Annotated in this window: 90 protein-coding genes, 1 tRNA gene and 3 pseudogenes (2 of these 94 cut by a window edge); 51 read left to right on the plus strand and 43 right to left on the minus strand. The window is 73.3% G+C overall.

Translation table 11 applies throughout. The features are described from left to right. Positions 1 to 124, plus strand: the 3' end of a protein-coding gene (locus ACZ7D7_RS13730; RefSeq protein WP_470824325.1) for a DUF3099 domain-containing protein. 134 nt of this gene lie to the left of the window's left edge; the window shows 124 of its 258 coding nt (coding positions 135–258); the start codon falls outside the window, past its left edge; the stop codon is at positions 122 to 124. A gap of 28 nt (positions 125 to 152) precedes the next feature. On the opposite strand, the gene ACZ7D7_RS13735 is transcribed toward ACZ7D7_RS13730, so the two are convergent. Beyond that, complete coding sequence (locus ACZ7D7_RS13735; protein WP_279550712.1) at positions 153 to 515, minus strand: DsrE family protein; 363 nt, start codon at positions 513 to 515, stop codon at positions 153 to 155. Positions 516 to 613: 98 nt separating this feature from the next. On the opposite strand from ACZ7D7_RS13735, the gene ACZ7D7_RS13740 reads away from it, so the two are divergent. From ACZ7D7_RS13740 to ygfZ, 6 genes are all read left to right on the plus strand, one after another. Next, complete coding sequence (locus ACZ7D7_RS13740) at positions 614 to 1,450, plus strand: hypothetical protein (RefSeq protein WP_470824327.1); 837 nt, start codon at positions 614 to 616, stop codon at positions 1,448 to 1,450. Further along, positions 1,447 to 2,241, plus strand: coding sequence for a hypothetical protein (locus ACZ7D7_RS13745; RefSeq protein ID WP_470824328.1), 795 nt, complete (start codon positions 1,447 to 1,449; stop codon positions 2,239 to 2,241). The genes ACZ7D7_RS13740 and ACZ7D7_RS13745 overlap by 4 nt, the downstream gene beginning before the upstream one ends. After that, the gene (locus ACZ7D7_RS13750) at positions 2,238 to 3,143 is read left to right on the plus strand and encodes a hypothetical protein (protein WP_470824329.1); all 906 of its coding nucleotides are present in this window, start codon (positions 2,238 to 2,240) and stop codon (positions 3,141 to 3,143) included. The genes ACZ7D7_RS13745 and ACZ7D7_RS13750 overlap by 4 nt, the downstream gene beginning before the upstream one ends. A 236-nt stretch (positions 3,144 to 3,379) precedes the next feature. Continuing rightward, positions 3,380 to 3,955 carry a heme-binding beta-barrel domain-containing protein gene (locus ACZ7D7_RS13755; protein ID WP_470824330.1) on the plus strand — a complete coding sequence of 192 codons (576 nt, stop codon included), beginning with the start codon at positions 3,380 to 3,382 and terminating at the stop codon, positions 3,953 to 3,955. Positions 3,956 to 4,001: 46 nt separating this feature from the next. Then, the gene (locus ACZ7D7_RS13760) at positions 4,002 to 4,439 is read left to right on the plus strand and encodes a Fur family transcriptional regulator (RefSeq protein ID WP_470824331.1); all 438 of its coding nucleotides are present in this window, start codon (positions 4,002 to 4,004) and stop codon (positions 4,437 to 4,439) included. A gap of 9 nt (positions 4,440 to 4,448) precedes the next feature. Next, positions 4,449 to 5,414, plus strand: coding sequence for a CAF17-like 4Fe-4S cluster assembly/insertion protein YgfZ (gene ygfZ, locus ACZ7D7_RS13765; RefSeq protein ID WP_470824333.1), 966 nt, complete (start codon positions 4,449 to 4,451; stop codon positions 5,412 to 5,414). Positions 5,415 to 5,425: 11 nt separating this feature from the next. Here the strand turns inward: ygfZ and dtd are convergent, their stop codons facing one another. Next, a complete protein-coding gene (dtd, locus tag ACZ7D7_RS13770) occupies positions 5,426 to 5,851 on the minus strand; it encodes a D-aminoacyl-tRNA deacylase (RefSeq protein ID WP_470824334.1) in 426 nt (141 codons plus the stop codon). Positions 5,852 to 6,008: 157 nt separating this feature from the next. On the opposite strand from dtd, the gene ACZ7D7_RS13775 reads away from it, so the two are divergent. The 3 genes from ACZ7D7_RS13775 to ACZ7D7_RS13785 all read left to right on the plus strand — a co-directional run bounded on the left by ACZ7D7_RS13775 (position 6,009) and on the right by ACZ7D7_RS13785 (position 9,222). Next, complete coding sequence (locus tag ACZ7D7_RS13775) at positions 6,009 to 6,677, plus strand: RsiG family protein (RefSeq protein ID WP_470824336.1); 669 nt, start codon at positions 6,009 to 6,011, stop codon at positions 6,675 to 6,677. Between the two features lie 157 nt (positions 6,678 to 6,834). Continuing rightward, positions 6,835 to 8,094 carry a GNAT family N-acetyltransferase gene (locus tag ACZ7D7_RS13780; RefSeq protein ID WP_470824337.1) on the plus strand — a complete coding sequence of 420 codons (1,260 nt, stop codon included), beginning with the start codon at positions 6,835 to 6,837 and terminating at the stop codon, positions 8,092 to 8,094. A 222-nt stretch (positions 8,095 to 8,316) separates the two neighbouring features. Continuing rightward, on the plus strand, positions 8,317 to 9,222 hold the full coding sequence (locus ACZ7D7_RS13785; protein ID WP_470824338.1) for a winged helix-turn-helix domain-containing protein: 906 nt from the start codon (positions 8,317 to 8,319) through the stop codon (positions 9,220 to 9,222). A 3-nt stretch (positions 9,223 to 9,225) separates the two neighbouring features. On the opposite strand, the gene ACZ7D7_RS13790 is transcribed toward ACZ7D7_RS13785, so the two are convergent. Then, positions 9,226 to 9,414: a hypothetical protein gene (locus ACZ7D7_RS13790; RefSeq protein WP_470824339.1), complete on the minus strand. Its 189-nt coding sequence runs from the start codon at positions 9,412 to 9,414 to the stop codon at positions 9,226 to 9,228. A 166-nt stretch (positions 9,415 to 9,580) separates the two neighbouring features. Here ACZ7D7_RS13790 and ACZ7D7_RS13795 point away from each other — a divergent pair, with 166 nt between their 5' ends. The 5 genes from ACZ7D7_RS13795 to ACZ7D7_RS13815 all read left to right on the plus strand — a co-directional run bounded on the left by ACZ7D7_RS13795 (position 9,581) and on the right by ACZ7D7_RS13815 (position 14,922). Then, the gene (locus tag ACZ7D7_RS13795) at positions 9,581 to 10,459 is read left to right on the plus strand and encodes a GntR family transcriptional regulator (RefSeq protein ID WP_470824340.1); all 879 of its coding nucleotides are present in this window, start codon (positions 9,581 to 9,583) and stop codon (positions 10,457 to 10,459) included. A 29-nt stretch (positions 10,460 to 10,488) separates the two neighbouring features. After that, positions 10,489 to 11,211, plus strand: coding sequence for an HAD family hydrolase (locus ACZ7D7_RS13800; protein WP_470824341.1), 723 nt, complete (start codon positions 10,489 to 10,491; stop codon positions 11,209 to 11,211). A gap of 237 nt (positions 11,212 to 11,448) precedes the next feature. Beyond that, positions 11,449 to 13,629 carry a phosphotransferase family protein gene (locus ACZ7D7_RS13805; protein WP_470824342.1) on the plus strand — a complete coding sequence of 727 codons (2,181 nt, stop codon included), beginning with the start codon at positions 11,449 to 11,451 and terminating at the stop codon, positions 13,627 to 13,629. 60 nt (positions 13,630 to 13,689) lie between these two features. After that, positions 13,690 to 14,298: a TetR/AcrR family transcriptional regulator gene (locus ACZ7D7_RS13810; protein WP_470824344.1), complete on the plus strand. Its 609-nt coding sequence runs from the start codon at positions 13,690 to 13,692 to the stop codon at positions 14,296 to 14,298. Between the two features lie 105 nt (positions 14,299 to 14,403). Next, entirely contained in the window at positions 14,404 to 14,922 is a 519-nt protein-coding gene (locus ACZ7D7_RS13815; protein ID WP_470824821.1) for an HAD domain-containing protein, read from the plus strand. Positions 14,923 to 14,947: 25 nt separating this feature from the next. Here ACZ7D7_RS13815 and ACZ7D7_RS13820 read toward each other — a convergent pair whose 3' ends face one another. Together ACZ7D7_RS13820 and ACZ7D7_RS13825 are read right to left on the minus strand one after the other, a co-directional pair. Then, a complete protein-coding gene (locus ACZ7D7_RS13820; protein WP_470824345.1) occupies positions 14,948 to 15,766 on the minus strand; it encodes a MerR family transcriptional regulator in 819 nt (272 codons plus the stop codon). 123 nt (positions 15,767 to 15,889) lie between these two features. Beyond that, complete coding sequence (locus ACZ7D7_RS13825; RefSeq protein WP_470824346.1) at positions 15,890 to 16,798, minus strand: aminoglycoside phosphotransferase family protein; 909 nt, start codon at positions 16,796 to 16,798, stop codon at positions 15,890 to 15,892. Between the two features lie 108 nt (positions 16,799 to 16,906). On the opposite strand from ACZ7D7_RS13825, the gene ACZ7D7_RS13830 reads away from it, so the two are divergent. From ACZ7D7_RS13830 to ACZ7D7_RS13840, 3 genes are all read left to right on the plus strand, one after another. Beyond that, positions 16,907 to 17,428 carry a helix-turn-helix domain-containing protein gene (locus tag ACZ7D7_RS13830; protein ID WP_470824348.1) on the plus strand — a complete coding sequence of 174 codons (522 nt, stop codon included), beginning with the start codon at positions 16,907 to 16,909 and terminating at the stop codon, positions 17,426 to 17,428. 23 nt (positions 17,429 to 17,451) lie between these two features. Further along, on the plus strand, positions 17,452 to 18,039 hold the full coding sequence (locus ACZ7D7_RS13835; RefSeq protein ID WP_470824349.1) for a hypothetical protein: 588 nt from the start codon (positions 17,452 to 17,454) through the stop codon (positions 18,037 to 18,039). A 169-nt stretch (positions 18,040 to 18,208) separates the two neighbouring features. Beyond that, positions 18,209 to 18,541 carry a DUF2516 family protein gene (locus ACZ7D7_RS13840; RefSeq protein ID WP_470824351.1) on the plus strand — a complete coding sequence of 111 codons (333 nt, stop codon included), beginning with the start codon at positions 18,209 to 18,211 and terminating at the stop codon, positions 18,539 to 18,541. A 194-nt stretch (positions 18,542 to 18,735) separates the two neighbouring features. Here the strand turns inward: ACZ7D7_RS13840 and ACZ7D7_RS13845 are convergent, their stop codons facing one another. From ACZ7D7_RS13845 to ACZ7D7_RS13855, 3 genes are all read right to left on the minus strand, one after another. Continuing rightward, a complete protein-coding gene (locus ACZ7D7_RS13845; protein WP_470824352.1) occupies positions 18,736 to 20,052 on the minus strand; it encodes a PP2C family protein-serine/threonine phosphatase in 1,317 nt (438 codons plus the stop codon). A 400-nt stretch (positions 20,053 to 20,452) separates the two neighbouring features. After that, complete coding sequence (locus ACZ7D7_RS13850; protein WP_470824353.1) at positions 20,453 to 21,598, minus strand: C40 family peptidase; 1,146 nt, start codon at positions 21,596 to 21,598, stop codon at positions 20,453 to 20,455. Between the two features lie 200 nt (positions 21,599 to 21,798). Further along, on the minus strand, positions 21,799 to 22,617 hold the full coding sequence (locus ACZ7D7_RS13855; protein WP_470824354.1) for a class I SAM-dependent methyltransferase: 819 nt from the start codon (positions 22,615 to 22,617) through the stop codon (positions 21,799 to 21,801). 222 nt (positions 22,618 to 22,839) lie between these two features. On the opposite strand from ACZ7D7_RS13855, the gene mshA reads away from it, so the two are divergent. Together mshA and ACZ7D7_RS13865 are read left to right on the plus strand one after the other, a co-directional pair. Then, positions 22,840 to 24,177 (plus strand): D-inositol-3-phosphate glycosyltransferase, encoded by a 1,338-nt coding sequence (mshA, locus tag ACZ7D7_RS13860; RefSeq protein WP_470824356.1) that lies wholly within the window; start codon positions 22,840 to 22,842, stop codon positions 24,175 to 24,177. Continuing rightward, entirely contained in the window at positions 24,170 to 24,715 is a 546-nt protein-coding gene (locus ACZ7D7_RS13865; protein ID WP_470824357.1) for a type III secretion system chaperone family protein, read from the plus strand. The genes mshA and ACZ7D7_RS13865 overlap by 8 nt, the downstream gene beginning before the upstream one ends. Here ACZ7D7_RS13865 and ACZ7D7_RS13870 read toward each other — a convergent pair. Continuing rightward, entirely contained in the window at positions 24,705 to 25,580 is an 876-nt protein-coding gene (locus tag ACZ7D7_RS13870; protein ID WP_470824359.1) for an AraC family transcriptional regulator, read from the minus strand. The genes ACZ7D7_RS13865 and ACZ7D7_RS13870 overlap by 11 nt on opposite strands. 49 nt (positions 25,581 to 25,629) lie before the next feature. On the opposite strand from ACZ7D7_RS13870, the gene ACZ7D7_RS13875 reads away from it, so the two are divergent. Then, positions 25,630 to 26,085, plus strand: coding sequence for a DUF2000 family protein (locus ACZ7D7_RS13875; RefSeq protein ID WP_470824361.1), 456 nt, complete (start codon positions 25,630 to 25,632; stop codon positions 26,083 to 26,085). 86 nt (positions 26,086 to 26,171) lie between these two features. On the opposite strand, the gene ACZ7D7_RS13880 is transcribed toward ACZ7D7_RS13875, so the two are convergent. Beyond that, a complete protein-coding gene (locus ACZ7D7_RS13880; protein WP_470824362.1) occupies positions 26,172 to 27,458 on the minus strand; it encodes an MDR family MFS transporter in 1,287 nt (428 codons plus the stop codon). Between the two features lie 163 nt (positions 27,459 to 27,621). Between ACZ7D7_RS13880 and ACZ7D7_RS13885 the strand changes: the two genes are divergently transcribed. Next, positions 27,622 to 28,383: a phosphoglyceromutase gene (locus tag ACZ7D7_RS13885; protein WP_470824363.1), complete on the plus strand. Its 762-nt coding sequence runs from the start codon at positions 27,622 to 27,624 to the stop codon at positions 28,381 to 28,383. 83 nt (positions 28,384 to 28,466) lie between these two features. Here ACZ7D7_RS13885 and ACZ7D7_RS13890 read toward each other — a convergent pair whose 3' ends face one another. Beyond that, entirely contained in the window at positions 28,467 to 28,904 is a 438-nt protein-coding gene (locus tag ACZ7D7_RS13890; protein WP_470824365.1) for an ATP-binding protein, read from the minus strand. A gap of 315 nt (positions 28,905 to 29,219) precedes the next feature. On the opposite strand from ACZ7D7_RS13890, the gene ACZ7D7_RS13895 reads away from it, so the two are divergent. Further along, positions 29,220 to 29,978 carry a GntR family transcriptional regulator gene (locus ACZ7D7_RS13895; protein WP_470824366.1) on the plus strand — a complete coding sequence of 253 codons (759 nt, stop codon included), beginning with the start codon at positions 29,220 to 29,222 and terminating at the stop codon, positions 29,976 to 29,978. A gap of 125 nt (positions 29,979 to 30,103) precedes the next feature. Here the strand turns inward: ACZ7D7_RS13895 and ACZ7D7_RS13900 are convergent, their stop codons facing one another. Together ACZ7D7_RS13900 and ACZ7D7_RS13905 are read right to left on the minus strand one after the other, a co-directional pair. Next, positions 30,104 to 31,060: a CU044_5270 family protein gene (locus ACZ7D7_RS13900; protein ID WP_470824368.1), complete on the minus strand. Its 957-nt coding sequence runs from the start codon at positions 31,058 to 31,060 to the stop codon at positions 30,104 to 30,106. Further along, the gene (locus ACZ7D7_RS13905; protein ID WP_470824369.1) at positions 31,053 to 31,649 is read right to left on the minus strand and encodes an RNA polymerase sigma factor; all 597 of its coding nucleotides are present in this window, start codon (positions 31,647 to 31,649) and stop codon (positions 31,053 to 31,055) included. The genes ACZ7D7_RS13900 and ACZ7D7_RS13905 overlap by 8 nt, the downstream gene beginning before the upstream one ends. A gap of 366 nt (positions 31,650 to 32,015) precedes the next feature. Between ACZ7D7_RS13905 and ACZ7D7_RS13910 the strand changes: the two genes are divergently transcribed. Next, positions 32,016 to 33,350, plus strand: a complete 1,335-nt coding sequence (locus ACZ7D7_RS13910) for a pyridoxal phosphate-dependent aminotransferase (RefSeq protein WP_470824371.1) — start codon at positions 32,016 to 32,018, stop codon at positions 33,348 to 33,350. An 87-nt stretch (positions 33,351 to 33,437) separates the two neighbouring features. On the opposite strand, the gene ACZ7D7_RS13915 is transcribed toward ACZ7D7_RS13910, so the two are convergent. The 3 genes from ACZ7D7_RS13915 to phoU all read right to left on the minus strand — a co-directional run bounded on the left by ACZ7D7_RS13915 (position 33,438) and on the right by phoU (position 34,877). After that, entirely contained in the window at positions 33,438 to 33,686 is a 249-nt protein-coding gene (locus ACZ7D7_RS13915; RefSeq protein ID WP_470824822.1) for an SCO4226 family nickel-binding protein, read from the minus strand. A gap of 182 nt (positions 33,687 to 33,868) precedes the next feature. Continuing rightward, a complete protein-coding gene (locus ACZ7D7_RS13920; protein WP_470824372.1) occupies positions 33,869 to 34,024 on the minus strand; it encodes a hypothetical protein in 156 nt (51 codons plus the stop codon). Between the two features lie 154 nt (positions 34,025 to 34,178). After that, positions 34,179 to 34,877, minus strand: a complete 699-nt coding sequence (gene phoU / locus ACZ7D7_RS13925; protein ID WP_470824374.1) for a phosphate signaling complex protein PhoU — start codon at positions 34,875 to 34,877, stop codon at positions 34,179 to 34,181. 255 nt (positions 34,878 to 35,132) lie between these two features. Between phoU and phoR the strand changes: the two genes are divergently transcribed. Together phoR and phoP are read left to right on the plus strand one after the other, a co-directional pair. Next, a complete protein-coding gene (gene phoR / locus ACZ7D7_RS13930; protein ID WP_470824376.1) occupies positions 35,133 to 36,413 on the plus strand; it encodes a two-component system sensor histidine kinase PhoR in 1,281 nt (426 codons plus the stop codon). Between the two features lie 5 nt (positions 36,414 to 36,418). Beyond that, entirely contained in the window at positions 36,419 to 37,090 is a 672-nt protein-coding gene (gene phoP / locus ACZ7D7_RS13935; protein WP_466113876.1) for a two-component system response regulator PhoP, read from the plus strand. Positions 37,091 to 37,177: 87 nt separating this feature from the next. On the opposite strand, the gene ACZ7D7_RS13940 is transcribed toward phoP, so the two are convergent. Next, positions 37,178 to 37,870 carry a copper chaperone PCu(A)C domain-containing protein gene (locus ACZ7D7_RS13940; RefSeq protein ID WP_470824377.1) on the minus strand — a complete coding sequence of 231 codons (693 nt, stop codon included), beginning with the start codon at positions 37,868 to 37,870 and terminating at the stop codon, positions 37,178 to 37,180. A gap of 629 nt (positions 37,871 to 38,499) precedes the next feature. Here ACZ7D7_RS13940 and ACZ7D7_RS13945 point away from each other — a divergent pair. From ACZ7D7_RS13945 to ACZ7D7_RS13970, 6 genes are all read left to right on the plus strand, one after another. Continuing rightward, entirely contained in the window at positions 38,500 to 38,982 is a 483-nt protein-coding gene (locus ACZ7D7_RS13945) for a CarD family transcriptional regulator (RefSeq protein WP_003953493.1), read from the plus strand. A 315-nt stretch (positions 38,983 to 39,297) separates the two neighbouring features. Continuing rightward, positions 39,298 to 40,050: a 2-C-methyl-D-erythritol 4-phosphate cytidylyltransferase gene (ispD, locus tag ACZ7D7_RS13950; RefSeq protein WP_470824379.1), complete on the plus strand. Its 753-nt coding sequence runs from the start codon at positions 39,298 to 39,300 to the stop codon at positions 40,048 to 40,050. Further along, complete coding sequence (ispF, locus tag ACZ7D7_RS13955; protein ID WP_470824380.1) at positions 40,040 to 40,552, plus strand: 2-C-methyl-D-erythritol 2,4-cyclodiphosphate synthase; 513 nt, start codon at positions 40,040 to 40,042, stop codon at positions 40,550 to 40,552. The genes ispD and ispF overlap by 11 nt, the downstream gene beginning before the upstream one ends. 55 nt (positions 40,553 to 40,607) lie before the next feature. Further along, on the plus strand, positions 40,608 to 42,008 hold the full coding sequence (cysS, locus tag ACZ7D7_RS13960; protein WP_470824382.1) for a cysteine--tRNA ligase: 1,401 nt from the start codon (positions 40,608 to 40,610) through the stop codon (positions 42,006 to 42,008). A gap of 99 nt (positions 42,009 to 42,107) precedes the next feature. Next, positions 42,108 to 43,049: a 23S rRNA (guanosine(2251)-2'-O)-methyltransferase RlmB gene (rlmB, locus tag ACZ7D7_RS13965; protein ID WP_470824383.1), complete on the plus strand. Its 942-nt coding sequence runs from the start codon at positions 42,108 to 42,110 to the stop codon at positions 43,047 to 43,049. A 138-nt stretch (positions 43,050 to 43,187) separates the two neighbouring features. Continuing rightward, on the plus strand, positions 43,188 to 44,933 hold the full coding sequence (locus tag ACZ7D7_RS13970) for a DoxX family protein (RefSeq protein WP_470824385.1): 1,746 nt from the start codon (positions 43,188 to 43,190) through the stop codon (positions 44,931 to 44,933). Positions 44,934 to 45,035: 102 nt separating this feature from the next. Here ACZ7D7_RS13970 and ACZ7D7_RS13975 read toward each other — a convergent pair whose 3' ends face one another. The 3 genes from ACZ7D7_RS13975 to ACZ7D7_RS13985 form a co-directional block, all read right to left on the minus strand. Beyond that, positions 45,036 to 45,767 (minus strand): nucleotidyltransferase family protein, encoded by a 732-nt coding sequence (locus ACZ7D7_RS13975; RefSeq protein ID WP_470824386.1) that lies wholly within the window; start codon positions 45,765 to 45,767, stop codon positions 45,036 to 45,038. A 73-nt stretch (positions 45,768 to 45,840) separates the two neighbouring features. Further along, positions 45,841 to 46,293, minus strand: a complete 453-nt coding sequence (locus ACZ7D7_RS13980; RefSeq protein WP_470824387.1) for a hypothetical protein — start codon at positions 46,291 to 46,293, stop codon at positions 45,841 to 45,843. A gap of 211 nt (positions 46,294 to 46,504) precedes the next feature. After that, the gene (locus ACZ7D7_RS13985; protein WP_470824388.1) at positions 46,505 to 47,593 is read right to left on the minus strand and encodes an ABC transporter ATP-binding protein; all 1,089 of its coding nucleotides are present in this window, start codon (positions 47,591 to 47,593) and stop codon (positions 46,505 to 46,507) included. A 342-nt stretch (positions 47,594 to 47,935) separates the two neighbouring features. Between ACZ7D7_RS13985 and ACZ7D7_RS13990 the strand changes: the two genes are divergently transcribed. The 4 genes and pseudogenes from ACZ7D7_RS13990 (at position 47,936) to ACZ7D7_RS14005 (ending at position 51,985) form a co-directional block, all read left to right on the plus strand. Beyond that, positions 47,936 to 48,008, plus strand: a tRNA-Thr gene (locus ACZ7D7_RS13990). Between the two features lie 385 nt (positions 48,009 to 48,393). Next, on the plus strand, positions 48,394 to 49,005 hold the full coding sequence (locus ACZ7D7_RS13995) for an NADPH-dependent FMN reductase (protein ID WP_470824390.1): 612 nt from the start codon (positions 48,394 to 48,396) through the stop codon (positions 49,003 to 49,005). Positions 49,006 to 49,113: 108 nt separating this feature from the next. Next, positions 49,114 to 49,559 (plus strand): annotated as a pseudogene (locus ACZ7D7_RS14000) (thioesterase II family protein); the annotation flags it as partial. A gap of 191 nt (positions 49,560 to 49,750) precedes the next feature. Continuing rightward, positions 49,751 to 51,985 (plus strand): BTAD domain-containing putative transcriptional regulator, encoded by a 2,235-nt coding sequence (locus tag ACZ7D7_RS14005; RefSeq protein WP_470824391.1) that lies wholly within the window; start codon positions 49,751 to 49,753, stop codon positions 51,983 to 51,985. A gap of 194 nt (positions 51,986 to 52,179) precedes the next feature. On the opposite strand, the pseudogene ACZ7D7_RS14010 reads toward ACZ7D7_RS14005, so the two are convergent. The 3 genes and pseudogenes from ACZ7D7_RS14010 to ACZ7D7_RS14020 all read right to left on the minus strand — a co-directional run. After that, positions 52,180 to 53,502 (minus strand): annotated as a pseudogene (locus ACZ7D7_RS14010) (BTAD domain-containing putative transcriptional regulator); the annotation flags it as partial. A gap of 12 nt (positions 53,503 to 53,514) precedes the next feature. Continuing rightward, on the minus strand, positions 53,515 to 53,925 hold the full coding sequence (locus ACZ7D7_RS14015) for an AfsR/SARP family transcriptional regulator (RefSeq protein ID WP_470824392.1): 411 nt from the start codon (positions 53,923 to 53,925) through the stop codon (positions 53,515 to 53,517). 110 nt (positions 53,926 to 54,035) lie between these two features. After that, positions 54,036 to 55,637: an aspartate aminotransferase family protein gene (locus tag ACZ7D7_RS14020; protein ID WP_470824393.1), complete on the minus strand. Its 1,602-nt coding sequence runs from the start codon at positions 55,635 to 55,637 to the stop codon at positions 54,036 to 54,038. Between the two features lie 287 nt (positions 55,638 to 55,924). Between ACZ7D7_RS14020 and ACZ7D7_RS14025 the strand changes: the two genes are divergently transcribed. After that, a complete protein-coding gene (locus ACZ7D7_RS14025) occupies positions 55,925 to 56,389 on the plus strand; it encodes a flavin reductase family protein (RefSeq protein WP_470824394.1) in 465 nt (154 codons plus the stop codon). A gap of 164 nt (positions 56,390 to 56,553) precedes the next feature. Next, positions 56,554 to 57,444, plus strand: a complete 891-nt coding sequence (locus tag ACZ7D7_RS14030) for an NAD(P)-dependent oxidoreductase (protein WP_470824396.1) — start codon at positions 56,554 to 56,556, stop codon at positions 57,442 to 57,444. Positions 57,445 to 57,673: 229 nt separating this feature from the next. Here ACZ7D7_RS14030 and ACZ7D7_RS14035 read toward each other — a convergent pair whose 3' ends face one another. After that, on the minus strand, positions 57,674 to 58,849 hold the full coding sequence (locus ACZ7D7_RS14035; RefSeq protein ID WP_470824398.1) for an acyl-CoA dehydrogenase family protein: 1,176 nt from the start codon (positions 58,847 to 58,849) through the stop codon (positions 57,674 to 57,676). Between the two features lie 249 nt (positions 58,850 to 59,098). Here ACZ7D7_RS14035 and ACZ7D7_RS14040 point away from each other — a divergent pair, with 249 nt between their 5' ends. Beyond that, complete coding sequence (locus ACZ7D7_RS14040) at positions 59,099 to 59,680, plus strand: maleylpyruvate isomerase N-terminal domain-containing protein (RefSeq protein WP_470824400.1); 582 nt, start codon at positions 59,099 to 59,101, stop codon at positions 59,678 to 59,680. Positions 59,681 to 59,747: 67 nt separating this feature from the next. On the opposite strand, the gene ACZ7D7_RS14045 is transcribed toward ACZ7D7_RS14040, so the two are convergent. The 3 genes from ACZ7D7_RS14045 to ACZ7D7_RS14055 all read right to left on the minus strand — a co-directional run bounded on the left by ACZ7D7_RS14045 (position 59,748) and on the right by ACZ7D7_RS14055 (position 62,092). Then, positions 59,748 to 60,176, minus strand: a complete 429-nt coding sequence (locus ACZ7D7_RS14045) for a YybH family protein (protein WP_470824402.1) — start codon at positions 60,174 to 60,176, stop codon at positions 59,748 to 59,750. A gap of 69 nt (positions 60,177 to 60,245) precedes the next feature. After that, positions 60,246 to 61,676: a flavin monoamine oxidase family protein gene (locus tag ACZ7D7_RS14050; RefSeq protein WP_470824403.1), complete on the minus strand. Its 1,431-nt coding sequence runs from the start codon at positions 61,674 to 61,676 to the stop codon at positions 60,246 to 60,248. Then, entirely contained in the window at positions 61,673 to 62,092 is a 420-nt protein-coding gene (locus tag ACZ7D7_RS14055; RefSeq protein WP_470824404.1) for a YybH family protein, read from the minus strand. Before ACZ7D7_RS14055 ends, ACZ7D7_RS14050 begins: the two co-directional genes overlap by 4 nt. Before the next feature lie 316 nt (positions 62,093 to 62,408). Here ACZ7D7_RS14055 and ACZ7D7_RS14060 point away from each other — a divergent pair, with 316 nt between their 5' ends. From ACZ7D7_RS14060 to ACZ7D7_RS14070, 3 genes and pseudogenes are all read left to right on the plus strand, one after another. Continuing rightward, entirely contained in the window at positions 62,409 to 76,121 is a 13,713-nt protein-coding gene (locus ACZ7D7_RS14060; protein WP_470824405.1) for a type I polyketide synthase, read from the plus strand. A 137-nt stretch (positions 76,122 to 76,258) separates the two neighbouring features. Then, a pseudogene (locus ACZ7D7_RS14065) lies at positions 76,259 to 79,573 on the plus strand (type I polyketide synthase); the annotation flags it as partial. 87 nt (positions 79,574 to 79,660) lie between these two features. Beyond that, positions 79,661 to 86,164: a thioester reductase domain-containing protein gene (locus tag ACZ7D7_RS14070; RefSeq protein ID WP_470824406.1), complete on the plus strand. Its 6,504-nt coding sequence runs from the start codon at positions 79,661 to 79,663 to the stop codon at positions 86,162 to 86,164. 84 nt (positions 86,165 to 86,248) lie between these two features. Here ACZ7D7_RS14070 and ACZ7D7_RS14075 read toward each other — a convergent pair whose 3' ends face one another. Next, a complete protein-coding gene (locus tag ACZ7D7_RS14075) occupies positions 86,249 to 87,397 on the minus strand; it encodes an acyl-CoA dehydrogenase family protein (RefSeq protein ID WP_470824408.1) in 1,149 nt (382 codons plus the stop codon). A 576-nt stretch (positions 87,398 to 87,973) separates the two neighbouring features. Then, positions 87,974 to 91,510: an AfsR/SARP family transcriptional regulator gene (locus ACZ7D7_RS14080; RefSeq protein WP_470824409.1), complete on the minus strand. Its 3,537-nt coding sequence runs from the start codon at positions 91,508 to 91,510 to the stop codon at positions 87,974 to 87,976. 311 nt (positions 91,511 to 91,821) lie between these two features. Between ACZ7D7_RS14080 and ACZ7D7_RS14085 the strand changes: the two genes are divergently transcribed. Further along, the gene (locus ACZ7D7_RS14085) at positions 91,822 to 92,370 is read left to right on the plus strand and encodes a hypothetical protein (RefSeq protein WP_470824410.1); all 549 of its coding nucleotides are present in this window, start codon (positions 91,822 to 91,824) and stop codon (positions 92,368 to 92,370) included. A 78-nt stretch (positions 92,371 to 92,448) separates the two neighbouring features. Here ACZ7D7_RS14085 and ACZ7D7_RS14090 read toward each other — a convergent pair whose 3' ends face one another. The 4 genes from ACZ7D7_RS14090 to ACZ7D7_RS14105 all read right to left on the minus strand — a co-directional run bounded on the left by ACZ7D7_RS14090 (position 92,449) and on the right by ACZ7D7_RS14105 (position 97,312). Continuing rightward, complete coding sequence (locus ACZ7D7_RS14090) at positions 92,449 to 93,342, minus strand: aminoglycoside phosphotransferase family protein (protein WP_470824411.1); 894 nt, start codon at positions 93,340 to 93,342, stop codon at positions 92,449 to 92,451. A gap of 109 nt (positions 93,343 to 93,451) precedes the next feature. Next, on the minus strand, positions 93,452 to 94,954 hold the full coding sequence (locus ACZ7D7_RS14095; RefSeq protein WP_470824412.1) for an MFS transporter: 1,503 nt from the start codon (positions 94,952 to 94,954) through the stop codon (positions 93,452 to 93,454). A gap of 56 nt (positions 94,955 to 95,010) precedes the next feature. Beyond that, positions 95,011 to 95,991: a zinc-binding dehydrogenase gene (locus tag ACZ7D7_RS14100; protein ID WP_470824823.1), complete on the minus strand. Its 981-nt coding sequence runs from the start codon at positions 95,989 to 95,991 to the stop codon at positions 95,011 to 95,013. 151 nt (positions 95,992 to 96,142) lie between these two features. Next, positions 96,143 to 97,312 (minus strand): FAD-dependent oxidoreductase, encoded by a 1,170-nt coding sequence (locus ACZ7D7_RS14105; protein ID WP_470824825.1) that lies wholly within the window; start codon positions 97,310 to 97,312, stop codon positions 96,143 to 96,145. 140 nt (positions 97,313 to 97,452) lie between these two features. On the opposite strand from ACZ7D7_RS14105, the gene ACZ7D7_RS14110 reads away from it, so the two are divergent. Next, on the plus strand, positions 97,453 to 98,142 hold the full coding sequence (locus ACZ7D7_RS14110; protein WP_470824414.1) for a pentapeptide repeat-containing protein: 690 nt from the start codon (positions 97,453 to 97,455) through the stop codon (positions 98,140 to 98,142). A gap of 125 nt (positions 98,143 to 98,267) precedes the next feature. Here ACZ7D7_RS14110 and ACZ7D7_RS14115 read toward each other — a convergent pair whose 3' ends face one another. The 3 genes from ACZ7D7_RS14115 to ACZ7D7_RS14125 form a co-directional block, all read right to left on the minus strand. Then, positions 98,268 to 98,768 (minus strand): hypothetical protein, encoded by a 501-nt coding sequence (locus tag ACZ7D7_RS14115; RefSeq protein WP_470824415.1) that lies wholly within the window; start codon positions 98,766 to 98,768, stop codon positions 98,268 to 98,270. Between the two features lie 88 nt (positions 98,769 to 98,856). Further along, on the minus strand, positions 98,857 to 99,498 hold the full coding sequence (locus tag ACZ7D7_RS14120) for a response regulator (RefSeq protein WP_470824416.1): 642 nt from the start codon (positions 99,496 to 99,498) through the stop codon (positions 98,857 to 98,859). Then, on the minus strand, positions 99,495 to 100,772 hold the full coding sequence (locus ACZ7D7_RS14125) for a sensor histidine kinase (RefSeq protein ID WP_470824418.1): 1,278 nt from the start codon (positions 100,770 to 100,772) through the stop codon (positions 99,495 to 99,497). Before ACZ7D7_RS14125 ends, ACZ7D7_RS14120 begins: the two co-directional genes overlap by 4 nt. Positions 100,773 to 101,035: 263 nt before the next feature. On the opposite strand from ACZ7D7_RS14125, the gene ACZ7D7_RS14130 reads away from it, so the two are divergent. Next, positions 101,036 to 101,647, plus strand: coding sequence for a GlcG/HbpS family heme-binding protein (locus tag ACZ7D7_RS14130; protein WP_470824419.1), 612 nt, complete (start codon positions 101,036 to 101,038; stop codon positions 101,645 to 101,647). A gap of 19 nt (positions 101,648 to 101,666) precedes the next feature. On the opposite strand, the gene ACZ7D7_RS14135 is transcribed toward ACZ7D7_RS14130, so the two are convergent. Together ACZ7D7_RS14135 and ACZ7D7_RS14140 are read right to left on the minus strand one after the other, a co-directional pair. Next, a complete protein-coding gene (locus ACZ7D7_RS14135) occupies positions 101,667 to 103,061 on the minus strand; it encodes a M1 family metallopeptidase (RefSeq protein WP_470824420.1) in 1,395 nt (464 codons plus the stop codon). A 77-nt stretch (positions 103,062 to 103,138) separates the two neighbouring features. Beyond that, positions 103,139 to 103,714 carry a TerD family protein gene (locus ACZ7D7_RS14140; RefSeq protein ID WP_037857035.1) on the minus strand — a complete coding sequence of 192 codons (576 nt, stop codon included), beginning with the start codon at positions 103,712 to 103,714 and terminating at the stop codon, positions 103,139 to 103,141. A 166-nt stretch (positions 103,715 to 103,880) separates the two neighbouring features. On the opposite strand from ACZ7D7_RS14140, the gene arfB reads away from it, so the two are divergent. Next, positions 103,881 to 104,318: an alternative ribosome rescue aminoacyl-tRNA hydrolase ArfB gene (gene arfB, locus ACZ7D7_RS14145; RefSeq protein ID WP_470824421.1), complete on the plus strand. Its 438-nt coding sequence runs from the start codon at positions 103,881 to 103,883 to the stop codon at positions 104,316 to 104,318. 37 nt (positions 104,319 to 104,355) lie between these two features. Here the strand turns inward: arfB and ACZ7D7_RS14150 are convergent, their stop codons facing one another. Next, positions 104,356 to 104,940 (minus strand): flavin reductase family protein, encoded by a 585-nt coding sequence (locus ACZ7D7_RS14150; protein WP_470824422.1) that lies wholly within the window; start codon positions 104,938 to 104,940, stop codon positions 104,356 to 104,358. Positions 104,941 to 105,291: 351 nt separating this feature from the next. On the opposite strand from ACZ7D7_RS14150, the gene cdgB reads away from it, so the two are divergent. Both cdgB and ACZ7D7_RS14160 read left to right on the plus strand, forming a co-directional pair. Beyond that, positions 105,292 to 106,956 carry a diguanylate cyclase CdgB gene (gene cdgB, locus ACZ7D7_RS14155; RefSeq protein ID WP_470824423.1) on the plus strand — a complete coding sequence of 555 codons (1,665 nt, stop codon included), beginning with the start codon at positions 105,292 to 105,294 and terminating at the stop codon, positions 106,954 to 106,956. A gap of 119 nt (positions 106,957 to 107,075) precedes the next feature. Then, a complete protein-coding gene (locus tag ACZ7D7_RS14160) occupies positions 107,076 to 108,044 on the plus strand; it encodes a carbohydrate-binding protein (protein WP_470824424.1) in 969 nt (322 codons plus the stop codon). A gap of 2 nt (positions 108,045 to 108,046) precedes the next feature. On the opposite strand, the gene ACZ7D7_RS14165 is transcribed toward ACZ7D7_RS14160, so the two are convergent. From ACZ7D7_RS14165 to ACZ7D7_RS14175, 3 genes are all read right to left on the minus strand, one after another. Then, positions 108,047 to 108,976: a 1-phosphofructokinase family hexose kinase gene (locus ACZ7D7_RS14165; protein WP_470824425.1), complete on the minus strand. Its 930-nt coding sequence runs from the start codon at positions 108,974 to 108,976 to the stop codon at positions 108,047 to 108,049. Between the two features lie 127 nt (positions 108,977 to 109,103). Beyond that, a complete protein-coding gene (gene nagA / locus ACZ7D7_RS14170; RefSeq protein ID WP_470824426.1) occupies positions 109,104 to 110,249 on the minus strand; it encodes an N-acetylglucosamine-6-phosphate deacetylase in 1,146 nt (381 codons plus the stop codon). Continuing rightward, positions 110,249 to 111,193 carry an ROK family protein gene (locus ACZ7D7_RS14175; RefSeq protein ID WP_470824427.1) on the minus strand — a complete coding sequence of 315 codons (945 nt, stop codon included), beginning with the start codon at positions 111,191 to 111,193 and terminating at the stop codon, positions 110,249 to 110,251. Before ACZ7D7_RS14175 ends, nagA begins: the two co-directional genes overlap by 1 nt. A gap of 107 nt (positions 111,194 to 111,300) precedes the next feature. Here ACZ7D7_RS14175 and ACZ7D7_RS14180 point away from each other — a divergent pair, with 107 nt between their 5' ends. The 3 genes from ACZ7D7_RS14180 to otsB are packed head-to-tail and all read left to right on the plus strand — an operon-like array spanning position 111,301 to position 113,766. Then, positions 111,301 to 112,563, plus strand: a complete 1,263-nt coding sequence (locus tag ACZ7D7_RS14180) for an extracellular solute-binding protein (protein ID WP_470824428.1) — start codon at positions 111,301 to 111,303, stop codon at positions 112,561 to 112,563. Positions 112,564 to 112,621: 58 nt separating this feature from the next. After that, entirely contained in the window at positions 112,622 to 112,861 is a 240-nt protein-coding gene (locus tag ACZ7D7_RS14185; protein WP_470824429.1) for a DUF3263 domain-containing protein, read from the plus strand. A gap of 26 nt (positions 112,862 to 112,887) precedes the next feature. Next, a complete protein-coding gene (gene otsB / locus ACZ7D7_RS14190) occupies positions 112,888 to 113,766 on the plus strand; it encodes a trehalose-phosphatase (protein WP_470824430.1) in 879 nt (292 codons plus the stop codon). A 276-nt stretch (positions 113,767 to 114,042) separates the two neighbouring features. Here the strand turns inward: otsB and ACZ7D7_RS14195 are convergent, their stop codons facing one another. Then, positions 114,043 to 114,906: the 3' portion of an alpha,alpha-trehalose-phosphate synthase (UDP-forming) gene (locus ACZ7D7_RS14195; protein ID WP_470824432.1), read on the minus strand. Its footprint extends 537 nt past the window's final position; only the last 864 of its 1,401 coding nucleotides appear in the window; its start codon lies off the right edge, out of view — the gene reads right to left on this strand; the stop codon is at positions 114,043 to 114,045.

Genomic DNA, 114,906 nt, shown 5'->3' on the forward strand with positions numbered 1-114,906 from the left:
CCCGCCGCTCGCCGCGATCGTCGCCAACCGGCGCGGGCCGGAGGACCGCTGGTGGGACGACCCCTCCGGCGACCCGAAGTCCGACGAGTGGTGGGACGAGCTGGACGGCAAGCGCCGTCGCTAGGGGGTCCGCACGGGAGGTCCGTGGCGTCTCAGTACACGAGCGCCTGCGTCTCGTCGGCGAGCGCCTCCTGCACGAAGACCTGCGCGCCCGCGATCCGCACGCCCTCGATCACGTCCTTCTCCGTGATGTCCCGGCGGGCCGCGCACTGCGTGCACAGCGTCACGCGGCCCCCGGCGAGGAGCGAGTCCAGCAGGTCGGGCAGCGGCGCCGCGTGCGGCAGCTCGAACTCCGCGGCCCGCCCCGGCAGCGCGAACCAGGCGGACTCGCCCGTCAGCCAGAGGGAGACGTCCACACCGCTGGCCACGGCCACGGCCGCGACGGTGAACGCCTGGGAGCAGCGCTCGGGGGCGTCGGCCCCGGCGGTCACCTTGATCACGAGCTTCTTCGCCATGGCTGAATCGTAATCAACTTCCCCACAACCCAAGGCTTTGGCCACGGGTCTCCTGTGCGCGCATACGGAATGCGCACTTCACCGTCTGTGAACCGTCTGTGGGGGACGTTTTGGAAGCAACGGAAAAATCGGCCGACGCCCCGGACGGAGCGAGACCGTCCGAGCCCGGACCACCGGAGCCGGCGCCGTCCGAGCCCGGACCACCGCAGCCGGCCCCGCCCCGACGCCCGCGTGGCCGCACCGCCGCACTGATCGGTGCCGCCGCCGCGCTCGGCCTCGTCGCCGGAACCTGCGCGGGCTACCTGATCCAGGCCGACCGGAAGCCCACGGCGCTGCCGCCGCTGTCGCAGCCGGTGATCGAACAGTCCACGGGCAAGGCGCCCGAGCCGCTGTCGGCCGCGCAGGACCGCCGGGTCGCCACCGACGGCGATCTGCGCAAGCTGCTGCTGAAGAAGCCGCGCGGGGCCGGGCGGTCCGGCACGGCGCCGACGAGCGGCTGGATGGACATGGCGGACTACGCCGCCGTCTACACCAAGCCGGGCCTGATGTTCGACCGGCTCTCCAAGATGGAGTTCCGGCGCGCCGCCGTCACCGGCTGGCGCGAGGGCAGGACGTTCGTGCAGATCCGCCTCGTCCAGTTCCGGCAGGAGGAGGAGCGGCAGGCGGTGAACCTCGCCGACGACAACCAGTACTGGGCGACGAACGGCGACGACAACACCCTCAGCACCGACAGCTGGGCCGTGCCCGGCACACAGAACGGCTGGGCCTACGTCCACCGGCGCCCACGTTCCGAGCCCGGCTTCGTGCCGCTGTACACGGCGGAGGCGCACGCCTGGCGCGGCGACATCGCCATGGAGATCTGGGTGACGAGCACCGGGCCGGTCTCCAAGGCGAAGATCATGGACCTCGCCGAGCGGCAGATGGAGCGACTGTGAGCGACCAGCACCCCGCCCAGCCCGACCCGACGCCCGAGCCGACCCCGGGCAAGCGCCCCCGGCGCCGTGTCCGCACCGTCGCCACCTGCGCGCTCCTCGCGCTCGCCGTGCTCGGCGGCGTCGGGTACACCGCCGTGACCGTGCGGGACGCCGACCGCGACGCGGGAGCGCCCGTGTGGAAGTTCCCGAAGTCCGGGCCGGGGAAGGCCGACAAGGCGGACGACGGCGAGGGCTCCGGGCTCGCGGCCATGCTCGTGCCGTACGGCACCGACGAGTTCGTCCGCGGCCCCGACCTCGCCGAGCACGGCTCGGACGCCCATCTGGAGGGCCGGAGGGCGACCGCGATGCGCAAGGAGGCGCTGAGCGGCCTGCCCCGCACGCAGCGCCGGCAGATGGAGAAGGAGATCGACCGCCAGCGCGTCAGCGGCATCGCGATGCGCAGCTACCTCCTGCCCCGTGGCTACGGCGGCCCCGTCACCGTGGGCATGCAGCTCGCCCGAATGGAGAACAGGTCGGCCGCGCGCAACATCGCGCAGGCGCAGGGCGAGTTCCTCGACGCCCTGGACGTCCTCCGCGACGGCCCGGCGATCAAGGGCCACAAGAACGCCCACTGCTTCCTGCCGCCGAAGGGCACCGACGAGGGCCTGGAGACGATGTTCTGCACGGCGTACGTCGGAGACATCCTGGTCACGGCCATGATCGACGGCCCGGAGCCACTCGACACCGACAACGTCGCGATGCTGCTGCGCAAGCAGCTCGACCGCATCGCCGAGCCGGGGGAGGCCGTATGACCACCGAGCAGCAGCACCTGCCGGAGACGCCCGACGCCCAGGCGGCCCGACCGGCCCCGGCGGCCCCGTCCGTGCCCCCGCCCGCGTCCCCCTCCGCATCCCCGACGCCCGTCGAGCCCTCGCCCCCGGTGGCGGCCGCCGCGCCCAAGGACCGAGGTGTCCTGCGCGCCGTCCTGCGCTGGACAGCCGCCGTCGTCGTGTTCGCCGCCGTCGGCGCGTCCACGGCGTACGGCATCACGCGGATGGAGCGCACCGACGTGCCCGGGCTCGCCACCGCGTCCGACGGGCGCTGGGACTACCCCGTGCTCACCAGCCCGCCGAGGCCGGCGGGCAGCCCCGGGCCGCGGGACCCGGCGAACCCGGCCGGCACCCACCACGCCGACCTGCGCGCGCTGGTCCTGCCCGCCCCGGGGGGCGCCGAGGAGGACCGGGCGCTGCGCGGCACCGACGGCTGGCTGCCCACGAAGGAGTTCCTGAAGGAGTGGCCGGCCAAGGAGGACCGCGAGGAGTTCGCCGACGACCTCACCGAGGGCGGTCTGCGGCACGTCGCGGCGCGCGGCTGGCGTACGCCGGACGGCGTGCACACCCGCGTCTACCTGCTGCGTTTCGACACGGAGACGGCGGCCGACGACGTGTTCGGCTGGCCGGGGGACAGCCCGCGGTACGCGGTGCGCGGCACGGAGGACAGCGAACTCGACCAGGACTTCCCGCTGGAGGCCGACCTGGTGTGGGCCGAGCGCACGGTGTACGTCGAGACGAAGCCGTACGGCGCCGAACAGGTCCGGCACGCCTCCGTCCGCGTCGGCGACACGATCGCCGTGATCGTCCAGTCCCGTAAGGGCACGACCCCGGCCGTGCCGTTCCAGCAGACGGTGACGCTGCAGAGCCAGCTGCTCGGCTGATCCGCACGACCCACCTCGCACGACAGGGCCCGGCCCCGGCCGCGTAAGCTGGGGCCCGGCCCTGTGTACCGCACCCTCCGCTCATCCGAGGAGCACCCCGTGGAACTCTTCTTCGAAATCCTGCTGGTCCTGGTCGCCGTCGGCGTCCTCGCCTTCGCCGGTCTGGCCGTGAAGAAGCTGTACCAGGGCCAGCGCTGACCGAAGCCCGTACCGACGTACCCGACGAAAAGCAGCTCATGATCGAGATCCCGTCCGACCTTCACAAGGACCTCGTCCCGCTCGCCTTCCTGCTCGGCAGCTGGGCCGGCGCGGGTGTCCACGACTTCCCCGGCGCCGAGAAGTGCAACTTCGGGCAGGAGGTCACCTTCTCCCACGACGGCCGGGACTTCCTGGAGTACTCCTCGCACACCTGGGTGCTGGACAACGACGGCAACAAGGTGCGGCCGCTGGAGTCCGAGCACGGCTACTGGCGGATCGACGCCGAGCGCAAGGTCGAGGTCACCATGGTCCGCGACGACGGCGTCGTCGAGGTCTGGTACGGCGAGCTGGCCGACAAGAAGCCGCAGATCGACCTGGTCACCGACGCCGTGGCCCGCACGGCCGCGTCCCGCCCGTACACCGGGGGCAAGCGGCTCTACGGCTACGTCAAGAGCGACCTGATGTGGGTCGGCGAGAAGCAGACCCCCGAGGTCGAGCTGCGCCCCTACATGTCGGCGCACCTGAAGAAGGTCGTCACCCCGGAGGACGTCGAACGCTGGGCCAAGGCCCTCCCGGACGACATGCCCGACGACGGCATCGCCTTCTTCAAGTAGACAAGTGGACGGCGTCCCTTCTCCGAGTGGCCCTAGACTCGACGGTGTGGTGAGCACCGACTGGAAGAGTGACCTCAGGCAGCGTGGCTACCGGCTGACGCCGCAGCGCCAACTCGTGCTCGAAGCCGTGGACACCCTTGAGCACGCGACCCCCGACGACATCCTCGTGGAAGTGAGGAAGACGGCGTCGGGGGTCAACATTTCGACGGTGTACCGGACCCTGGAGCTCCTGGAGGAGCTGGGTCTCGTGTCGCACGCCCACCTCGGGCACGGCGCCCCCACGTACCACCTGGCCGACCGGCACCACCACATCCACCTCGTCTGCCGCGACTGCACGAACGTGATCGAGGCCGACCTGGACGTGGCCGCCGACTTCACCGCCAAGCTGCGCGACACGTTCGGTTTCGACACCGACATGAAGCACTTCGCGATCTTCGGCCGCTGCCGGGACTGTTCCCTGAAGGGTTCAACTACCGAGTCGTAGGCTAGGCATATGAAGAGCCCCCTGCTGACCTTGCCCGGCGCCGTCCCCGCCGAAGGCGTGGACGAAGGCGTCGCCGCCCACTACGGTGACCTGTTCCGCGAGCAGCGCGCCCTCGCCGACGGCACCGGCTTCGTGGACCTCTCGCACCGCGGCGTCGTCGCCGTCTCCGGCGAGGACCGGCTCGGCTGGCTGCACCTGCTGCTCACCCAGCACGTCAGCGAACTCCCGGCGGGGCGGGCCACCGAGGCGCTGATCCTGTCCGCGAACGGCCACATCGAGCACGCCCTGTACCTGGTCGACGACGGCACCACGACGTGGGCGCACGTCGAGCCCGGCACCCAGGAGGCGCTGATCGCGTACCTGGAGTCGATGAAGTTCTTCTACAAGGTCGAGGTCGCCGACCGCACGGCCGACTTCGCGGTCGTGCACCTCCCGGCCGGCTCCATCGCCGAGGTGCCCGAGGGCGCCGTCGTCCGCGAGACGCCGCACGGCCGTGACGTCCTGCTGCCGCGCGCCGGCCTGGAGGCCTTCGCCGAGTCGGCCGGACCGCCCGCCGGGATCCTGGCGTACGAGGCGCTGCGCGTCGAGCAGCACCGGCCGCGCCTCGGCTTCGAGACCGACCACCGCACCATCCCGCACGAGCTGGGCTGGATCGGCTCGGCGGTGCACCTGCAGAAGGGCTGCTACCGGGGCCAGGAGACCGTCGCCCGCGTCCACAACCTGGGCAAGCCGCCGCGCCGGCTGGTCTTCCTGCACCTGGACGGCAGCGAGGTCCACCTGCCGACGCCCGGCACCGAGCTGCGGCTGGCCGACGACGGCCCCGACGGCCGCAAGGTCGGCTTCGTCACCACGTCCGTGCGCCACCACGAGCTGGGCCCGGTCGCCCTCGCCCTGGTGAAGCGGAACGTGCCGGTGGACGCCCACCTCGTCGCCGGGGACACGGCGGCGGCCCAGGAGACCGTGGTCGAGCCCTGACCGGCGGGCCGCTACATCTCCAGCAGGACGGTGAACGGGCCGTCGTTCGTCAGCGACACCCGCATTTGCGCGCCGAACCGGCCCGTCGCCACCGTCGCGCCCAGCGCCCGCAGCTGCGCCACCACCTCGTCCACCAGCGGCTCGGCGACGTCGCCGGGGGCCGCCGCGTTCCAGGTGGGGCGGCGGCCCTTGCGGGCGTCGCCGTACAGCGTGAACTGGCTGATCACCAGCAGCGGGGCGTCGATGTCGCCGCACGACTTCTCGTCCGTGAGCATGCGGATCGACCACAGCTTGCGGGCGAGCTGCGCCGCCTTCTCCTTGGTGTCGTCGTGGGTGACCCCGACCAGGACGCACAGTCCCTCCCCGGTGATCTCCCCGACCGTCTCGCCGTCCACGACGACGCTCGCGCCGTCCACCCTCTGCACCACTGCACGCATACGACCATCATGCCGGGCGGCGCAGTGTGCTCTTCGGTCGGTGGATTTTTCTACTTACCCCCCCATCTGGGGCCGATCGGGGGCACTCATTCACATTGCGGCCACTTGGGATGGCACGATGCTGCACACACGCCGGTCGAGGGGACGGTAGAGGCACATGAGCACACCGAGTACGGGGCAGCCGCTGGGCATCGTCCCGTTGAACCGTGGGGGAGACGGAGCCCTGGAAGGCCTGCGGGCGCCCGCACAGCGCACCGACAGCCCGCGGCTGCCCGACGGCGGCGGTCCGGCGGCCGGCCCGCCGAGCCCGGGACGCGCCCCGGAGCACGACCTGACGCGGCTGAGCCTGCCCGAGCTGCGCACCCTGCGCCGGGACGCCCAGCGCGACGAGGCCGACCTCAGCTATGTGCGGCGGCTGCTCCAGGGGCGGATCGACATCCTGCGGGCCGAGCTGGCGCGCCGCACCCCGGTGGGCGCGGCCTCCGTCGCGGCCCCGCCGGAGGCGTCCGTCGTCGAGCGGCTCCCGGAGATCCTGACCGACGCGCCCGCCCGGCACCGCTCGTCGGCGCGGCACGTCACGCTGGGCACTCCGCAGAGCGAGGAGTACCGGCTGCTGGCCGCCGAGATGCTCGCCGAGGTCGAACTGTCGGACCTCGGCGCCCGCACCGACCCGGAACTGCGCACCGCGATGGGCCGCCTGGTGCGCTACGAACAGCAGGTGTCCCGCCGCCGCCACCTGCTCCAGCGCACGACCGACGAATGCAGCGCGGAAATCGCCCGCCGCTACCGGGAGGGCGAAGCACAGGTGGACGACCTGCTGGTGTGATCCGGCGCCCGGCACCGGGCGGGCGGGCACGGCTGGGCGCGGAAGTGTCCGGCGGGCCGGGCGCCTCCGCGTGTGGTGCGGAGGCGGCCGGTGGCCAGGGCTCGGCCAGGTGGAAAACCCCGCGACACCCCCGCCCGGGCCGACCTACCGTGGCCGCATGAGCCGCAGTGACGACATCGACGTACGACCGATCGGTGAGGCCGAGTTCGCGGACTGGCATCGCGCGCTGAACACCGGGTTCCTGCGTGAGCCGACTTCGTCGGAGGAGTTCCTGCCGGCCCGGCGGGAGCAGTTCGTGCCGGGGCGGTTGCTCGGCGCCTTCGACCGGGGGCGCTGTGTCGCGACGTTCCGGTCCTTCGCGCAGGAGCTCACCGCGGTCGGCGGCGCGCCCGTGCCGGCCGACGCCGTCTCGAACGTCACCGTCAGCCCCACCCACCGCCGCCGGGGCCTGCTCGGCCGCATGATGGCGGCCGACCTCGCGGCCGCGAGGGACCGCGGCGACGTCGTCGCGACGCTGATCGCCGCCGAGTACCCGATCTACGGGCGGTACGGCTTCGGCCCCGCGACCTGGGCGGCCGAGTGGACCGTCGACGTGCCGCGGGCGGGCCTCGACCCGCGCTGGGCGGGGCCGGGGGACGGCGGCCGTGTCGACCTGGTGGACGGCGAGGACGTCCGCAAGCTGGGGCCCGAGCTGCACGAGCGGCTGCGCCGCGGGCGGCCGGGTGTCGTGAGCCGGGACGACCTGTGGTGGCGCGTCACCACAGGAGCCGTCCGCTTCGGCTCGTCGTGGACCGACCCCTTCTACGCCGTGTACCGCGCGCCGGACGGCACGGTCGAGGGCATGGTGTCGTACGAGGCGGACGGCAAGTGGGGCGACGCCAAGCAGCCGCTGAACACGGTGTCGGTGAACTGGCTGATCGGCGTGAGCACGGACGCGGAGCGCGCGCTGTGGCACTTCCTGTGCTCGATCGACTGGGTCACGAGCGTGAAGAGCGGCTGGCGCGCCCCCGACGACCTGCTGCCCCTCTTCCTGCCGGACCCGCGTGCGGCCAGGATCACCACGCAGGCCGACTGGCTGTGGGTGCGCATCCTGGACGTCGTACGGGCGCTGGAGGCGCGGACGTACGACAGCGAGGGCTCACTCGTGCTGGAGGTCGTGGACGACCGGGACGGCGGCGTGGCCGGCGGGCGTTGGCGGCTGGACGCGGCGCCGGACGGGGCGTCCTGCACGCCGACCGGCGAGAGCGCGGAACTCACCCTGGACGTCGCCGACTTGGCGTCGCTCTGGCTCGGTGACGAGTCGGCGGTGCGGCTCGCGGCGCTGGGCAGGGTGCGGGAAGAACGAGCGGGCGCCGCCCGTACGGCCGACGCCCTGCTGCGTACGTCCAGGCGTCCGTGGTGCCCGGACATCTTCTGAGTCTCCTTCCTGCCATGGGCCGACCGGGCTCCCGGCTCCCCTCCGGAAGGGAGCCCGACATCGTCCCCCTGGCCGCCCCGCGCACCGGCCAACACCCGTGAGCTGTGACCATGTCGCGCGAGTTGGCAGCCAACTTCTCTGTACTTATCTCCGTTGGGATCCGCCCCATAACCACCTTCGTCCGAACTGCCCAAAGATGGCGGGAAGTTGTACCGTGGAAAGGTGGACCCGGAACACGCCTCCGTCACTGGACGGAAGAGGTCACAGCGGTCACAGCACACCTCGCTCGAAGTGGCCGAGGAGCTGCGCGCCCGGATCAGGTCCGGGGTGTTGCGCGCGGGGCAGCGCATGCCCACTCAGGCGCAACTGGCCGATGAGTTCGGTGTGGAGCGCGGCGCCGTGCGCCAGGCGCTGCGCCGGCTCCAGGAGGAGCGGTTGCTCACCGACGCCTCCAGGGGCCGCCCCGCGCGGGTCGCGCACCACCCCGTACCCGCTCCGACCGGCCCGGAAGCGCCGCCGCTGCCGACGATGGTCGCCCTCGGCCCGCGTATCGCCGAGGCCTTCGCCGCCCCGCACGTCGAGATCGACGCCCTCTGCCTGACCTCCGCCTCCCTCAATCTCGCCCTCGGCGAGCCGCTGCGCCGCATTCGCGCCGGACAGCTGAATCCGGCCAAGATCGACGTACGGGTGCTGCTGCCGAGCCGGAACATCGACCTGGCCTTCCCGGTCCCGGTGGAGCGGCAGGGCGACGACGACGTGGTCCACGACCGCTGGGTGACGCACCGCAACGCGCAGGTCAGGGTCCTGCGGCACAATCTGCTGGCGCTGCGCGCCCTGCACGGCATCGACGCACGCGTCTCCTTGCGCGCCCTGCCGTTCACGCCGCCGGTGAAGCTCTACCTGCTCAACGGCACGGAGGCGCTGTTCGCGTACTACACGCTGCGGCGCCGCGAGGAGGAGATCGACCACGAGCCCCTGGAGATGTACGACGCCGAGGGCACCCGGTCGACGCTGTTCGCCTTCGAGCAGGGCGCCGGCCGGCGGGACACGACGTTCGTGGAGCAGTCCCACCTGTGGTTCAACGCGCTGTGGGAGACGATCAGTTCGGAGCTGGTGCCCACGGCCTGACGTTCACAGGGCGGGCCCCGACAGCAGCAGGGCGAGCAGGACGGCCCCGATGGAGCTCATGGTCGGGCTGTTGGCCTTGAGGCCCACGGTGAGCAGGAGAAGGCCGACGACGCCGGTGGCGCCGAACTTCCACTGGACGAGCTGCTCGAAGCCGATGACGAACACGGCGGAGAGGAGGGCGAGGGCAGGCATGTGGTTCCCCCTTCTGGCGTCGGCCGGACTCCGGAAGCAAAACTTCCGCCAACTTTGGGCAAGTGAGCCAAGTTGGTAACCAACTCTTATTAAGTTGTCCCCACTTGGTGGTAAGTCATAAACAACTTCCAAGCAACTCCCCTGAGATGGGTTGGAGTTGTAGCGTTTGGTCGTGACCCAGGAGAACGTGGCAGTGAACGGCAGCGACAAGCTCACGCCCCAGGAGATCGCCGGCGTCCTGCGCGAGCGCATCCGCGTCGGTGAGCTCAGGGCGGGCGACCGCCTGCCCACCCAGGCGGAACTCGCCGAGGAGTTCGGCGTGGAGCGCGGTGCCGTCCGCCAGGCGCTGCGGGCCCTCCACGAGGACGGCCTGCTCAGCAACGTCAGCAAGGGCAGCCCGCCGCGCGTCGCCACACCCGGCCCGGCCCGCCACGACCCGCAGCCGACCATGGTGGCCATAGCGCCCCGCCTCGCCGAGGCGTTCCGGGTGCCGCGCGTCCGCATCGACGCGGCCTGCCTCACGGCCGAGACGCTGATGCTGGGGCTCGGCGAGCCGCTGCGCCTCATACACGAGGGCCGGATCCGCCCCGAGTCGATCGACGTCCGCATCCTGCTGCCGTCCCGCGACATCAACCTGGCCTTCCCCATCTCGGTGGGGCCGCACGGCGCCGACGACCCGGTCCACCAGCGCTGGCTCCAGCAGCGCAACGCCCAGGGCCACGTCCTGCGCCACAACCTGCGCTCGCTGCGCCACTCGCACGGCATCGACGTGCGGGTCACCTTCCGCGCCCTGCCGTTCACGCCGCCGGTGAAGCTCTACCTGCTCAACGGCACGGAGGCGCTGATGGCGTACTACATGGTCGCCCGCCGCGAGGAGGCCTCCGAGACCGGGACGCTGGACATGTACGACGTCCTGGGCACCGAGTCGCTGCTGTTCTCCTTCGAGGCGGCGGCCGGGGCGCGGGACGCGTCGTTCGTGGCGGAATCCCAGAAGTGGTTCGACGCCCTCTGGGAAACCATCACCACTGACCTGACACTCTCCTAGTGACTTCTGATACGACGCAGACTGATCCGGTGGCAGCGCGGGCGGCCCGGGCCGAACCCGCTCCCGACGGGCTCCGGGACCTCGCCCTGCGGGCCCGCGTCGTGCTCTGGGACTTCGACGGGCCGATCTGCCGGCTGTTCGCCGGGCACTCGGCGGAGCGCGTGGCGTGCGACCTGGTGGAGTGGCTGGAGGGGCGGGGCCTGCACGGCCTGCTGACCGACACCGAACGCGAATCCCTCGACCCGCACGTCGTGCTGCGCGCCGTGGACCGCCGGCACCCGGGCAGCGACCTCGTGGCCGAGCTGGAGGAGCGCCTCACCCAGGAGGAACTGCGGGCGGCGGTCTCGGCGATGCCCACCGCCTACGCCGACCCGCTGATCCGCACCTGGACGGCGGTCGGCTCCCGCATGGCCGTCACCACGAACAACTCGCCGCGCGTGGTGCGCACCTACCTCGACGGCCGGGGCCTGGCCGACTGCTTCCGCCCCCACGTCTACGGCCGCACCGAGGAACTCCACCACCTCAAGCCCGACCCGTACTGCCTCAGCCGCGCCCTGAACGCGATGGGCGCAGCCCCCGCCGCCGCGCTGATGATCGGCGACACCCCCTCGGACCACGAGGCCGCACGGCGCGCGGGGGTGCCGTTCCTGGGCTACGCGCGTAACGAACGCAAGGCCGCACTGCTGAGACAGGCCGGGGCCGAGTGGGTGGTGCGCTCACTGGAGCCGCTGCTGCGGGCGGTGCGCGGCTGACGACGGCTCAACAGCCCCGTGCCCACCGTGCTGTAGCATGCCCGCACCACCTGGGCGATCGCCCGGTTTGCGCCATGTCAAGGGGCCCGAGAGCCACACTCGAACGGGCTCACGTACATCTCACGCGCGAGGGTGCACCCACCCGCCGCGGCCGTCACGGCGTGTCCGCCGCCATGCGCGACGCCGCCCGCGCGCCTACCGTTCTGCCATACGTCCCAACTCACCCCGGAGCGGCCCGTGGGCGCACCTCCTCTTCCCCGGTCCTTTCGCGGGAAGCGCGCCACGCACGACGCCCTCCGGGAGTTCGTGGACACCGTCCTGCCGCGCGGCGCGAGCGGCGGCCACGACGGCCGGCTGCACGTCGTCGGGCTCACCGGACCCGTGGCCCGGCTGCTCGGCCGGGAGCCCGGGACGGCCGTGACCGTACGGCTCCGGCGCACCGGGGTGCTGCCTGCCGGCGTCAGGACCTGGCACGACGAGCCGGCGGTCCTGCGCGCGGTCCGGGAGGTCCTGCCGCACGTGCCGGAATGCCTCGCCGACCGGGAGGACTTCGCCGTCCACGGCTGCGTGGACGGCGTCCCGCTCTCCGGCGTCCGCGGCGACGGCAGGCCCCTGGACGCCCTGCTCGTCGGCGCGCTGGCCGACCTGTTCGCGCGGCTGGCCCGGGTGCGGCGGGCGGCGCTGCCCCCGCTGCCCGCCGGCCGCACGCGCAACGACACCGACAGCCGGGAGTTCCTGCGGACCGTGGCGGGCCTCGCCGCCCGGCAGGTCGGCGCGCCGGAATGGGCGGCCTTCGGTGGGCTGTTCGCCGCCCTCGGCATCCCGGACGACGCACTGCCGGGCCTGGCCGAACGCGTCCCCGCGATGACCCGCAGACCGTACGGCCTGCTCCACACCGACCTGCGCCGGGACAACGTGTTCGTGTCCTACGACGGTGTCCCGCCGCTCGTCTGCGTCGGCTGGGAGTTCGCCGGCTACGGCGACCCCCTGCACGACCTGGCCACACACCTGGTCCGCATGAAGTACCCGCCGGGCCAGTGGACCCAGGTCGTCGAGGCGTGGGAGAGGGCCGTACGGGCGGTCCGCCCGGCCGCGGTCGCGGGGCTCGGCAGGGACCTGGACCACTACGTCGCCCTCGAACGGGCGCGGTCCGTGTACCCGGCGGTCATGCGGGCGGCGCGGTCGCTGGAGGAGTCGTTCACCCAGCAGCGGCTCGACGACGCCACCGCCGAGGTGCGCCGCTGCCTGGAGGAGGCCGCCGAACCGCTGCGGCTCAGGAACGTGCCGGGCGACGGCGAGATCGAGCGGACCCTGTTCCGGTGGCTGGCCTCCCGCCCCCCGGCGGAGCGCGGCGGCCGCCGCCCGGTGACGCGGACCCTGGTGTGGGAGCCGGACCGGCGCGTGCCGGAGCACCCCGAGTTCCCCGCCCGTCTCGTGCGGGAGGCGTTGGTCGCGGAGGGCGCCGCGCCCGCGTCCCGGGTGTTCAAGGGGGCGGCGCACCTCAACACCGTCGTCCGCGTGCCCGGCTTCGCGACCCCCGTGGTCGTACGCCGGGAACTCCCGGACGTGTGCCGCCGCGAGCGCAGCTTCCTCAGTGAGCACGCCGTGCTGCGCGCCATCGAGCAGGCCGGCGTCGAGGTCGCTGCGCCGCGGGTGCTCGCGCTGGGCGAGAGCCGCCCGAGCGACCGTTTCGCCGTCCACACGTACGTCGGCCCGGACGCCGACCGCCCGCCCCACCACCCCGTGCACGGCCTGCTGCCGCACGAGGCGGACCGGCTCGTCGACCAGCTGTGCGCCCTGCGGCACGTCGACTACAAGCAGGTCGACCCGACGGCCGGCGAGGGCGGCTTCCACCGCTGGCTGTGCGACCAACTCGTGTCGCTGGTGCGGGAACTGCCGAAGGAGTCCCAGCAGGTGGCCCGGCTGCTGGGCCTGCCGGACGCCGACCGCCTCGGCCAGATCCTGGCCCGCCGGCGGGTGACCCACCGGGAACCCTCGCTGCTGCACGGCGACCTGAACCCCTGGAACCTGGTGCGCCGGGACGACGACCTGGCGCTCACCGTCATCGACTGGGAGATGGCGCTGGTCGGCGACCCCCTCTACGACCTCGTCCGCCACATGCACCTCACGCCGACCCGGCCGGAGATCCGCGACCGCATGTTCCGCCGCTGGGAACGCCTGCTGCCGGCGGCGTACACGCGCGGCTGGCGCGAGGACTGGCGGGTCTACGGCCGGCTGGAGATCGTCAGGTCCGCGTATGTCGACCTCGACCGCATCGTCACCGGCACCGGCCTGGACGCCCCCAACGTCCGCCGGGCCGTCGACTCCTACCCGGTCACCCTGGCCGTCGCCACGGGCTCGCTGGGCCTGCCGGTCCGCACCACGGCGAACCCGTACCTGGCCCGCGCCCTGGCGTAGCCGCCTCGCGCCGTCGCCGCGCGGGCCGGGCGGCCGTCGCGCGGTGCGTAGGCTCGCCGTATGGCTGAGATCGGGCTGCGTGAGCGCAAGAAGCGTCGGATGTACCAGGTCGTGTCGGACGTCGCCGTGCGGCTGTTCCTGGAGAAGGGGTTCGACGCGGTGTCGGTCGCCGAGATCGCCGCCGCGGCCGAGATCTCGAAGCCGACGCTGTTCCGGTACTTCCCGGCCAAGGAGGACCTCGTCCTGTACCGGATCGCCGATCACGAGCGGGAGGCGGCGCGGGTGGCGGCCGAGGGGCCGACGCCGCTCGGCGCGCTGCGGGCGCACTTCCTCGCCGGCCTGGAGCGCCACGACCCGGTGACCGGGCTGAACGACGACCCGGAGGTGCTCGCCTTCCACTCCCTGCTGTACGGCACCCCGGCGCTGGTGGCCCGGCTCCACGGCCACCAGGAGCGCGCGGAGGCCGCGCTCGCCGACGTCCTCGGCGGCGACCTGGACGCCCGGCTGGCCGCCGGGCAGATCGTCGCCGTGCAGCGGGTCCTCGCCATGGAGAACTGGCGGCGGATCGCCACGGGGGAGCGCGCGGCCGACGTACACGGGGACGCCGTGGCGGCGGCGGAGCGGGCGTTCGACGTGCTGGCGCGGGGGCTGCCGCGGCTGGCTGCGTGATCCGTCGGCGAGATTCCGAGGAGCGGTACAGGAAATCGCTCGGTCACGCCTTTTCGGGTGCGCCGAGCCTTCCGCCCGACGCGCACCGGACAGATCCTGTACCTGATGCTCCTCTTCCTCGACGTCGACGGAACGCTCATCCCGTTCGGTTCGCCCCACCCGTACCCCCGGTACGACGCCCGCGCCCCCGGCGCCGTACCGGATGACGACGGCCACCCGCTGCTGGCCCGGATCGACCCCGCCCTCGGCCCCCGCCTCGCCGCGCTGGGTTGCGCCCTCGTGTGGGCCACGACCTGGGGCGACGACGCGAACGCCCTCGTCGCGCCCAGGCTCGGCCTGCCGCCGCTGCCGGTCATGGAGTGGGCCGAGGCCGCCCACGACGTGGCGGACGGGGTGGCCGACCCGGGCGGCCCGCACTGGAAGACCCACCCCCTCGTCGACTGGGCCGCAGGCCGCCCCTTCGTCTGGCTGGACGACGAGATCACCGACGCCGACCGCGCCTGGGTCGCCGCCCACCACCCGGCCCCGGCGCTCCTGCACCGCGTGGACGCCCGCACCGGCATCACCGACACGGACCTCACGGCGCTGTCGGACTGGATCGAGGGACTCGTCACAGAGGACTGATCGACCCGAACCCGTCGGCGCGGACTCACACGACGGCGAAAGGCACGGCGACATCCATGACGTGCTCGTCCGGCCCGGCGTGGGACCAGTTCGGGTAGTAGATCTCGCGGGCGGAGGCGCTCGGCCGCAGCCCCCGCCCGTGCAGCCACGTGGCGAGCGCGTCGAAGGCGCCCGCCACCGTCGCGTACGCCCCCTGCGCCTTGCGGAGTTCGGTGTACGCCTGCCGGTGCGCCGGCTCCACCCGCAGCCCGACGCGGCCGGCGGGCTCGACGGGGCGGTCCGTCGGCACGCACACCTGGACCGGCCCGTCGCCGTCCTCGTCGACCAGCCCGTGGTACACGGCGAACACCGGCCCGGCGGGCGAACCGCCGCCCGCGCGCAGATGCCCGAACAACTCCTCGGTGGCCGCCCGGAGGAACTCCGGCAGGCCGCCTGCCGTCACATGCCCTTCCACGAAGACGACCCGCTGCTCACCGGTCTCCCGCTCCTCGATCAGGTACGTGTCCGTCGTCCGCCCCCGCAGCGCGTCCTGGACCTGCGTCACCAGCGGCCGGCGCGCCCGGTGCTCGCGGTCGTGGGTGCGCCAGTAGTCGCCGACCAGCTCCGCGGCGCGCTCGCCGTCGGCCGACAGGACGGTCCCGATGAGCCCCAGCGGCATGCCGACGGCCCGCAGCAGGGTGATCAGCCGGGCCTGCCGGAGCTGGGCCGGGCGGTAGTGGCGTACTCGGGTGTGCGGATCGACGTGGGCGGGCTCCAGCAGCCCCTTGTCCGCGTAGAGGCGAAGCGCCTTGTGGCTGAGCCGGCTGAGGGCGGCGAACTCCCCGATGACCATCAGTTCTGGCATAGGCCCATCGTGAGCCCTGTCCTCGGGGAAGCGACCACCACGCCCGCGGCGGACGACGCAGGTTCGGCCGCATGGCCGACGCGTGCTGCGACGCTCCCCGGCTCGCGGCGCCCGAGGAGTCACTCAGCGCGCCGCCGCGTCGGCGAGGATCGAGCGCAGACGTGCGCGGCACTCGGTGACGAAGGCGGGGAAGGTGCGCCAGTAGTACGAGATTCCGCTGACGCCCACCGCGACGGCCCAGGCACGGGCACGGGTCCAGGTCGCGTCGTCCAGGTCCAGGGCGTCCCAGTAGGCCTGCCGGGCCTGCGGCGGAAAGTCCCAGAGCGTGGCGTGCTCGGCGTCGGGAAGGCCGACCGAGAGCCCGCCGAAGTCGATCACCGCGTGCAGCCTGCCTTCGCGGACCAGGAGGTTGGTCGGCTTCAGGTCGCCGTGGAGCCATACGTGAGGCCCGGAGGGCTCGGGCAGTTCGAGCGCGGCTCGCCACAACTCTTCCAGGGCGTCGACGTCGACCTCGGAACCCACGGTGGTGCGGCAGTCGTCGAGGCACCCGCTGATCCACTCGTCGCACGGCGCCAGGCTTCCGCCGCGGTACCAGGCGAGGCCGTCGGTGCGCGTCGCGCCCATGAGGTCGACGCGGTGGAGCTCCCGCACCAGCGCCGCCAGGTCGGCTCCGAAGGCGGCCCAGTCCCGGACGGTGTCAGGGCCGGCCTCGTCGCCGTCGATCCAGCGGTGGACCGACCAGGCCAGCGGGAAGACGCCGGTGGGCGTCCCGGCGTGGACGGGCTCGGGAATCGGACGGGACAGGTGCGGAGCCAGGCGAGGCAGCCACTGCTGTTCCTTCCGCACGGACCGCTCGTTGTCGGCGGTTCGCGGAAGTCGCACGAGCAGGTCGTCGCCCAGCCGGTACATGGTGTTGTCCGTACCCGCGCCCGCTGGCGCCAGCGGCAAGGCGGCCCACTCCGGGCACTGCGCCTCCAGCAGCGACCGGACCAGCGCCTCGTCGACCGGGATCTCATTCTCGTGAAGCGTCACGCCGGAAGTCTCATCGCCGGGTCGCACGTGAGGCCAGTGACTTTCCGTGTGGCGCACTATTGCAAGCGGCTGCTTGCAATAGTTAGCGCGGTGGGGCATGGTGGAGGCATGGCATCGCTCAACGTCGGCAATCTCGGTGAGTACCTGCGCGAGCAGCGGCGCAACGCGCAGCTGTCGCTGCGGCAGCTCGCCGACGCCGCCGGGGTGTCCAACCCCTACCTGAGCCAGATCGAGCGCGGGCTGCGCAAGCCCAGCGCGGAGGTGCTCCAGCAGGTCGCCAAGGCCCTGCGCATCTCCGCCGAGACGCTGTACGTGCGCGCCGGCATCCTCGACGCCGAGCGCGACCGGGACGAGGTGGAGACGCGCGCCGCCCTCCTGGCCGACCCGACGCTCACCGAGCGGCAGAAGCAGGTGCTGCTCCAGATCTACGAGTCCTTCCGCAAGGAGAACGGCTTCGGGGCCGACGACACCGCCGACCCCGCCGAGCCTGCTCAGGACCAGGACACCGCGGCCGACGACAGCGCCGTACGCGGCCCCCGCACGGCCGGCGGCAGCGACGCCGCCCCGCGGCAGCAGGCCGGGAACACCCGCCCGGCCGACGGATCGCGGGACCCGAAAACCCTCAGCTGAAAGCGACCCGGGAGGAACTTCCCATGGCCATCACCGACGACCTGCGCAAGACCCTCAGCGACCCCACCCCCCTCTACTTCGCGGCCGGCACCGCCGACCTCGCCCTGCAGCAGGCCAAGAAGGTGCCGGCCCTGGTCGAGCAGCTGCGCGCCGAGGCGCCGGCCCGCATCGACGCCGTCCGCGGCACCGACCCGAAGGTCGTCCAGGAGAAGGCCACCGCCCGCGTCAAGGAGACGCAGGAGACCCTCCAGGCCAAGGTCAACGAGCTCATCGGCTCCTTCGACACCGACCTGAAGAAGCTCGGCGAGACCGCCCAGGACTTCGCGCTGCGCGGCGTGGGCGTGGCCGCCGAGTACGCCGTCAAGGCCCGGGAGACCTACGAGAAGGTCGCCGAGCACGGCGAGCAGGCCGTGAAGACCTGGCGCGGCGAGGCCGCCGAGGAGATCGAGGAGCTCGCCGTGGCCGTCGAGCCGGACCCCGAGCCGGTCACGGTCACCGAGGACACGTCCGGCGCCAAGCCCGCCCCGGCCGCGGCGAAGAGGACGAGCACCGCCAAGAAGCCCGCGCCCCGCAAGACGACGGCGAAGAAGACCACGCCGCCCGCCAAGTAGAGCGCGGCCCTGAGCAGCAACCCCGGCGCCCACGGGTGCCAGGGCGCACGTATCGGACATGGCCGGGCACTCTCGTGGTGCCCGGCCCGTTCCTTGGGTAGCGGGGCTGCGGTTGCGGGTACGGTGACCGCGTAATGACGAGCCGAATCGGGTGGTGGACGTTGTGCTGATGCAGGGGTTCGCGGGGTTCTTGTGGCTGCTGAGCGTCGCCCTGATCCTTTTCAGCGGCTTCGCGCTGATCGACGCCGCGACGCGCCGTGAGGACGCCTACCGCGCGGCGGACAAGAAGACCAAGCCGTTCTGGCTGATCATCCTCGGGCTCGCCTTCGTGGTGAACCTCATCTTCAACATCCTGTCGTTCCTGCCGATCATCGGCCTCATCGCGACGATCGTGTACATGGTCGACGTACGGCCCGCCCTGCGCGGCCTGCCCGGCGGTGGCCGCAGCAATCGCGGCTCCAGCAGCGACGGCCCGTACGGCCCGTGGAACGGCAACCGCTGAGTCACGTCTCCCGCCCGCTCCGGCGGACCCTGCTGCCCCGCGCGCGCCCGCTTCGGGTCCACCCCCGGGGGATCGTGCCGCCCCGCCCCAGGCCGACTTCGGGCACGCCCCGGAGGGACCGTGTCGCCCCGCCCCGCCGAGCCCCGCGCCCGCTTCGGGCACGTCCTCGGAGGGCCGGCTCACCGCCGGCCTTCCTACGGCACCCGGTCCAGCAGCAGTACCGCCACGTCGTCCGTCAGCTCGCCCCCGTTGAGGTCGCGCACCTCCGTGACCGCGGCCTGCAGCAGCTGTTCCCCGCGCAGGCCCTCGGCCAGCTGGCGGCGGACCATCTCCACCATGCCGTCCTGCCCGAGCCGCTCCCGGCCCGCGCCGACGCGGCCCTCGATCAGGCCGTCGGTGTAGAGCATCAGGCTCCACTCGGGGCCCAGCTCCACCTGCATGCGCGGCCAGCGCGCCCCCGGCAGCAGACCGAGCGCCGGGCCGTTGAAGTCGTACGGCAGCAGCCGCGCGGGCCGGCCCGGTGAGGTGACCAGGGGCGAGGGGTGGCCCGCCAGGCACAGGCCGGCGCGGCGGCCGTCCGGCGCGATGTCCACCGTGCACAGCGTCGCGAAGATCTCGTCGTCGGCGCGCTCGTGCTCCAGCACCTGCTGCAACGTGTTGAGCAGCTCGTCCCCGCACAGTCCCGCCAGCGTCAGCGCCCGCCACGCGATGCGCAGCTCCACACCGAGCGCCGCCTCGTCCGGGCCGTGCCCGCAGACGTCACCGATCATGGCGTGCACCGTGCCGTCGGGGGTGCGGACGACGTCGTAGAAGTCGCCGCCGAGCAGCGCGCGCGAGCGGCCGGGGCGGTAGCGGGCGGCGAACCGCAGCGAGGAGCCCTCCAGCAGCGGCGTCGGCAGCAGGCCGCGTTCGAGGCGGGCGTTCTCCTGGGCGCGCAGCTTGCCCTCGGCGAGGCGCCGCTCGGCCGAGTCGGAACGTTTCCTCTCGACGGCGTACCGGATGGCACGGCTCAGCAGCCGGCTGTCCAGCTCGTCGCGGAAGAGATAGTCCTGGGCGCCCACCCGGACCGCCTCGGCGCCGCGCTCGGCGTCGCCCGACGCGGTCAGTGCCAGCACGGCGTGCCGGGGCGCGATCTCCAGCACGTGCTTGAGCACCGCCAGCTCGTCCTCCGCGTCCGAGACCCGGCCGGGCCCGGGCAGCGCCAGGTCCAGCAGGATGCAGTGGACGTCGTCGGTCAGCAGCCGCTCGGCCTCGGTGAGGTTGCGGGCGGTGCGGATCCGGATCGGCTTGCCGGCCTGGTCGAGCAGGTCGGGCACGATCGGTGAGCCCGCCGGATCGTCCTCGATCAGCAGCAGGGTCAGATTCGTGTGGGCGGCGTTCTCGACGGCTTCGTCCTTGCGCGGGGCCTCTGGGGTGTTGCTCGTGGAGGGGCCGCCGCCTGAGGACGCGGCCGGCGCCTGACCACTCTCCACGGCCGGGATCGCTCTCTGCCGCGGTACGGGTACGGGCATTGTCCTGGGTTCCTTCCCTCCCCCCGAGGGCACGGCGGGGACGAGGGACCTCGACCCACCGACGGGGACCATAGCGGTTGTCGGCGCCGCAACGGAATGGTGCACGGCACCCCGCTGGGCCGTTCGCCGCTGTCATATGCCGCGTTACGTACCGCAGTTGGACAGGCCGACAGTGCGCCGCCAATGACGAACGTCACGTCCTCGCCCCGATTGCGGGCGACTCGGCGTGGGATGGGTCACGTGGCCCAGATCACGCCGGATCACGCCAGATCACGCCGGATCAGGACGGATCAGCAGGATCGGCCGGGATCGCACCGGATGGTGTCGTTCGAACCGGTGTGCACCGCAAGGGAAGTGGCCCGCGACACACCGGCGGGTGAGCCCGGTTCGCCTGCCGCCCTCAGTCCGCGTCCGGCCGGACCACACCGAGGATCGGCATCGAGCCGGCCCCCGCGATCGTCACCGTCCGCCCCGGGCGCGGGGCGTGCACGATCGAGCCGTCGCCGACGTACATCCCCACGTGGCTCGCGTCGGCGTTGTAGATGATGAGGTCGCCGGGGCGCATGTCCTCGATGGCGACGCGCCTGAGCTGCCGCCACTGCTCCTGCGACGTCCGCGGGATGGTCACCCCGGCCTTCTGCCACGCCCGGGACGTCAGCCCGGAGCAGTCGTAGCTGCCCGGACCCTCGGCGCCCCACTCGTACGGCAGGCCGATCTGCTCGGTGGCGAACTCGACGGCCTTCCGGCCCCGCTCGGACGCCTCGCCGCGGATCTCGTCGAGGATGCCCGAGTCCAGCCAGGCGTTCTGCGCCTTGCGGGCCGCCGCGCGCTCCAGCTCCGCGAGGCGCTCGATCTCCTCCTTCTCCAGCTCGGACTCGAGCTTCTCGGCCGCCGCGATCTGCTTCTCGATGCGCTTCTGGGCCGAGGCCTTGGCCTTGCGGTTCGCCTCCAGCTTCTTCCACTGGGCGGTGGCGTCCCGCTCGTACTGCTCCAAGTCCTCCTTGGCGCGGGCGGTTTCGCGGATCAGGCCCTTGGTCGCGCGCTGGCCCTGCATCAGGCGGCCGGTGCCGTCGAGGAACTGGGACGGGTTCTCGCTCAGCATGAGGTGCGCCTCGGGCGGCAGTCCGCCACCGCGGTACTGGGCGGCGGCCGCGGCGCCGGCGCGCTTCTTCAGATCGTCCAGCTCGGCCCGCACCTTCGCGATTCTCCGGGCCAGCTCGACGAGTTCGTCGTTCTGCCTGCGGGCCTTCTCCTCTGCGGCGTTGTACACGTCGGTGGCGACGGCCGCGTCGTGGTACAGCGTCGCCAGCCGCTTGCGTACGGCCTCCAGGTCCTTGCCCGCGCTGCCGGGGTCGCCTGGGTTGCCGGTGCTTCCGGAGCCGCCCGGGGCGGTACTCGGCGCCGCGGTCGGCGTGGGTGACGGTTCGGGGGCGGTCGCGCTCGCGAACGCCGTGCCGGGGGCCGCCAGTACGGTGACCGCGCACACGACGGCCACAGCCGCCGTGATCAGGCCGCGCTTGCCCGCGCCGCGCTTGCCCGCTCCCATACCTCTGCCCCCTGCCCCGAACTGATTAACCGTCAGTAACTTGTGGTCGCCGGGGGGATCGTGCCATGTCGGCGCGCAAAGCGACAGAGGTCGTGCCTCCGCGGCCCTTCCGTACCGTTTCCCTCTATCCCCGCCCCGGCATGACGATCTCCCCGCCTTTGTGACGAACGACTCACACGGATCGTTCCCGGCGGGGCGTCTCAGGGGCGCGGCGCCAACGCCGCCCAGCGCACGGTGACTTCACCCTGCCGCCATCGCACCGGACCGTCCGTCACCGGCCAGTCCGCCGTCAGGTCCCGCACCGCGCGGATCCAGCGCTGCCGGGCGCCGTACGAGGCGTAGGGCGCGGCGGCGGCCCAGGCGCGGTCGAAGTCGCGCAGGAAGGCGTGCACGGGCTCGCCGGGGACGTTGCGGTGGATGAGGGCCTTCGGGAGCCGTTCGGCGAGGTCGGAGGGGTGGTCGAGGGAGCCGAGCCGGGTCGCGAAGGTGACCGTGCGCGGCCCTTCGGGCCCGAGCGCGACCCACACGTGCCGGCGTCCGATCTCGTCGCAGGTGCCCTCCACGAGCAGCCCGCCCGTCGTGCCCGCCGCCGGATCGGCCGGCGCGAGCCGCGCGCAGAGCCGCTCCCACACGCCGGCGACCTCGGCCTCGTCGTACTGGCGCAGCACGTTCGCGGCGCGGATCAGCTCGGGGCGGCGGGGGAGGGGGATCTCGAAGCCGCCGTGCCGGAAGGACAGGCCCTCGCGCTCGTACGGCAGGGCCGCCGCGACCCGCGCCGGGTCGATCTCGACGCCGACCACGCGCGCGCGTGGCGCCGCCGTGCGCAGCCGGGCGAGCAGTTCGACGGCGGTCCAGGGAGCGGCGCCGTAGCCGAGGTCGACGGCGACCGGATCGGCGGCGCGGCGCAGTTCGGCGCCGTGCGCGGCGGCGATCCAGCGGTCCATGCGGCGCAGCCGGTTGGGGTTGGTCGTCCCGCGTGTCACCGTTCCCACGGGGCGGGCGGCGGCGCGGGATGTCATGCGTACGAGGGTATGCGGCGGTGTGTGCGGCGGCCGACCGGGCACCGCGACGGGGGTACGCACACCTGCCTCGCACGGTTGACCGGCAGACGGTAATGATTCCGCAAAGATCCCTCGATCGGGACCCGACCGGAAATGGAGCGGCCCCCTTCCGGTGTTGGACGTCCTGGAGGGTGACGTGCGTCCTCCGCCCGGCCTGCCCGCAGCAAGGAGGAACGCCAGGTGAGCCAGTACGTCAGCAGGCTCGGGCGTCGTTCCGCGGCGACACCGTCGCGGCTGCGACTGCACCGCCGCGCCCGCCGCGTCGCGATGCTCTCCGTGCACACCTCCCCGCTGCACCAGCCGGGCACCGGCGACGCGGGCGGCATGAACGTCTACATCGTGGAGCTCGCGCAGCGCCTCGCCGCGATCAACATCGAGGTGGAGATCTTCACGCGCTCCACCTCCGCGGCCCTTCCGCCCACGGTCGAGCTGACCCCCGGCGTCCTGGTCCGGCACGTCGACGCCGGCCCCTACGAAGGGCTCGCCAAGGAGGACCTGCCGGCGCAGCTGTGCGCCTTCACGCACGGCGTCATGCAGGCCTGGGCCGAGCAGCGCCCCGGCCACTACGACCTCGTCCACTCGCACTACTGGCTCTCCGGCCACGTCGGCTGGCTCGCCGCCCAGCGCTGGGGCGTCCCGCTGGTGCACGCCATGCACACCATGGCCAAGGTCAAGAACGCCAACCTGGCCGACGGCGACACCCCCGAGCCCGCCGCCCGCGTCATCGGCGAGACGCAGATCGTGGGCGCCGCCGACCGGCTCATCGCCAACACCGCCGAGGAGGCCGACGAACTCGTACGGCACTACGCCGCCGACCCCGCCAAGGTCGCCGTCGTCCACCCCGGCGTGAACCTCGACCGCTTCCGCCCCGCCGACGGCCGGGCCGCCGCCCGCGCCCGGCTCGGCCTGCCGCAGGACGCGCTGGTGCCGCTGTTCGCGGGCCGCATCCAGCCGCTGAAGGCCCCCGACGTGCTGCTGCGCGCGGTCGCCGTGCTGCTCGACGAGCGGCCCGACCTGCGCTCGAAGATCGTCGTCCCGGTCGTCGGCGGGCCCAGCGGCAGCGGCCTCGCCAAGCCGGAGGGCCTGCAGAAGCTCGCCGCGCGGCTCGGCATCGCGGACGTCGTCCGGTTCCGGCCGCCCGTCGGCCAGGACCAGCTCGCCGACTGGTTCCGCGCCGCGTCCGTGCTCGTCATGCCGTCGTACAGCGAGTCCTTCGGGCTGGTCGCCATAGAGGCGCAGGCCACCGGCACCCCGGTGCTCGCCGCGGCGGTCGGCGGGCTGCCGGTCGCCGTGCGCGACGGGCACACCGGCGTCCTCGTCCAGGGCCACGACCCCGCCGCGTACGCGCGGGTGCTGCGCGCCTTCGCCGACTCGCCCGACCTCGCGCCCCGCATGGGCGCGGCGGCGGCCCGGCACGCCCAGTCGTTCGGCTGGGACACGGCGGCAGCCGCCACGGCCGACGTGTACACGGCCGCGATGCACGCGCACCGCCGTCGCGTACGCTCCCACCATGGCTGATGGAGACAAGGCAGCACAGGCGGCGGGCGTCGTCGAGGACGCCCTGAACAGCGCCGAGGTCGAGTGGGAGAGCCCCACGCCCGGCACCTACGTCGTCAAGCTCCCCGGCACGCGCAAGCTGTCGACGACGGTCTCCCTCATCGTCGGCCGGCACTCGCTGTCGCTCAACGCCTTCGTGATCCGCCACCCCGACGAGAACGAGGCCGCCGTCCACCGCTGGCTCCTGGAGCGCAACCTCAAGCTGTACGGCGTGAGTTACGCGGTCGACCGGCTCGGCGACGTCTACGTCACCGGACGCCTGCCGCTGGCCGCCGTCACCGCCGACGAGGTCGACCGGCTGCTCGGGCAGGTGCTGGAGGCGGCGGACGGCAGCTTCAACTCCCTTCTGGAGCTGGGCTTCGCGTCGGCGATCCGCAAGGAGTACGAGTGGCGCGTGTCGCGCGGTGAGTCGACGCGGAACCTCGACGCGTTCACGCACCTCATCGAGCGGCCCACGGACCGTCCCGCTGAGCGCCCCGCCTCCGGCCCTACCGAGTGACGGGGCGTGCGACCGGGCGGGCCGCGGCGGGGCGGGCTGCGGCGCGGCGTGCGGCCGGGGGTGCCGCGGCGGCCCGGTAGCGTCCCGGTGGCACGCCGACCAACCGCCGGAAGTGCCGGGTGAGATGGGACTGGTCGTAGAACCCCGCCTCCGGTGCCACCTCGCCCGGTGACCGCCCGTCGAGCAGGAGCCGGCGGGCGCGCTCGACCCGGCGGGACATCAGGTACTGGTGCGGTGCGATGCCGTACGCGGCGCTGAACGCCCGTACCAGATGCGCCGGATGGGCGGACAGCAGCGCGGCGGCCTCCTCCAGCAGCAGGCCCTCCACCACCCGCGCGTCGAGGAGTTCCCGCATGCGGCGCGCGAGGGCGGGATCCTCGCGCCGGGGCGCGTGCGCGGTGGCCCTCGGCGCCAGATGGGCCCGCAGCCGCTCGCCGACCAGCGCCAGCCGGCTCGCCGCCTCCAGCTCGTCGCCCGGCCGGGCGAGGGAGGTGTGCAGCTGGTGGACGCGCCGCCGCAGCAGCGGATCCCGCAGATCGGGGGAGTCGACGGCGGACCCGATGAGCTCCTGGCCCAGATGCGTGGCGTCGAGGTAGAGGACCCGCTTGCGGAAGCCGTCGGAGGTGACCGGGGAGCCGTTGTGCGGCACGTGCGGCGGCAGCAGCGACACCGTGTCGTGCGGGGTGCCGTGCTCGTGCCGGTCGAGGTCGTACCGGACGGCGCCGGCGTCCACGATCAGCAGCGTCCACGCCTCGTGGACGTGCATCGGATAGGCGTACTCCGTGAAGTGGGCGTGGAAGACCTCCACGACGCCCGGGACGCGGGGGCGCCAGGCGGAGACGTCGGCCCTGGGCTGCGCGGCCATGCAAAGAACGTACAAGACGGTGCCGTACGGCGGTCGGCAGTCTCGTCGTATGAACGCTGAACCCGTCCACGCCGACGCCGTCCACGCCGACCCCGTCCGTTTCGACACCAAGATCACTGTGCTGCTGCGCGAGGACCTGGAGCCCTGGCAGCGCCTCAACGTCACCGCCTTCCTGGTCAGCGGCCTCGGCACCGAGGTCCCCGAGGTGATCGGCGAACCGTACGAGGACGCCGACGGCGTCGCCTACCTGCCGATGTTCCGCCAGCCGGTGCTGGTCCTGGAGGGCACGAAGGAGACGCTGACCGCGGCACACGCGCGTGCGCTGTCCCGCGCCCTGCCACGGGCCGTGTTCACGTCGGACCTGTTCACGACGGGCAACGACCGCGACAACCGCGCGGCCGTACGGGCGGTCCCGACGGGGGAGCTGGACCTGGTGGGACTGGCGGTGTACGGCCCGCGGAACGGGGTGGACAAGGTGATGAAGGGGGCGCGGATGCATCCGTAGCAGGGATGGCGTCCGAAGCAGGGAGGGTGGGGGCGTGGAAGCATCCGCGGCGCCCCCGAGGCGGAGTCACCCGGTGGGCGGGAGAGTCAGCCGGTGACGACCTCGGGCCTGGGGCCGCCGTCGGCGGCGGGATCGACGCCGGAGCCGACGGCGGGCGTTCCCTTCCCCTCCTCCTCGTCCGCGAGGCGCCGCATGAGGAGGCTGTAGCCGACGGCGGCCACGGTGCCGACGACGGCGCACAGCCCCCACAGCCACTCGGCGCCGTACCGGTCGATGACGAAGCCGGACAGCAGCGGCGCGACGAGCGCGGCCACGGACCAGGACATCGTGTACATCCCCTGGTAGCGGCCGCGCCCCTGTGCCGGCGAGAGCCGCACGACGAGCGCCGTCTGCATGGGGGCGTTGACGATCTCCGCCAGCGTCCACACGCACACGGTCAGCGCGAACACGGCGACGGACCCGGCGAAGGCGGTGAGCCCGAACCCGTACCCGGCGAGCAGGGACGAGACGACGAGGAGCTGCCGCGGGTCCCGGTGCTCGATGAACCGGGTGACGGGGATCTGGAGCGCGACGATCAGCACGCCGTTGACGGCGATGGCGAAGCCGTAGTCGGCGGGCGTGAACCCGGCCGCGCCCATGGCGACCGGCAGGCCGAGGAAGCCCTGCTGGAAGATCAGCGCGATGAGGAAGGACAGCCCGACGACGCTCATGAACCGCCGGTCGCGCAGGACGGTCCCGAGTCCGACGGCGTCCACGACCTCGGCCTTGTCCTCCTGGACGGGCCGGGACTCGGGCAGCTTGAGGAAGATCAGGACGGCGCAGACGAGGGTCATGCCGCCCTCGATGAGGAAGCCGGCGAGGTAGCTGAACTCGGCGATGAACCCGGCGGCCATGGACGACACGGCGAAGCCGAGGTTGATGGCCCAGTAGTTGAGCGAGAAGGCGCGGATGCGGTCCTCGGGCCGGACGATGTCGGCCATCATCGCCTGCACGGCGGGCCGGGAGGCGTTGGACGCCATGCCGACGAGGAAGGCGACGGCGGCGATCGCGACCGGATGGTGCATGAACCCGAGGAGCGCGACCGACAGGGCGGTGGAGACCTGCGCGACGAGCAGGGTGGGCCGCCGCCCGAGCCGGTCGGTCATGACGCCGGCGCCGAGGGAGGAGATGACGCCGCCGAGCCCGTGCAGGGCGGCGACGAGACCGGCGTAGGTGGCGGAGTAGCCGCGGTCGAGGGTGAGGTACAGCGCCATGAACGTGGCGACGAACGCGCCGAGCCGGTTCACGAGGGTGCTGGTCCACAGCCACCAGAACTCGCGGGGCAGCCCGGAAACGGTCTCCCGGACGGCGCGTCCGGCACGGGCGTACGGCATGAGGGTCCCCCACGGACATCAGGCTGCTGTAAGCGGCTCAAGCGGTGATCACAACTTACGAGGGCGCGGCTGTCGGTGACCACTCAATTAACAGATCCCGTCAAACGTCCGCCCTGCGGGCGGGGCGCGCGAGGGATCGGGGGGTTCGATTACGCTCGGGCCCATGGCCGACGCACCGTACAAGCTGATCCTCCTCCGCCACGGCGAGAGCGAATGGAACGCGAAGAACCTGTTCACCGGCTGGGTGGACGTCAACCTGAACGAGAAGGGCGAGAAGGAGGCAGTCCGCGGCGGTGAGCTGCTCAAGGACGCCGGCCTGCTCCCCGACGTGGTCCACACGTCCCTCCAGAAGCGCGCCATCCGCACGGCGCAGCTCGCGCTGGAGGCCGCGGACCGCCTCTGGATCCCCGTCCACCGCTCGTGGCGCCTGAACGAGCGTCACTACGGCGCCCTCCAGGGCAAGGACAAGGCGCAGACCCTCGCGGAGTTCGGCGAGGAGCAGTTCATGCTGTGGCGCCGCTCCTACGACACCCCGCCGCCGCCGCTGGACCGCGACGCCGAGTACTCCCAGTTCGACGACCCGCGCTACGCGACCCTCCCGCCGGAGCTGCGCCCGCAGACGGAGTGCCTGAAGGACGTCGTCGTCCGCATGCTCCCCTACTGGTTCGACGGCATCGTCCCCGACCTCCTGACCGGCCGCACGGTCCTGGTCGCCGCCCACGGCAACAGCCTGCGCGCCCTGGTCAAGCACCTGGACGGCATCTCGGACGCGGACATCGCGGGCCTGAACATCCCGACGGGCATCCCCCTGTCCTACGAACTGGACGCCGACTTCAAGCCGGTCGTCCCGGGCGGCAAGTACCTCGACCCGGAGGCGGCGGCGGCAGCGATCGAGGCGGTCAAGAACCAGGGCAAGAAGAAGTAACGCCCACCTCTTCGACCGACTGAGCCCTCGCTCTGCTGCTTGCCGGCAGGGCGAGGGCTTCTTGGCGTGCTGGGCCGGGCCCTTCACTCGCGCCAGGCGTCGGCGACGACGAAGGACACGACGGTTCCGCCGAAGCGGCTGGGGCCGGAGTGCCAGGAGTCGGCAATGGAGTCGACCAGGAGCAGACCGCGGCCGTGGGCTTCGTCGGCTTCCGGGTGCCGGAGTCGTACGTCTGTCGGGAAGCCCGGGTTGTGCACGTCGACGCGCAGCGAAGTGTCCTCGCGGTACCACTCCACCCGCACCAGCCAGGGATTCGCCGACCTCCCGTAGCGGACGGCGTTGGTGACGAGTTCGGAAAGCATGAGGACGCAGTCGTCGACCGAACAGGCCGGGTCGTAAGGGGCGATGAACTTCCGGAACCAGCGCCGGGCGCGGGGCACCGACTCGGGTTCCGGGTGCAGGGTCATCGCTCCGAGGCGCGGTGACTCCTCGCAGGGGTGGCGGTCGATCGTGTAGGCCATCCCGGCTCACTCCCCACGGCTGCCGGGGGATGTGCGGCCGTGCCGCTTCCGGCCCGAGAGCCCAGTTCTTTCGAAGCCGGGGACCTCCGCGGCGTCCGGAGGATCGATGGTGAACGAGGGCATGTGGCACACCTCTTACCCGTGGAGGCCGCTGGTCGACCTCTCTAGACATCTCCACTTTGGGGCACCTCTCTAGAGACATCAAGGGAAGTCACTCGTTAGTGGATGAACGGAGATGTGGCAGGGGGCGGCGGCAGCACGGCGAGCGCCAGACCTATGACCTAAGGTGTCTAGAGAAGCGAGGAGGACGGTGCAATGGCCAACACCGACGACGACCGTCGGCCCAAGTACCAGCGGATCGCGGACTCCCTGCGCGAGGCGATCCAGTCGGGTCGGTACGGTCCCGGTGATCGCCTTCCGGGCGAGAACGACCTCATGGCCACGTACGGCGTGGCCCGCATGACGGCCCGTCAAGCTCTGGGCGTCCTGCGGGACGAGGGCATCGCCGAGGCCCGCAAGGGCGCCGGGGTGTTCGTCCGGGCGTTCCGCCCGCTCCGGCGCCGGGGCATCCAGCGGCTGTCCGAGGAGCAGTGGGGCAACGGCCGTTCCATCTGGTCGGCGGACATCGAGAACCGGGCCCTCGATGTGGACCGGGTCACCGTCTTCGAAGAGGCGGCCCCCGACCGCGTCGGCGCGGTGCTGGGCCTGGCCGACGAGGAGACGGTGTGGGTGAGGCGCCGGCGCTTCGTCCTGGACGGCAAGTCCGTCCTGCTCTCCACGAGTTATCTGCCCGCCTCGCTGGTTGCCGGATCGCCGATCACCCAGGAGGACACGGGACCGGGTGGGACTTACGCCCGGCTCGCCGAACTCGGGCACAAGCCCGCTCACTTCCGCGAGGAGATCCGCTCACGCATGCCGTCGCAGGACGAAGCGGCCCAGCTGAGTATGTCCGCGGGCACCCCGGTCATCCTGATCTGCCGCACCGCGTTCACCACCGACGGCCGTGCCGTCGAGGTCAACGAGATGACACTCGACGCGGCTTCGTACGTCCTGGAGTACGACTTCGACGCGTGAGGGCGCGAGCGTCGTGGCCGGCCTGCCCGGCAAGAAGAAGTAGCCTTCGTGATCACGCCCCTGAGCTGCGCATACGGCGCGACTCAGGGGCATTTTCACGGCCTGGGCCCTGTCAGGGCGGGCCCTCAGGGCTTCTCGCCGTCCCGGTCGACGAGGGACTGGGTCAGCTTAATCTCGCAGAAGGTGACCTCGCCCTTCTCGAGCGAGAGCCCGGCCGACGGGCCGTCCTCAGGCTTCTCCTCGTAGTCGCGCACCGCGACCGACTGGTTCCCCCGGTACTGGAAGGTGTCGGGGTCGAGGAGGTACTCCCGGCGCTGAACGGCCTTGCTGCCCAGGTCCGGGTATATGGCGATGGCATCGTGCCCCATGGGGTCCTTCACGAGGTGCGGGACCACCTCGATGCCGGGGTCCGCGGCCAGCGCCCGGTACAGCTTGGCCATCCCCTGCGGGTGCACGGGGTAGGCCTCGTCGAGCGTCGCCAGGAGCGCGAAGGTCTCCAGTTGCTCGTCCGTCAGGCCGGTGTCCTCGCCCATGGGGAACATGTCCGCCGCCCGCTTCCGGATCTCGGCCGGGTCGTCCGGCAGCGAGGCGAGGAGGCGGTACAGCCGCCGCTGCGAGGGCTCGGTGTCGCCGTCCTCGTCGTTCTCCCTCGCGGGGCTGTCGTACTGGACCCACTCCTCGCGCACCTCGGGCTCGGCACCGGGTGCCGCGTCCGACGCTCCGTTTCGGCACTGCGCGGTCTTCAGGTAGACCCACTGGCCGTCGCGTGGACGCGGATCCGGCTGCTGCGACACCACTTCCGCCGCCTGCTCCAGGAGTGCCGTGGGGGATGTCAGGTCGGGGCCGGCGGGCTGCACGCCGCGCTCGGGTCCATCGCCACCGAAGAGCATGGTCGCCATCACCGCGATGGCGATGACCGTCGCGGTGACCCCCGCGGCCGTCAGGCGCCAGTCCAGCCGCATCCTGCGGGCGGAGCCCTGCTGCGCTGCTGCCAGCAGCTTCTCGCGGCCCGCAAGCAGCCGGACCCGGTCGGGCGTCGGCACGTCGGCGCGCAGCTCGTGCACCTTGGTGAGGTCATCCATGGGTTACCGCCCCGTTGTGGTCGCTTACGAGGGTGGGGTCGGCGCCGAGCGCCGCACGCATCTTGCGCCGCGCCCGGTTCAGCCGGGAACGGACCGTGCCGACAGGCACCCCGAGGGCGTCGGCGCATTCCTGGTACGTGAAGTCCGCCCAGGCAACCAGCAGCAGCACATGCCGGTCCTTCGCGGGCAGCGCCGCGATCGCCCCGGCCAGCGCCCGCTGCGACGCCGCGGCCGTCACCCGCTCGTCGGCCCGGTCCGACCAGGACTCGGCCACCGGGTCGACGCCGGTACGGGCCAGCGCCCGCAGCGCCCGCACTTCGGAGCGTCGGTGGCTGCCGATGAGGTTGCCGGCGATGCCGTAGAGCCACGGCCGGGCACTGGTGCGCGTGACGTCGTAGCGGGCGCGGTTGCGGAAGGCGATGAGGAAAGTCTGCGCCGTGATGTCGTCGGCGTGGCTGTCGCCCAGCCGGCGCATCACATACCGGTGGATCTCGGCGGCGTGTCTGTCGTAAAGCCTGGCGAATATCTCCGGCCGCTCCAGGGATTCCTGGATGACCAGCGCGTCGTCGTCGGTGGGTGGATCCCCCACGAGGCCCTCGCTTCTTCGTACATCGGAGTGGAGTGCATTCCACCCCTTGTTGTCCGAAGCGGCCAGGAGGGTTCACGTGGCGAGGTGCCCCGTCCTGGCTGCCGGAGGAACGTCCGTGCCGGAAGGGTGACGATCCGACGCCCCGCAGCGCCCGGTGCGCATTCCGGCCGTCATCCGGCCGGCGGGCCCCGAGGGCCCGGGAAGCCTCAGTGGAGGGCAAACGCCACCATGCCACCCGTCTGTATGTTGGTGCATGCCGCTGGAATTAACGGCCCGTGTATGAGTTATTTTCTGTAAGGCTGCAGAGGGGAAAATCTACGTCGGACGGCTTCCTTCGCAGAAGTACCTCGCGCTACTGTGCGCCGCGTGATTAAAGAGGAAGCCCTTCAGGATCTTCTCGCTTTTGACGATTCTCCCGGCGGAATGCCCGACGCCGGGCTGTTACGGGACTATTTGGCTGCCGGCATGCCGCACGGCGAGCCGATATGCATGAGCTTCGGTGAGACGTGGGACCGGATAGCTCCCGGGCTCGCCGAATGTCTCTTCGGGGTGCCGAAAGGGGCGCACGGGTATCAGCTTTCGCTGTACGGGTTGCCCCGGCTGCGTGCCGCCCTCGCCGAGCATCTGCGGACCACTCACCGGATTCCGGATTCCGCCGAGCGCGGGCGGGACTGGGACGTCGCCGTCACCTGGACCGGGACGCGGACCGCGATGTTCGACTTCGGGCGGTTGGTGAAGGACCGCCGCGAACCCTCCGCTCCGCGCCCCGTCGTGCTCGTTGCCGGGCCGGCCTGGGACTACGCCGGGGTGTTCGCGCCGCTCGGTTACGAGATGCGGTATCTGGCGCTCAGCCCCGAGGCGGGGTTCGTGCCCGACGCGGAGGAACTCGGGCGGGTCGTCGACGGGATACGCGCCGACCCCGGCGTCGAGCTGGCCCTCGTCGTCGTGAACGCCCAGCACAATCCCACCGCGGTCAACTGGAACGCCGAATTCGTCGCCCGGATGTTCGGCGTCGCCGAAGGCGCCGGCGCTGCCGTGCTCATTGACGACGCCTACTTCAACGTGTGCGATGAAGGAATTTCTCCGACGTCCGCTCTCCGGGCGGTGATCGAGCGCGGCGGGATCGGAAATGGCCTGCCCTGGCTCGCCGTGCAGTCCATGGGGAAGCAATTCGGGAGCAATGGGTGGGGGATCGGGGCGCTGACCTCGACCGTGGAGACTCTCGACGCGCTCGTGAACACGTACCGGCTGCACCACACCCTCATGGCCTCCGGAATGCTTCAGCACGCCATGGCCGATTGGCTCGCCGCGGAGGAAAGCGTCGAGTTTCTCGCGCGTCAGCGCGGTCAGCTCGCCGAGATCAGGGCCACCGCGGAAACGCAGTTCGTGAAAAAGCTCGGATATCCGGCGGGCGCCGTGCACGCCGGTGAGTGCACCCCGTACATGGTCGTCGACGTGCCGCCCGCCTACGCGGACAGTGAGGACACGGCTCGCACGTTCCGCATCCGGTGCTTCGAGCGGACCGCCGTCCTCACCGCGCCGATCTGGCCCTGGCCGATGCCCACCCCGGGCGCCGCTCAGCGACCTCAACTCCGGCTCTATCTCGGCTCCGGGGTGGACGGGGTGACCGAGGCGGCACGCCGCATGGCGGACGCCGGGCTCGACTATCTCGCGGCCCCACCGCACCATCCCGCCGACTGAGCCCGGGCCCTCGCCGACTGAGCCCGGGCCCTCGCCGACTGGCCCCGGACTCCGGCCGACCGGCCTCGTCCCGCCGCGCGCCCAGCCTCACACCGACAGCGGCACCTCGTGGATCTCGTCCGCCTTGTGGCCCGCGCGTTCGTGGATGCGCTGGACCGCGTCCGCCGACGGGGCCTCCGAGAGGCAGTAGATCGTGCCGGACTCGGGGTCGGCCCACGCGTGTTCGAAGTGGACGCCCTCGTCCTTCTCGATCGCCAGGTCCGCCTGGTGGGCCTGGTGCAACTGGTCCGCCGTGATGCCCGTCATCCCGTGGTGTACGTCCATGAACCTGGCCATGGCCCGCGCCTCCTTCGTCCCGAACGTCGTACCGAGGGCGCCGCCCGCCTCCGTTCCCTCCATGCTGCGCCCCGGGGAACGAAGCGGCGACTCGGCCGATCGGGTGAACGGCGCCCACCACGGGACGGGGGCATGCGAAGGGCCCCGGGGCGGTCATCCCGCCCCGGGGCCCTTCCGTGTCGTCAGCTGCACTGGCAGGGACTGCCCGACTGGCACCCGCAGCCGCAGCCCGAGCCGCAGCCGCAGGCGCCGATCAGCATCAGGTTCCTGATCTCGGCGGGCTGCTCGGTCTCGCGCTCCCGCGTCGGGTCCGGCGTCGTGCCCGGGGTCTCGGCCATGGGTGGGTCCCTCCTGGAGAGAGGCTGATGCCTGTGCCCATTGCATGCCCGGCCGGGCGGGCGCATCAACGGCGCACAGTGGCTCGGCCCGGCCTTCAAGACGACCCGCGCAACCACGCCGCACGCGCACCCACGCCCCACACCAAAACGACCTCTACGCCCCCTCGACCCCCGACACCGACTGGATGTCCGACTTCTCCTGCTGCAGCTCGTCCGCGTGCTCGCCGGTCACCAGGTAGACGACGCGCTTGGCGACCGCCACCGCGTGGTCGGCGTACCGCTCGTAGTAGCGGCCCAGCAGCGTCACGTCGACGGCCGTCTCGATGCCGTGCTTCCAGCGGTCGTCCATCAGGTGCTGGAACAGCGTGCGGTGCAGCAGGTCCATCGCGTCGTCCTCCTGCTCCAGCTGGAGCGCGAGGTCGACGTCCTTGGTGACGATGACCTCGGCCGCCTTCGCCATCAGGCGCTGGGCGAGCTGGCCCATCTCCAGGATGGTGGCGTGCAGGTCCTGCGGCACCGCGCGCTCCGGGTAGCGCAGCCGCGCGACCTTCGCCACGTGCTGGGCGAGGTCGCCGGACCGCTCCAGGTCCGCCGACATGCGCAGCGACGTCACGACGATCCGCAGGTCGGTCGCCACCGGCTGCTGCCGGGCGAGCAGGGCTATGGCACGGGCCTCCAGCTCGTGCTGGAGCTCGTCGACCCGCTGGTCGGCCTCGATGACGTGTTCGGCCAGTTTCAGATCGGAGTCGAGGATGGCGGTCGTGGCGCGCCCGATCGCCGACCCGACCAGCCGGGCCATCTCCACCAGTCCGTCGCCGATCGAGTCAAGTTCCTCGTGGTACGCGTCCCGCATCAGGGTTTCCCTCTCGTGCGTCTACTTCGGGGGCTCAGCCTCATACATGCGGATCCGGACCGCACGGTCCAGGCTCGTACATGCGGCTTCCAGGGGCTCAGCAACCCCACGCTCCCACGTTCCGGCCCGTACGCGACCGTTTCCATCACCCCAAATGAATCAATACTGGCCCCAAGGTGAACTCTGGGCGACGACTGTTCGAGGGGGGACCCGGACGGCTGTGGACGAGGGGTATCGCATGCCTAACCTGGACGCATGGACGTGAACGCGGCGGTCGCCGCAGCGGCAGCGATCGCCGGTGTGCTCACCGGCGTCATCGCCATGCTGGCGTTCCGCTGGAGCGAGCGCGAGCAGAAACGCCCCACGCGCACCTCACTGCACACGGACCCGGTGCTTCCGCCGGGCGTGGACACCGTCCTGTCCGTGCTGCGCTCCTCCGCCGTCGTCCTCGACGAGGCCGACGCCGTCGTCAAGGCCAGCTCCGCCGCGTACGCCCTCGGGCTGGTGCGCGGCGGCAAGCTCGCCGTCGAGCCCATGCTGCAGATGGCCCGGGACACCCGACGCGACGGGGAGATACGCCAGGTCGAGCTGGACCTGCCCCGTCGGGGCACCGGACGCGGGGAGGCCCTCGCGGTGTCCGCGCGCGTCGCGCCGCTCGGCTCCCGGCTCGTCCTCCTCCTCGTGGAGGACCTCACCGAGGCCCGCCGCATAGAGGCGGTACGACGCGACTTCGTCGCCAACGTGAGCCACGAGCTGAAGACGCCCGTCGGCGCGCTCTCCCTGCTGTCCGAGGCCGTCATGGACGCCTCCGACGACCCGGAGGCCGTGGAGCGCTTCGCCGGCCGGATGCAGATCGAGGCCACCCGGCTCACCAACCTGGTCCAGGAACTCATCGACCTCTCCCGGGTGCAGAACGACGACCCGCTGGAGGACGCCGAACCCGTCCGCGTGGACGAACTGGTCGCCGAGGCCATCGACCGCTGCCGCCACCAGGCCGGCACCAAACAGATCACCATGGCCGCCGGCGGCACCGCAGACCTGGCGGTCTGGGGAAACCGCGGCCAGCTCGCCGCCGCCCTCGGCAACCTCGTCGAGAACGCCGTCAACTACTCGCCCGCCCGCACCCGCGTCGGCATCGCCGCACGCAGTGTCACCGCGCCGGGCGGCGACATGATCGAGATCGCCGTGACCGACCAGGGCATCGGCATCTCCGACAAGGACAAGGAGCGCATCTTCGAGCGCTTCTACCGCGTCGACCCGGCCCGCTCCCGTGCCACCGGTGGCACGGGCCTGGGTCTGGCGATCGTCAAGCACGTGGCCGCCTCGCACGGCGGGGAGGTCACGGTGTGGAGCGCCGAAGGCCAGGGCTCCACCTTCACCCTGCGACTGCCGGAGGCGGGCGCGGCCCGCGACCGCGCTCAGCAGCGGGCCGCCCGAGACGCAGACCTCGACACCGAGGCCGGACGGTCCACTTCTTCTCACAGCCCCCGAACATCCCCGTACGAAACGCTTCCCGCCCCGGAGGTCCTTCCGTGACCCGTGTGCTCGTCGTCGAGGACGAGGAGTCCTTCTCCGACGCCCTGTCGTACATGCTCCGCAAGGAGGGCTTCGAGGTCGCAGTGGCGACCACGGGGCCCGACGGACTCGACGAGTTCGAGCGCAACGGCGCCGACCTCGTCCTCCTCGACCTGATGCTGCCAGGACTGCCGGGCACCGAGGTGTGCCGTCAGCTGCGCGGCCGCTCCAACGTCCCCGTGATCATGGTGACCGCCAAGGACAGCGAGATCGACAAGGTTGTCGGGCTGGAGATAGGAGCCGACGACTACGTCACCAAGCCCTTCTCCTCCCGCGAACTGGTCGCCCGCATCCGTGCCGTACTGCGCCGCCGCGGCGAGCCCGAGGAGGTGGCCCCCGCCGCCCTGGAGGCCGGCCCCGTCCGCATGGACGTCGACCGGCACGTGGTCACGGTCGGCGGCACGAAGGTCGACCTGCCGCTGAAGGAGTTCGACCTGCTGGAGATGCTGCTGCGCAACGCCGGCCGCGTCCTGACCCGCATGCAGCTGATCGACCGCGTCTGGGGCGCCGACTACGTCGGTGACACCAAGACCCTCGACGTCCACGTCAAGCGGCTGCGCGCCAAGATCGAGCCGGACCCGGGCGCGCCCCGCTACCTGGTGACGGTCCGCGGCCTGGGCTACAAGTTCGAGCCGTAGGCCGGCCCGGACACCGCGCACACACGGCAGGGGCGGAACCTCACGAGGAGGTTCCGCCCCTGCCGTACGCGTGGGTCGGGCGACGGCTCAGTGGCCGGCGGACGCGTGGTCCTCCGACGCGGAGGCCGACGCGCTCGCGGAGGCCGCGTCGCTCGGCGTGGCCGCGGCACCCTCGGAGGCCTCACCGGAAGCGGAGGCCTCACCGCTCGGCTCGCCGGACGCGTCCTCGCCCGGCTGCTCCGACGCGGACGCCGAGGCGCCCGGTGCGGCCGGAGCCTCGGTCGGGCCCCACGAGGCGTAATAGCCCTCGGACGGGACGACGAGCGCGCGCAGCGTCACGCCACCGGTCCGGCTGAAGGTGAACGTGACCTTCTGCGCGTCGCCGTCGCCGAGGCCCTCGCCGCCGGCCAGGACCGCCGAGGCGTTGTCCTTGCCGCCGATGACGAGCGAGCCGCCCGCCGGGACGCTCAGGCTCTTGCCCTTGGCCGGCGTCAGCTTGACCTCGCCGACGCCCTCCACGGTGATGGACTCCAGCGTCTCGGCGCTGCGCCCGCCGTTGAACAGGGTGGCGGAGACCGCGGCGGGGCCCGTCGCCTCCTTGCCGGGCTGCGTGGCGACGAAGGCGTTCTGGACCTTGATGTCCCCGACGGACGTGGCGGCGTTGTCCGGCCTGATCTCCAGGGTCTCTGCGTTGTGGCCGGCGCCGCACGCGGCGAGCGAGGCGATCGAGACTGCGATGGCGGCGGCGGCGAGGGCGCCGCGTCGAAGGCTGCTGCTCACGGCGGCGGCAACTCCTTGACTCGAGCGAGCGTGGCGGCCGGGGAAGCCACCCTTAAGTGTCTGACAGCGGCCTTAGGTTACCGAGCCGTTCCCGGCCGGCCGCACCCGACCCTCCCTCACGGGGTCGCAGGTCACTCCGGCTGCCCCCGGCAGGTCACTTCGGTGCGCCGCTCGCCCGCCATTCCCATAAGACGCACTCGGACGTCTGACGGCATTTCTGTGAAGAATGCGCGGCCCGGCGAAGAATTGATCACGCGGAGATCTCCGGGGCCGGCGCGGAGAGATCACGGGGAGATCTTCGAGGCACGCCGTGCCGCCCGGTGATCAATTCCGGAATCGTCCGGAAGGCCGCTCGGGCAACCGAACGGAGTAGCGGAAGTCGAGCACTTGGAAGCGGACATTTGGGGACGTTCGGTCGCTCGGCCGGGTCTCCGACGGCGTGTGGCGGCTGTGTTTCGCGCGCCCCGGAGAGCGGCTCCGACCTGCGAATACCTGCTTCCGTTCACCCGGCGAAGCACGTTCCTGTTGCAGTTGTCAAGCCCCGAGATATGCCCTGACCTGCGAAAACGCCATTCAGAAGACGCCGTATCCGTGTTACCCTGGATAGCCACGGAAGGGGTACCTGTCACATGACGTTCAAGGTTGGCGACACCGTGGTCTATCCCCATCACGGGGCCGCGCTGATCGAGGCTATCGAAACTCGCCAGATCAAAGGCGTGGACAAGACCTACTTGGTGCTGAAGGTCGCCCAGGGTGACCTGACGGTACGTGTGCCAGCGGACAATGCGGAGTTCGTCGGCGTGCGTGATGTGGTCGGTCAGGACGGGCTGGACCGGGTCTTCGAGGTGCTGCGCGCGCCGTACGCCGAGGAGCCCACGAACTGGTCGCGTCGTTACAAGGCAAACCTGGAGAAGCTCGCCTCCGGCGATGTCATCAAGGTCGCGGAAGTCGTGCGTGACCTGTGGCGTCGTGAGCGCGAGCGCGGACTCTCCGCCGGTGAGAAGCGCATGCTCGCCAAGGCCCGCCAGATCCTGGTGAGCGAGCTCGCTCTCGCGGAGAACACCAACGAGGACAAGGCCGAGGCGCTGCTCGACGAGGTTCTCGCCTCCTGACGCAAGGCAGGCAGCCAGCCCGCTCAGCTCTCAGCACAGTGCAGTGAAATGCCGCGGTGCCCGATGACACTTCTCCTGTCGCCGGGCGCTGCGGCATGTTCGTATCCCGGCAGCCCGTGCCGCGCGGCGCGCTCACGCGCACACCTCGCGCTCGGACCGTGCCGTACGCCCACGACGGGAGTGGCCCCCGGTACTGAAGGTGCCGGGCCCGGGCAGCTGTCTCGATCGGTGTCACGGAAGGGTCCGTCGAGGCTCGCGCCCGGCACGGTGTGGCCATACCCACGTAGGTTGAGCACACAAACCTGACAGGAACCGATGTCTGACGTTTCGCGTCCTTCCCCCGCGCAAGCCCGCACGGCAGCCGTGATTCCGGCCGCCGGACGGGGTGTGCGGCTCGGTCCGGGCGCCCCCAAGGCGCTGCGCGCGCTGGGCGGCACCCCCATGCTGATCCACGCCGTGCGCGCGATGGCCGCCTCCCGGGCCGTCTCCCTGGTCGTCGTCGTGGCGCCGCCCGACGGCGCGGCCGAGGTCAAGAGCATGCTCGACGCGCACGCGCTGCCCGAGCGCACCGACTTCCTCGTGGTGCCCGGCGGGGCGTCCCGGCAGGAGTCCGTACGGCTCGGTCTCGACGCGCTGCCGCCCGGCCACGACGTCGTGCTCGTCCACGACGCGGCCCGGCCGCTGGTCCCCGTCGACACCGTGGACGCGGTGATCGAGGCCGTCCGCGAGGGCGCGCCCGCCGTCGTGCCGGCACTGCCCCTGGCCGACACCGTCAAGGAGGTCGAGCCGGCCGCGACGCCCGGCGCGCCGGAGCCGGTGGTGGCGACGCCCGCACGCGCGCGCCTGCGGGCCGTGCAGACCCCGCAGGGCTTCGACCGCGCCACGCTGGTGCGCGCCCACGAGACCGTGACCGGCGACGTCACCGACGACGCGAGCATGGTGGAGCAACTCGGGCTGACGGTCGTGACCGTGCCCGGGCACGAGGAGGCGTTCAAGGTGACGCGCCCTCTGGACCTGGTCCTGGCGGAGGCCGTCCTGGCGCGCAGGAGGCTCAACGATGGCTTCTGACACGCCGCCCGAGACCCCGCTGCCGCAGGTCGGCATCGGCACCGACATCCACGCCTTCGAGGACGGCCGCGAACTGTGGTGCGCGGGCCTGAAGTGGGAGGGCGAGGGGCCGGGGCTCGCCGGGCACTCCGACGCGGACGTCGTCGCGCACGCCGCGTGCAACGCGCTGTTCTCCGCAGCAGGCCTCGGTGACCTGGGGCAGCACTTCGGCACCGGGCGGCCCGAGTGGTCCGGCGCGTCCGGCGTGACGCTGCTGACGGAGGCCGCGCGGATCGTGCGCGCGGCGGGCTTCCGGATCGGGAACGTCGCCGTCCAGGTCGTCGGCCCCCGCCCGAAGATCGGCAGGCGCCGCGACGAGGCGCAGAAGATCCTGTCCGAGGCGGCCGGCGCCCCGGTGACGGTCTCGGGCGCGACGACCGACGGCCTGGGCTTCCCCGGCCGGAACGAGGGCCTCATGGCGATCGCCACGGCCCTCGTGATGAGGACAGGGCCGCGGGCCTGACGTGATCGTGGGGGAAGGGCGCGAGGCACCGGTCCGCGCCCACTACCCTGGAGGCGTGACTATTCGGCTGTACGACACCAGCGCCCGGCAGATCCGTGACTTCGCCCCGCTCGTCCCGGGCTGCGTCTCGATCTACCTGTGTGGCGCCACCGTGCAGGCCGCACCGCACATCGGGCACATCCGCTCGGGGCTGAACTTCGACATCATGCGCCGCTGGTTCGCCCACCGCGGCTACGAGGTCACGTTCGTCCGCAACGTCACGGACATCGACGACAAGATCATCACCAAGTCGGCCGAGCAGGGCCGCCCCTGGTGGTCCATCGGATACGAGAACGAGCGCGCCTTCACCGACGGCTACCGCGCGCTCGGCTGCCTGCCGCCCACCTACGAGCCGCGCGCCACCGGGCACGTGACCGAGATGGTGGAGATGATGCGCGGGCTCATCGAGCGCGGGCACGCCTACGAGGCCGACGGCAACGTCTACTTCGACGTGAAGTCGTACCCGGAGTACCTGCGGCTGTCGAACCAGGAACTGGAGAACCTCCAGCAGCCCTCGGGCACCGGCGAGACCGGCAAGCGGGACCCGCGCGACTTCGCCCTGTGGAAGGCGGCCAAGCCGGGCGAGCCGAGCTGGGAGACGCCGTGGGGCCGGGGCCGCCCCGGCTGGCACCTGGAGTGCTCCGCGATGGCGCACAAGTACCTCGGCACCGCCTTCGACATCCACGGCGGCGGACTCGACCTGATCTTCCCGCACCACGAGAACGAGATCGCCCAGGCCAAGGCCTACGGCGACGAGTTCGCGCGGTACTGGGTGCACAACGCCTGGGTCACCATGAGCGGCGAGAAGATGTCGAAGTCGCTCGGCAACTCGGTGCTCGTCAGCGAGATGGTCAAGCGCTGGCGGCCCATCGTGCTGCGCTACTACCTGGGCACCCCGCACTACCGCTCGATGATCGAGTACAGCGAGGAGTCGCTGCGCGAGGCCGAGTCGGCGTTCGAGCGCATCGAGGGCTTCGTGCAGCGCGCGGTGGAGCTCGCCGGCGGTCCCGTCGAGCCGTCCGCCGAGGTGCCGCCCGCCTTCGCCGAGGCGATGGACGACGACCTGGGCGTCCCCGGCGCCCTCGCCGTCGTGCACACCACCGTCCGGCAGGGCAACAGCGCGCTGGCCGCCGACGACAAGGAGGCCGCCGTCGCGCGCCTCGCCGAGGTCCGCGCCATGCTCGGCGTCCTCGGCATGGACCCGCTCGACCCGCAGTGGGCCGGCGAGTCCGAGGGCGGCGAGGACCTGCACGACGTCGTCGACAACCTCGTACGACTCGTCCTGGAGCAGCGCGAGGCCGCGCGGGCGCGCAAGGACTGGCCGACCGCGGACGCCATCCGCGACCGGCTGAACGCGTCCGGTCTCGTGATCGAGGACAGCCCGCAGGGACCGCGCTGGAGCGTCGGCCGGCGCTGACGCGCCCGACGGTCCCGAAGATCGACTGTGCCGCCCGGCCTCCCGGGCGGCACACTGCATGAATACGTACGCACGCAACTTCACGGAGACGGGTAGCTCATGGCCGCGAACAACCGCCGCATGTCCGGCAAGAAGGGCGCGCAGGTCGGCAGTGGCGGCAAGCGACGCCGGGGCCTCGAGGGCAAGGGCCCGACGCCCCCCGCCGAGATGCGCAAGGGACACAAGAAGAACCGGATCGCCAGCGCGCAGGCCAAGCAGGCCGCGCGGCGGCCCGCGGCGCGCGGGCGGGGCGGCAAGTCCGCCTCCGAACTGGTCGTCGGCCGCAACCCGGTCGTCGAGGCGCTGCGCGGCGGCGTCCCGGCGTCCACGCTGTACGTGCAGCAGTTCATCGACAACGACGAGCGGGTGCGCGAGGCGCTCCAGCTCGCGGCGGACCGCGGCGGCATCAACCTCATGGAGGCCCCGCGTCCCGAGCTCGACCGGATGACGAACGGCCTGAACCACCAGGGCCTCGTCCTCCAGGTCCCGCCCTACGAGTACGCGCACCCCGAGGACCTCGTGGCCGCCGCGCACGACGAGGACGAGGACCCGCTGATCGTGGCGCTCGACGGCGTGACCGACCCGCGCAACCTCGGTGCCGTCGTCCGGTCCGTCTCCGCCTTCGGCGGGCACGGCGTGGTCGTGCCCGAGCGCCGGGCCGCCGGCATGACGGCCGGCGCCTGGAAGACGTCCGCGGGAACCGCCGCGCGTACGCCGGTGGCGCGCGCGACGAACCTGACGCGCGCCCTGGAGGCGTACAAGAAGGCGGGCATCCTGGTCGTCGGCCTCGCCGCCGACGGAGAGGTCGAGCTCGACGAGCTTCAGGCCCTCGGCGGGCCCGTCGTCGTGGTGGTCGGCAGCGAGGGCAAGGGCCTGTCCCGGCTGGTCGGCGAGACCTGCGACCACCGCGTGCGGATCCCGATGCCCGGCGGCGCCGAGTCGCTCAACGCCGGTGTGGCGGCGGGCATCGTGCTGTACGAGGCGGCCCGCAGGCGCGCCTGACCCACCGGCACGGGCGCTCGAACGGGCGTCCATGTCGTCACCCACTCGGGGCAATCCCGGCGAGCAGGACAAGCTTGACGCGGTCCGGACAGATCCGACGGGTCAAAGCAGTGTCCTAACCACACGTCACTCGGTTAGATGAGTGTGGACACCAGAACACCCCGCACACCCACGGGGGACCGCTCGTCGGGATTCGACGACGCTCCCGCGCTGAGCATGGTGAAGGTGCCGAGCGATCCGGCGCAGGTCATCGTCAGTCACGCGAGCTTCCGCGTGCAGCTGGGCGGCTCGGCGCGGCACGCCCAATCCCCGCGCATCGCACGGCACTTGAGCGCCACCCAGGACACCGCCTCGATGCCCGTCGCCGGCGCGGGCGGCACCGCCGGCGGCCGTCGTCGCCCCGTCGTGTGGAGCGGCCGGTCCGCCCCCGACGACACCGGCGCCCACCGACTCCTCCAGGCCGTGCGGAACGGTGGCCTCCGCTACGCCGACGAGCCGCTCTCGCCGCTCTCCGACGCCGGGGCCACCCAGGTCATCCCGCGCATCGGCGTCGACGGCCCCCCGGCCGACGGCGGTTACGACGGGTACGGCGGCTACGACGACGACCTGACCGAGCGGACCGTCGAGACGCCCCTCGTCGGCGCCCAGCGCAGCCACGACGGCCACGACCCGCAGGACACCGGCGGCACCCGCCTGCTGCCCCACATGCGCACCGCGGGCAGCGCCTACGACGAGCCCGGCTACGGCGAACCCGACTACCCGCCCTACGCGGACGACGAGTTCGACGACACCGGCGCCCACGAGGCGGTGCGGGCCGACGGCGGCACGGGGCGGCACGGCCGGCGTCACGCCGACGACCCCGCGCGGCACGCCTACTACCCCGGCCGCCGCATGAACCTCGGCGTCGTGCTGCTCCCGCTGCGCGTCTTCCTCGGGTTCATCTCCATCTACGCAGGCATGGGCAAGCTCAGCGACCCGCACTACTTCGACGGCGGCGAGCGCGGCTCCATGGTGAAGTGGCTCAACACCCTGCACCCCTGGGAAGTCGCCGAGCCGCTGCGCCAGTTCGCCCTCGAACACCCCGTCGGCTCCGGCCTCGTCATCGCCTTCCTCCAGGTCATCGTGGGCGTCCTGACGGTCCTCGGCTGCTGGCAGCGCGTGGCCGCCGTCGTCGGCGCGCTCCTGTCGGCGGCGCTGCTCGTCACCGTCAGCTGGAAGAGCGTCCCCGCCTACGACGCGCCCGACATCATCTACCTCGCCGCCTGGTCCCCGCTGATCATCGCGGGCGCCCCGGTCTACTCGGTCGACGGACGCCTCGCCGCGGGTGCCTGGCGGCGCCTCGGCCCCCGCGCCCCGATCTGGGACCTGCGCCGCTACGTGCTGCGCCGCGGCGCCCTCGTCACCGCCGTCGTCACCGGGCTCACGCTGCTCCTCGGCTCGGTCATCGGCGGTGCCGTGCGGGACGCCGGCCGGGTGGTCGTGCCCGGCCCCGGCGAGGCGCCGCGCAACGAACTGCCGGGCTCCCCGCTGCCGTCGGAGCCCCGCGCGCGGGAAGAGGGCACCCCGTCGGCGTCCACCTCGCCGTCGCAGGGCGCCACGTCCGGTCCCGCCGGCCCGAGCGCCGGTGCCACGCCCACGCAGGGCGCGACGACCGGCGCCCCCAGCGGCAGCACCGCTGGCACGCAGCCCACCCAGACGCAGGGCACGACGGGGCAGGCACCGCCGCAGCAGTCCTCCCCGGGCGGGCAGGCGCCCAGTACCAGCTCCGGGCCGACCGCGGGCGGCACCACCGGAGGCACGACCGGCGGCGGCGATTCGAGCGGCGGCGACGACAGCGAGGGCTCCACCTCCCAGCCCGGCCTCGTGGGAGGCCTGTTGGGCTAGTGCTGCGACCGGGAAGGTTCACCGGCTCACGGCACCCGGACACGGATCAGGTCCCGCACACCCGGTGTGCGGGACCTGATCCGTGCGTGCGGGGGGTCGGCGTCAACGGCCCTGGGCCGCAAGCTCCTTCGCCGCCTCCGTCAGGTCCTTCGCGGTGTCGATCGCCCGCCAGTAGGAGCCCTGCGGGATCGGGAACCCGGACAGCCGGCGCTCGCGGGCCAGCCGCGGGAACGTGGTGCGCTCGTGGTCGCCGCGCGCCGGGAGCAGGTCGGCGAAGCCCGGGGAGAAGACGTACACGCCCGCGTTGATCTCGAACGTGGACGGCGGCGCCTCGATGAAGTCCGTGATGTGGCCGAAGCCGTCCGTCTGCACGGCGCCCCACGGCAGCCGCGGGCGGGCCAGCGCGAGCGTGGCGACGGCGTCCCGCTCGGTGTGGAAGTCGGCCATGTCGCGCAGCGAGAAGCGCGTCCAGATGTCGCCGTTGGTGGCGTACCACGGCTTGTCCGGGTGGGGGAGGTGCGCGGCGGCGTACTTGAGGCCGCCGCCGCGGCCGAGGGGCTCGGTCTCCACGACGGTGGTGACGGAGACCGGCAGGTCGGTGGAGTCCAGCCACTTCTGGAGGACTTCGGCGAGGTGGCCGCAGGAGACCACCACGTCGGTCACGCCTTCCTCGGCGAGCCAGTTGAGCTGATGGCCGATGATCGGCGTCCCCGTGCCGGGGATCTCGACCATCGGCTTGGGCCGGTCGTCGGTGTAGGGACGCAGCCGGGAACCCTGACCACCGGCCAGGACGACGGCTTGGACGGGGCGGGACGCAGCGCTCGGATCGGTCATGACCGAACTTTACGTGGCGTCCCGCCGGCCGCCGCGGGACAGGCCCTCGGGGAGGGGGAAGGTGCCGTGCGGCTCAGCGGTGTGCCGCGGCGACCCCCGTGGCGAAGGAGGTGTCGCAGACCGGGCGGGCGTACGACTGGGCGCGGGCCGGGCCGTAGACGCGGACCGCGGCCTTGCCCAGCGCGCGGGCGATCGACGAGCAGTGCCGGGCCAGCGACGGGCGGCCGTTGACGGCCTGCTGGAGGTGGGTGAGGGCGACGCCCGGGTTCTCCTCCTGCAGTTCGGCGAGCAGCTTGTCGCGCAGCACGTCCTGCGGGGCGCGGCTCACGGCGCGGGTGGTCCCGGCCACGGAGGCGTCCGCGGCGGTGAGCACCGGGCTCGAGGAATTCCCCGACCAGTTGACTCGGGTGACCGCGAGGGTCCCGGAGAGCACCAGGACGACGGGCAGAACGAGGGCGAGGGTGCGGCCGATCCGTCGGGCGGGGCCCCGGCCGCGTCGCGTCTGTTGGGTAGTGGAGTGCTTCACGCGTGTGAGGGTAGCGTCCAGTAATGATTTGGAGACATTTAGTCACCGGTTCGGGGGATGAGGGGCCGCCCCGATGTGGGTAGTGGGTTGACGCACACTGCTCGAAATCACCCGTTGTGCCGGGGTATTCGTCGAACGAGAAGGGCCCCGCAGCAGCCTGCGGGGCCCTTCTTCCGAGTTGTCCGGCGCCTTGCGCGCGCCGTGCGCCGCGTCAGTCGGACAGGCGCGCACCCGTGGAGGTGGAGAACACGTGGGTCTCGCCGGCGCGCGGGACGACGTGCAGCGTGCTGCCCTTCTCCGGGACGTCACGGCCGCCGACGCGGACGACGAGGTCCTTCGTCTCGCCGCCGACGCTGGCGGTGCCGTAGACGAAGGCGTCGGAGCCGAGCTCCTCGACCACGTTCACGACGACCGCGACGCCCTGGTCGGAGTCGGCGCCGGCGACGTCGAAGTGCTCGGGGCGGACGCCGACGGTGACCGTCTTGTCGGAGGTGGCGGCGAGCGCGTCACGCTGCACCGGCACGACCGAGTTGCCGAACTTCACGCCGCCGTCGGTGATTGGCACCTCGACGAGGTTCATCGCGGGGGAGCCGATGAAGCCGGCGACGAAGAGGTTCGCGGGCCGGTCGTACATGTTGCGCGGGGTGTCGACCTGCTGGAGCAGACCGTCCTTGAGGACCGCCACGCGGTCGCCCATCGTCAGGGCCTCGACCTGGTCGTGGGTGACGTAGACGGTCGTGATGCCCAGGCGGCGCTGCAGCGAGGCGATCTGCGTACGCGTCGAGACACGGAGCTTGGCGTCCAGGTTGGACAGCGGCTCGTCCATGAGGAAGACCTGCGGCTCACGCACGATGGCGCGGCCCATCGCGACACGCTGGCGCTGACCGCCGGAGAGCGCCTTCGGCTTGCGGTCGAGGTACTCGGTGAGGTCGAGGATCTTCGCGGCCTCCTCGACCTTCTGCCGGATCTCCGCCTTGTTGACGCCGGCGATCTTGAGCGCGAAGCCCATGTTGTCGGCGACCGACATGTGCGGGTAGAGGGCGTAGTTCTGGAACACCATGGCGATGTCCCGGTCCTTCGGCGGCAGGTGCGTGACGTCGCGCTCACCGATGCGGATGGCGCCGCCGTTGACGTCCTCGAGGCCGGCGAGCATGCGCAGGGAGGTGGACTTGCCGCAACCGGACGGGCCGACCAGGACGAGGAACTCGCCGTCCGCGATCTCGATGTCCAGGGCGTCGACGGCGGGCTTGGTGGAACCCGGGTAGATCCGGGTCGCCTTGTCGAACGTGACTGTGGCCATGGTGAATGGGCCCCCTTCTACCGGCAGGAACGTGCCGGACGATCCGTTGTAGGAAGGTGGTGCCACGACGGGTGATTCCGTTGTGGTGCAGTCCACGTGCGTGAACTGGCTCAGGACGGTACCTGGCGTTCACCTGGTCTGTCAGTAGTTCGTGGTGTGTGAACTTTCCCCGAAATTTTTCGCCCGCCGCGGTCCCCGCGCCCCGCGCGCCCTGCCCCCGCTCCTCGCGCCCCGTGCTCCCGCCCCGCGCGGGGCTCCCGGCCGGGGAACTTCGTGGCCCGGCGAAACGGGCTCTGTGTACAGTGGAGCAGCCTCCGTGCCGGGCCGCGACGCCCGCACGGCGCCTCCTTAGCTCAGCTGGTAGAGCACCGCTCTTGTAAAGCGAAGGTCGTCGGTTCGAGTCCGACAGGGGGCTCAGGGAAACACCAGGTCAGAGCCTGTGTGAGCATGAGGAAGGCCCTCCGTGGAGATCACGGAGGGCCTTCCTCATGCTCGGGCAGCGCGCGGTACGAGGGCGATGGGGGCGTCTGCTTCGGCCTTGTCGAACTGCGGCAGGACGGAGGTGCAGGGCCTCGGTCCAGGGGTGGAGGCCGGGGTGGGAGAAGGCGTCCGGCGCAGGCGCCCACGCGAGGCCGCGGTCGGCGCCGCAGGCGAGGGCCGAACCGGCTGTGGCTCGCGGACATCACCGAGCACGCAACCGTAAGCGGAACCGTAAGGAGACCCGAGGGGGATCCGAAGGTGCGTGCCGCACAGTGGGAAGCGTGCGTGGGAACGGCGGGGTGGGGCCGAGGGGGCTTGTGATGAATGGCGAGGACCGGCTGCGGCTGGTGATCCTGGTCGGCGCGGCGCGGGAGAGCCGCTTCGGACTGGCGGCGGCCGAATGGCTCGCAGTCCAGGCCCGGCTCCAGAAGGACTTCGAGGTCGACGTCATCGACCTCGCCACCGCCTGGCTGCCGGACCTGATGACCGCCGACCCCGTCGTGCCGCGGCCCTCCGCGGTGCGAGACCTCTCGCCGTGGCTCGCCACCGCCGACGCCTTCGCCGTGGTGACCCAGGACTACCGCCTGGGCTGTCCGGCTTCCCTCAGGAACGCCATCGACTGGTACGACCGCGAATGGCACGCCAAGCCCGTCGGCTTCCTCAGCTACGGCGAGGCGTCGGGCGGACTGGGCGCCATCGTCCAGCTGCGGCAGGCCTTCGCCGAGATCCACGCCATGACGGTCACCGAGACCGTCAGTTTCCACCACCACGAGAAGCGCTGGGGCCCCGCGGGCCAACTGCTCGACTCGGCGGTCTGCCAGGCGCAGGCCACCGCCATGCTCGGACGGCTCGGCTGGTGGGCCCGGGCCCTGCGGCGCGCCCGCGCCATCGAGCCCTACGAGGACCCGGCCCACGTGTATGCGGAGGAGTGACAGCACATGGACACCAGGTGGTTCCGGCGGTTCGGTGAGCCGCCGGCCCAGGCGCCCCGGCTGCTCTGTTTCCCGCACGCCGACGGAGCGGCCGGCGCCTACGCGCCGATGGCCCGCCGACTGTCCCTGAAGGTCGACGTGGTAGCCGTCCGGTATCCGGGCCGCCGGCCGACGGCATCCTCGACCTCGCCACCCGGATAGCCGACGGGATGGACCTCGACGACCCGAGGCCCTTCGCCTCCTTCGGCCACAGCATGGGAGCCCTCGTCGCCTTCGAGACCGCGCGCGTCCTGCACAGCCGGTCCGCCCAGGCTCCCGTCCGTCTCTTCCTGTCCATCCGCGGGGCGCCCGGACCCGACCACAACCCGCACGACCGGCTCGTGGACGACGCGACCATCCTCGCCGCGGTCCGGAACCTCGGAGGCACCGACGCCTCGTTCCTGAACGATCCCGAGCTGCGGGACATGGTGCTCCCGACGCTGCGCGCCGACTACGGAGCACTGGCCGGGTACCGCTGGACCGCAGGCCCCGCGCTGAACAGCCCCCTCACGTGCTCGTGGGCGACTCCAACCCGGTCGTACCGGTCGCGTCGGTGGACGGCTGGGCACGACAGACGCGACAGGACAACGAAGTCCTGGTCCTCGCCGGGGGCACTTCTATCTGAGCGAGCGGCTGGACGAGGTGCACGCGATCGTCACCAGCCGCTTGACGACACTGAGTGGGGGAAGCAGTGGAATTCCGGATCTTGGGCCCGTTGGAAGCGTCGGCGGGCGGACGGAAGCTGGCGCTGGGCGGACACAAGCAGCGAGCGGTGCTGGGGATGCTGCTGCTGCGCGCGAACCGGGTCGTCGCGACCAGCGAACTGCTGGCAGCGCTGTGGCCCGACGACAACCGGCCCACGACGGCCCGCAAGATCGTGCAGAACGCGGTGTGGGGTCTGCGCGCGCTGTTCGCCGAGGACACCAGGGGCCAGCACCCGGCCGCACCCACCCTCGTCACCCAGGCCCCCGGCTACGTCCTGCGCGTGGACCCCGAGCACGTCGATCTGCACCGCTTCAACCAGCGGGTGGCGGAAGGCCGGGCCTGCCTCTCCGTCGGCCGCCACGAGGAGGCCGCCGGTCTACTGCGCGCCGCCCTCGACGAATGGCACGGCACCGCGCTCGCCGACCTCGCCGAGACGGGCACCGACTGGCCCGAGCTGACCGCCCTGAGCCAGCTGCGCCTCGACGTCATGGAGGACCGCTTCGAGGCCGAGCTGCGCAGCGGCCGGCACCACGAGATCCTCGGCGAACTGGTCTCCCTCGCCGAGGAGGAGCCGCTGCGCGAACGGCTCTGCGGCCAGCTCATGCTCGCGCTGTACCGGTGCGGCCGGCAGGCCGAGGCGCTGGACGTCTTCAGCCGGGTCCGCCGGTCCCTCGTCGACGAGCACGGACTGGAACCGTCGCGCGAACTCCAGTCGCTCCAGCAGAACATCCTCACCCACGACCTGTCCCTGACGCCCAGGGCCGCCGCCGCGCCGGAACGCGAAGCGCCCCGGCACAGCCCGGTCCCGCGGCCCGCCGACCGGCCGGCCGCGTTCGAGCGGGAGCCGGAGCGGCGGCCGGGCGACCGGTCCGGTGTGTTCGAGCGGGCGCCGCAGCAGCGGCCCGCCGGCCTTCCCGCGCACCGCCTGACGACCGATACGCCGCAGGCGGGCGCCCCACGCGGACGGGCGGCCGAGCCGGTCCTGCGCACCGAGCGCAGGACGGTCGCGCTGCTGCTGGTGCGCACCCGCTTCCCCGACCAGGCCACGGCCTTCGCCGAACTGCGCTCGTCCGTCACCCTGCACGACGCCGTCACCGCCGTCGCCGAGAGCGTCGTCGAACTCGGCGGCACCCTCGCCGGATCGCTCGGCTACGTCTCGATGGCGGTGTTCGGGCTGGACGACGACGGGAGCGACGCCTCCTGCGACGCGGTGCTGGCGGCCATCGAGCTGCGCGCCCGGCTGAGCCAGGTGCCCGGACCGACCTGGCACGCGGTCGTCTCCGCCGGCGAGGTGCTGGTCCGCCGGGACACGCAGGGCGAACTCACGTCCGTGTCCGTCGTCGGGCGGCTGGTCGACGAGGCGCGCTCGCTGCTCGCCGGCGTCCCCGCCGGGGAGATCCAGCTCACCGGCGACGCCGTGCGCGACACCGCCGGACTCGTCCGGCAGGCCCCGCACGAGCGGCCCGGCGTGCGCGTGGTGGCCGGACTGCGGTCCGACGACGACGCCGCGCTGCCCGCCCCGCCCGGCGGTCACGGTGCCGAACGCGCGGTGCTGAAGGGCCTGATGGACCGCACCCGCCGGCATGACGTGCCGCACCTGGTGACCATCCTGGGCGAACAGGGCACCGGCAAGACGCGCTTCCTCACCGATTTCGTCCGCGACATCCAGGGCGAGGCGGCGCGCGTGGTACGGGTACGGGCCGACCGGGGCGCCTGGTGGACCGTGCCCGACCTGCTGCGGCTGTGCTGCGGTCTGGGCGCCGCCGACGCGGAGAGCGACCGGCTCGCCGAGGTCGTCCGCAGGGTCGCCGGCCGCGGCACGACCGCCGAACGGCTGCTGCGGCAGATCCGCGCGGTTCAGGAGTGCGGCGCCGAGGACGGCGACACGGACCGCAAGGAGCGCGAGGCGCTGGAGAGCTGGCGCGAACTTCTGGTGCTGCTCGCCCGGGAACAGCCGCTGGTGCTGTGCGTCGACGACGCCCACCTCGCCGAGGACGCCGTGCTGGACCTGCTGGAGTGGCTGGCCTCCGAACCGCAGGACGCGCCCCTGTTCATGGTCGCATGCGCCCGGCCGGCCCTGCTGGAACGGCGGCCCTTCTGGGGCGCCGGACTGCGCCACACCGGAACCCTCACCCTGGAGGGCATGCCCGGCCCGACCAACCACGCGCTCGGCGCGGGCTGGGTACGCGAACCCACCGTCCATCAGCCGTCGGGCGGGCATACGTCGGGGCGGTGAGCGCCGGCACCGTGGGTGGGGCGCCGGGCGGGCGGTGAGTGGCCTGCACGGGTACCCCGGGCGCGGCGCCGGGCGTGCCGGCTTGGTCACACGGCGTGCTGCTCCCGTCCGATGGGCCCATCCGGGCGGCATGGTGCTCCCGGCCGGTGGGTTCTTCCGGGCGGGAGCACCACGCCGCCCGGTCCGACTCGGTCTTACCGGTGTGAGGTGCTGCCGGTGCCAACGGCCGCGCGGTGATCGCTCAGCGGGGGGAGTGGGGGGAGTGCGCCGAAGCGGGTGGGGTCGCCGCCCGGGCCCGGTTCGGTGGCGAGGACCTGCCAGCGGGCGGGGGAGGTGGCCACCCGGCGGTAGTCGAAGCGGTGCTGGGTCGCGCGTCGCGTGACGTCGCACACGTGGACCTCGCCCGCCGGGGTGCGGCCCAGCATCGCCTCGCACTGGTCGACGAGGTCGCCGCCGGTCCACGGCCGGCCGGTGCCCGGTGCCGGTGCGGGCGATCGGTACACCAGGGCCGTGCCGGTGGCGACCGCGGCGTGCACGGACAGGCCCTGGACCAGCGCGGTGGGCGGGCCGAGCGGGGAACCGGGGGTGGTGAGGAAGTCCCGGACGGCCACCGCGGCCCGGATGGCGCGCTCGGCGCCGCCCTCCGGCACATGCCGGTCTCCCACGAACAGCCCGAGCAGCACGGAGCCGATCGAGGTCGCCACCATGCCGCCCGCCTCGGTGACCTCCTCCCGCGCGAACTCGCACACGCTGTCGAGGGCGCGGTCGACGTCGTCGGCTGACATGCCGTCGTACGAGCCGGTGCAGAAGCCGATCCGCAGCATCAGCACACTGCCGGGCCGTTGGCTCTCCGTGCCGGTCTGCTCGATGTGCCCGCCCCTCTCGGCCTCGGCGCGCGCGGCGATGCCGGAGGGCGTGGACGGTGCGGTGGGTGCGGCCACCGGGCGGGGCCGGGTGCCGGCGGTGTCCGGGGCGGCAGCCGGCCCGGCCGGGGCGTGGGCGTCGTGTCCGGACCGAATCCGGGCCGCGGGTCTCGCCCGGTCGTGGTGCTCGTCGGCGGGGCCTCCGGGCCCGGCGGCGCGTGGCACGGGCCGCGTCGGGCGGCCGTCGGCGCGGCCCGGCACGGCCGGGGTGGTGGCGGGGGGCAGGGGGCGGTCGGTGCGCGGCCGGGCGAGGAGGTCCAGCCGGGGGTCCTGGGCGAGGATGGAGCGCTGGAGCTGCTGGATGCCCCGGCAGGGTTCGAGCCCGAGGCCCTCGACGAGGGCGGCGTGGATACGGGTGTACACGCCGAGCGCGTCGGCCTGGCGCCCGCACCGGTACAGCGCCAGCATCAGCTGCTGCGCGGCGCGCTCACGGAGCGGTTCGGCGCGGACGAACCCGTCCAGGTCCCGCAGTATGGACTGGTGTTCGCCACATTGGAGTTCGACTTCGAAGCAGTCCTCCATCACGTCGAGCCGCTTCTGCTCAAGAGCTAACAGCTCCGGCCACTCCAGCCCCACCTCGGCCAGATCCGCGAGCGCCGGCCCGCGCTACAGGGCCAGCGACTTGCGCAGCGCGCTCCGGGCCCGCTCCGCGTCACCGGCCGACAGGGCCGCCCGGCCCTGCGCCGCCAGCCGCTGGAACCGCAGCAGGTCCACGTGTTCGGCGGGCACCCGCACCATGTATCCCGGCGCCCGGGTCAGCAGCTGCGCCGTGTCCGGTTCGTCGTTCGGCACGGTCAGCGACCGGCGCAGCCGCCACACCGCGTTCTGAAGGATCTTGCGCGCGGTGCCGGGCACCTGGTCGGCCGGCCACAGCGCCGCCGTCAGCTGCCGCGCGGACACCACCTGGTTGGCGTGCAGCAGCAGATAGGCCAGGGCCGCGCGCTGCCGTGTGCCGCCGAGCCGGACCGGTCCGGCCGTACTTCCCACTTCGAGTGGTCCCAGCAGTCGGAACTCCATGTGTCTCCCCCGTCGTCCGCGCCGGCGGCCAACGCGCGCCGGCGGTGCTGTGCGGGCCGGATGGCCCCAGGTGGGACAACGTCCGGCCGCGCATGTTTGTTCTCGCCGGGTCAGCCGGTGGCCGCTCCCGCCAGACGCGCGCCGTCACCGTCGCGCAGCAGCTCGCAGATGTCCCGCAGGCCGGCCCCCAGCCGGGCGATCTCCTCGTCGGCCAGCTCGATCGACGGCTCGAACCGCAGGGTGTTGACCGCGCTGGCCGTCGGGAAGGTCCGCACCCGGTGCTCGCGCAGCAGATGACCGGCCAGGAAGTATCCGAACAGGCCGGATCCGGCCAGCCCGCGCACCGCCTCCGACGCCGCGTCCGACTGGTCGTGGAACTCCAGGCCCAGCATCAGCCCCTTGCCGCGGACCTCCTTGACCTGCTCGGGGAAGTCGTCGCGGACCGACTCCAGCATGGCCCGCAGGGCCGCGCCGCGTTCCTCGGCCCGGCGGTAGGCGGCCCCGCCGTCGGCCTCCAGCAGCTCCAGGACCTTCAGCGCGATCGTGCAGGAGAAGCTGTCCTTGGCGAAGGTCGAGCTGTGCACGATCTCGAACTCCCGCCGGTAGCGGGCCTCGCGCACCAGCATCACCGAGGTCTTGGCGATGCCGCCGCCGAGCGTCTTGGCCAGCGTGTAGTAGTCGCCGCGCAGGCCCACCTGCGACGAGGCCAGCAGGGTGCCGGTGCGGCCCATGCCGCTCTGGATCTCGTCGACGAGGACCGGGCAGTCGATCTCCTCGCAGAAGCGCTGGATCGCCTCGGCGAACTCCGCGGTCAGCACGTGGATGCCGCCCTCGCCCTGGACGGGCTCCAGCAGGAAGGCGCAGAACACCGGGAACTCCCGCTCCACGACGTCCACCTGCCCGTCGGCGACGATGAGTTCGAAGACGACACCGCGGTCGCGCTCGTGGATCTCCTTCAGCGCCTCGGGCCGGTCCCACGGCACGAAGCGCGCCTGCGCGGCCAGTGACCGGAACGGGATGCGGTAGGCCTCGTTGTGGGTCAGCTGCACACTCGTGCCGAGCTTGCCGTGGAAGCCGCCCTCCAGGGCGAGGAACAGCGGCGGGCGCTCCAGCTGAGCGGTGTTGTGCTCCGCGAGGCGGCGCTCCAGCTCGGCGAGCGCCGCGGCCGGTCCCTCCGCGGCGCCGACGCCGAACCCTCGCAGCACCCGGTCGGCGACGACGGCGCCGCCGGCGACGGCGTCCCGCGCCGAGCGCGCGGACCGCTCCAGCTCCTCGCCGAGCGCGGCGATGCGCATACCCCGGTCCATCTCGGCGTGCTTGACGGCCGCCTCGACGGCCTCGGCGCCGGTGTTGGCGAAGATGGCGAAGTACGGCTCGTCGGTGCCGAGTTCGCGGTGGACGATGCGGTTCAGCTCGGACGCGAGGCGGTTGGCGTAGGGGTGGCGGGAGAACTGGGCGTGCACGGGGGTCCCGGCCTCCAGCAGCTCCCGGGCGCACCGGACGATCTCCGGATGGTTGTGGCCGAGCAGCACCGACCCGTAGCCGCCGGCGAAATCGGTGATCGCGATCTCGTCACCGTCCGCACCGCGCTGGTACAGCGTGTTCCCGTTGGAGCGCACGTACTCGACGGCCAGACCGGCCATGCCCAGCACTTCGCGGAGATACGGTTCGGCGAGTTCCGGCCCTTCGGCCGCGGAATTGTTGGTGTTCATGAGCACAGATTGCGCCATTCGGGTCAACGGCCGGTCATTGCCAGCTCATAAGCACCGCACAGGCGGGCGGGAGCAGGCGATTACCGGCCGATGAGGAGCCTTCGAAAACGTGGCGGTACGTTGACGAACGCGGGCCCTGGTTCGCCAACGGCAGGGCCTGAGCGTGCCCCGCGAAAAGGATCGGAGAATACGGAATGAATTCCGCGCCCGCGGACGTCGACGCAGTCACCGCGCTCCCCAGCCCGCCAGCCCACGACGCGGTGACCCCCGCGGTTCTAAGATCCGTGATGTCGCGGTTCGCCACCGGAGTCACCGTGATCACCGTGGGCGGCGAGCACCTGCACGCGATGACCGCCAACGCCTTCAGTTCGGTGTCCCTGGAACCGCCGTCGGTGCTGTGCAGTGTGGGACACAATGCGGTGATGCACGGGGCCCTGACCTCGGCGGGCCGGTTCGCCGTCAACATACTCGACGTCGGACAGGAACCGCTGGCCCGGCACTTCGCCGACAAGAACCGCACCCTGGGCGCCGCCCAGTTCGACGGCGTCCCGTGGACGCCGGGCGAGCGGACGGGCGCCCCGCTGCTGGGCGGCTCGCTGGCCTGGCTGGAATGCGAACTCACCGCCGCGCACGAGTTCGGTGACCACACCATCTTCATCGGCACCGTGATCGGAGCGGGCCAGTTCACCGAGGGCCGTGGACTGCTGTTCGTCGACGGCCGATTCGGTCGCCCCGAATTGTCCGCGCGCTGATCCGCCGCCTGCCGGAGGCCGGGAAAAGGCGGCAAGGCGATCCGATGACCCGTTCATGACCGCGATGAGATCAGCGAATGCCGTGACCGTGAACTGTTCGTTCCCCGCCCCTGCTTTCATGGCACGTCTGTAAAGGCACCACGGAGTGGGAATTGGAGTTGTACATGACCAGAGATGACCGTTCACCGGTGACCGTCATCGGCCTCGGGCTGATGGGCCAGGCGCTGGCCTCCGCCTTCCTGAAGGGCGGTCACCCGACCACCGTCTGGAACAGGTCCGCCGACAAGGCGGCGGACCTGGTCGCCGGGGGAGCCGTGCTCGCCGGCAGCCCGGACGAGGCGGTCACGGCCGCCGAGCTGATCGTGGTCTGCGTGTCCGACGACGACGTGCTGCACGCCGTACTGGACCCGGTGGCCGAGAAGCTGCGCGGCCGCGTGGTGGTCAACCTGAGCTCCGGCTCCTCGGACCAGGCGCGGGCCAACGCCGCGTGGTCCGCGGACCGGGGTTTCAGGTACCTCGACGGCGCCATCATGACCGTACCGGCCGGCGTCGGGGCCCCGGAGTCGGTGTTCTTCTACGCCGGCCCCAAGGAGGCCTACGACCGCAACGCCGAAGCGCTGGCCCTGCTCGGCGGCGGCACCACCTACCTCGGTGAGGACCACGCCCTGGCGCCGCTGTACGACGTGGCGCTGCTCGGCATGATGTGGGGGACGCTCAACAGCTTCCTGCACGGTGCCGCGCTGCTCGCCACGGCGGACGTCAAGGCGTCGGAGTTCCTGCCCTGGGCGACCAAGTGGGTGGACACCGTCAAGATGTTCGCCACGGACTACGCCGGGCAGATCGACGCCGGTGACGGCGCCTACCCCGCCCGGGACGCGACCATGGAGGTGCACGCCGGCGCGCTGAAGCACCTGCTGCACGAGAGCGAGTCGCAGGGCGTCAACGCCGAACTGCCGCGGTTCGTCGACGGGTTGATGCAGCGCACCATCGCCGCGGGCTTCGGCAAGAACAGCTACGCCGGCATGATCGAGCTCTTCCGCACTCCGGAGAAGTAGTGAAGTAGACGAGCCACCCGAATACCGAAGGGCCCGGACCGGTTTCCCCCACCGCTCCGGGCCCTTCGTGCGTGTCGCTCGCGGGTCCTGTGCATCCACCTGCACCTTCGCCTCCGTCCGGAGACGGCGGCGGCGGCCCGCACGACCTCGTCGGTCGCGCGGGCCGCCGCCGGCCGGGGGCCGCCGCACCGGCCCCCTCACACAGAGGTCGGTGGGGTGCGAGCGGGCCTCACAGGAAGTACGTGCCGGGTTCCAGACCCATCAGCACCCGGCCCTGCACCTCCAGGTTGGCGCCCAGCTGCACCAGGGCGTGCAGCGAGAAGCCCTGGATGTCGCGGTGGAAGCGCTGGAGGTCCACGTCGGAGCGGATCACCGAACCGCCGCTGGCCGCGTACAGCGTCTCGACCGCCTCCTTGGCCAGCTGGCCCGCGTAGGCCGTCTGGCCGCGGATGACGGCCTTCTCCGCGTCGGTCGGCTGCTCGCCCGCGTCGGCCGCCCGCTGGAGCACCTCCAGCCAGCGCTCCGACAGGGCACGCGCCGCCTCGATCTTGTTGGCGGCGATCGCCAGCTGCTGCTGGGTGGGCGGGTGCTCGCGCTGGTCCGTCCAGTCCGTGTAGGTGATGCCGCGGCCCGGCACCCGCTCCAGGAACAGCTCGTACGCGCCCTCGGCGATGCCGACGAGGGTCGCGGCCACGCTGGACAGGATGTAGCCGAGCAGCCCGTAGTTGCGGCCGGTCGCCCCGGTGTTGGAGCGGTCACCGGTCGCGCTGACCATGGCCTCCTCCAGCGGCACGGTGCGGTGCGCCGGCACGAACAGGCCGGCGGCCTTCACCGTGCCGCTGCCGGTGCCCGCGCCGGACGTGGCGTGCCAGTCGTCCTCCAGGGCCAGCTCGGCCGTCGGCACCAGCGCGACCAGCTCCTGGTGCGTCCCGTCCGGCTGCTCCACCAGCGCGGCCAGCAGGTCCCAGTCGGCCCCGCGGACACCGGAGTTGTACCGCCAGGTGCCGTCCAGCCGGTACCCGCCGTCGACCGGCTTGAGCGTGCCGCTCGGCGCGAACACGATCGACACCCGCGTCGAACCGGAGGTGAAGACCTCCTCCTGCGCCCGGTCGGGGTAGAGGCTGACCGCCCAGGCGCTGGTCAGCCACACCATCGTCAGCCAGCCGGTCGACGGGCAGCCGCGGGCGACCTCGGAGATGATCCGCGCCTGCTGCGCGGCGTCCAGGTCGAGACCGCCGTACGTCCTCGGCACCGAGGAGCGGAAGACCCCGGCCTTCTCCAGGAGCTGGATGTTCTCCTCGACGATCCAGCGCCGCTGCTCGCTCTCCTGCCCGTTGCGACGCAGCGTCGGCACGGCGGCACGCACGCCGTCGAGCACGGAGGCGAGTTCTTCTTCGGTGGCCATGGGACTTCTCCTCGTCGCACGGGATTCAAAACGGCGCGGGTCACGCTGTGCGTTCACGCTATGCCGGATGATTCGCGGAACGGAAAACCCGTGATCTCATCCCGGTAATGCGTGCGGAACCCGACGGGAGCCTGCCGGGACCGAGGCGAGGACAGCCGATTACCCGTCGATTACCGATCGATTGCTGCCGGATTGACGGGCGGTGGGCGGGCTTTTCGGCGGCCCGGTTCCGTCTGGCACTATGAGCGCATGAATGAGCCTTGGGACGCCCTTGTTTCCGCCGCCGCCGAGGACAGCGCGGCACTTATCGAGAAATGTGCCGGGGACTGGTCCCGGCCCGCCGGTGAACTGACCTGGAGCTGTACGCAGACCGTCGACCACCTCTCCCAGGCGGTGTACGGCTACGCGGCGCTGCTCATCGCCCGGCCGACCGACCGCTATGTGGCGCTGCGGGTCGCCATGGACCCCTCGGCACCCGCCGACGAGATCGCGGAGAGCGTCCGGATCGGCGCCACCCTGCTCGCCCAGACCGTGCGCACCACGGACCCCGCGGCCCGGGCGTGGCACCCCTGGGGTCCGGGCGACGCCAGCGCGTTCGCCGCCGCCGGCGTCCTGGAACTCCTCGTGCACAGCCGGGACATCGCCCTGGGCTTCGGCATCGAGGCCACCGCCCCGGACGACGAACTGTGCGCGCCCGTCGTCGACCGCCTGTTCCCCGGAGCGCCGAGCGGCCACCGGCCCGCCGACACCCTCCTGTGGTGCGCGGGCCGGATCGCGCTGCCCGGACTGCCCCGGCGGACGGACTGGCGCTGGTACGGCGAGACGCGCTGACCGGCCGCCGCCGGACATGCGAACGCCCCCCGGGCCGGGGGGCGTTCGCATGCCGCGTTCGGCGTGGTCACTCGGCGGCCACCAGGCCCGTCGAGGCCACCGGCCGGTCGATGGCCATCATCCAGCGGCCGTCCTCGACACGGCGCAGCACATCGGTGCAGATGCCCTCCAGGTGGACCGGCTCGCCGTCCTTGCCCACGGTGTCGATGCTGTACCGGACGCCGACCAGGGCCACGTCGCCGGCCACGTACGAGTGTGTCAGCTCCGCCTTCAGCGAGGGCTTCGCGGCCAGGAACTCCTTGAACCACGCCAGCCGCGCCGCCCCGGTGAGGGGTTCGCCGGAGAAGTTGGAGATGGCGTCCTCGCGGTAGAGGCTGTCGAATATCGCCCCGTCGCCGGTGTTGAACGCCTGGAGGAAGACCTCGTTCTGGGTGTCCGGGTCGTCGGTGAGGTCAGGGTTGTTCGGGTCGAAGTCGGTGCTGAAGTCGTAGGCCATGGTGTACCGGCCCGCCTCTCTGTGAAGGATGACTGGGACGTGCAGGGTCGTGGGACTCGAAACGCTCGGTCACTCCAGGCCGAGGGTCTGCCGGGCGGCGCGCAGACCCGACTCGACCGCCCCGTCCAGGAAGCCCGACCAGCCGTTCGCCACGTCACCGCTCGCGAAGGCGACACGGCCGCTGGTGTTGTGGATGGACGGGTACAGCGAGGTGAGCTGGCCCGGCTTGCGGAAGGCCCAGCCGCCGCGCGCGTAGGGGTCACGGCCCCAGTCGTGCGCCCGCACCTCGATGATGTCCAGCTCGGCGCCCAGCTGCCGGACAGCACTGGTGACCTGGGCCTTGTCGGCGGGGTTGAGGGTCGGGTCGGTGCTGAAGGCCACGTACAGCAGGCCCTGGCTCGTCTCCTTGAAGGGCATGAGCATGGGGATCGGCGAACCGCCCTCGGCGCCCTGCGCGGAGAACTTCCCGGCGCCGGCCTTCGCGTGGATGAACATCTTGTACGCGTTCGGCACCGCGATGCCCTGGGAGCCGGCCGTGGTGTGTGCCGCCGGCAGCGACGGGGAGAACTTGATGGTGGGCCAGACGTTGACCGGTACGGCCACGACCGCGTTGGTCGCGCTGTAGCGCACCCCCGACTTCAGCGTCACGTACACCAGCGAACCGGTGTCGGTGACCGACGCGACCGGGGAGTTCAGCCGCAGCACCGGCTTGGCCTCGGCCAGCATGGCGTTGAGCAGCCCGGACGTGCCGTTTGCCATGCGCCAGCGCTGGGTGTCGGCCCAGCCCTGGTTGCTCCAGCCCGCCAGCGACCACCAGTGCGACAGCATGGTGAGCGCGCCCTGCGTGCTGGACCCGCCCGAGTAGATCGCCGTCTGCCCGTTGACCAGCAGCTCCTCCTCGGCGGTGAGGCCGAGCTGGTTGAGCCGGTCGCGCAGCGACAGCCGGTCCAGGCTCGCCAGGAGGTCCGACCGGTACAGCGGCTCGAAGGGCCGCTCGAAGTACTGGCGCGACCCGTCGAAGAGCCGCTCCAGCACCGCGCCCGTGCGGTTGAAGGCGTCCTCCGGGGTGAACTCCTTCGGACCGGAGGGCGTCGGCAGGAGGACCCGGTCCACCGGGTGCTCCTCCGCCAGGGCGATGTTGTACCGCTTCAGTTCGGCGGCGATGTGCGGCTGGGTGGTCTCCACCCAGGTGCCGCCCATCTCCACCTGGTGACCCCCGAAGGTGTCGACGTAGGTGCGGCCGCCGATGCGGCCACGCGCCTCCAGGAGCAGCACCCGCTTGCCGCGAGCCCGCAGTTCACGGGTGGCCGTGATCCCCGCGAACCCCGCTCCGATCACGATGACGTCGTACGGCCCCTCCTCGGCCGCCCGCGCCGGGGCGGCGGCGAGCACGGGGGCCGCCGCCAGAGCAGCCGAACCGCCGATCGCCTTGAGCAGGGTCCGACGCGAGGGGCGCCGCGACGTCGCGGCCTTGGCGGTGGTGTCGTTTAGGTGTCTCATGTCTTCCACAAGGATGTTGGGTGCGCGTCTGACGACGGCCCGACGGATGGGATGCGGGGGCGGGAAGCGGGGGGAACGGGAGGACGGCGAGAGGCGGGGGGACCGTCCGGGCCGGACTGCTCCTGGCCGTACGGGTCGTCGACGGCGTACCGCCAGATGCCGTCCTCGCCGAGGCGCAGCACGTCCACGCCGGTGCCCGTCAGGTGCTCCGGCTTGCCGTCGTCGTCGACCGTGTCGATCTCCCAGTCGACGATCAGCAGCGCCGTGTCACCGGTCACGAAGATCTGCCGCGTCTTGGTGCTGATCTTCGGGCCACGGGCCAGGAACGCCCGCTGGTACTCCCGGCGCGCGTCACCGGTCAGCGGCTGGCCCGGCTCCCAGACGGCGACGGCCTCGTCCGTGTAAAAGAAGTCCATGGCTTCGAAGTCGCCGCGTTGAACGCATCGACATATTGCGAGGTGTGCTTTTCCACGGTCTCGTGCAGCTGTGACATGAGAACTGTCGACCTGCCTTCTCGTTGTCGGCGCTCGGGTAATTTCCGATACGGAAGATATTCGAGGCCGTTCTGCGGGCCGCTCATCGGGCGGTAATCAAGTGATCTCGCATCGCGGAATTACCCGATCGAGATTTCCTGCTGAGGGGCGGGAGAGAATGCCCGGCCTACGATCGGCCCCAGGTTTCGGCACCAGATCGGAAGTCTCGGTAATTCGGCCGGAAAGGCAGTCGGGCACGATGACGAATCAGCGGAACGTGGAAACAGCCGTGCCGGGTGGCGGCGAGGGCGAGGCGATAGCGGTCGTCGGCCTGTCCTGCCGCCTGCCGGGCGCGGACGGGCCCGAGGCGTTCTGGGAGCTGCTGCGCACCGGCTCGGACGTCATCACCCCGGTCCCCGCGGGCCGTTGGCGCTCCGCGATCGGCGAGGACACCCCCGAGGGCACCGTCCCCGGGATGCGCCGCGGCGGCTTCCTCGACCGGATCGACACCTTCGACGCCGCGTTCTTCGGCATCGCGCCGCGCGAGGCCGTCACCATGGACCCGCAGCAGCGGCTGGTGCTGGAACTCGCCTGGGAGGCACTGGAGCACGCCGGTATCGTGCCCGCCGCCCTGCGCGGCAGCCGCACCGCCGTGTTCGTCGGCACTCTGCGCGACGACTACGCGGCCCTGCTCTACCAGCACGGCGCCGCCGCGGTCACCCAGCACACCATGGCCGGTGTCAACCGGGGCGTCATCGCCAACCGGGTCTCCTACCACCTCGGCCTGAACGGCCCGAGCCTCACCGTCGACTCCGCCCAGTCGTCGTCCCTGGTCGCCGTGCACCTCGCCTGCGAGTCGCTGCGCTCCGGCGAGTCCGACGCGGCGATCGTCGCCGGTGTCAACCTGAACATCCTCGCCGAGGGCGCCGTCACCGAGGAGCGCTTCGGCGGCCTGTCGCCGGACGGCACGACCTACACCTTCGACGCCCGCGCCAACGGGTTCGTCCGCGGCGAGGGCGGCGCCGCCGTCGTCCTCAAGCCGCTGTCCCGCGCACTCGCCGACGGCGACACCGTGCTCGGCGTGATCCGCAGCAGCGCCGTGAACAACGACGGCGCCACACCCGGCCTCACCGTCCCCGGCCAGGACTCGCAGGAGCGGGTGCTGCGCGAGGCGTACGAGCGGGCCGGCATCGACCCCGCCACCGTGCAGTACGTCGAACTCCACGGCACCGGCACCCCGGTCGGCGACCCCATCGAGGCCGCCGCGCTCGGCGCGGTGCTCGGCGCCGCCCGCACCGGCGACCGGCCGCTGCACGTCGGCTCCGTCAAGACCAACGTCGGCCACCTGGAGGGCGCGGCCGGCATCACGGGCCTGGTGAAGACCGTGCTCGCGCTCTCGCACCGCGAGCTGCCCCCGAGCCTGAACTTCGGCACCGAGAACCCGGCCATCCCGCTCGCCGAGCTGGGCCTGCGGGTGCAGCGCGAGCTGACCGGCTGGCCCGCGCCCGACCAGCCGCTGATCGCGGGCGTCTCCTCCTTCGGCATGGGCGGCACCAACGCCCACGTGGTGCTGGAGGAGGCGCCGGACACGCCCGCGGCGTCCGGTGCCCGGCAGGAGGACGGCGTCCCGGAGCGGGACGGAACCTTGGTGGGCGGCGCCGCCCTGCTGCCCTGGGTCGTCAGCGCCCGCGGCGAGAACGCGCTGCGCGCGCAGGCCGGCCGGCTGCGCGAGTTCGCCGCCGACCGCGACGCGGACGCCACCGACCTCGGCTTCTCCCTCGCCGCCACCCGCACCGTGTTCACCCACCGCGCCGTCGTCCTCGCCGACGACCGGGACGGCATGCTGACCGGGCTGGACGCGCTGGCCGCCGACACGCCCGCCCGGAACGTCGTCACCGGCGCCGCCGGCCCCGGCCGCACCGCCCTGCTGTTCACCGGGCAGGGCGCGCAGCGCATCGCCATGGGCCGCGAACTGCGCGCCGCCTTCCCGGCGTTCGCCGCCGCCTTCGACGAGGTGTGCGCGCACTTCGCACCGCTGCTGGACCGCCCGCTCGCCGAGGTCGTCGACTCCGGCGAGGGCCTGGACGACACCGGCTACACCCAGCCCGCGCTGTTCGCCGTCGAGGTGGCCCTGCACCGGCTGGTGGCCGGCTGGGGCGTGCGCGCCGACCTGGTCGCCGGGCACTCCATCGGCGAGATCGCCGCCGCGCACATCGCCGGGGTGTTCTCCCTGGAGGACGCCGCCAAGCTGGTCGCCGCGCGCGGCCGGCTCATGCAGGCGCTGCCCGCGGGCGGCGCCATGGTCGCGGTCCAGGCCGCCGAGGCCGAGGTGCTGCCGCTGCTCGCGGGCCTGGAGGACGAGGTCGCGGTCGCCGCTGTCAACGGGCCCCGCTCGGTGGTGATCTCCGGCGCCGCCGAGCAGGTCGCCCGGATCGCGGACCGGCTCGCCGCCGACGGCCGCCGCACCCGCCGGCTGACCGTCTCGCACGCCTTCCACTCGCCGCTGATGGCGCCCATGCTCGACGAGTTCCGTCGCTTCGCCGAACAGCTGACCTTCCACGAGCCGCGCGTCGCCGCCGTCTCCACCGTCACCGGCCGCCCCGTCGCCCCCGGCGAGTGGAGCTCGCCCGGCTACTGGGTCGAGCAGGTACGCCGCCCCGTGCGGTTCCTGGACGCCGTGCGGGCGCTGGAGTCCGCGGGCGCCACCACCCTGCTGGAGCTGGGCCCCGACGCCGTCTGCGCCACGATGGCCGCCGACTGCCTCCAGGGCACCGACGCCGTCGCGCCGATCGCCGCGCTGCGCTCCGGCCGGCCCGAGCCGCGCACCCTGCTCACCGCGCTGGCCCAGGCCTTCACCCGCGGCACCGACGTGGACTGGGCCGCCGTCCACGCCCAGGCGGGCGGCCGACGCGTCCCGCTGCCCACCTACGCCTTCCAGCGGGAGCGCCACTGGATCGGCGGCCCCGCGCGTGCCGCCGCCGTGTTGCCGCAGACCGCCGAGCAGCCGGCCCCCGCCGCCGGCACCGACACCACCGCCGTCGTCCTCGACAGCGTCGCGGCCGTCCTGGAGTACGGCCCGGACCGCCGCGTCGAGCTGCACACCACGTTCAAGGACCTCGGCCTGGACTCGCTGATGTCGGTCGAGCTGCGCGACGCGCTGTCCGCCGCCACCGGCCTGCGCCTGCCCGGCGGCCTCCTCTTCGACCACCCGACCCCCGCCGCCCTGATCGCCCACCTCGACTCCCGGCTCGCCGAGACCGGCGCCGCCGAGGCGGACGACGTCACCGCCCCGGCCGCCGGCGCGGACGAGCCCATCGCGATCGTCGGCATGGCCTGCCGCTACCCGGGCGGCGTCGGCTCGCCGGAGGACCTGTGGCGGCTGCTCGCCGAGGGCGGCGACGCCATATCCGGCTTCCCCGTCGACCGCGGCTGGGACCCCGGCCTCTACGACAACGACCCGGCCGCCGGCGGCCACAGCACCGTCCGCGACGGCGGCTTCCTGCACGACGCCGCCCTGTTCGACAACGAGTTCTTCGGCATCTCGCTGCGTGAGGCCCTGGCCATGGACCCGCAGCAGCGCCTGCTGCTGGAGACCGCGTGGGAGGCCGTCGAGCGGGCCGGCCTGGACGCCGCCGCGCTCAAGGGCACCCGAACCGGCGTGTTCGTCGGCGCGACCGCCCTGGAGTACGGGCCGCGCATGCACGATGCCCCGGAAAGCGTCGAGGGCCACGTGCTGACCGGCACCACGCCGAGCGTGCTGTCCGGCCGGATCGCCTACCAGCTCGGTCTGGTCGGCCCGGCCGTCACCGTCGACACCGCCTGCTCCTCCTCCCTGGTCGCCCTGCACCTGGCCGTGCGCTCACTGCGCTCGGGAGAGACCACCCTCGCCATCGTGGGCGGCGCGACCGTGATGTCCTCGCCGGGCATGTTCGTGGAGTTCTCCCGCCTGCGGGGCCTGGCCCCCGACGGCCGCTCCAAGTCCTTCGCCGCCGCCGCCGACGGCACCTCCTGGTCGGAGGGCGTCGGACTGCTCGTGGTGGAGCGGTTGTCGGACGCGCGGCGCAACGGGCACCGCGTCCTCGCCGTGGTCCGTGGCAGCGCGGTGAATCAGGACGGTGCGAGCAACGGTCTGACCGCGCCGAACGGTCCTTCGCAGGAGCGGGTGATCCGGCAGGCGCTGGCCGATGCGCGGCTGGCGCCGGCGGACGTGGACGCGGTCGAGGCGCACGGCACGGGTACGCGGCTCGGCGACCCGATCGAGGCCCAGGCGCTGCTGGCGACTTACGGGCAGGAGCGTGAACAGCCGCTGTACCTGGGGTCGTTGAAGTCGAACATCGGGCACGCGCAGGCCGCCGCCGGTGTCGGCGGTGTCATCAAGATGGTGCAGGCGATGCGCAACGACCTGCTGCCGCGCACCCTGCACGTCGACGAGCCCTCGCCGCACGTCGACTGGACCGCCGGCGCGGTCGAACTGCTCACCGAGGAACGTCCGTGGACGCGCGGCGACCGGCCGCGCCGGGCCGCCGTCTCGTCGTTCGGCATCAGCGGCACCAACGCCCACGTCATCATCGAGGAAGCGGACCCCGAGCCCACGGCACCGGCCACCACCGAGCCCCCCGCCGCCGACGCGGGCGAGGCTCCCGCCGGCCCGTGGCTTCTCTCCGCGCACAGCCCCGAGGCACTGCGCGCCCAGGCGGCCCGCCTGCGCGAGTCCATCACCGGCGCCGACCCCGCCGACATCGGCTGGTCCCTCGCCGCCACCCGGACCGCCCTGCCGGAGCGCGCCGTCCTGACCGGCGCGACCCCGGACGCGCTGACCGCCGCCCTCGCCACCCTGGCCGACGGCGGCAGCACGCCGGACGTGGTCACCGGCAGCGCCGCCGGAGCGGGCCGCACCGCGTTCCTCTTCACCGGCCAGGGCGCCCAGCGCCTCGGCATGGGCCGCGAACTGCACGCGTCCTCACCGGTGTTCGCCGCCGCCCTGGACGCGGTGTTCACCGCGATCGACCCACACCTCGACCGCCCGCTGCGCGAGGTGATGTTCGCCGCCGAGGGCAGCCCCGAGGCGGAACCGCTGCACCGCACCGCCTACACGCAGCCCGCCCTGTTCGCCGTGGAGACCGCCCTGTTCCGGCTCGCCGAGCACCACGGGACGGTGCCCGACCTGCTGGCCGGGCATTCGATCGGCGAGGTCACCGCCGCGCACGTGGCCGGGGTGCTCACCCTGGAGGACGCCGCGAAGCTGGTCGCCGCGCGCGGCCGGCTGATGCAGTCCGCGCGGCCCGGCGGCGCCATGGTCGCCATCGAGGCCGAAGAGGCGGAACTCGCCCCGGAGCTGGCGGAACTGACCGGCCGGCTCGCCCTCGCCGCCGTCAACGGCCCCACCTCCGTGGTGGTCTCCGGCGACGAGGACGCCGCCGCGGAACTCGCCGCGCGCTGGGAGGCCCGCGGCCGGCGGACCCGCAGGCTCCAGGTGAGCCACGCCTTCCACTCGCCGCACATGGACGACGTCCTCGACGAGTTCCGCGCGGTCGCCGCCGGCCTCGCCCTCCGCCCGCCGCGCATCCCGGTCGTCTCCACGGTCACCGGCGACGTGGCCACCGCCGAGCAGCTCACCTCACCGGACTACTGGGCCGAGCAGATCCGCCGCCCCGTCCGCTTCCTCGACGCGGTGCGCACCCTCGCCCGGCACGGCGTGAACGTCTTCGCCGAGGCCGGTCCCGACCCGGTCCTGACCTCCCTCACCCGCGCCGCGCTCGGCGACACCGTGACCGCTGTCCCGCTGATGCGGACCGGACGGCCCGAAGCGGACGCGTTCACCGGCGGGCTCGCCCTCGCCTGGGCGCACGGCGCGCCCCTGGACGCCACCACCTTCCACCCCGGCGGCCGCCGCGTCGACCTGCCCACCTACGCCTTCCAGCGCAGCCGCTACTGGCTCGCCCCGGACAGCCCCACCGACGCCCGCGGCCTCGGCCTGGACCCCGCCGACCACCCGCTGCTGCACACCGCGGTGGACGTCGCGGGCCAGGACGACCTGCTCCTGACCGGCCGGCTCTCCACGGACACCCACCCCTGGCTCGCCGACCACGCCATCGGCGGCACCGTCCTGGTGCCCGCCACCGCCTTCCTCGAACTCGCCCTCGCGGCGGGCGGGCGCCTCGGCGCCGACCGGGTCGACGAGCTGACCCTGGAGGCCCCGCTGGTGCTGCCCGAGCACACCCCGGTGCGCGTCCAGGTCGCTGTCGGAGGCCCGGACCCCTCCGGCGCCCGCACCTTCGGCGTGTACGCCCGCCCCGACGCCGGGTCCGGCGAACCGGAGACCTGGACCCGGCACGCCTCCGGCGTCCTCGGCGCCGGCCCGGCCGGCGCCGCCCCCGCCGGCGTACCGGCCGAGTGGCCGCCCGCGCACTCCACCGCCGAACCGCTGGACGGCGTCTACGACCGGCTGGCCCGCCTCGGCTACGGCTACGGACCCGTCTTCCAGGGGCTGACCGCGCTGTGGCGGTCCGGCGACGAGCTGTACGCCGAGGTCGCGCTGCCCGCCGACCAGCACGCCGGCGCCGACCGGTACGCCCTGCACCCGGCGCTGTTCGACGCGCTGCTGCACCCGCTGGTCCTGCACGCCGCCGGCACGGAGAGCGGCGCCGACTCCATCCGGCTGCCCTTCGCCTGGTCCGGCCTCACCCTGCACGCGGGCGGCGCCACCACGCTCCGCGTGCGCATCACCCCCGCCGGCGCCGACGGCTACGCCCTCACCGCCGCCGATCCGGCCGGCGCGCCCGTGCTCTCCCTGGAGCGGCTGACCCTGCGGCCCATCGCCCGCGACCAGCTTGCCGCTGCCATCACCCGCCCGACCGACGCGCTTCACGACATCGAGTGGCAGCCGGTCACCGTGCCCGACGCACCGGACCTCACTCTCGCGGAGGCGGCGGACGGCGAACTCCCCGAGGCCGACGCCCTGGTGGTACGCCCCGACCTGCTCGCGACCGAGCCCGGCGCGAACCGCGCCGCTGCCGCGCGCCGCACGGCGAGCGCCTTCCTCGGCCTCGTCCAGCGCTTCCTCGCCGACCCCCGACACGAGAACACGCGGCTCGTCGTCGTCACCCGCGGCGCGGTCGCCGCGGCACCCGGCGAGGACATCCGGTCCCTGGCCGCCGCCCCCGTGTGGGGCCTCGCCCGCACGATCCAGTCGGAGCACCCGGACCGCATCGTGCTCGTCGACACCGACGCGGACACCGACGCAGGCACCGACGGCGTACGCGCCTGCGGACCGGGCCACGACGCCCCGCTGCTGCGTGCCGCCCTCGCGGCCGGAGAGCCGCAACTGGCGGTGCGCGACGGCTCGTTCCTCGCCCCGCGGCTCGTCCGGGCGGCGGCCGGCGGACAGCTGCCCGACCGGCTCGCCGACGGAGCGGTGCTGATCACCGGTGGCACCGGCGGACTCGGCGCCCTCTTCGCCCGGCACCTGGTGACCGAGCACGGGGTGCGCGAGCTGGTGCTGGTCAGCCGGCGCGGTCCGCAGGCGCCGGGCGCCGCCGGACTGTCCGACGAGCTGCGTGCACTGGGCACCGAGGTGGCGGTCGAGGCGTGCGACGTCGCCGATCGCGCCCAGCTCGCCGAGCTGATCGACCGTGTCGGCCCGCGGCTGACCGGAGTCGTCCACACCGCCGGCGTCCTCGACGACGCCACCGTGGAGAGCCTGACGGACGAACAGCTGGAGCGGGTCCTGCGGCCCAAGGCCGACGCCGCCTGGCACCTGCACGACCTCACCCGCGACCTGGACCTCGCCGCATTCGTGGTGTTCTCCTCCGTCTCCGGTCTGCTCGGCACCGCCGGCCAGGCCAACTACGCCGCCGCCAACGCCTTCCTGGACGCCCTCGCCGCCCACCGCCGCGCCCACGGCCTGGCCGCGCTGTCGCTCGCCTGGGGACTGTGGGACGCCACGCACGGCATGGGCGGCACCCTCGGCGAGGCCGACCTGGCCCGCTGGAGCCGGGCCGGCATCCGGCCGCTCACCCCGGAGCAGGGCCTCGCCCTGTTCGACGCGGCGCTCGCGGGCGGCCGGGCCCTGCGCGTGCCCGCCGCCTTCGACCTGGCCGCCCTGCGCGCCGCCGGCACCGAACCCGCCGCCCTGCTGCGGGCCCTGGTCCGCACCCGGCCCCGGCGCGCCGCCGCCGCGGCCTCGGCGGGCGGCGGCTCCGACTGGTCGACGCGCACCGCCGCGCTGCCCGAGGACGAGCGCCGCGAGACCGTCCTCGACCTGGTGCGCGGAACGGTCGCCGGCGTCCTCGGACACTCCGACCCGCGGCGCCTGGACCCGCAGCGGGCCTTCAAGGAGATCGGCTTCGACTCGCTCGCCGGGGTGGAGCTGCGCAACCGCCTGAACGCGGCCACCGGGCTGCGGCTGCCCGCCACCGTGGTCTTCGACCACCCGTCCCCGCAGGCCGTCGCCGAATACCTGCTGTCCCGGCTGACCGGCGTCGCCGCCGCCGTCCCGGCCCGCCCGGCCCGGCGGGCCGCGGCCGACGAACCGATCGCCATCGTCGGCATGGCCTGCCGCTATCCCGGTGGCATCGGCTCGCCGGAGGACCTGTGGCGGCTGGTCGCCGAGGGCCGGGACGCCATCAGCACCTTCCCGGAGAACCGCGGCTGGGACCTGGAGACCCTCTACGACCCGGACCCCGAGCGCACCGGCACCTCGTACGTCCGCCACGGCGGCTTCCTGCACGAGGCCGACCTCTTCGACCGCGAGTTCTTCGGCATCTCCCCGCGCGAGGCGACCGCGATGGACCCGCAGCACCGGCTGCTGCTGGAGACCGCGTGGGAGACCTTCGAGAGCGCCGGCCTCGACCCCGCCGGCCTGCGCGGCTCCCGCACCGGCGTGTTCGCCGGCGCCATGTACGACGACTACGTCTCCCGGCTCGCGGCGAGCCCCGAGGAGTACGAGGGCTTCCTGCTCGCCGGCAACCTGTCCAGCGTCGTCTCCGGCCGGCTGTCGTACACCTACGGCTTCGAGGGTCCCGCCGTCACCGTCGACACCGCCTGCTCGTCCTCCCTGGTCGCCTTGCACCTGGCGGCGAACGCCCTGCGCAACGGCGAGTGCGACCTCGCCCTCGCCGGCGGTGTGACCGTCATGGCCGGACCGCACGTCTTCATCGAGTTCTCCCGCCAGCGCGGCCTGGCCCCCGACGGGCGCTCCAAGTCCTTCGCCGCCGGCGCGGACGGCACCGGCTGGTCGGAAGGCGTCGGCCTGCTCCTCGTCGAGCGGCTGTCCGACGCCCGCCGCAACGGCCACCAGGTGCTTGCGGTACTGCGCGGCAGCGCCGTCAACCAGGACGGCGCGAGCAACGGCCTCACCGCCCCGAACGGCCCCTCCCAGGAGCGGGTCATCCAGCAGGCCCTGCACAGCGCGGGCCTCGCCCCGGCGGACGTGGACGTCGTCGAGGCGCACGGCACCGGCACCCGGCTCGGCGACCCGATCGAGGCCCAGGCACTGCTGGCCACCTACGGCCAGGAGCGCGGGGAGCCGCTGTACCTCGGCTCGCTGAAGTCGAACATCGGGCACTCCCAGGCCGCCGCCGGCGTCGGCGGTGTCATCAAGATGATCCAGGCGATGCGCAACGACCTGCTGCCGCGCACCCTGCACGTGGACGAGCCCACACCGATGGTCGACTGGGAGGCGGGCGCCGTCGAACTGCTCACCGAGGAGCGGCAGTGGCCGCGCGGCGAGCGCCCGCGCCGGGCCGCCGTCTCGTCGTTCGGCATCAGCGGCACCAACGCCCACGTCATCATCGAGGAGCCGGACGGCCCCGCCCCCGCGGGCGAGCCGCAGGCCCCCGGGACCGCGCCCTACCTGCTCTCCGCGCACCTCCCGGACGCCCTGCGTGCCCAGGCGGCACGGCTGCACGAGCACGTCACCGCGCACCCCGAGGTGCCCCTCGCCGACCTCGGCCACTCCCTGGCCACCACCCGCGCCCTGCACGACCGGCGGGCCGTCGTCGTCGCCGCCGACCGCGGCGAACTGCTCGACGGACTCGCCGCCCTGGCGCGCGGCGAGAGCGGCCCGAACGCGCTGACCGTCCCCTCCGGACGGCCGGGCAAGACCGCCGTGCTGCTCACCGGGCAGGGCTCCCAGCGCCTCGGCATGGGCCGCGAACTGTACGCGTCCTCAACCGTGTTCGCCGCCGCGTTCGACGAGATCTGCGGCCACCTCGACCGCACGCTGGTCCGGCCGCTGAAGACCGTGCTGTTCGCCCCCGAGGACTCCGCCGACTCCGCGCTGCTCGACCAGACCGCGTTCACCCAGGTCGCGCTGTTCGCCGTGGAGACCGCGCTGTACCGGCTCGCCGAGCACCACGGCATCACCGCCGACCACCTGCTCGGCCACTCCATCGGCGAGGTCACCGCCGCCCACCTGGCCGGGGTGCTGGACCTCGCGGACGCCGCGGTCCTCGTCGCCGAACGCGGCCGACTGATGCAGACGGCCCGCGAAGGCGGTGCCATGGCCGCCGTCGAGGCCACCGAGGAGGAGGTGCGCGAGCTCCTCGCGCCGTACGCCGGCCGGGTGTCCGTCGCCGCCGTCAACGGGCCCCGCGCCACGGTGATCTCCGGGGACGCCGACGCCGTCGACGCCCTCGCGGAGGAGTTCCGCGCCCGCGGCAGCCGCACCAAGCGCCTCCCCGTCAGCCACGCCTTCCACTCGCCGCACATGGAAGAGGTGCTGGACGAGTTCCGCGCCGTCGCGGCCGGACTCACCTTCCACGCCCCGCGCATCCCGGTCGTCTCCAACGTCACCGGCGAGTTCGCCACCCCCGAGCAGCTCGCCTCACCCGAGTACTGGGCGCGGCACATCCGGGAGGCCGTCCGCTTCTATGACGGCGTACGGCTGCTGGAGGAGCACGGCGTCACCGAATGGCTGGAACTCGGCCCGGACGGCGTGCTGACCGCCCTGGTCCAGCAGTCGCTCACCGCCGAGGCGGGCACCGTCACCGCCGCGCTGCGCCGCGGCCGGCCCGAGCACCGCACCTTCACCACGGCACTCGGCCTGCTCGCCGCGCGCGGCGTCCGGCCGCGCTGGGACACCGTGTTCCCCGGCGCACGGCGCACCGCACTGCCCGGCTACGCCTTCCAACGGCAGCGGTACTGGCTCGACGCGCCCGCCACCGTCGGCGACGCCGCCGGGTTCGGGCTGGCCGCCGCCGACCACCCGCTGCTCGGCGCCGGGGTGTCCCTCGCCGACCGCGACGAGCACGTCTACACCGGACGCCTCTCCCGCCACACCCACGCCTGGCTGACCGACCACGCCGTCGCCGGCAGCGTCCTGGTGCCCGGCACGGGCCTGCTGGAGATGGCCCTCGCCGCCGGCGAGCGCACCGGCACCCCGGCCGTCGGCGACCTCACCCTCGCCACCCCGCTGACACTGCCCGAACGCGGCGCGGTACGGCTCCAGGTGACGGTGGGCGCAGCCGACGCCGACGGCAACCGGCCGGTGCGGATCCACTCCCGGCCCGAGGACGGACCGGCGGACGACTGGACCCTGCACGCCCACGGCACGCTGCACCCCCAGGACACCCCCGCCCCGGCCGCCACGCTCGCCGCCTGGCCGCCGCCCGGCGCCGCCGAGACCGACCTGACCGGCGCCTACGACCGGCTCGCGGCCCAGAGCTACGCCTACGGGCCCGCCTTCCGCAACCTGCGCCGCGTCTGGACGGCGGGCACCGACCTCTACGCCGAGGTGGCGCTCGACGCGGACCAGCACCGGCACGCCGCCCGGTTCACCGTCCACCCGGCGCTCCTTGACGCCGCCCTGCACACCCTGCTGCCAGGCGTCGCCCGGGAGGGCGGACAGCCGCTGCTGCCCTTCTCCTGGTCCGGCGTCACCGTGCACGCCACCGGCGCCTCGGCGCTGCGGGTGCGGCTCGCCGTCACCGGCACCGACTCCCCGGTCGCCGCGCTGACCGTCGCCGACGAGACGGGCATCCCGCTCGTCACCGTCGACGACCTCACGCTGCGCCCGCTGTCCGCCGAGGCCCTGTCCGCCGCGTCCGCGCAGCCCGACGGCCTGCTCCGGGTCGACTGGACACCGCTGACCGGCGACGCGCCGGAAGCGACCACCGATGGATGGGCCGTGGTCGGCGAGCCGGGCTCCGCCGCCCTGGGCCTGACCGGCGCCACCGCGTACCCGGACCTCGCCGCGCTGCGCGGCGCGCTGGACGCGGGCACACCGGCGCCCGCCGTGCTGGTCCTGCCGTGCACCGGCGAAACGGCCGACGAACTGCCGGAGGCCGCGCGCGCGGCGCTGCGGAGCGCGCTGACGGACGTCCAGGCCTGGCTCGCGGACGACCGGCTCACCGCCACCCGCCTCCTCGCGGTGACCCGCGGCGCCGTCGCGACCGCGCCCGGCGAGGACGTGACCGACCTGGCGCACGCCCCGCTGTGGGGTCTGCTGCGCTCGGCGCAGTCCGAACACCCCGGCCGCGTCCAGCTGCTGGACGCCGGCCCCGACACCGACCCCGCCGGACTCGGCGCCGCGCTGGCCCGCGTGGCCGCCGGCGGCGAACCGCAGAGCGCGCTGCGCGGAACGGACCTCCTGGTGCCCCGGCTGGCCCGGGTCCGCCGCTCCGAGGAGCCGCTGCCGCGCTGGGACCGGGGCGCGGTCCTGGTAACCGGCGCCACCGGCACCCTGGGCGCCGTCCTGGCCCGGCACCTGGTGACCGAGCACGGGGTGCGCGAGCTGGTGCTGGTCAGCCGGCGCGGTCCGCAGGCGCCGGGCGCCGCCGGACTGTCCGACGAGCTGCGTGCACTGGGCGCCGAGGTGGCGGTCGAGGCGTGCGACGTCGCCGACCGGGCCCAGCTCGCCGAGCTGATCGACCGCGTCGGCCCGCGGCTGACCGGCGTCATCCACACTGCCGGCGTCCTCGACGACGCCACCCTCGAAGGCCTGACCGGGGAGCGGCTGGACGCCGTGCTGCGGCCCAAGGCGGACGCCGCCTGGCACCTGCACGACCTCACCCGCCACCTCGGCCTCGACGCCTTCGTGCTCTACTCCTCGATCGCGGGCCTCCTCGGCACTGCCGGCCAGGCCAACTACGCCGCCGGCAACACCTTCCTGGACGCCCTCGCCGCCCACCGCCGCGCCCACGGCCTGCCCGCGCTGTCCCTCGCCTGGGGCCTGTGGGACCAGTCCAGCACCATCACCGGGCACCTCGCCGACACCGACCTGCGCCGCCTCGCCCGCTCCGGGCTGCTGCCGCTGGCCACCGACGACGCCATGGCCCTCCTCGACGCCGCGCCCGCGGCGGGCGAGAGCGTACTCGGCGTCACCCGGCTGGATCTGCGCGCGCTGCGCGACCGGGCCGCCGACGAGATCCCGGCGGTGCTGCGCGGACTCGTACGCACCCGGGTCAGGAAGCCCGCCGCGTCCGCCGCGTCCGCCGGGCCCGCCGCGGACGGCGGTCCCACGCTCGCCGACCGGCTCGCGCCGCTGTCCGCCGCCGAACGCGACCGGCTCCTCACCGACCTGGTGCGGGCCCGCGTGGCCGCCGTGCTCGGCCACTCCGACCACGCGGCGATCGACGCCGACCGCCCGGTGCAGGAACTCGGCTTCGACTCGCTGACCGCCGTCGAACTGCGCAACCGGCTGGGTGCCGAGACCGGCCTGCGCCTGCCCGCCAGCCTGGTCTTCGACCATCCGACGCCCAGGGCCGTGGCCGGCTACCTGGCCGGGCAGCTGGCGGTCGAGGAGACCACACCCGACGAGCCGGTGCTGACCGAACTGGCCAGGCTGCGGACCGTCATCGAGTCCGTCGCCGGAGACCGCGACGCCCACGACCGGATCACCGCGCGGCTGCGGGAACTCCTCGCCGCCGCCGACACGGCGGCCCAGGTTTCCGCTCCCGCCGACAGCGGCGACGACGACCTGGACTCGGCCACCGACGAGGAACTGTTCGCCCTCGTCGACGAGTTCGACTGAGCCGGCCGCCGACGAGCCCTCGGGTGCGCGGGGCGCCACATCGCACCCCGCGCATCCGAGGACCCCAGGAACCCGAGGCACACCACCCCACGACACCCGGGAGTTGACAGACCATGGCGGGCGAGGACAAGCTCCGCGACTATCTCAAGAAGGCCGTCGCCGACGCCCGCGAGGCGCGCCGGCAGCTGCGAGAGATCGAGGAACGGCGCCACGAGCCGATCGCGATCGTCGGCATGGCCTGCCGCTACCCGGGCGGGATCGGCTCGCCGGAGGACCTGTGGCGGCTGGTCGTCGACGGCACGGACGCGGTCACCGCGTTCCCGGAGAACCGCGGCTGGGACCTGGAGAGCCTCTACGACCCGGACCCCGACCGCACCGGCACCTCGTACGGCCGCGAGGGCGGCTTCCTGCACGACGCCGACCGGTTCGACCCGGAGTTCTTCGGCATGTCCCCGCGCGAAGCGGTGGCCATCGACCCCCAGCAGCGCCTGTTGCTGGAGACGGCTTGGGAGGGCTTCGAGGACGCGGGCATCGACCCCACCGCCCTGCGCGGCTCCCGCACCGGTGTGTTCACCGGCCTCATGTACAGCGACTACGGCTCCCGGCCGCACCTGCCGCCGGAGGACTTCGAGGGCTACCTGTTCAGCGGCAGCGCGGGCAGCATCGCCGCCGGCCGGCTGTCGTACACGTACGGCTTCGAGGGGCCGGCCGTCTCCGTCGACACCGCCTGCTCGTCCTCCCTGGTCGCCCTGCACCTGGCGGCGAACGCGCTGCGCAACGGCGAGTGCGACCTGGCGGTGGCCGGCGGCGTCACCGTGATGTCCACGCCGGTCGCGTTCGTGGAGTTCTCCCGCCTGCGGGGCCTGGCCCCCGACGGCCGCTGCAAGTCCTTCGGCGCGGGCGCGGACGGCGTCGGCTGGTCGGAGGGCGTCGGACTGCTGGTGGTGGAGCGGTTGTCGGACGCCCGCCGCAACGGGCACCGCGTCCTCGCCGTGGTCCGTGGCAGCGCGGTGAATCAGGACGGTGCGAGCAACGGTCTGACCGCGCCGAACGGTCCTTCGCAGGAGCGGGTGATCCGGCAGGCGCTGGCCGACGCGCGGCTGGCGCCGGCGGACGTGGACGCGGTCGAGGCGCACGGCACGGGTACGCGGCTCGGCGACCCGATCGAGGCCCAGGCGCTGCTTGCCACCTATGGCCAGAACCGTGAAGGCCCGCTGTACCTGGGGTCGTTGAAGTCGAACATCGGGCACGCGCAGGCCGCCGCCGGTGTCGGCGGTGTCATCAAGATGGTGCAGGCGATGCGCAACGACCTGCTGCCGCGCACCCTGCACGTCGACGAGCCCTCGCCGCACGTCGACTGGACGGCCGGCGCGGTCGAACTGCTCACCGAGGAGCGGCAGTGGACGCGCGGCGACCGGCCGCGCCGGGCCGCCGTCTCGTCGTTCGGCTTCGGCGGCACCAACGCCCACGTCATCATCGAGGAGGCGCCCGCCCCGGCCGCCGAGGACGCCGACGGCACCGAGCCCGTGCCGGCGCCCGTCCGGGTCCCCGTCCTGCCGTGGCTGCTGTCCGGCCGTACGCCCCAGGCCGTCACCGCGCAGGCGGAGCGGCTGCTCGACCACGTCGAGCGGCACCCCGGCCTGGACCCGAAGGACGTGGCGTACACCCTCGCCACCGCCCGTGCCGCCCTCGACCACCGCGCGGTGGCCGTCGGCGGCGACCGCGAGGCCCTCCTCGCCGACCTGCGCACCCTCGACACCTCCACGGCCTCCGACGCCTCCCTGGGTTTCGTGTTTTCGGGTCAGGGTGCGCAGCGGGTGGGGATGGGGCGTGAGCTGGCTGTTTCGTATCCGGTGTTCGCTGCCGCGTTGGACGAGGTGTGCGGGGTGCTGGATCCGTTGTTGGGTGGGTCGTTGCGTGAGGTGATGTGGGAGGAGGCCGGGTCGGGGCGTTTGGATCGGACGGGGTGGACGCAGCCTGCGTTGTTCGCGTTCGAGGTGGCGTTGTTCCGGCTGGTGGAGTCGTGGGGTGTGGTTCCGTCGGTGGTGGCGGGTCATTCGGTGGGGGAGTTGGCGGCGGCGCATGTGTCGGGTGTGCTGTCGTTGGTGGACGCGTGCCGGGTGGTGGCTGCTCGTGCGGGGTTGATGGAGGTGCTGCCGGAGGGTGGCGTGATGGTGGCGGTGGAGGCGTCGGAGGCGGAGGTCGTGCCGTTGCTGGCGGGTCGTGAGGCGGTGGTCGGGATCGCCGCCGTCAACGGGCCGGCGGCGGTGGTTGTCTCGGGTGACGAGGCTGCGGTGGAGGACGTCGTCGCGCACTTCGTGGCGTGGGGCCGGCGGGTGCGGCGGCTGCTGGTGTCGCACGCGTTCCACTCGCCGCGTATGGAGGGGATGCTGGAGGAGTTCCGCACGGTCCTCAAGGAGGTCGAGTTCGGGGTTCCGCGCATTCCGGTGGTGTCGACGCTGACCGGTCGTCCGGCATCCGGTGACGATCTGCGTGACGCGGACTACTGGGTGCGGCAGGTGCGCGAGGCCGTCCGCTACGCCGACGCGGTCACCGCCATGGAGGAACAGGGCGTCCGCACCTACGTCGAGATCGGCCCCGGCGGGGCGCTGGCCGCGCTCGCCGCGCAGTCCGTCCGCGACGCCGACGCCACCGTCGCCACGGCCTCCGTCCGCACCGGCACCCCCGAACCGCAGTCGCTGGTCCGTGCCCTCGGCCTGCTGCACGCCCGTGGCACGCGCGTGGACTGGGAGACGTTCTTCGCCGGGTCCGGCGCCCGGCGCGTCGCCCTGCCCACCTACGCCTTCCAGCACCGCCGCTACTGGCTGGACCAGCTCCCGCCCGCCGACGGCGACCCGGCCCGGCAGCCCGTCCAGCGGACGGCGGAACCGGAGGCGGCGGAGCCCGAGGTGGTGCCGCTGCCCGAGCGGCTCGCCGAACTGGCGGTCGCCCAGCGCGAACAGTACGTGCTCCAGATCGTCACCAACCTCGTCGCGACCGTCCTCAAGCACGGCGACCCGTCCGGCATCGTCCCCGACCGGCCCTTCCAGGAGCTCGGGTTCGACTCCCTCACCGGCGTCGAACTCCGCAACCGGCTGGCCAAGGCGACCGGTCTGACCCTGCCCGCCACCGTGGTCTTCGACCACCCCAACCCGGGCGCCCTCGCCGCCTTCGTGCTGAACGCGGCCGGCCTCGCGCCCGACGCGCCGTCCCGCGCCGTACGGGACGGGCTGGACCGGCTGGAGGCCTCGCTCGACGCGCTGCCCGCCGACGGTGAGGCCCGCGCCGAGGCCGAGGCCCGGCTGCGCGGGCTGCTGGAGCGGCTGTCCGGCGGCACGCCCGCCGCCGACCCGGCGTCCGGCGACCCGGCCGTGCCGGAGCTGATCGCGTCCGCCTCCGCCGACGAGATCTTCGACTTCATCGACACCCAGCTCGGCCGGGCGGCGGACTGACCCGGTGCGGGGCCGCCCGCCGTGGGCGGCCCCGCACCGCCGTCGCACCTGTCCTGGCCCGGCGTTCAAGGAGAGGCTTTCCCTCGCATGTCCGCACAGCAGCCCGCCCAGCCCGCCCCGTCCGCGCAGACCAAGGAACAGAAGCTCGTCGACTACCTGAAGTGGGTGACCGCGGACCTGCAGAAGGCACGCGAGCGCATCGCCGAACTGGAGTCCGCCGCCGAGGAGCCCATCGCCATCATCGGCATGGCCTGCCGGTTCCCGGGCGGTGTGAGCAGCCCCGACGACCTGTGGCGCCTGGTCGCCGACGGCCGGGACGCGATCAGTCCGTTCCCCGCTGACCGCGGCTGGGACCTGGACGCCCTGTACAGCCCCGACGCGGACGACCTCGGGACCTCGTACACCCGGGAGGCCGGGTTCCTCGACGGGGCCGCGCTCTTCGACGCCGACTTCTTCGGGATCTCCCCGCGGGAGGCGCTGGCGATGGACCCCCAGCAGCGGGTGCTGCTGGAGACCGCCTGGGAGGCCCTGGAGGACGCCGGCATCGACCCGGCCTCGCTGCGCGGCTCGCGCACCGGTGTGTTCGCCGGCGTGGTCGAGCAGAGCTACCTCGGTCTGGAGGGCCCCGCCGAGCTGGAGGGCTACCTGATGACCGGGAAGCTCAGCAGCGTCGCCTCCGGCCGGATCGCCTACGCCCTCGGCCTGGAGGGGCCCGCGCTGTCCGTCGACACCGCCTGCTCCTCCTCCCTGGTCGCCCTGCACCTGGCCGTCGAGTCCGTCCGCACCGGCGAGTCCGCGCTCGCCCTGGCCGGCGGTGCCACCATCACCGCCACACCGGGCGGCTTCGTCGACTTCAGCCGCCAGCGGGGCCTGGCCCCCGACGGCCGGATCAAGTCCTTCGCCGCCGCCGCCGACGGCACCTCCTGGTCGGAGGGCGTCGGTCTGCTGGTGGTGGAGCGGTTGTCGGACGCGCGGCGCAACGGGCACCGCGTCCTCGCCGTGGTCCGTGGCAGCGCGGTGAATCAGGACGGTGCGAGCAACGGTCTGACCGCGCCGAACGGTCCTTCGCAGGAGCGGGTGATCCGGCAGGCGCTGGCCGACGCGCGGCTGGCGCCGGCGGACGTGGACGCGGTCGAGGCGCACGGCACGGGTACGCGGCTCGGCGACCCGATCGAGGCCCAGGCGCTGCTTGCCACCTATGGCCAGAACCGTGAAGACCCGCTGTACCTCGGCTCGTTGAAGTCGAACATCGGCCACACCGTTGCCGCCGCCGGCGTCGGCGGCGTGATCAAGATGGTGCAGGCGATGCGGCACGGGCTGCTGCCCCGCACCCTGCACGTGGACGAGCCGACGCCGATGGTCGACTGGGAGGCGGGCGCCGTCGAACTGCTCACCGAGCAGCGGCGGTGGCCCGACCGGGGCCGGCCGCGCCGGGCGGCGGTCTCCGCGTTCGGCGTCAGCGGCACCAACGCCCACGTCATCCTCGAAGCGCCCGAGGACGAGCCGGCCGCCCCGGACGAGCCGGGAACGCCGCCGCCCGCCGTGCCGTGGTTCGTCTCCGCCCGCGACGAACAGGCTCTCGCCGCCCAGGCGGAACGGCTGCTCGACCACCTGTCCGAAAACCCCGCTCTGACCGCCGCCGACCTCGGCTACTCCCTGGCGACCACCCGCACCCTGCACGACCACCGGATCGCCCTGACCGGCACCGGCCGCGACGAACTGGAGGCCGCCCTGCGGGAGCTGGCCGCCGACCCGTCCCGCGCGGCCGGCTCACCCGCGCCGACCACCAGCGCCCTGGGTTTCGTGTTTTCGGGTCAGGGTGCGCAGCGGGTGGGGATGGGGCGTGAGCTGGCTGTTTCGTATCCGGTGTTCGCTGCCGCGTTGGACGAGGTGTGCGGGGTGCTGGATCCGTTGTTGGATGGGTCGTTGCGTGAGGTGATGTGGGAGGAGGCCGGGTCGGGGCGTTTGGATCGGACGGGGTGGACGCAGCCTGCGTTGTTCGCGTTCGAGGTGGCGTTGTTCCGGCTGGTGGAGTCGTGGGGTGTGGTTCCGTCGGTGGTGGCGGGTCATTCGGTGGGGGAGTTGGCGGCGGCGCATGTGTCGGGTGTGCTGTCGTTGGTGGACGCGTGCCGGGTGGTGGCCGCTCGTGCGGGGTTGATGGAGGTGCTGCCGGAGGGTGGCGTGATGGTGGCGGTGGAGGCGTCGGAGGCGGAGGTCGTGCCGTTGCTGGCGGGTCGTGAGGCGGTGGTCGGGATCGCCGCCGTCAACGGGCCGGCGGCGGTGGTTGTCTCGGGTGACGAGGCTGCGGTGGAGGACGTCGTCGCGCACTTCGTGGCGTGGGGCCGGCGGGTGCGGCGGCTGCTGGTGTCGCACGCGTTCCACTCGCCGCGTATGGAGGGGATGCTGGAGGAGTTCCGCATGGTCCTCAAGGAGGTCGAGTTCGGGGTTCCGCGCATTCCGGTGGTGTCGACGCTGACCGGTCGTCCGGCATCCGGTGACGATCTGCGTGACGCGGACTACTGGGTGCGGCAGGTGCGCGAGGCCGTCCGCTACGCCGACGCGGTCACCGCCATGGAGGAACAGGGCGTCCGCACCTACGTCGAGATCGGCCCCGACGGCGTCCTGACCGCCCTCAACCGGGGCGTTCTCGCCGACCGCACCGGCACCCGGGCCCTCGCCCTGCAACGGCGCGACCGGCCCGAGCCGGCCGGCCTGGTCGGCGGGCTGGCCGAACTGCACCTCACCGGCGCCCGCGTCGACTGGGAGGCGTTCTTCGCCGGGTCCGGCGCCCGGCGCGTCGCCCTGCCCACCTACGCCTTCCAGCACCGCAGGTACTGGGTCGACGCCTCCGCCGCCTCGGCCGACGCGGGCGGCCTCGGTCTCGACCGGGCCGACCACCCGCTGCTGGGCACCGCCCTGACCCTCGGCGACAGCGACGAGACCGTGTTCACCGGCAGCCTGTCGGCCCGCAGCCACCCCTCGCTCGCCGCGCGCACGGTGGCCGGCGAGGCCGTCGTGACCGGTGCGGCCCTCGCGGAACTCGCCGTCCGCGCGGGTGACGAGAGCGGTGCCACCGTGCTGGAGGAACTGGCCCTCGACGAACCCCTCGTCCTGCCCGGTGAGGGCGCGCTGCGTCTCCAGATCCGGGTGGGCGCGGCCGACACCGACGGCCGGCGTGCCGTCACCGTGCACACCCGGACCGGCGACCCCGGCGCGACCTGGGCCCGCAACGCCCGCGGAGTCCTCGGCACCACCCCGCCCGCCGCGCCCGCCGCGGAAGACCCGGCCCCGTGGCCCCCGGCCGGCGCCACCGCCGTCGACCCGGACGACCACTACGCCCGGCTCACCGCCGCCGGTGTGTCGTACGGCCCGCGCCTGCGCGCTCTGACCGGGCTGTGGCAGCAGGACGGGGCGTACTTCGCGGAGCTGCGGCTCGACGACGAACTCGCCGAGCAGGCAGAAGGGTTCGGCATCCACCCCGCCCTCCTCGACGCCGCCCTCCAACCCGTGCTCGGCCCGCTCGGCGCGGCCGTCCGCTGGCAGGGCGTGCGGCTGCACGCGACCGGCGCCCGCGAATTGCGCGTGCGCCTCGTCCCGCGCCTCGACACCGACGACACCTACGCCCTGCACCTCGCCGACCCGTCCGGCGCCCCCGTCGCCGAGGCCGACGCCGTCACCCTGGGAGCCCATGACCCGGCGGCGCTGAGCGCCGCGCGGACCCGCGACCACGACGCGCTGTTCCGGCTCGCCTGGACGCCCCGCCCGCTCGCGCCCGCCACGCTGCACTGGGCGGAACTCGCCGCGGACGGCGGCGAGCCGGACCCGCGGGCCGCCGCCGTCGCCGGCACGCCGGTCGACGCCGTGCGCGTCCGCCTCACCACGCCGCCCGGCACCACACCGCCGCACGCCGTGCACGCCACGGTCGGCCGCGCCCTGGAACTGGCCCGGGCATGGCTCGCCGAGGACGCCCTCACCGGCGTTCCGCTGGTCGTGGTGACCAGCGGCGCGGTGTCCGCCGCCGACGGCGAGGATGTCCACGACCTCGGCGCCGCCGCCGCGTGGGGTCTGCTGCGCTCGGCGCAGTCCGAGGCGCCCGGCCGGATCGTCCTCGCCGACGTCCCCGACCCGGAGGCGCCCGGCCTGGAAGCCGTGCTGTCCGCGCTGGTCGCCTCGGGCGAACCGCAGGCGGCCGTCCGGGAGGACGGCGACGGCCCCGCGGCCGGTCCGCGCGTGCTCGTGCCCCGGCTGGAGCGGGCCCCGCGGGTGGACCAGGCCGGCGGCGACCCGGTCTGGGACCCGGACGGCACCGTCCTCATCACCGGTGGCACCGGCTCCCTGGGCGGGCTCTTCGCCCGCCACCTGGTCACCCGGCACGGAGTGCGGCACCTGCTGCTGGTCAGCCGACGCGGCGGCGAGGCCCCCGGCGCGGACCGGCTGCGGGCCGAACTGACCGGTCTCGGCGCCTCGGTGACCGTTGCCGGCTGCGACGTCTCCGACCCGGACGCCCTTGCCGCGCTGCTGGCCGCCGTCCCCGCCGAGCACCCGCTGCGCGGCGTCGTGCACACCGCGGGCGTGCTGGACGACGGGGTGATCGGCGCGCAGACCGCCGAGCGGCTCGCCGCGGTGCTGCGCCCCAAGGTCGACGCGGCCTGGCACCTGCACGAACTGACCCGCGACCTCGGGCTGACGGCGTTCGTGACCTTCTCGTCCGTCGCCTCCGTCGTCGGCGGCCCCGGCCAGTCGACGTACGCCGCCGCCAACCTGTTCCTCGACGCGCTGGCCCGGCACCGGGCGGCGCGGGGCCTCGCCGCCACCTCCATCTCCTGGGGCCTGTGGGCCCAGGCCTCCGAACTGACCGGAAACCTCACCGAGACCGACCTCAAGCGGATCGCCCGCAGCGGTTTCCTCCCGGTCGCCACCGAACAGGGGCCGGGTCTGTTCGACCTGGCCCTGCGGCTCGGGCCCGACCCGGTGGCCACCCCGCTCGACCTCGGCGCCTTGCGGGAACAGCCGCGGACCCCGGCCGTGCTGGGCGCCCTGGTGCGGACGCCGCGCCGGGCCACCGCCCACAGCCGGGCCGAGGACGGCTCCTCGCTCGCCGACCGGCTCGCCGCCCTCGACGACGAAGAGGCCCGGTACGCCGCCGTCCTGGAGGCGCTGACCACCGAGATCGCCCGCATCCTGGGCCGCTCGGGCGCGGACGGCATCACTCCCGACCGCTCCTTCCCGCAGCTCGGCCTCGACTCGCTGACCTCCGTGGAACTGCGCAACCGGGTGTCCCGGCTCACCGGACTGACCCTGCCCGCCACCGTCGTCTTCGACCATCCGACCCCGCGGGACCTGGCCGGCCACCTGCTCGCCGAGCTGGCACCCGGCGCCGACGGCACAGCGCCCGACCCCGCGGCCGACACCGTCGACTACGCGGCCGACATCACCCTGCCCGACGACATCCGGCCCGCCGCCGAGGTCGTCCGCACCGTCACCGACCCGGACGAGATCCTGCTCACCGGCGCCAGCGGCTTCCTCGGCGCATTCCTGCTGCGCGACCTGATGCGCACCACCACCGCCCGGATCCACTGTCTGGTCCGCGGCACCGACGAGCGCACCGCACGCGAACGGCTGCGCTCCGGCCTCCAGTGGTACCGCGTCTGGGACGACATCGACGAGGACCGGCTCCACGTGCTCGTCGGAGACCTCGCCGAGGAACGGCTCGGGCTGACCGAGGCACGCTTCGACGAACTGGCCCGCACGGTCGACGTCGTCTACCACGCCGGCGCCTCCGTGCACTGGCTCCAGCCCTACCAGGCGCTGCGCACCGCCAACGTCGGCGGCACCCGCGAAGTGCTGCGGCTGGCCGCCCGCCACCGCACGGTCCCCGTCCACCACGTCTCCACGGTCGGGGTGTTCGACGGTCCGGTCACCCCGGGCGTGCCGCTGAAGGTCACTGACCCGACCGGCCCCGCCGAGGTGCTGCCCAGCGGCTACCTGCGCAGCAAGTGGGTCGCCGAACAGGTCGTCGAGCTGGCCCGCGACAGGGGCCTGCCCGTCACCGTCTACCGGGTGGACGTGATCTCCGGCGACCGGGACAACGGCGCCTGCCAGACCCGCGACTTCGTCTGGCTCGGCCTCAAGGGCCTGCTCCAGGCGGGCCTGGTGCCCGCCGGCACCGGCGGCCGCTTCCACCTGCTGCCGGTGGACTACGTCAGCGCCGCCATCCTCGGCATCTCCACCCGGCCGGAGGGCGCCGGCGGCACCTACCACCTGTTCAACCGCAGCTCGCTCAGCCTCACCGACTGCGTCACCTACCTGCGCCGCCTCGGGTACCGGCTCGAAGAGACCGACGCCGACCGGTGGCGCGAGGCGGTGCGCGCCGACCGGGACAACGCGCTCCAGCCCCTGCTGCACGCGTTCGAGATGATGACGTCCGACACCGACGCCTTCTACCCGGCCCTCGACACCGGGGAGACGGAGGCGGCTCTGGACGGCACCGGGATCAGCTGCCCGCCGCTGACGGAGGAACTCTTCGCCACGTACGTGGAGTTCTTCGTCCAGGAGGGCCACTTCCCGCCCGCGCCGGCCAAGGCCGACTGACCGATCCGACGCGAACGGGCCGCCGGCCGCCGCTCCGCACCGGGAGCGGCGGCCGGCGGCCCGCGCCGTTCGGGAGCCGGGGGCTCAGAGGATGTACGAGCCCGGGTCGAGCCCCATCAGGACGCGGCCCTGCATCTCCAGGTTGGGCAGCGGATGCGCCAGGGCGTGCTGGGTGAAGCCCAGGATGTCCCGGTGGTAACGCTGGATGGGCACGCTGCGCTTGAGGACCGAGGCACCGCTGAGCGAGTACAGCAGCTGGACGGCCTCCTTCGCCAGGTCGCCGGCGAACGCGGTCCGCCCGCGGACCTGGGCCTTCTCCGCGTCGGTGGGCTGCTCCCCGGCATCGGCGCGCTCCTGGAGCAGCGCGATCACCCGGTCGGTCAGCGCCGCGCCGGCCTCGATCCGGTTGGCCGCGGCCGCCACCTGCTGCTGGACCAGCGGGTGCTGGCGCTGGTCGTCCCAGTCGGTGTAGGTGATACCGCGTCCCGGCAGCCGCTCGAAGAACAGCTCCAGGGCACCACGCGCGAGGCCGAGGGCCATGCTCGCGTACAGCGACATGATGAACGAGACGGCGCCGTACCCGCGTCCCGAGACCTGCTGGTTCCACCGCTCACCGGTGTCCCCGGTCAGCGAGGCGTCGTAGCCGATGAGCCGGTGGGCGGGCACGAAGACGTCCGTGGCGACCGCGGTAGCGCTCCCCGTACCGCTGCCGGCCGAGACGTCCCAGTCGTCGATGATCGACAGCTCCGCCAGCGGCACGAGGGCGAAGAACTCCTCCTCGGTCCCGTCCGGCCGCTCCAGCACCGCGCCGAGCACGTCCCAGTCGGCGGCATGGCAGCCGGAGTTGTAGCTCCAGCGCCCACTGAGCCGGTAGCCGCCCTCGACCGGGGTCAGCCGGCCGGTCGTCGCGAAGCCCAGCGACACCCGCACCGAGCCCCCGTCGAAGACCTCCTTCTGCGCCTCGTCCGGGTACAGGCCGGCGATCAGCGCCCCGGTGAGCCACACCGTCATGTTCCAGCCGGTGGCCGGACAGGCCCCGGCGATCTCACCCACCACGTCCGCCTGCCGCGCGAGCGGAAGGTCCAGACCGCCGAACCGTTCGGGCACGGCCATGCGGAACACTCCGGCCCGGTCCAGGAGCCTCAGCGTCTCCCGTGGCACCCGCCCCTGCTCCTCCGCCTCGATGCCGTGTTCCCGGATCACGGGTACGGCCTCGCGGACTGCATCCGACACCCCGGCCGAATCCTGAATAGACACTCGTTCCTCCGAACCTGGTACGCCCGAAAAGGCAAGACGGGCATTCCGTCGGAAGGTAACGAGCCGTTTTCCCTGGTGGATCACCATGCGGTCATCGGCGGGTAATCCTCCGGCCATCGGAAACGAAAGTTGGCTGGATTCCCGGGGGATTCCGGCCCACCACTGGTGCCTTCTTCTCCCCAGGTGGGGCATGGGGCACGCTGAGATCGACGCGTGCTGAATTCACCCCGTTTCTGCGATGAATTTTCCGAGGTGCCGTGATGGCTGCTGTGAAGGTGGATTCGTTCTCGGAACAATCCCCACACCACGTACTCCTATTGGAATCCCCGGCAACGCCGTCTTCATCGACAGCGTCTCCCGCTGGATGGACGACCCGGAGACCAAGAAGTACGCGTGGGACCTGTACGCCGAGGGCAGCCCGGCCACGTGCTGCGGATCGAGCCCTGGCGGGTGCAGGTGCTGCGCGGATCCGACCTGAGCAGCCGGAACTGGACGGAGGAGTCGCACCGCTGAGAGCGCCGGCCGGCCCGCCGGCGCTCCGGCCGCGGGTGGTCAGGCCGGGATGTCCCGGTCGGGCCAGGCGTCGTCCTCGCTCCCGTAGTCCCTGCCCGTCGCGCCGGTGCCGAGCCACCGCGGCGCACGGGCCCGCAGCGACCGGGCCCCGGCGGCCTCCTCCGCCACCGCGTCGGCCGGCAGACCGCCGGCCGCCCCGTCGGAGCGGGACTCAACGGCCCGCCGCGGCCTGCGCTCACCGTCCGGCTCCTCGAAGCCGCCCGCGTCCACCGGCGCCGCGGACCCGCTCAGCTCGGAGTCGGCCGCGAGGCGATGGTCCACCGAGCGCCCCGCCGCGTGCTCCACCGCGAACACCTCCGCGCCGAGCGTCTCCACGGCCCGCGCCGCCGCCCGCCGTACGTCGGCCTGTTCCGTGGGGGGGAGCGGGGCGCCGGACTGCTCACGGGTCGCCTCCGCTGTGCCGAGCAGCCGCGCCGCCCGTGCCGCCCGCGCCGGACGGCCGCTCAGCGCGTACGCGCAGGCCAGGCCCTCCAGGGCGAGCGCCACCGCCCGCGGGTCCTCGGTGACCAGCGCGGCGCTCAGACCGTCCCGGTGCCGGACCAGGCTCCCCTCGACGTCTCCGCGCAGCTCCGCGCAGAACCCCAGCTCCGCCAGGACGAGAGCGAGGCCGTTGTTCGCCTCCCGGCTGCGGTTCCAGGCCAGCCACGGCCGCAGGTGCCGCTCCGCCGCGTCCAGGTCGCCCCGGCGCCGGGCGCCGAGCGCGAGCCCCAGCTCCGCCATCTGCTCGGCCGGCCGATTGCCCTGCTCCACCGCCAGCCGCATGGCCCTGCGATGGAACTCGTCCGCCTCCTCGAAGCGCCCCGACAGCAGCGCGATCCGGCCCAGACCGGACAACTGGCGTGACGCCTCCGGCCACAGCTCCAGAGACTCCGCCATCCGCAGCCCTTCGCGATGCAGCTGCGCCGCCTGCTCGTACGAGGCGGTGATCTCGGCGTGCACGGCCAGCACCTGCGCCGTCTTCAGCTCGCCCCAGGCGTCGCCGAGCCGGATGAACTGGGACCGGGCCTCCAGCGCGTCGTCGTGCAGGCTCTCCAGGTCACCGCGGGTCATCGCCAGCGCGGCCCGGCTGCTCAGTGCCGCCGCCACACCCCACTCGTCGCGCAGCGCCCGGAAGTCCGTCAGCGCCGCGCTGACCTCCGCCTCCGCGGCCGCCAGCGCGCCCACGTCCCACAGCGCGTTCCCGGTGAACCACTTGGCGCGGGCCAGCCCCTCCGTGCGGACACCCGGAGCGGTATGGCCGCTCACCCGGCAGTGCTCCTCCGGCCTGACCTCGCCGAGCAGCAGCCCGATGCCCTGGCACCAGGCGGCGGCCTCGGCCACCGCCGGCTGCGCGGGCCCGCCCGGCGGCTCTGCCACGGTCTCCGGGCCGGGCGGGACGGCCACCAGCTCCAGGGCCGAGCACAGCGAGCGGTGCGCCTCGGTGAGCCGTCCCATCAGGACCCAGAACCAGGCCAGCGCGTTCACCAGCCGCAGGGCCGGCTCGGCCGACCGCGCCCCGCGCAGCTCTTGGAGCGTCCGCCGGAAGTTGCCGGTCTCCGCCGACAGCCGCCGCAGCCAGTGGTGCTGCTCGGGTCCGCCGAGGTGCGGCCGGGCCGCCTCGGCCAGCCGCACGTAGTGGACAGCGTGCCACCGGGCCACCTCGACCGCCTCGCCCGAGTCCACGAGCCGGGCCTGCGCGTACACCGCCACCGACTCCAGCAACTGGTAGCGCGCGCCGTGCGGGGCGTCGCTGCGGACCACGAGCGAGCGGTCCACCAGCCGGGCCAGGATGTCGACCACGTCGTCGGCCGCCACCTCGCCGCCGGCGCACACCTGCTCCGCCGCCTCCAGCGTGCACCCGTCGACATGCGCCGACAGCCGTCGCAGCACTGTCTGTTCCTCGGGCGTGAGCAGGCTCCAGCTCCACTCGATGGTCGCCTGAAGTGTCTGCTGGCGGTGCGGTGCGCCCCGGTAGCCCGACTTCAGCACCCGGAACCGGTCGTCGAGCCGTTCCAGCAGCTGGTGGATGCCGAGCGCCCTGACCCGGGTGGCGGCCAGTTCCAGGGCCAGCGGGATGCCGTCCAGGCGGCGGCAGACGGCGGCGATGGCCTCGGCCGTCCGCGCGTCCACGACGAAGGAGGGATCCGCGGACCGTGCCCGCTCGACGAACAGCCGTACGGCACTGGACCGCTCCAGCGCCTCCAGCTCGGTGGACTCGGGCAGTTCCAGCGGCGGTACCGGCCACACCGCCTCGCCCTGCACCCGTAACGGTTCCTGACTGGTCGACAGCACCCGCACACCGGGCGCCTGTTCGAGGAGCCGGCCCACCAGCATGGCCACGTCGTCGACCATGTGCTCGCAGTTGTCCAGAACGAGCAGCATCCGGCGGGACTCCGCGAACTCCACCAGCCGCCGTACGGACCGGCAGGTGTCGCCCAGGTCCGCCTCCGCCGTGGTGCCGTCCGTGCTCTCCCGGATGTCGAGCGCCGCCAGCACCTGTTGGGACACGCACGACAGCACTTCCGGCCCGTCGACGAGCCCGAGTCCGGCCAGTTCCACCAGCCAGATCCCGTCCGGGAACTCCTCGGCGAGACCGGCGGCGGCCGCGACGGCCAGCCGGGTCTTGCCGACTCCGCCTGGCCCGGTGAACGTGACCAGCCGGTGCCGGGCGAGCAGCCGCCGGCCCTCGGTCACCGCGCCCTCCCGCCCCACCAGGTCGTTGGCGGCGTCGGGCAGATTGGTACGGGCCCGCGCCGAGGGCGCGGTGCCGGCCTCCGGGGTCACCCGGTTCAGGGCCGGGTCCTGGCGCAGAATGGCCTGTTGGAGCGACTCGATGGCCTGACCCGGAGTCAGCCCCAGTTCCTCGGCGAGGTGCTGGCGCAGATCGGTGTAGCTGTCCAGCGCCTCCGACGACCGGCCCACGTGGTAAAGCGCCCGCATGTGCGCCATCCTCATCCGCTCGCGCAGCGGGTGCCCGGTGACCAGCGCGGTCAGTTCGCCCATGAGTAGACTGTGCTCACCTAGGTCGAGCCGCGCCTCCATGTGCTCCTCGACCGCGGTGAGCCGCTCCTCCTCCAGTCCGGCGAAGGCCGTCAGGACGAAGGGCTCGTCGGCGAAGTCGGCGAACGCCGGCCCCCGCCACAGCGCCAGCGCCTTCGACAGGGCCGTGGCCCTGGCCCGCGGGTCCTCCAGCGTGCGGGAGTGCGCCACCAGGGTCCGGAACCGCCCCACGTCGACGGTGTCGGGCGCGGCCTGAAGCACATAGCCGGGTGCCCGGTGCACGACCAGGTCGCGGGCCCCCTCCTCGGCGTCCTCCAGGACGCGGCGCAGTTGCGAGACCTTCGCCTGGAGCGAGGCCGTGGGATTGGCGGGGGGTGCGCCCGCCCAGAGCGCGTCGATCAGACGGGCCGTGGGAACCACCCGCCCGTGGTCGGCGATCAGACAGGCCAACAGGGTGCGGACCTTGACCTCCGGTACCCGAACCGGCCTCCCCGTCACCGTGCGTACTTCAAGTGGGCCCAGCACCCCGAATCGCATGTCGCCACAGTAACTCGCAGGTCAGAACGGCAGAGTCAATGTCGGCCATCTCACGCGGAAGGAGGGCCGCGACCGTCGAATAGCAGCCACCGTCCGCTCGGTCGGCCGCCGGGAGCGGCGTTCACGGTCGGGTAATCCCAGGCCCATTTCCCGCCCCGCACGCTCGGAGAGCCGGGCGTGATCGCGGCATGGGCGGGAGGGGAAGCGGCGCGGTTACCGTCGGGTGCGGTTGGCCGAATGCAACGCGGCCGGGAACGCGCGTACGTCCGAGCGCGACTTTTGCCCACGCAGGTGACCAAGGGAGAACAACGGTGAGCACCTCCGCGCCCGTGGGCCCATTCGAGGACACCACGGCACTCATCGGCCGCGCCTTCGCGGTCGCACTGCACGAAGGCCTCGCCGCGGTCGCGCCCTCGTGGGCGACCCGCGGAGCCGGTCCCCGAGCACCCCGTCCAGCCCCGCCCGAACCCCACGCCGCCTTACTGCGCGTGCACCGTGAGGAGATCCTGGACGACTTGGCCGACGAGCTTCCCCACGCGCTGGCGGCGACCGGCCACCCGGACCCCGACCGGGCCTGCCGCACCCTGCTCGAATGGGCCCGCACACTGTTCCCGCAAGCCCAGCCCGTCCCGCCGTTCGCTCCGCCGGGCCTGAACCGCGCCTCCGGCGGGCCCGCCCCGGCCTCCCGGATGCGGCTCACCGTCGCCACGCTCCTGCTGGAGTGCGCCGCCCGCCGCCTCCCCGACGTGCCGGCCCGGGCCCGCGCCCTCCAGGCCCTGGGCCGCGCCGCCCGCGGGACCGCTCAGGCCGGCAACTCCACCTCCGACAAGGTCACTTCACGATCGAACACCAGCCGGTAGTGCGCGTACCCGCGCGGGTGCGGGACGGAGAACGGACGGGACGTCGGCGGGGGTCGCGGTGCGGATCATGAAGGCGGGCTAATCGCCGCGTCGGTCGCGCAGGGTGCGGGCGATCGCCAGGTGGCCGGGGGGCGGGGGGCGGTCGCCCTCGATGTCCCAGAGGCAGGTCTGGAGGACGCGGGCGAGGGTCCAGGCGCGGGCCCGGGCGCGGTCGAGGCCCACGGCGGCGGTCAGGGCGTCGAAGCGCCAGGGGGTCTCGGCGGGGTCGTAGCGGTTGAAGAGGGCCGGGAGGAGGTCGAAGCCCGGGTCGCCGGACAGCGGCTTGGGGTCGATGGCCAGCCAGGGGACGCGGTCGGCGGCCAGGACGTTGGCGTAGTGCAGGTCCCAGTGCAGGAGACGGTCGCCGGGTTCGGCGGCGACCTCGCGCAGGGCGGCGGCGCAGTCCGCGAGCAGGCGCCGGTCCGCCGGGTCGGGGACGCGGGCCAGGGCCGCGGGCGTCCGGTCGAGCATCCCGCGCGCCAGGTCGCCGAGGCGGCGCAGGGACGGGGGCGCCGGGGTGGTGGTGAGGCGGGCCAGCAGTCCGGCGATGACGCGGACGGCTTCCCGGCTGTCGGCGACGTGGGCGAGGCTGCGGGCCGGGTCGAGGCGCTCCAGCAGCATGGTGCCGGTGGGCTCGTCGTGGTCGAGGAGGCGGACCGCGCCGTCGCCGTCCCACAGCCGCAGCGCGGTCGGTTCGCCCGCGCTCTCGGCGTCGACGAGTTGCAGCTTGAGGACGGCGGGCGTGCCGTCGGCGCGGCGTACGACGGGCAGGACCAGGGCGCACACGCCGTGCATGGAGGGCCCGTCCAGCCGCAGCCGCCAGCGGTCGAGGAACGCGGCGGCGAGGTCCGGCAGGCGGGCGACGAAGTCCGGCCCGGCCCGGCCGTTGAACGTGGCCTGCGTGGCCGCGAGCTGCTCCGGGACGTCGATCACGGTACGGACGCTAGTGGCAGGCCGTGGTGCCGGGCACGGGGTTTTCCGGGCCGGGCGAGGCGGGGAGGGGCCGCACGGATCGGATCGATGGCCCCTCCCCGCGTCCCCCTCAGGCCACCGATTCCGGCATCGGCGCATCGGCCGGACTGCCGTGTTTCGGGGCCTCGGCGGTCACCATCAGGCCCGCGACCAGGCCGGCCAGCACCATGATGCCGGCGGCCCACCAGATGGCGACGGTGTAGCCGTGGACGACGCCCTCCCGCACGACCGTCGCGCGCTGCGCGGGGTTCGTGAGGTGGGCGGTGATGTAGCCGGCGCTGCTGGTCGTGGCGATGGTGTTGAGCAGTGCCGTGCCGATGGAACCGCCCACCTGCTGCGCGGTGTTGACGGTGGCGGAGGTGACGCCGGAGTCCTGCGGGGCGACGCCCGCGGTGGCGGTGGCGAAGACCGGCATGAAGGTGAGGCCCATGCCGAGGCCCATGAGGATCAGCGCGGGCATGATCTCGGAGGCGTACGACGAGTGCGTGGTCATGCGGGTCAGGAGCAGCATGCCGCCCGCGGCGAGGAGCATGCCGGGGGTCAGCAGCATGCGGGGCGGGACGCGCTGCATCAGCCGGGCGGAGATCTGCGTGGAGCCGACGATGATCGCGGCCGTGAGCGGCAGGAAGGCGAGGCCCGTGCGCACCGGCGAGTAGCCGAGGACGACCTGGAGGTAGTAGGTCATGAACAGGAACAGGCCGAACATGCCGATGACGGCGAGCGCCATGGTGAGGAAGCAGCCGGCGCGGTCGCGGTCCTTGACGACGTGCAGCGGCAGCAGCGGTCCGGGCGCGCGGTTCTGCCACCACACGAAGACCGCGAGGAGGACGACGCCGACGGCGAACAGGCCCAGGACGTACGGGTCGCTCCAGCCGCGGGGCTCGGCCTCGCTGAAGCCGTGGACGAGGGCGACGAGTCCGCCGCAGCCGAGCAGGACGCCGGGCACGTCGAGGCGGGCTCCGGCGTGGCCCGGGCGGTCGTGGAGCAGGGCGAGGGCGCCGACGACGGCGACGATCGCGATGGGCACGTTGACGTACAGGCACCAGCGCCAGTTCAGGTACTCGGTGAGCAGGCCGCCGACGACGAAGCCGATCGCGGAGCCGCTGCCGGCGAGGGCGCCGTAGATGCCGAAGGCCTTGCCGCGTTCCCTGGGGTCGGTGAAGGTCGTCGTCAGCAGGGACAGCGCGGAGGGCGCGAGGAGCGCGGCGAACACGCCCTGGAGGGCGCGGGCGCCGAACAGCATGCCGGAGGTGGTGGCGGCGCCGCCGAGCGCGGAGGCGACGGCGAATCCGACGAGCCCGATGACGAAGGTGCGTTTGCGCCCCACGAGGTCGGCGACGCGCCCGCCGAGCAGCAGCAGCCCGCCGAAGGCCAGGGTGTACGCGGTGATGACCCACTGGCGGTCGCCGTCGGAGATGTCCAGCGCCCGCTGCGCCGAGGGGAGCGCGATGTTCACGATGGTCGCGTCGAGGACGACCATCAGCTGGGCGAGCGCGATGAACACGAGCCCCCACCAGCGTCGGGGGTCGGCACCCGCGGGAGGCCCTGATTCACCTGTCCGGGGGACACTCATCTGGCCAGAAGACCACGAATCGTGACGTATCGCATCCTTGCGGGACTCGCGCCTGGTCATGGCTCCAGGACCACTTTTCCGGTCGTCGCCCTGGTCTCCAGCGCCCGGTGCGCGGCGGCCGCCTCGGCGAGCGGGAAGCGCTGCACGGCGGGCGTGAGCCGGCCCTCGGCGGCCTCGGCGAGGGCGCGCAGCTCCAGGGTCCGTACGGGGTTGGGGCCGCCGGCCCTGCGCAGCATCGCCGGGCCGAGGACCTGCTCGGAGACGCCGTCGACGAGGTAGGGCGAGCCGCCCCTGATGCCCTCGGCGGACCAGCCGAAGACGATGTGCCTGCCGCCCGGCGCGAGGAGGGCGACGGCCTCGCGGGCCACGTCGCCGCCGACGCCGTCGAAGACGATCGTGGCGCGGGCGCCGCCGAGGTGGGCGCGGACCTTCGCGGGCCAGTCGGGGTCGCGGTAGTCGACGGCGAGGTCGGCGCCGTTGGCCGCGACGCGGGCCGTCTTCTCGGGGCCGCCGGCCAGTCCGATCACGGTGGCGCCGGCGTTCTTGGCGTACTGCACGAGCAGGGTGCCGATGCCGCCGGCGGCGGCCGGGACGAGGACCGCGGAGTCCGGGCCCGGCTCGGCGAACCGCACGATGCCCATCGCCGTGCGGCCGGTGCCGATCATGGCGACGGCGGCGGCGTGGTCGAGCCGCTCGGGGATCTCGTGCAGGCGGTCGGCGTCGGTGACGGCCAGTTCGGCGTAGCCGCCGGGCGCGAAGCCGAGGTGGGCGACGACGCGCCTGCCGAGCCAGTGGGCGTCGGTGCCGTCGCCGAGCGTGTCGACCACGCCGGCGACCTCGCGGCCGGGGATCGTGGGCAGCGGGGGCAACTCCGGCACCGGGCCCCGCTCGCCCTCGCGCAGGGCCGTGTCGAGCAGGTGGACGCCGGCCGCGGCGACGGCGATCCTGACCTGGCCGGGGCCCGGCCGGGGGTCCTCGACCCGCTCGAAGGTGAGGTTCTCGGCCGGTCCGTAGGCGTGCAGGCGGATGGCGTGCATGTGGGCCCCCTGGGAGACGCTGTGGTCGCTGGCGGTGCCGCCCGTGGTCGGCACGGGACCCACTCTTCGACCTCAAGCGCGCTTGAGGTCAAGGGTGTGGGGCCGGCGTCTCGTGTGTGCCGGCGAGCGAGAAGGCGGCGGGGGCGGCGTCTCACGCGTGCTTGAGGTCGAGGGGGCGGCGGCCCTGGGTGCCGAGGGCGAGGGACACCGCCGTCAGGGCGCTGTTGAAGCAGACCTCGGACAGGACGCCGGGTGCCGCGACCTGGTCGCCGGCCAGGTACACGCCGTCGCCGCGGGCCACGGCCGGCCGGTCCCGCCAGCTCGTGCCCGGCAGGTCCACCGCGCCCGTACGGCCGCCCGCCACGGCCTCCCGGCGCCAGGTCACGCGCTCGCGCCAGCCCGCGAAGCCGAGGTCGAGCAACTGCTCGGCGCGGGCGATGCCGTCGGCCTTCGTCTCGCGCGGCCCGATCGGGATCTGGCCCTGGATCAGCTGCTCGCCGGCGGGCGCGAGCGTGCGGTCCTGCGCGGTGAACCGCTCGATCCAGCCCGGCGCGTCCAGGTCGGACACGGCGAAGGCGTCACCGCGCCGCGTGCGCACCGCCAGGTCGATCAGCGCCGTACGCCCGCTGGGCCAGCTCAGGGAGTCGTCCTTGAGCAGGCGGCGGGCGGCGTCGAGCGAGGTGGCGACGACGACCGGGGTGTCCGTCGGGAGCGTGTCGACGCGGGCCAGGGTCTCCATCCGGACGCCCAGGTTCCAGGCGTGATTGGCCATGCGGTCGATGACACTGCCCCAGCCGCCGCGGGGATAGTGCGCCTCGGGCGGCAGCTTGGTGGCGCGGCGCAGCCGCTCCTGCACGAACGCCGCCGACAGCGCGCCCGGGTCGTGGTGGAACAGGGCGACCGCCGAGTAGTGCGCGGCGGCCCGGGCGCCCTCCTCGCCGGCGACGCGGGTGGCCCAGGTGAGGAAGTCGGTGTCCACGGGCGCGGGCGGCAGCCCCCGGCGCAGCAGCTTCAGCATGGCGAACGGCGGCGTGCGGCGCAGGGCGCCCCGGTGCCGCAGCCGCAGCCGGGCGGCCTCCAGCGGCGGGAGCGGGGCGAGCGGGCCGATCAGGTCGCGCTGCTTGAGCCAGGCCCAGTGCGGGCCGCCGTTGTAGAGGGCGTGCGGGCCCTCGTTGGTGCGGTACGGGCCCTCGGCGGTGCGCGCCCGGCCGCCCAGGGTGTGGTGGGCTTCGTACACGGTGACCTTGGCGCCCGCCTCGGCGGCGGTGATGGCCGCGGTGAGCCCGGCGAAGCCGCCGCCGATGACGGTGATGCGGTGCATGTCGGGGGTCTCCCTCTGGTCGGTCGGCACTGGTCTGCCCCTTAGACACCGGGAGCGGCCCGGAATGTGACACGGGCGCGGGAGCCGGCTGGTTTTCGCAGGTCAGGGTGATTGTCAGTGGTCGGGTGCAGCATGGGGGCATGGCGAGGAGAGCGACGGGCGGGCGCCCCGGGGGCGGTACGGCGGTGCGGGCGGCGCGCCGCCCCGAGCTGCGGCTGCCGCCGCTGGAGGCCTGGACGGGCGGCGGCCTGGAGCCGGACGGGGACTACGACGGGCTGGAGTTCGCGGAGCGGGACCTGACCGGGCAGGACGGCGCGGGCGCCCGCTTCATGGACTGCGCGCTGACGGGCTGCGCGCTGGACGGGACGCGGCTGCCGCACGCCCGCTTCCTCGACTCCCGCCTGACCGGCATACGGGGCGTCGGCACGGACCTCGCCGAGGCGACCCTGCGGGACGTGGAGCTCGTCGACGCCCGTCTCGGGGGCACGCAGCTGCACGCCGCCGTGCTGGAGCGGGTGGTGGTCCGGGGCGGCAAGCTCGACTTCCTGAATCTGCGCACGGCCCGCCTGAAGGACGTCGTGTTCGAGAGCTGCGTCCTGGTCGAGCCGGACTTCGGGGGCGCCCGCCTCGACCGCGTCGAGTTCGTGGACTGCGCGCTGAAGGGCGTCGACCTCCACGCGGCGACACTGACGGACGTCGACCTGCGCGGGGTCGCCTCGCTGGAGATCGCGCGCGGGGTGGACCGGCTGGCGGGGGCGGTGATCAGCGCGGGGCAACTGGTGGATCTGGCGCCGGAGTTGGCGGCGACGCTGGGGATCCGGGTGGAGTAGGGGCTCTGGGGGGTGGGGAGTCCGGGTGGTGCAGTTCCGGGGGGAGGTGAATCGGGTGGGGGCAGAGGAGGCGGGTCGAGCAGGGGAGGCGGCGGGCAGGGGCCCGGCCGGTCCGGCGGCGCGGCTCAGGGCAGCCGGGGGAAGCGGGCCTGAAGGGTCCAGACCGCGGGGTTCTCGGCCAGGTCGTCGTGCAGATCGCACAGGTCGGCGATCAGGTCGTGCAGGAAGTCCCGTGCCTCGCGGCGCAGTTCGGCGTGGGAGAACGTCAGCGGGGGTTCCTCGGCCGGCATCCAGTCGGCCTCGACGTCCACCCAGCCGAAGCGGCGCTCGAACAGCATGCGGTCGGTGGACTCGGTGAAGTCCAGCTCCGCGCGCTGCGGGCGGGAGGCGCGGGAGCCCGCCGGGTCCTGGTCGATGCGCTCGACGATGTCGCACAGCGCCCACGCGAAGTCCAGCACCGGCACCCATCCCCAGGCTGTGGACAGCTCCCGGTCCGACTCGGTGTCGGCGAGATACACGTCGCCGCAGAACAGGTCGTGGCGCAGGGCACGGACGTCCGCGCGCCGGTAGTCCGTCTGCGGGGGGTCCGGGAACCGGTTGGAGAGGGCATAGCCGATGTCGAGCACGAGGGCGATGGTGTCACGCGCGCGGCACCGGTCGGTCGTCGGTGCCGCACTGGCCGGTCGTCGGTGCCGCCCCGGCCGGGCGCCCGTGTCACGGCAGGAGCCGCTGCTCCTTCGCGACCGCCACCGCGCCCGCGCGGGTGTCGACGCCCAGCTTGTCGTAGATGCGGCTGAGGTGGGTCTTCACCGTGGCCTCGCTGATGAACAGGGCGCGGGCGATCTCCCGGTTGCCGAGGCCGCGGGCGAGCTGCGTGAGGATGTCGCGCTCGCGGTCGGTGAGGGAGGGCCGCGGCCGGCGCATGTTGGCCATCACCCGGCTGGCGACCGGCGGCGACAGCGCCGTACGTCCCTGGGCGGCGGCGTGGATCGCGGCGAACAGTTCCTCGGGGCGTTCGGCCTTCAGCAGGTATCCGGTCGCGCCGGCCTCGATCGCGCGGGTGATGTCGGCGTCCGTGTCGTACGTGGTCAGCACGAGGACGTGCGGCGCCGGTCCCGGCCCGGCGGTGAGGCGCCGGGTGGTCTCCACGCCGTCGATGCCGGCGCCGAGCTGGAGGTCCATCAGCACCACGTCCGGCGTGAGCTTCCCGGCGAGGGCGATCGCCTCCTCGCCGGTGCCGGCCTCCCCGACGACCTCGATGCCGGGGGCGCTGTCGAGCAGGGCGAGCAGCCCGGCGCGCACGACGACGTGGTCGTCGCAGACCAGGATGCGCACGGGGCGTCCGGTGTCGGTCATCGGGGAGCCTCCAGGGGGACGGCGGCGGACAGGACGGTGCCTTCGCCGGGCGCCGACTCGACGGTGAGCGTGCCGCCGAGCTGGCGCAGCCGGGCGCGCATCGCGGGCAGCCCGTGCCCGCGCATCCCGGCGGGGGAGTCGGGCAGCGCGGCCGGGTCGAAGCCGTGGCCGTCGTCGGCGACGTCCAGGACGACCTGGTCGTCCAGGACCGTGAGGGTCAGCGCGGCGCTGCGGGCGCCCGCGTGCTCGCGGACGTTGGCCAGCGCGCCCTGGGCGATGCGCAGCAGGGCCGACTGCACGCGGTCGGGCAGCATCGGTTCGCGTCCCCCGGCGTCGACGTGGACGCGTACGGCGAGCCGGTCGCCGGACTCCCGAGCGGCGAGGGCGTGCAGCGCGGCGCCGAGGCCGCCGCCGCGGGCGAGGTCGGCGGGGGCCAGGTCGTGCACGAAGCGCCGGGCCTCCGCGAGGTTGTGCTCGGCGACGGACGCGGCGGTCCGGACGTGGGCGCGGGCCTTGCCCGGGTCGGACTCCCAGATCCGCTCGGCGGCCTGGAGCAGCATGCGCTGGCTGGACAGGCCCTGGGCGAGGGAGTCGTGGATCTCCATGGACAGCCGCTCGCGTTCGGCGAGGGTGCCCTCGCGGCGTTCGGACGCGGCGAGTTCGCGGCGGGTGCGGATCAGGTCGTCGATGAGGGCGCGCTGGCGGGCGGTCTGCCGCTGTGCCCGGAGGAAGACGGCCGTGGCGATGGCGGCGACGGCGGGCGGCGCGAGCAGCAGGTTCGGGTCGAAGCGGCCGGCGAGGCGCAGTTGCGCGGCGACGACGAACAGGGTCAGCACGGCGACCAGGACGAGCGCGGCGCGCGGCGGCAGGGTGCGCAGCCCGGTGTAGAAGAGGGGCACCGCGCACCAGGAGAAGCTCGGCGCGAGCACCACGAGCACCATCCACACCACGACGACCAGCCCCAGCCGGACCAGCCGCCGGGACACCGGCCCCGCCGGCCCACTCGCCTCCGTCGGTCCCGTCGGTCCCGCCCGGCGCGTCCCCGGTGTGCCGGGGCGGCCGTCGAGCAGCGGGCCGAGCACGTGCAGCAGGGCGAGCGTCACGGACAGGGCCACGATCCACGGAGTGCGCGGCTCGCCGGGGTGCCGCAGCAGGAACCGCGCGAGGGCGCCGCCGAGCAGCAGGAAGAACGCCGTGTGCAGCACCGCGCCCAGCCACCGGGCGTCCGGGTCGTACGGCTCGCGCACCTCGCGCACCTCGTGCGGCTCGCGCATGCCGACGCGCCTCCTTCCGCCTCCGCGCCGCCCGTGAACTGGGCAGACCCTCCCATGGTGACGGCTCCCGCGGCCCGCCGGGTCAGCCGATCGGATGACCCGGGCGTCGGCCGTTCCGCGCCCGCCGAGCAGCCGGAACGCCGACGGTCCGGGCCCGTTTCCGGCCCCAAGGTGGATGCGGAAGCCGGTCCCGGCGCGACAGCCGGGACCGGGACACCGACCAGGCGGCGAACAGCGCCGCCGTCCGCCGACAGGAGTTCCCCATGGCCCGCACGAAGCTCTCCCGCCGCGCCCGCGTCGCCGCCGCCGGTGCCGCCCTCACGGCCGCCGTCGCCGTCACGGGGCTCGGCGCCGTCTCCGCGAACGCCTCCGCGCCCGCCGCGGCCTCCGCCGCTGCCCCGGCCGCCGCGCCCGCCGCGGCCTCCGCCGCTGCCCCGGCCGCCGCTCCCGCCGCAGTCTCCGCCGGAGACACCACGACCACCACGCACCTGACGGTCGACGCCGCGACCGAGGCCGCCCGGGCCGCGCTGGACGCCGCCGAGAAGGAGAACCAGCGCGTCACCGTCGCCGTCGTCGACCGCAACGGCAACACCCTCGTCACCCTGCGCGGCGACGGCGCCGGCCCGCAGTCCTACGAGTCCGCCGAGCGCAAGGCGTACACCGCGGTCTCCTGGAACGCCCCCACCTCCCAGCTGGCCGAGCGACTGGAGCAGGCCCCGAACCTGAAGGACATCCCCGGCACCCTGTTCCTCGCGGGCGGCGTCCCGGTCACCGCGAAGGACGCCCCGATCGCCGGCATCGGCGTCGCGGGCGCCCCGTCCGGCACGCTGGACGAGAAGTTCGCGGCGGTGGGCGCGGCGGCGCTGGGCCGCTGACCCCCGGCCCGGTGGCGGGTCAGCCCCGGCCCGGCTTGCCCTCGCCGTGCAGCCAGTCCCGCCACACGGCGCCGAAGTCCTTGTCCGGGGCGCGGCGTTCGACGTAGGCCGTGAAGTCGGCCGTGTCCACGTTGCCGTGGCGGTGGGCCGTCGCCCAGCCGCGCAGCAGGGCGCGGAAGGCGGCGTCGTCGTCGAGGGTCTGCCGGATCCGGTGCAGGACCATCGCGCCCCGTACGTACACAGGGCTGTCGGAGATGTGCGCCGCGTCCGACGGCCGTGCGGGCGGGAACGCCCAGATGCCGGAGCCGGCGTCCTCGTCGGCGTAGTGGGCGTCGAAGATCTCCTGCGCGCTGTCGCCCCCGTGGTCCTCGGACCACAGCCACTCGGCGTAGGTGGCGAAGCCCTCGTTGAGCCACATGTCCCGCCAGGTCTTCGGCGTGACGGAGTTGCCGTACCACTGGTGGGCGACTTCGTGGACGAGGGTGGTGAGGTCGGGGGTGCCGGGGAAGACGGGCCGGTTCTGGGTCTCCAGGGCGTATCCGGCGTCCTGCTCACGGGCGACGATCACGCCGGCGGAGGAGAAGGGGTACGGGCCGAAGGTCCGCTCGGACCAGGCGATGACCTCGGGGAGCCTCGCGAGGACGGGGCGGCTGGAGTCGGCGCGGTCCGGGTCGACGGCCGTGTGCAGCGGCAGGCCGTCGCGCGTCGTCGTGCGGGTGATGTCGTAGTCGCCGATGGCCAGGGTGGCGACGTGACTCGCCATGGGCTCGGCGGTGCGCCAGGTGAAGGTGGTGCGTCCGTGTGCGGTGCGCTCGCGCGCCAACTCCCCGTTGGACACGGCCCGCAGACCCGCCGGGACCGTCACGTCGAGGTCGTACGACGCCTTGTCGGAGGGGTGGTGGTTGCCGGGGAACCACGCCATCGAGCCGGTCGGCTCCCCGAGCGCGAGCGCCCCGGTCTCCGTGCGCAGCCAGCCCTCCTCGGACCCGTCGGGGTCGGTGACGGTCTCGGGCGCGCCGCTGTAACGGACCGTCACACGGAACTCGTGGCCCTCCTCCAGATCCTCGGCGGGCCGCACGGTGAGGTCCTGACCGGAGCGGTTCCAGCGCGCGGTGTCCCCGTCGACGACGACCTTCCCGACGTCCAGGCCCTGCAGATCGAGCGCGAAGGCCGACAGGTCCTGGGTGGCACGGGCGACGATCGTCGCGGTACCGGCGAGATGGTGCGCGCGGGGGTCGTAGGACAGCCGCAGACGGTAGTGCCGGACGTCGTACCCGCCGTTCCCGGCCTTCGGGAAGTACGGATCCCGGAGCCCGGAACCCCCGGGAGTCCCCTGTACGCCGCCGTCGCAGGCGGAGAGAGCGACGAGGGAGACGACGCAGACGAGGAGAACGACGGGCCGGGGGGTGCGCACGCGGTGATCCTATGGCGACGATCACGCCGAAGCCCCCGGCGGTCGTCCGTGCCGGGGGCTTCGCGGTGGGGCGTGGGTCAGACGTTCACGCCGAAGTCCTGGGCGATGCCCACGAGGCCCGAGGCGTAGCCCTGGCCGACGGCGCGGAACTTCCACTCGGCGCCGTTGCGGTAGAGCTCGCCGAAGACCATGGCGGTCTCGGTGGCCGCGTCCTCCGACAGGTCGTAGCGGGCGATCTCGGCGCCGCCGGCCTGGTTGACGATGCGGATGTAGGCGTTGCGGACCTGGCCGAAGTTCTGGCTGCGGTTCTCCGCGTCGTAGATGGAGACCGGGAAGACGATCTTGTCGATGTCGGCCGGGAGGCCGGCCAGGTTGACGTTGATCGCCTCGTCGTCGCCGGCGCCCTCGCCCGTGCGGTTGTCGCCGGTGTGGACGATGGTGCTGTCCGGCGTCTGCTTGTTGTTGAAGAACACGAAGTGGGCGTCCGAGTAGACCTTGCCCTGCGCGTTCACCGCGATCGCGGAGGCGTCGAGGTCGAAGTCAGTGCCGGTGGTGGTGCGGACGTCCCAGCCGAGGCCCACGGTGACGGCGGTCAGGCCCGGAGCTTCCTTGGTGAGCGAGACGTTGCCGCCCTTGGACAGGCTTACAGCCATTGTTCGGGAGTCCCTTCCCTCGTTGCTAACGCGGTCTTGCGTACGGGCATGAAGCTACAGCTACCCCTATGAACGCCGCGGGGGGTACCGAAGGTTCCGGGCGGCTTTACCTTTTTTACCCGGGCGCCCGAAAACGGGGTGACGTGGACGGGACAGGGACGGGAACATGGTGGGCATGTCCGGTCCTCACGTCATCCGTGGCTCCGTCTCCCTCCCGGAGGCCGAGCTCCTGTGGCGTTTCTCGCGGTCGTCCGGGCCGGGCGGGCAGCACGTCAACACCACCGACACGGCGGTGGAGCTCCGCTTCGACCTGGCGAAGACGCAGGCGCTGCCCGAGGTGTGGAAGCGGCGGGCGCTGGAGCGGCTGGCCGGGCGCCTGACCGACGGCGTCGTCACCGTCCGCGCCTCCGAGCACCGCTCCCAGTGGCGCAACCGCGAGGCGGCGGCCGTACGGCTCGCGGCCCTGCTCGCGGAGGCCACCGCGCCGCCGCCCCGGCCGCGCCGGCCCACCCGCATTCCGCGCGGCATCAACGAGCGCCGGCTGCGGGAGAAGAAGCAGCGCTCGGAGACGAAGCGGGGGCGTTCTCCGAAGAATTGGTCCTGAACACGGGAACGGGGATCCCGCGTCGAGGCCGGGCCGGTCAGGCCAAGTGGCGGTAGCGGCCGCGGAAGTACAGCAGCGGGCCGCCGTCCGCGCTCGGCAAGTGGGCCGTCAGCACGCGTCCGACCACCAGGGTGTGGTCGCCCGCGACGACGCGCTGCTCCGTGCGGCACTCCAGCGTGGCCAGGGCGCCGCCGACCAGGGGCGCGCCGGTCACCTCGCCCCGCACGTACGGGATGTCCTCGAACAGCAGGCGGTCGCTGAGGCGGCCCTTCATCGCGAAGCGGCCCGCGATGTGCCGCTGGCTCTCGGCGAGGACGGAGACCGCCCACTGCGGCTGCTCGTCGAGCAGGTCGTCCATGCGGGAGCCCACGCGCAGGCTGACCAGCACCAGCGGCGGGTCGAGGGACACCGACATGAAAGCGGTCGCCGTCATGCCGACGTCCTCGGCCTCCGGCGCCCCCGGATCGTCGGCGTCGAGCGGCGGCTCCTTCGCGGTCACCAGGACCACGCCCGCCGCGAGCCGGGACATGGCGGCGCGGAACTCGTCGTTGGTCACCCCCTCAGGATGCCCGGAGGCGGGCGCGGGGATCATCGGGGACATGGCTGGGGGAGTCTTCGGCACGTCCGAAACGCTAGTCTCCGCCCAGCACGCCCCGCATCGGGCCCCGGTCCCGACCGGGACCTAGGACCGACGGCGGAGATCGATGGTGGAGATCGACGGTGGAGATCGACGGTGGAGAACGCCGAAAAGGCGCCTCACTCGCATAAATGCATTCGGTAAACGGACAGGAGAAAGGCAGAAACCCCACTCAATTGTTCATCTTTCCCTGTGACTTGAGTCACAAGGCCCAGTAATTGTTGACCCTGTGTACCGAGTGGGCAGCGCGCTGTGATTCAGTGGCTGGGAAGCTGCCAGTTCGATACGCCGATGAGAACCCTTGATTCGCTGCGAGGTCTCGGGGGGAGGGCGAGCATGGAGACCGAGTCGGAGCCGTATGTCCGCCTTGCGTCCCTGCGACAGCTGCACCAGGTCATGGCCGAAATGAACACGGCACGCAGCCTGGCGGACACCCTGCAGACCGTCGCCGACGGCGCGGTCGGCGCCCTCGGGTACGAACTGGCGTGCGTCAACCTCGTCCGCCCCGACGGCGACCTCGTCGTCGCCGCCTTCGCCGGGAACCCCGCCGCCGAGGCCCTCATCACCGGCCGCGTCGGCTCCCGCGAGTCCTGGGACCGCCGCCTCGCCATGGGCGAGCAGTGGGGCAGCCTGGTGTTCATACCCCACAACGAGGGCTGGGTCCTCGACGACGACGACGTCCCGCAGTGGTACACCGACGGCCCCGCCCCGCGCTTCGAGGACGAGTGGCACCCGGCCGACCGCCTCTTCGCCCCGATGTTCGCGCCCGGCCCCGGCGGCTCCAGCGGCGAACTCCTCGGCGTCCTCTCCGTGGACCGCCCGCGCAACGGACGGCGGCCCGGCGCCTGGGGCCGCGAGGCCCTCCAGATGTACGCCTTCCAGGCCGCCATCGCCATCAGCAACGCCCGGCTGCGCTCCAACATGCAGCGCGCCCTCGTCCGGCTCGAACGCGAACAGCAGGCCCTGCGCGCCAGCGAGGAGAGCTTCCGCCAGGCCTTCGAATACGCGCCCTCCGGCATGGCCATCGCCGAGATGGGCGGCGAACAGCACGGCCGCATACTGCGCACCAACGACGCCCTGTGCCGCCTGCTCGGCCGGCCCGCCTCCGCGATGCGCCGCTACTCCTTCTCCGACCTCGTCCACCCCGAGGACATCGGCACCCTGCTGCGGACCTCCGCCGAGGGCGGCCGGGCCGAGCTGCGGCTCGGGCGCCGCGACGGCACGTACGTGTGGGTGTCGCTGCGCAACAGCGTCGTCGCCGACGCCGCCGACGGGCCCCGCTTCCTGCTCACCCACGTCGAGGACATCGAGGAGCGCAAGCGCCGCGAGCTCCAGCTCGCCCACCGCGCCTCCCACGACTCCCTGACCGGCCTGCCGAACTCCGCCGAGCTGCGCGCCCGGCTCGCCGCCCGGCTCTGCCAGCGCCCGCAGTCGCTGCACTCCGCCACGGCCGACTCCATCGACGCGGCCTACGGCCACCCCGCCGTCTACGACACCCCGAGCCACGGCTTCGACTACGGCTACGGCACGATGGCGGAGACGTACGACGCCTACGACCACCACGTGCACACCGTCGCCCCCGAGGGCGACCCCGACGACGGGGCCAAGGGGCTCGCGGTGCTGTTCTGCGACCTCGACGGCTTCAAGTCCATCAACGACCGGTTCGGGCACAACGCGGGCGACGCCGTCCTCATCGAGGTCGCGCGGCGGTTGTCACGCGGAGTGCGCGACGGTGACACGGTCGCGCGGCTCGGGGGTGACGAATTCGTCATTCTCGCCAACGGGCTCGGCCGGGCCGACGCGCAGGACCTCGCCGTCCGGCTGCGCAACGAGATCATCCAGCCCATCCGGGCGGAGGGCCGCGCGGTGCGCGTGGGCGCCAGTTTCGGCATCGGATGGGCCCACTGCGGCATGACGGCGGACGAAGTGTTGAAGTCTGCTGACGAGCGGATGTACGTCGAGAAACGATCTCGTCCCAAACAACATCGACGCGCCGGATGACCCGCAGGTCAGCGAGTTGATGCGATCCGGGTCACCCGTTTGGGCCATGTGGAGCGGGTAGGCTCGCCCCTCTACGACTCGTACCGCATCCGCACCGCACCTGTTGAGGAGACCAAGGGATGACGCCCGGCAACAACGGCGCGAGCACGCCCGAGGACGACGACCCGTTCGGCTACCTGTACGCCGACGGGCAGGCCAACGGAGCCCAGCCGCCGTCCGGTGGCTACGGCTATCCGAACTCGGTCAACCGGGTGCGGACTGTCGGCACGCGCCAGTACGGCCAGCAGCAGCCGCAGTACGGCCAGCAGCCGCCGGCCGGTGCGCCCATACCGCAGCAGCAGGGCGCCTACGGCCGGCCCAGCGCGCACTACGCGGCGCCGGAGACCTTCCCGGGCGGCGCCCCCACCGCACAGCACCAGTCGCCCGGCGTCGGAGCCGGCGGTGGCGGCGGGCGCGGCCGTGGCCCCAACACCAAGGGCCTGCTGATCGGCGCGATCGCGGTCGTCGCCGCCGTCGTGATCGGCATCGGCGTCGCCATGACCACCAGCGGCGGTGACGACGACGACAAGGCCGACGGCCAGGCGACCACGGCCCCCACGGCCCAGCAGAGCGCCAAGCCCACGGAAAAGCCCAGCAAGGGCGCCGAGGACGAGGTCGAGCTCCCGGAGATCGACGCGAAGGCGCTCCGCTTGGACGGGGGCGCGGTGACGGCGTCGGACGTCGAGGGCGCCGAGTCCGACGGCGGCATCTACGTGACGAACCTCAACCAGCCCGGCTCCACGGTCACCTGGACCGTCAACGGCATCCCGAAGGACGGCCTCTACACGCTGTTCACCCGGTACAGCACGGCCGACGACGACCAGTCGATGTCGCTCACCGTCAACGGCAAGCCGTTCGGCAGCAAGCTCAACCTGAGCAACTTCGCCGGTGCCAAGGGCGGCGACTTCGCGAAGGGCTGGACCCAGACCTTCGCCTGGCCGACCCTCAACAAGGGCACCAACACGATCAGCCTGTCCTGCGCGGCCGGCGACAAGTGCAACGTCCTGCTGGACCGGATGTGGCTCAAGGCCGGCCAGGTCAAGAAGTGACCTCAGGCCGCGCCCGCCTCCGTCGTCACTGAGATGCGGCGCAGGAAGTCCTCGTAGGCCCGGCCGTCGAATTCGCCCGCCACCGGGGCCAGTACCGTCGCCGCCGACAGGGCCGTCGCGCGGGTCAGGCGGTCGGGCCACGGCAGGCGTTCCGTCAGGCCCGACAGCAGGCCCGCGACCGCCGCGTCGCCGGCGCCCGTCGGGTTGCCGTGGACCGGGGCCGGTGGGGTCGCTCGCCACAGGCCCTCGGGGGTGAGGGCGAGGAGGCCCTGCGGGCCCAGGGACGCGATCACCGTGTGGGCGCCTCGGCGGCGGGCGTCCTGTGTCGCGCGCAGCGGCTCGTGCGAGCCCGTCAGCTCGGCCAGCTCCTCGGCGTTGGGCTTGATCATGTCCGGGCGGGCGGCGACGCCCCGGCGCAGTGCCTCGCCGCTCGTGTCCAGCAGGACCGGGACGCCCGCCGCCCTGGCCGTGCGGACCAGACCCGCGTACGCGCCGACCGGCACGCCCGGTGGCAGGCTGCCGCACAGGGCCACCGCCGACGCCGGCGCCAGCAGCCGCTCGTAGGCGCGCAGGAAGGCGGACCACTCGGCGGGGGAGACGGTCGGACCCGGCTCGTTGAGCTGGGTCGTGTCGCCCGTCGTGTCGTCCACCACCGCGATCGTGCGCCGCGTCGGCCCCGCGACCGGCACGAACTCGTCCACCACGTCCGGGGTTCCGGCCAGCAGCTCCCGGACGGTGCCGCCGGTCGCGCCGCCCGCGAAACCGGTGACCGTGACCCGGTGGCCGAGGGCTGCGAGGACCCGGGCCACGTTCACGCCCTTGCCGCCGGGACGTTCCGTCACGTCCGTGACCCGGTGGGAGGCGTGCGGGGAGAGGGCAGGAACCCGGTAGGTGATGTCGAGAGCGGTGTTCAGCGTGACCGTGAGGATCACCTGGGCCGACCTCCCCCGTGTTCGCGTCGTTGCCGCTTCCTTCGCCTTTGCGGGCCACGATCATGCCAAACACACGGCCGTCCTCCCAGCCCCGGGCCGGGTGGACGGCCTCGTACTCCGGGACGGATCAGCCCAGTTGGGGATCCACCACCCATTCACCCCGGCGCATCACGCCCGCCACCTCGAAGTCGCCGTCCAGCAGCACCAGGTCGGCGTCCTTGCCGGGCTCCAGGGAGCCGATCCGGTCGGCGAGGCCGAGCAGCCGCGCCGGGGTCGCGGAGAGCGCGGCGACCGCCTGCTCCACCGGCAGCCGGTCCACCGTCACCGCCCGCTTGAACGCCCGGTCCAGCGTCAGCGTCGAGCCCGCGATCGAGCCGCCCTCCACCAGGCGCGCCACGCCGTCGGCCACCTCGACCTCCAGCGGGCCGAGCATGTAGCGGCCGTCGCCGAAGCCCGCCGCGTCCATCGCGTCCGTGATGAACGCGACCCGGTCCGCTCCCGCGTGGCGGAACGCCAGCCGGAGCGCCGCCGGGTGCAGATGCGTGCCGTCGTTGATCAGCTCGACCGTGACCCGCTCGTCCTCGAGGAGGGCGGTGATCGGGCCGGGGGCGCGGTGCCCGAGCACCGGCATCGCGTTGAACAGGTGGGTGGCGACCGTCGCGCCCGCGTCGATCGCCTCCACCGTCTGCTCGTACGTCGCGTCCGTGTGCCCGACCGCGGCGATGACGCCGTGCTCGGCGAGCAGCCGTACGGAGTCGACGCCGCCCGGCAGTTCGGTGGCGAGGGTGACCATGCGGGCATGGCCGCGCGCCGCGTCGATCAGCTTGCGCACCTCGGCCGGGTCCGGGTCGCGCAGCAGGGCCTCGGAGTGGGCGCCCTTGCGGCACGGCGAGATGAACGGGCCCTCGAAGTGGATGCCGGCGATGTCGCCCTGCTCGGCCAGCTCCGACAGCATGCCGGCGCGCTGCGCGAGGAAGTCCATGTCGCCGGTGACCGTGGAGGCGACGAGCGTGGTCGTGCCGTGCTGCCGGTGGGTGCGGATGCCCCGCAGGACCTCCTCGACCGTGCCGGACGTGAAGGACGCTCCGCCGCCGCCGTGGTTGTGGATGTCGACGAAGCCGGGGACCAGCCAGTGGCCGGAGACGTCCAGGACATCGGCGTCGTGCGGGGCGTGGTCGGCGATGCGCGTGCCGTCGACGACGACGCGCCCGTCGTCCACGGTCCCGGTGGGCAGAACCACCCGGGCACCTGCGAGAACCTTGCTGGGGGCCATCAGGTGGTTACCTCCGAACGGTCGGTGGATGCGAGGAGATCCCAGGCGAGGAGCCCCGCGCCCAGGCAGCCGGCGCTGTCGCCGAGCGCCGCGGGGACGAGGGACGGCAGCTTCTGGAAGGTGACGCGGCGCCGGACGGCGTCCCGCAGGGGCTGGAACAAGGTTTGCCCCGCCTCGGCCAGCCCGCCACCGATGATCAGGGTGCGCGGGTCCAGCAGGGTGAGGGCCGTGACCAGGCCGTCGGCGAGCGCGTCGACCGCGTCCTGCCAGACCCGCACCGCGCGGGCATCGCCCGCCTCGACGGCCTTCGCGCAGTCGGCGGCGTCCGCGTCCGGGTCTGCGCAGGCCTCGGCCCACGCCTGGCTGACGGCCGCCGCCGACGCGTACCGCTCCAGGCAGCCGCGCTGACCGCAGGGACAGGGCAGGCCGCCGGGGCGTACGACCACGTGGCCGATCTCGCCCGCGAAGCCGTGCGCGCCCGCCTCCACCCGGCCGTCGACGCCGATCGCGCCCGCGATGCCGGTGCCCAGTGCCACGAACAGGAACCGGTCGGCGCCCCGGCCCGCCCCGACCCGGCCCTCGGCGAGGCCGCCGGTGCGCACGTCGTGCCCGAGGGCGACCGGTACGCCGCCGAGCCGCTCGGCGAGCAGCGCCCGCAGCGGTACGTCGCGCCAGCCGAGGTTGGCCGCGTACGCGGCGACGCCCGCCGCCTCGTCCACGATGCCGGGCACGGCGACGCCGGCCGCGGCCGCGGGCCCGCCGAGACGCGTCTCGCCGTGCGCGCGCAGTTCGGCCGCGAAGCCGAGGATCTCCGCGACCACGGCGTCCGGTCCGCGCTCGCGGCCCGTCGCCCGGCGGGCCCGGTGGAGCAGCTCGCCGTCCGCCCCGACCAGGGCGGCCTTCATCCCGGTGCCGCCCACGTCGAGGGCGATGACATGTCTCACGGGGACAGTGTGGCCCGACGACCCGCAAGAGGTCTAGTCCACTCACGTGGTGTAGACCTTATGGCCGGTTTCGAAAATTTTCGCCAAGAGTCCGGGAGAGCAGAGCAGTGCAGCGGCGTAGGACAGGAACGATCGCGGTGGTGTCCGCACTGGGCATGACGGCGGTCCTCGGCGGCTGCGGACTCGGCGGCACGGACGAGGTGACGCTGAGGCTCGTCGCCGCCGACTACGGGGACGACGCGGGCAGCAGCTCCCAGAAGTACTGGGACGAGCTGGTCAGCGCCTACGAGGCGAAGCACCCCGGGGTGAACGTCGACGTCAGCGTGTACTCCTGGAACGACGTCGACCGCGAGGTCAAGGCCATGGTCGACGCCGGCAAGGCCCCCGACATGGCGCAGATCGGCGCGTACGCCGACTACGCGGCGAAAGACTTGCTCTACCGGGCCGACGACGTGCTCTCCATACCCGTCCAGGCCAACTTCGTCTCGCAGCTGGCCGTCGCGGGGCAGGTGAACTCCGTGCAGTACGGGATGCCGTTCGCCTCCTCCACGCGCGTCCTCTTCTACAACAGGACCCTCTTCGCCGAGGCCGGCCTCACCCCGCCCACCACGTGGGACGAACTCGCCGACGCCGCCGCCGCGCTCAAGGCCGAGGGCGTCAAGTACCCGTACGCGCTGCCGCTCGGGCCCGAGGAGGCGCAGGCCGAGACCATGCAGTGGATGCTGAGCGGCGGGGGCGGCTACACCGACACCGTCGGCAGCTACGGCATCGACTCCCCGCAGAACGTCCACACGTTCACGTGGCTCAAGGAGGAACTGGTCGGCAAGGGACTGACCGGGCCCGTCGCGCCGGGCGAGCTGAACCGCGCCGACGCGTTCGAGGCGTTCGCGGCCGGGGACGTCGGCATGCTCAACGGGCATCCCTCGCTGATGGAGGCCGCTGCCGCCAAGGGCGTGAAGTTCGGCATGGTCCCCACGCCCGGCGCCGAGGGCGAGAGCCGGGCCACGCTGGGCGTCGCCGACTGGATGACCGCCTTCAAGCAGAACGGCCACCGGGACGAGATCGGGGACTTCCTCGACTTCGTCTACGAGGACGAGAACGTGCTGGAGTTCTCCCGGCGGTACGACCTGCTGCCCGTCACCAGCTCGGCGTTCGACACGATGAGCGCCGCGCGGCGGGACGCGGAGCTGCGGCCGTTCCTGGAGGAACTCCAGTTGTCCGAGATGTATCCCGTGGGACAGACCTCCTGGGCCGAGGTCAGCGCCGCCGTGAAGAAGCAGGTGGCGCAGGCGGTCCGGCCCGGCGGTGATCCGGAGGACGTGCTCGGGCGGCTGCAGTCGTTGGCGATGCGGGCCGAGAGCGCGGAGTGAACACGGAGTGAGGCGGGCGCCGGCCGCCGTGTCAGTGGCCGGCGTTAGCGTTGCTGGTATGGACGCGGGCGACGTGGGACTGGGGGCGCGGGAACAGGACATTCTCGCGCTGGAGCGGCGTGGGTTCTCCGGGCCCGGGGCCAAGGAGCGGGCCATACGGGAGGAGCTGGGGCTGGCGCCCGTGCGGTACTACCAGCTGCTCAACGCCCTGCTCGACGACCCACGCGCGCTGGCCCTCGATCCCGTGACGGTGAACCGGCTGAGACGCGTGCGGGACGCTCGGCGCGCTGAGCGCTGAGTGGGGCGCGTGGATAGGCTCGCCGTATGGGCAGCCACACGGACTCCACGGACCCCACGGAAACCGATCTCGCTCGGCCCCTGCCGACGCCCTCCACCGCGGCCGGGCGCAGCGGCCTCGACGCCATCCTGCGGCGGCCCGGCAAGGCCGTCGTCGCGCTCGACTTCGACGGGACGCTCGCGCCGATCGTCGCCGACCCGGAGCAGGCGCGGGCGCACCCCGACGCCGTGCCGGTGCTGGCCGCGCTCGCCCCGAAGGTCGCCGCCGTCGCGGTGGTCACCGGACGGCCCGCGGAGGTCGCGGTGCGGTACGGGGGCTTCGCCGGGGTGGCCGGCCTCGAACACCTGGTGGTGCTCGGGCACTACGGCGCCGAGCGGTGGGAGGCCGCGAGCGGGGAGATCGTCGCGCCCGAGCCCCATCCCGGTGTCGGGGCGGCGCTGGGGGAGTTGCCGGGGCTGCTGGGTGAGCTGGGCGTCGCCGACGGTGCCTGGGTCGAGGAGAAGGGGCGGGCCTTCGCCGTGCACACGCGGCGGGCCGCCGATCCGCAGGCGGCGTTCGAGGCGCTGCGCGAGCCGCTGGCCGGGCTGGCGGCGGAGCACGGGCTGATCGTGGAGCCGGGGCGCATGGTGCTGGAGCTCCGGCCGCCGGGGATGGACAAGGGCGTGGCCCTCAGCGACTTCGTGTCGTCGATCGGGGCCGAGGCCGTGCTGTACGGCGGTGACGACCTGGGGGATCTGCCGGCGTTCGGGGCCGTGGAGCGGCTGCGGGAGGCGGGGACGCCGGGGGTGCTGGTGTGCAGCGGCAGCGACGAGGTGCCGGAGCTGCGGCGGCGGGCGGATGTGGTGGTGGACGGGCCGGAGGGCGTGGTCGGCCTCCTGGGGGCGCTGGCGGCGCGGCTGCCGTGAGCGACGCGGGGCGCCGGCCGCGCGGGCGTCGGGGGCGTCGGCGGGGGTGTGGCTGGCGTGACGTCGCGGTCGGGTGCGTCGTGGTGCCGCACAAGCTGCGGGGCAGTCGTGCCTCCCCCAGTGCCCCAAGGGCCTGGGGGTACCCCCAGGCGGCACGGGTGGGCGCAGCGGCACCCCGCAGCGCCGGGCCGCGTCACCCACCCGGCCTCCGCTGCAACGCCGGTTCACCTCGTAACGCCGGGCCCCGTGGCCCACCTGCGTCGGTCGCGTCGCCCGTCAGCCCCGCAGCGCCTCCACCTGCTCCAGGAACCACCTCGTCGGCGGCAGCGCGGTCGCCGACGCCGACAACCGCTTCGACCGCTCCCCCCGCTCACCCGCCGGCATCGACAACGCCTCCCGCAGTGCCCCCGCCGTACCGACCACGTCGTACGGGTTCACCCCGATCGCGTCCTCGCCCAGTTCCTCCCACGCCCCCGCCTCCCGCGACAGCACCAGCGCGCAGCCGCCGTCGGACAGCAGCGGGATCTCCTTCGCGACGAGGTTCATGCCGTCCCGGATGGGGTTCACCAGGGCCACGTCGGCCAGCCGGTACGCCGCCAGGGAGCGGGCGAAGTCGTCCTTCACGTGCAGCACGACCGGCGTCCAGCCGGCCGTGCCGAAGGCCGAGTTGATCTCGTCCGCGACGCGCCGCACCTCGGCGGTGTAGTCCCGGTACACCGCGAGGTCCTGCCTCGACGGGTAGGCGAAGGCCACGTGGACGACGCGTTCGCGCCACTCCGGGTGCTCCGCCAGGAGGTGGCGGTAGGCCAGCAGTCCCCGGACGATGTTCTTCGACAGTTCCGTGCGGTCCACGCGGACGATCGTGCGGCGCGGGGTGCCGTCGGGGGCCGTGCCGATCTCCTCGCGCAAGTCCCGGATGCGGTCCTCGACGTCCGGCTCGTGGGCGCGGGTGCGCAGGAAGTCCGCGTCGACTCCCAGGCCGTGCACGCCGATCCGCGTGTTCCCCGTTCCGTCGGCGAACGCCTCGCAGCACGCCGTGAACGCGTCCGCCCAGCGCCGCGTGAGGAAGCCGAGGCGGTCGGCGCCGAGCATGCCGCGCAGGACCTTCGCGGCGATGTCGTCCGGCAGCATCCGGAAGTA

It is taken from the genome of Streptomyces sp. NPDC037054 (assembly GCF_055606745.1).

Bases quoted from the DNA above. Each gene is read 5' to 3' on its own strand.
- ACZ7D7_RS13735 (WP_279550712.1), bottom strand. From the start codon at position 515: ATGGCGAAGAAGCTCGTGATCAAGGTGACCGCCGGGGCCGACGCCCCC.
- ACZ7D7_RS13750 (WP_470824329.1), top strand. From the start codon at position 2,238: ATGACCACCGAGCAGCAGCACCTGCCGGAGACGCCCGACGCCCAGGCG.
- ACZ7D7_RS13755 (WP_470824330.1), top strand. From the start codon at position 3,380: ATGATCGAGATCCCGTCCGACCTTCACAAGGACCTCGTCCCGCTCGCC.
- ygfZ (WP_470824333.1), top strand. From the start codon at position 4,449: ATGAAGAGCCCCCTGCTGACCTTGCCCGGCGCCGTCCCCGCCGAAGGC.
- dtd (WP_470824334.1), bottom strand. From the start codon at position 5,851: ATGCGTGCAGTGGTGCAGAGGGTGGACGGCGCGAGCGTCGTCGTGGAC.
- ACZ7D7_RS13775 (WP_470824336.1), top strand. From the start codon at position 6,009: ATGAGCACACCGAGTACGGGGCAGCCGCTGGGCATCGTCCCGTTGAAC.
- ACZ7D7_RS13780 (WP_470824337.1), top strand. From the start codon at position 6,835: ATGAGCCGCAGTGACGACATCGACGTACGACCGATCGGTGAGGCCGAG.
- ACZ7D7_RS13790 (WP_470824339.1), bottom strand. From the start codon at position 9,414: ATGCCTGCCCTCGCCCTCCTCTCCGCCGTGTTCGTCATCGGCTTCGAG.
- ACZ7D7_RS13810 (WP_470824344.1), top strand. From the start codon at position 13,690: ATGGCTGAGATCGGGCTGCGTGAGCGCAAGAAGCGTCGGATGTACCAG.
- ACZ7D7_RS13815 (WP_470824821.1), top strand. From the start codon at position 14,404: ATGCTCCTCTTCCTCGACGTCGACGGAACGCTCATCCCGTTCGGTTCG.
- ACZ7D7_RS13820 (WP_470824345.1), bottom strand. From the start codon at position 15,766: ATGCCAGAACTGATGGTCATCGGGGAGTTCGCCGCCCTCAGCCGGCTC.
- ACZ7D7_RS13830 (WP_470824348.1), top strand. From the start codon at position 16,907: ATGGCATCGCTCAACGTCGGCAATCTCGGTGAGTACCTGCGCGAGCAG.
- ACZ7D7_RS13835 (WP_470824349.1), top strand. From the start codon at position 17,452: ATGGCCATCACCGACGACCTGCGCAAGACCCTCAGCGACCCCACCCCC.
- ACZ7D7_RS13840 (WP_470824351.1), top strand. From the start codon at position 18,209: ATGCAGGGGTTCGCGGGGTTCTTGTGGCTGCTGAGCGTCGCCCTGATC.
- ACZ7D7_RS13845 (WP_470824352.1), bottom strand. From the start codon at position 20,052: ATGCCCGTACCCGTACCGCGGCAGAGAGCGATCCCGGCCGTGGAGAGT.
- ACZ7D7_RS13850 (WP_470824353.1), bottom strand. From the start codon at position 21,598: ATGGGAGCGGGCAAGCGCGGCGCGGGCAAGCGCGGCCTGATCACGGCG.
- ACZ7D7_RS13855 (WP_470824354.1), bottom strand. From the start codon at position 22,617: ATGACATCCCGCGCCGCCGCCCGCCCCGTGGGAACGGTGACACGCGGG.
- ACZ7D7_RS13865 (WP_470824357.1), top strand. From the start codon at position 24,170: ATGGCTGATGGAGACAAGGCAGCACAGGCGGCGGGCGTCGTCGAGGAC.
- ACZ7D7_RS13870 (WP_470824359.1), bottom strand. From the start codon at position 25,580: ATGGCCGCGCAGCCCAGGGCCGACGTCTCCGCCTGGCGCCCCCGCGTC.
- ACZ7D7_RS13875 (WP_470824361.1), top strand. From the start codon at position 25,630: ATGAACGCTGAACCCGTCCACGCCGACGCCGTCCACGCCGACCCCGTC.
- ACZ7D7_RS13880 (WP_470824362.1), bottom strand. From the start codon at position 27,458: ATGCCGTACGCCCGTGCCGGACGCGCCGTCCGGGAGACCGTTTCCGGG.
- ACZ7D7_RS13885 (WP_470824363.1), top strand. From the start codon at position 27,622: ATGGCCGACGCACCGTACAAGCTGATCCTCCTCCGCCACGGCGAGAGC.
- ACZ7D7_RS13890 (WP_470824365.1), bottom strand. From the start codon at position 28,904: ATGGCCTACACGATCGACCGCCACCCCTGCGAGGAGTCACCGCGCCTC.
- ACZ7D7_RS13895 (WP_470824366.1), top strand. From the start codon at position 29,220: ATGGCCAACACCGACGACGACCGTCGGCCCAAGTACCAGCGGATCGCG.
- ACZ7D7_RS13900 (WP_470824368.1), bottom strand. From the start codon at position 31,060: ATGGATGACCTCACCAAGGTGCACGAGCTGCGCGCCGACGTGCCGACG.
- ACZ7D7_RS13915 (WP_470824822.1), bottom strand. From the start codon at position 33,686: ATGGCCAGGTTCATGGACGTACACCACGGGATGACGGGCATCACGGCG.
- ACZ7D7_RS13920 (WP_470824372.1), bottom strand. From the start codon at position 34,024: ATGGCCGAGACCCCGGGCACGACGCCGGACCCGACGCGGGAGCGCGAG.
- phoU (WP_470824374.1), bottom strand. From the start codon at position 34,877: ATGCGGGACGCGTACCACGAGGAACTTGACTCGATCGGCGACGGACTG.
- phoR (WP_470824376.1), top strand. From the start codon at position 35,133: ATGGACGTGAACGCGGCGGTCGCCGCAGCGGCAGCGATCGCCGGTGTG.
- ACZ7D7_RS13945 (WP_003953493.1), top strand. From the start codon at position 38,500: ATGACGTTCAAGGTTGGCGACACCGTGGTCTATCCCCATCACGGGGCC.
- ispD (WP_470824379.1), top strand. From the start codon at position 39,298: ATGTCTGACGTTTCGCGTCCTTCCCCCGCGCAAGCCCGCACGGCAGCC.
- ispF (WP_470824380.1), top strand. From the start codon at position 40,040: ATGGCTTCTGACACGCCGCCCGAGACCCCGCTGCCGCAGGTCGGCATC.
- rlmB (WP_470824383.1), top strand. From the start codon at position 42,108: ATGGCCGCGAACAACCGCCGCATGTCCGGCAAGAAGGGCGCGCAGGTC.
- ACZ7D7_RS13970 (WP_470824385.1), top strand. From the start codon at position 43,188: ATGAGTGTGGACACCAGAACACCCCGCACACCCACGGGGGACCGCTCG.
- ACZ7D7_RS13975 (WP_470824386.1), bottom strand. From the start codon at position 45,767: ATGACCGATCCGAGCGCTGCGTCCCGCCCCGTCCAAGCCGTCGTCCTG.
- ACZ7D7_RS13985 (WP_470824388.1), bottom strand. From the start codon at position 47,593: ATGGCCACAGTCACGTTCGACAAGGCGACCCGGATCTACCCGGGTTCC.
- ACZ7D7_RS13995 (WP_470824390.1), top strand. From the start codon at position 48,394: ATGAATGGCGAGGACCGGCTGCGGCTGGTGATCCTGGTCGGCGCGGCG.
- ACZ7D7_RS14015 (WP_470824392.1), bottom strand. From the start codon at position 53,925: ATGGAGTTCCGACTGCTGGGACCACTCGAAGTGGGAAGTACGGCCGGA.
- ACZ7D7_RS14020 (WP_470824393.1), bottom strand. From the start codon at position 55,637: ATGAACACCAACAATTCCGCGGCCGAAGGGCCGGAACTCGCCGAACCG.
- ACZ7D7_RS14025 (WP_470824394.1), top strand. From the start codon at position 55,925: ATGTCGCGGTTCGCCACCGGAGTCACCGTGATCACCGTGGGCGGCGAG.
- ACZ7D7_RS14030 (WP_470824396.1), top strand. From the start codon at position 56,554: ATGACCAGAGATGACCGTTCACCGGTGACCGTCATCGGCCTCGGGCTG.
- ACZ7D7_RS14035 (WP_470824398.1), bottom strand. From the start codon at position 58,849: ATGGCCACCGAAGAAGAACTCGCCTCCGTGCTCGACGGCGTGCGTGCC.
- ACZ7D7_RS14040 (WP_470824400.1), top strand. From the start codon at position 59,099: ATGAATGAGCCTTGGGACGCCCTTGTTTCCGCCGCCGCCGAGGACAGC.
- ACZ7D7_RS14045 (WP_470824402.1), bottom strand. From the start codon at position 60,176: ATGGCCTACGACTTCAGCACCGACTTCGACCCGAACAACCCTGACCTC.
- ACZ7D7_RS14050 (WP_470824403.1), bottom strand. From the start codon at position 61,676: ATGAGACACCTAAACGACACCACCGCCAAGGCCGCGACGTCGCGGCGC.
- ACZ7D7_RS14055 (WP_470824404.1), bottom strand. From the start codon at position 62,092: ATGGACTTCTTTTACACGGACGAGGCCGTCGCCGTCTGGGAGCCGGGC.
- ACZ7D7_RS14060 (WP_470824405.1), top strand. From the start codon at position 62,409: ATGACGAATCAGCGGAACGTGGAAACAGCCGTGCCGGGTGGCGGCGAG.
- ACZ7D7_RS14070 (WP_470824406.1), top strand. From the start codon at position 79,661: ATGTCCGCACAGCAGCCCGCCCAGCCCGCCCCGTCCGCGCAGACCAAG.
- ACZ7D7_RS14080 (WP_470824409.1), bottom strand. From the start codon at position 91,510: ATGCGATTCGGGGTGCTGGGCCCACTTGAAGTACGCACGGTGACGGGG.
- ACZ7D7_RS14095 (WP_470824412.1), bottom strand. From the start codon at position 94,954: ATGAGTGTCCCCCGGACAGGTGAATCAGGGCCTCCCGCGGGTGCCGAC.
- ACZ7D7_RS14100 (WP_470824823.1), bottom strand. From the start codon at position 95,991: ATGCACGCCATCCGCCTGCACGCCTACGGACCGGCCGAGAACCTCACC.
- ACZ7D7_RS14105 (WP_470824825.1), bottom strand. From the start codon at position 97,312: ATGCACCGCATCACCGTCATCGGCGGCGGCTTCGCCGGGCTCACCGCG.
- ACZ7D7_RS14110 (WP_470824414.1), top strand. From the start codon at position 97,453: ATGGCGAGGAGAGCGACGGGCGGGCGCCCCGGGGGCGGTACGGCGGTG.
- ACZ7D7_RS14120 (WP_470824416.1), bottom strand. From the start codon at position 99,498: ATGACCGACACCGGACGCCCCGTGCGCATCCTGGTCTGCGACGACCAC.
- ACZ7D7_RS14125 (WP_470824418.1), bottom strand. From the start codon at position 100,772: ATGCGCGAGCCGCACGAGGTGCGCGAGGTGCGCGAGCCGTACGACCCG.
- ACZ7D7_RS14130 (WP_470824419.1), top strand. From the start codon at position 101,036: ATGGCCCGCACGAAGCTCTCCCGCCGCGCCCGCGTCGCCGCCGCCGGT.
- ACZ7D7_RS14140 (WP_037857035.1), bottom strand. From the start codon at position 103,714: ATGGCTGTAAGCCTGTCCAAGGGCGGCAACGTCTCGCTCACCAAGGAA.
- arfB (WP_470824421.1), top strand. From the start codon at position 103,881: ATGGTGGGCATGTCCGGTCCTCACGTCATCCGTGGCTCCGTCTCCCTC.
- cdgB (WP_470824423.1), top strand. From the start codon at position 105,292: ATGGAGACCGAGTCGGAGCCGTATGTCCGCCTTGCGTCCCTGCGACAG.
- ACZ7D7_RS14160 (WP_470824424.1), top strand. From the start codon at position 107,076: ATGACGCCCGGCAACAACGGCGCGAGCACGCCCGAGGACGACGACCCG.
- nagA (WP_470824426.1), bottom strand. From the start codon at position 110,249: ATGGCCCCCAGCAAGGTTCTCGCAGGTGCCCGGGTGGTTCTGCCCACC.
- ACZ7D7_RS14185 (WP_470824429.1), top strand. From the start codon at position 112,622: ATGGACGCGGGCGACGTGGGACTGGGGGCGCGGGAACAGGACATTCTC.
- otsB (WP_470824430.1), top strand. From the start codon at position 112,888: ATGGGCAGCCACACGGACTCCACGGACCCCACGGAAACCGATCTCGCT.